Below are 110810 nucleotides of genomic sequence, written 5' to 3'. Positions count from 1 at the left end.
AAGCCGCAGCGCGCGGAGTAGATCACCGTCGAACGGGTCGGGTCCGAAGCTGTCGACATAGGCCAAGACCCACTGTCCCGGCTCGATTGGTACGAGTGCGGTCATACTGAAACTCCTGCCATCGCTTGATGTGCGCGCGTTACGATCACGGCGACGATGGTCGATGGCGAAAACCTCTCCGCTACCTGGATTGCCTCATCGAGTTCCATCAGCCGCCGGGAGAGGTCGCGTCTGTCGGATTCGGACCGTTGACCGCTTGCAACGATCACCTTGGCACGAAGCCAGCGGTCGAGAGCGGTTTCCAGTGCTGTGACAGCTTCGGGCTCGGTCATGCGATCCTCCTGATGTCATGGGTCGGCTGCGGATGAAGGACGACGAGGTCGCCTTCACGCGCGGCAGGGAGAAGCCCGCGCTCGTCCCACATGCGGCGCGCGATGCGCGGGATCGCGTCAAGGATTTTTGCCGTAGGCCGATTGTCGGCCCATTCGAGCAGATCGAGTTGGGTCATGATGCGAACCTCAACTGCTGTTCGACCATGGCCGGCGTCAGTGTCCCGGCAATGCGCTGCTCTCGAAAATATCCGATGACGGCTGGAGCTAGGCCAGCCGATCGAAACTCCGCGAGCATGAGTTCCAGCTCTTCCCTGCTTTCAGGCTTGGCGTATGGGAGATTTGGGTTATCACCAGAGACAGAGCCATACCCTGATAGGGTAGTGTTATCTTGAAAGAGTTCTTCCCCTTCAGTGCCAAGACTTGAGAGGTTTCCTCTAAGGTAGTTGGGGTCAATATCTGGTCCCACGTCCGGCCAATTATTGTCCCCACGCGATATTTCCGTGGGGTCAATATTTGGTCCCACGTCCGGCTTTGATGACGCTTGTTTCTTTCTCCTGTCCTCTTTCCGGCGAGCGGCCTCGATTTCCTTCCAGTAAGTCTCGGTTTCAGCGACATGCATCTTGATCGTGTCCGCATGCGGGTTTTCCACGCGAAACCAGACGCATCCATCCTTCGTGCTCGAACCTGTGGTAGCAAGATATCCGCGTGCCGCCAGCAGTGACCGCGCTAGCCGAGCCGTGGTCTTGGACTTCATCTTTCCTCGGGCCATAAGCTTGATCGTGGAGGCGTAAGCCGGGGTGGGCTTCAGGGTCCGCTTATCGATCGAGACAAATGACAAGTAGACGACGATCGCTTCGGTGCACGGTGCCTTTTTCAACCATGGATCGGCCGCTACCGTCTCGATGAGCTTGAACTTGAAAGCAGCCAGTTCGCTTCTGGCAATCTGGAGGGGCGAACGAGAATCAACGGGATCGTCGAACACTTCTCCAGTTTCAAAGTCGATGTTTTCGGGGCGGGCATTCATCGGCCTGCCCTCGCGCTGATCCATATCCACAAGGTGCAGATGCCAAGGCTGACGATAGAGCCGAGAAGCATGCGATCGACGGGACGCATTGACGGCCGATCGGCAAGATCAGGACCGGCGATGACGTGAGCGATGAAGCCGGCGCCAAGTAGGATCACGCAGGCGATTGCGAGACGGAGCGATCTCATGCCTGCGCCTCCATGATGGGCGTCAGGGCTTGGACGAGCTTGATTGGGTCAAAGTCATCCCATTCGAAGAAGGTCCGCGTCGTGGCCATGAAAACCGCCTTGGTGCCGACTTCCTCGATTGTGGCGGGGCGATGATTGAAGATCGCCTCGCGGGTCGTGCCGACGATCTTGTCGAGTTCCACGCCTCGCGCGTCCCACTCGGCATCGCCAAGGGCATCGTAGGCAGCGAGCGCGGCTGTATGCGCGGCCATGAGTTCGGAGAGGTCAGCCATTGCGCTGCCCTCCCGTCATGCGAGCGTGCCGGATATCCTCCGACGGGCCGAGCGACTTCGCCCTCCGGCGACGCGTGGTCGGATGCGCGTCAAGAAACGTTTCGTCGGCCGCGATAGCAGCCTTGAGTACAGATCGGTCACCGGGCAGATGCCGGTCTTTCAAAGCTCGTTTCTTCCACGCCACATCTGCACGTGTCGGTGCTGGGGTCAGGATTAAAGCTGCTACCGCCTCTCTTCTGGCGGGGGTGGCATATGCGCGGCGAAACGCGCCCGCATCACCCAAAACGTTTCTGCGATATCGTGCTTCGGCAAATAGCAATTCTTGTTTGGCCGCTTCCAAAAGCATGACGGAGCGCGCGGCCGTCCATGCTTCCAGTCGTGTCTGCCGCACTAGCGAATTGTGTGCAGTGTCGACAAGGACCGCATCGGGCAATGGATCGAGACACGCGTCGATAAAGGCGTCTAGCGACTTCCTGTTCGTCGAGGTGATCATTCTGCCCCCCCGTGCGCAAAGTCAGGTCCGGCCTCGATCGCCTGAACCGATTGCTCGCAAGTGTCACAGGCGATGCTGAGCAGGGACTGAACCCGGCTGATTTCAGCCCAAACGTCGGGCGTAACCTTGTCGCGGTCGATCTCGTGAAGGATATCGGACGTGGTGGAGATTAGGACGCCGACGTTGGAAAGGATCACCGGACCATCGTTAAGGGACATCGTCATCATGACGCACCCCCTTTTCCGATTTCCCGCTCCACAAGGAGAGCAACGTCCTCGGCGATCAGCGCCCCCATGTTGAGAACCTGCTCAATCTCCTTTGTTAGGCGGTCCCTGATGTCGGCGCGGAAACTTGAGGCTCCGTCGAGCGCCATGGCGCAGACAGTAAAAAGCGATGCGAGGTTCGACACGGCGTAGACAGGATCAACCCTGTGAGCGCCGCCGGGAAGGTTGCTGCCGGGTTCGATCATGACGCCGCTCCTTCCGACAAAAGGGACGCAACGAGGGCCTTCTGCTCCTCCTCGTCGAGTAAGGTGCCGTTCGTGTATTCCCGCAGGAACTGGGCCTTGCGGCGCTCATCGCCCTTGGTGAACGGGCGGTAGCTGATGATGGACAGGGCGGTGTCCTGCAACCGCGTGACATCATCCTCCGTCGCATCGCCATCCGTCCGGTTGATCTTGTCGACTACCGCTTGGTAGGCTTCGAGCATTTCCGACAGCACGTGCCCGATATTGGAAGCCGCTTCCATTTTGAACCCCATCGCGAGAGCGTGCACGCGGGGCTCAAGGTGTTCATTCACCTGCTTGAGAAGCTCCTGGACGCTAATGCACCCATAAGCGATGGCGTTTCCGGCCTCGCCGGTGACGGTGCAGGCTTCGGCCGCCATGTTGATCAACTCGACCTGGCTCCATGCCCGGTTCAGAATGTCTACCGCATCGCTGAGGTTGGGCAGGTCTGGATTTTCGGGGGCGGTGGTGGTATTCGTATCCATGTTCGGATTTCCTTTGCGGGATTGAGAACCACGGCTCGGAAGCGTTGGCGCGCTTGCCGGGCCATTTTCTTTCTGGGAGGTCGAAGGCATCAAGCCGCCCTCCGATCCGCGGTAGAGCGAACCGGCTTCCCGAGGCGCTCCAGCGCCCAAGCATCAAGATCATCGAGGTGATAGAGCGGGATACGCCCCGCGTAGGTCATCAGCGGCCCGCCGCCGATCGAGGCGAGCTTGTTGAGCGTGGCGACGGCAATCGGGATGCCGTACTTGTCTTTCATGTAGGCGGGCACCTCCTTACGGCGCAGGCGAGGACGATCAGTTTCAGTCATGATTAACCACCTTCATATTTGGTACTATCACTCATGCGAGTAGTGGCATATTGAGGACAGCGGTGGTTAAGTCAAGCGCTTTCTATCGCACGCATGATAGTATTGGGGATTGTCGCATGCTGGGAGGTTTATCGTGGCCAAGAAAACGCTCGTAAGTAAGCAGGATCAGTTTCTTGTGCGCCTGCCCGATGGCATGCGCGAGCGCATCAAGGCCAAGGCTGATCGTGCCGACATGTCCATGAACGAGGCGATTGTCTGGTGCTTGGAGCAGTTTTTTCCGGCACCGCAGACCTTCGATCAGAAAATCGATGAACTGGTCAAAAAGGTTGCACTGCTAAAGGGAGATGATTCGAGCGCAGCCATCGACGATCTGATCGGCGGAATCGACGCTACGTTGGACCAGCTATCCAAAAAGCAACTAGCCGCGCCATCAGGCTTCCGTGATGCGGTCAACGAACGCTATCAGCAGTTTCTCGATGACGAGATGGATGAGATGCGCGACCTTCACGAAAATCCCTTCGACGATAGTCTCTATGGGACACCTGGACCGCAAGGCCCGACTCATCCTGACGATCCATTCGGACCATATGATCGGACGCCGCCCGAGGATGATTAAGCCCTACGCGGCATCTCCAGAACGTCCGCTGTCCTGCCTGTCATCTGGCGGAAGGCTTCTCCGCATACCTTGTTCGCAGCAGCGACCAGCACGCTATCGAGCCGGTGGACATACTTGCTGGTGATCGTGCTGCCCTTGTGGCCTAGCATCGCGCCGATGGTGCTGTCCGAATAGTCGAGGTCGGCCGCCACCGATGCGAAGCTGTGGCGCAACGTGTGCGCTGTGACTCCATCCAGGCCTGCGCGCTTCATGATCCGCTCGATGCCCGCCTGTAGGGCTCCGAAAGGCCGCGCTGTATCCCTCGCGCCGGGCAGGACATATTCGACGCCCTTCTCCCTCGGCAGGCTATCCAACACGTCAATCGCTTCGCGGGTCAGCGGCCGGGTGGACGCACCGGTCTTGCTATCGCCGAGGCGAAGAGCGTTCCCTGCGATGTCCACTTCCGACCATTTCAGGGCGGCGATCTCTCCGCGCCGGCAGCCGGTATAGGCGAGGAGGCGGACCGCAGCCTTAACCTGCCACGGCTCCTCGTCGGCTTCGGCAAGGGCCTTTCCGAGCGATCTGTATTCGTCGGCCATCAGGCGCCTTTCTCGCATGCCGTCAGCGGGCCTAGGGACGCCGTGGACGGGGTTTGCAGAGATGATGCCTCAGACACCGCGAACGACAGAATACCGCCTAGGAGGCCTGCCGTGCGGGCTGCGGTGCCCGCTCCACCTGCCACCACGGACTTACCGCGTAGCCGTCCTGTCTTCTCCACTTTCGCAGTCCTGCCGGCTGTCACGTCGCGAATAAATTTCGTCACGTCTGATCGGGCTAGGTCGATCACTAGCTTATTGCCAAGCAACGGCTTCACATGCCGCTCGACGCGGCCGCGATCAATGTAGAGCGTGGTTGCCTTCTTCGGCTTCCGCCCCTTGCCCAGTACCAGCCCGGCTTCCGCAGCCTTGAAATAGTCATCGCAAAGGTCACTAACCGTCAGCGAGCTTCGGCGGGTTTTTCGTTCCAGAAGGGGGTCTTGCTTTTGCAGCACGACCGGCCCGAGCGTCTCGACGGCAAGCCTGCGGGCTTCTTCCGTCGTGATGTCGCCATGCCGGCCAATCGTCATGCGCCGTCGCGGGCCTTCGGCGGTGCGATAGTCAACGATGTAGGTTTTGGAACCGCCCGGATTGACGGAGACTCCGAAGCCTCTCTGCTCGGAACACCAGACAGTGTATTGCCGATCGCGCGGCTCGCTCCGGTCCACCAAGGTCTTCGTGAGCTTCGGCATTCCAAGTCTCCCTACTCACAACATACTCACCACGAAAGTGGAAACTTTGGAAGCCTCGCGAAAACTAAAGAATGGCCAAGGAAGGCGGAAAGCCTTGCAGCACAAAGTGTTGGATAGTGTGAGAAAAGAGTGGCCATCGTCAGAAAGCGCCGTCAACTGGCCCTCCGAAGGCAGAGGTCACAGGTTCGAATCCTGTCGGGTGCGCCACTTCAGTACAGAACTATGAACGCCGAATGCCGCCGATTTCCGCTGGAAGCGGCCACGAGCGTTCGCAGCAGTTCTGATTTCGATCCCATGATGCGAACCTCGCTATCCGCGACCTCGACGCGCTGCGCCAACGCGCGCAGGTGATCCCGCCGATAGCCGCCCTGGCGAAGGTGTCGATCATGTCCACTGTGATCGCCTGATTGCCGGCGCTGTCGAACGTAGCCTGGGTACGCTCGGCGTCGGCTTGGCCTGATCCCGAATCGCCTTGAGGCCGGCCATGCGCTCTTTCAGCACTGAATCGTTCAGATCGGCGAGACCGGCCTCGATCGCGTCGTAGAGCCGGTTGAGCCGCTGGTCGGTCTCGGTGACTCGCCTGTTGAGTTCGGCGAGATGCTCACGACGGCGCTCGGTGCGCTCCTCGCGACGGCCGAGCAGACTGATGAGAATGGTTTCCAGTCGCCTCGGTTGAAGCAGGCGTTCTCCCAGGTGGTCCGCGACCAGTTCGTCGAGCTTGTCCATCGGGATCGAGCGGCCCTCACAGCCGGTTCTGCCCTGCCGCGCCTTGGTCGAGCAGGTGTAATAGCAATATGTACCGCCCGCGCTGCCCCTGCCGGAGCGAAGCGTCATCGCCCCTCCGCACTTGGCTCAAAAGCAGAGGCCGGTCAGGAGCGTCGGCCCGCTGGTGATGCGGGCTGGCACCAGCATCGGGTTACGGGATTTCAGCTTCGCCTGGACCGTATCGAAGGTCTCACGGTCGATCAGGGGCGGAACGGCCATGACTGCGACCGCGCGCTCGGGCTTTTCTCGCGGTTCTTATGCCAGCGTGTGTTGAACCTGTGCTCGCCGATGTAGGTCTTGCGGGTCAGGATCGTGTGGATTTGCGCGAGCCACCCAGCGCCCCGCCGTCGCGGGTAAAGATGCGGCGTTCGTTGAGATGGCAGGTGATGGCCTTGACGTCCAACGGCCGGAGTTGCCGTCTCCTTCGAGGAACAGCCGATAGATCAGCCGCACGTGGCGGCGTGCAGTGGGCCGTTCTTCGCCAGCTTGCGGACGTAGAACTCCAGTTCGAAGTGATCGCGGAAGAAGCGCGAGAAGCTGTGAACCACCACGACATCGAACGGCGCAGGCTTGGTCGTGCCCGCTTCGATCATGCGCTGGAATTCGGGCCGGCGGTCATTCGTGGCAGAAGCGCCGGCTTCCACGAAGGTTTCGACAGCTGGTATCCCCGCGAGGCGCAATAGGTTTCGTCCACGACGGATATCCGTTTGGCATGGAGTCCCCCCCCCCCCCAGAGCCGGCGCATAGACGCAGGCGGCGCTCAGCCAAGCACCGCCGCGCCTCATGGCCTGTCATCCGGCCTGTTGGATCAGAGGGGTTGGGGATTTTGGTAGTATGTCTTTGCTACGACGCGGACCGAGCCGTCGACGAGCAGCAAGGAAAGGATGTCGGTGTAGTCGAAGGCGCCGAAGCGGGTCTTTACGACGACCGCGCCGGCGCTGCCGTGCAGGGTCATACCCTGGATTTCGAAGGCTTCGAGACCGGCGCCCTTGCGCTCGGGTGCGGTGACGAAGTCGATCCATCGGTCGCGCGGGACCGCGCTGTAGGTCGCCTCGTCCATCCCGACGATATGGGCTGTCGGCGCGAAGAGCTTCCTCAACGCTTCCGCGTCCTGCCGGGCAACCCCGACTATGTAGGCCTGGACCGCACCGATCGCCTGCTCGTGCTTCATTTGATGATACCTATCTTCTTGCGATCGATGGAAATGATGATCGCGACGACCAGAACGAGGCCCTTGATGATGAGCTGCGTGTAGGACGAGACACCGGCCAGGTTCAGGCCGTTGCTCAGGATGGCAATGATCAGCGCGCCGATGACCGTGCCGCCCGTCAGGGGGGTGCCGCCGATCACGACGGTTGCGATGACGTCGAGTTCGAGACCCGTTCCGGCCGTCGGGCTGCCCGCTCCCATGCGTGCGGCCAGGACGACGCCGGCGACGACGGCATAGATACCGGCGAGGATGAAGGCCAGGATCTTGACGCGGTCGACCCGTATGCCGGAGCGTAAAGCCACGGTCTCGCCGCCACCCACCGCCATGATGCCACGGCCCAGGCTGGTGTATTTCTGGATTATGTAAGCTATGGCGCACGCAATTGAGGCAATGAGAACGATGGTTGGAATACCGGCGACGCTACCGGATCCGATGGCCCTTAGGCCGGCATCCCGGATCATGATTGGCCGGCCTTCGATGATATGCAGCATCATGCCGTGTCCCGCCACGAGCAGGCCAAGCGTGACGATGAAGGAGGGTACCTTCAACTTGGTATAGACACGGATTGCTGGTCTTGCTGATGGCATTCCAGTCGATCAGGGACTTGCCGGCAGCCAGCGGCTCCACGATCTCGGAGCGATAATTGCCGATCTGGTCCTTGGTCGGGTAGTAGAGGCTCATCTCGTAGACCGGCTGGTCCGTCTTGTGGCCGTTGATATGGTCGTGAAGGATCGTGATGCCGTAGCCGCCCATGACCCAGTGGCCCCCTGCCAGCATGCTGAGCTTGTCCTCGGCAAGCATGTCGAGCGCGGCTACCGTGATGTCGATGCCCGCGAGCTTCATGCCGGAACGCCCCGCGTTCTCGATGGAAACGATGGCGCCCAGCAGCGGGTCGGAGCCGGCGCCCCACACGCCATCGATCTGCTCGAAGCGGGTCAGGAAGTCTTCCATGACAGTCTGGCCTTTCGCCAGGGTCCAGTCGGTATACTGGACGTCGAGCAGTTCCACGTCGGGATGCTCGGCAACCGCTTTCTTCAGGCCGTCATTGCGGGCTTCGGAGGTGGAGATGCCGGGGACACCGCCGATGCCGACGATCTTCTTGACGCCATCCTTCTCGATGAGGTGTTTGGCGACGTTGTAGCCCGCAGCCTCGTCGTCAAGCTTGATGAAGGCGAGGTAGTTCGGTGTCGAGCCGACTTCCACGCCCGGGAAAGTGTCGGTCACCACGACCGACACATTGGCCTTGTTCGTGAGTTCCAGGGCCTGCATGCCGAGCGACTCGCTGAGCGGCGTCAGGATGATACCCTTCACGCCGGCGTTGATCAGCGTCTCGATGTCGCCGAGTTGCTTGTCTTCGCGTTGCTGCGCATCGGTCACCACCAACTCGTACCCGTAAGCCTCGGCGGCGGTCTTGGCGAAGTTGACGTAATCAACCCAGAATGCGTCGTTGAGCGTCGGCATCGGCATTCCGAGCTTCGGCTTGTCCTGGGCTTGCGCCGTCAGGCTCAAGAGCACGCCGGCCGCGGCGAGCGAAAGGATTTTGAACAGTTTCATGATTTGCAGTCCCCCATTGTTTTGTGAACATTCCTGTCAGGCAAGAACGATCCGCTTTCCTTCGATCGCGGACCGGTAGGTTGCTTCGAGCAACGCGACCACGCGGCGCCCGTCTTCACCATCGACGCGCAGCGCCTCGTCGCCACGAATTGCGGCGACAAAGTTCTGTACGGAACGGCCAACAGTGGCCGACCAATCGATGCTCTCGACCTCCACGGCGCTCCACTTGCCGCCCTTCCAGACAAGAACGTCCGGCTCGGAAGTGAATTTCTCGAAATGCGCCTCGATGCCCGGGACCCGGATCATCGCGCTCGGACTCACGACTTCGATCTGATCGTCGAAGACGCCCTTGGGCGCATGATATCCGGCTTCGATGATAGCCTGGCCGCCATCGCGGAACGCCAGCGTCACGGCCGCCCTGTCCTCGCCGATACCGCGCGGGTCCGTGGTGTCGAGCGTAGCCGTTACCGACTCGACCTCGCCCATCAGCGAACGGGCGACATAGAAGCGGTGGAAACCCGCATCGAACAGGAGGCCGCCGCCGGTCAGGTCCGGATCGGCCCGCCATCCACCCAGCTTGCCGCCGATGGCGAGCCGCAGCCGCACCGAGCTGGGACGCTCGATGGCCTTGCTGGAAATCTGGGTCCGAAGCCATTCATGCGCCGGGTAGAACAACTGGTTGTGGCTCACGCCGAGCAGCTTGTCGGCGGTCTTCGCAGCGGCGATCATCGCGTCGCATTCGGCAACCGAAACAGCCATCGGTTTCTCGACCAGCACGTGCTTGCCCTTCGCCAGCGCGCGTATGGCGATGTCGGCATGGAACTTGTGCGGCACGCAGATCACGACGGCATCGATCGACGCATCTTCGAGCAGCTCGACATCGGATGCGTAGGCGCGTGCGCCCGTCGCCTCGGCCGTCTTGCCGCGAAGGGTTTCGCTGATGTCGGCAACCGCCGCGAGCACGGCGTTGGTCCCGTTGAGCAGCCCTTTGACATGATGCTGGCCGACTTCGCCGAGACCGATCACACCCACCCTGACCGGCGCGCTCATTGCGACAACTCCACGGGCATGAGATCATCCAGCGCGCGCAACTGGACCATCGAGACGGCCGACGCAGCAGCCGGGTCACCCTTGAGGATGGTCTTGTATTTATAGGATTCGAACTCGACCGACATGTAACCTCGATACTGAATGGCCGCCAAAGCGGCGAAGAACTCTGTCCAATCCACGCGACCCTCGCCGATCAGCGGGAACATGAACTGGTCGCCGTCATTGCCGGGGACCCCGATCACGTCCTTGATGTGGACGTGGCGGATCAAGGGTCCCCATTCGCGGATCAGCCAGCCGACATCGTTGCGATGCAGGACGAGATGACTGGGGTCCAGGTTGATGCCGAAAGCGGGATGGTTGCCGAACCGCTCGAGCAGCGGCAGCGTGACGCGACATCGCGGTCTGAACATCGTCGACGATCAGCGCAACACCGTGGCGCGTGCAGATCTCGCGCACCGCCTCGATGTAGCCGTCAGGCATCGGGATCATACCGCCATTCGACTGGAACAACTCGATGATGACGCCAGCGACCCTGGCGTCAGGCTGATGCGTGATCGCGAGATCCATCATCCTGGCGCAGGCCAGGTCGCAATTGTTCGGCGTCATCTGCAGCGGGCAGCGATAGCAATTGTAGTTCGGAACGCGGATCTGCCGCGTCATGTAGCGGTCGAGGCCTTCCTTCGCGCCTTCCAGCATGTGCGGATAGGTACGCCAGCGTGGCGAAGGTGGCGCCGTGGAAGGCGCTGTAGAGCGAAACGAATTCGCTGCCGCCATTGGCCCGCATGGCCAGGTGCATCGCGCCTTCGACGGCGTCCGCGCCACTGAGGGCGAACAGCACGCTGCGCATGCGGCGCTCAGAAGCGTCTGGGTATTCGCTAGAAAGCCGGTGCTATCAATCGTAGAGATGGAAAATACGTGCGGTAGCGACCAACATCCCGGGTCAACACAGGAAGTTGGCTGACCGCCGCATGGGCGCCAATGAAAAAGTCCGGTAACACGCTAGTACGCGATCCGCCGGCATGGCGATATTTTGTGAGCACCTTTCCGGCTAGAAACAGGACTGCCCGGGGCATCGGCACCATCTCCAACCCGGCCTCGTCGAGAAACCTGTCAAGATCTTCGACCCTGTCGTAGCGGACAGCGAGTTCTGCATAGACGACATCGTTGATAACCAGCGGCCCATCAAGGCTGGCCGCCTCAAGCTGCGCGATCGACCAATCCGCCCAACGTTGGTCAGGCAGAAGCAGCTTCGATCGCTGCCAGCGCGATACGCTCGTCATTATCTGAAGACTCGCCCGACACGCCGACAGCGCCGATGACAGCGCCAGACGCATCCCGCACGAACACACCTCCAGCCGTTGGAACCATTCCCCCGACTATATGCGCGATACCTGCGAGGAAGTGTGGCGGTTTTGCTGCCAGTTCCCGGGTGGTTTCTCCCATCGCAAGTGCGGCATTGGCCTTGGCGATGGCGATTTCGGCCCGCCGAATGCTGCAACCGTCATCGACCAGAACGGCACGAACCGAGCCTCTCGCATCGAGTACGGCCGCTGCAACCGGCTTGAACCCGCCGGACCGCGCCTGCTCGATCATGGTAGTACACAACGCTTGGGCATAGGCGAGCTTCATCGATTATCTCCTAGTGACGAATTAGTCTTCCTTGAAGACGATTTCGCGTTTCCGGGTAACGCTTGGCAGGGCAACGATCAGGATCAGGATTGCTGCAACAGCCAGCATGGCGGCACTGATCGGGCTGGTGACGAAAACGCTCAAGTCACCGCGTGATATGAGCAGCGCGCGCCGGAAATACTCTTCCAGCATCGGCCCAAGAATGAAGGCCAGCAGCAATGGTGCCGGTTCCGCGCCAAGACGCTTGAGCGCATAGCCAAAAAGACCAAAGCCAGCCATCAGGAAGATGCCGAAATTGTTGTTCTCCAGACTATAGACGCCAACGCAGCAGAACATCAGAATCGCCGGGAACAGAAAGTGATAGGGAATGCTGGCCAGCTTGGCCCACATGCCTACCAGCGGCAGGTTCAGGACCACCAGCATCAGGTTGCCGATCCACATCGAGACAATGAGCCCCCAGAACAAGGTCGGGTTCTCCGTGATCACGGACGGTCCGGGCTGTATGCCTTGCAGGATCAGCGCGCCAACCATCATCGCCATGACCGCATTGGAGGGAATGCCAAGCGTCAGCATGGGGATGAAGGATGTCTGCGCACCGGCATTGTTGGCGGATTCCGGCGCCGCGATCCCCTCGATGGCGCCATGGCCAAATTCCGCACTGTTGGGCGAGCATCTTTTCTCGATGGCGTAAGCGGCAAAGGCCGACATGAGCGCGCCCCCGCCGGGCAGCACGCCCAGCACCGAACCAATGGCGGTCCCGCGCAGAATCGGCTTCCACATCCGTGAATAATCAGCGCGTGTCGGCCAAAGGGACGTAACCTTTTGCGTGGTGATGCGCTTCGACTGCTCATGAATGTTGGCCATGATCTCGCCAAGCCCGAACACGCCCATCGCGATCACCACGAAGTCGATGCCATCGGACAACTGCATGCTGCCGAAACTGTAGCGCGCCAGCCCGGAATTCACGTCAATGCCGACAAAGCCCAGAAGAATGCCTATCAGGATCATCGCGAGTGCATGAAACAGCGAGCCGCTGGCCAGAACAACGGATGCAATCAGCCCCAACACCATGAGAGCGAAATACTCCGCCGCCCCGAACTGGATCGCGAGGCCGGCAAGGATTGGCGCGAAGACCACGATCACGCCCGTGGCAATTGTGCCTGCAACGAAGGACCCGATCGCAGCGGTGGCCAGCGCCACGCCGGCACGCCCATTGCGCGCCATCTGATGACCGTCGAGTGTCGCCACAACAGCCGAGGATTCACCGGGAAGATTGATCAGGATCGCGGTCGTCGAGCCGCCATACTGAGCACCGTAATAGATGCCGGCAAGCATGATGAGCGCGGTGGTGGGATCGAGACCGTAGGTAATCGGCAGCAGCATGGCGATGGTGGCGACCGGACCGAGGCCGGGCAGGACGCCGACAGCGGTTCCAAGGAAGACGCCAATAAAGCAATAGGTTACATTACCAAGGCTGAGCGCTGTCGAGAAGCCGAGGGAAAGATTATCAAGATAGGACATAATTAATTACCCAGGCAGATTTATATAAGGGATCGGCAACCCCAGAAATCTCACGAATATATAAGAAAATCCTCCCGTCAGGACGATGGCGCCGGCAATCGGAATTGGCTTCAACCTGAATTCGGGACTCGCGGTGGCAGCCATCAGAATGAGCAGCAGCGTCGATGGGAACAGGCCTATCCGATCGCAGACAATTGCAAATGTCACGACCGACACGACCACGATCATGATCGGCAGAGCACCCTTGGATATTAAACGAATGGAGGAAAATTTCGGCCGGCCGGCGGCAATGGCCCGACCAATACTGATGGCCGCAAAAACGAGCAGAAGAGAAGAGATCACGATCGGCAGGAATCCCGGCCCCATGCGCGAGATGCTGCCCAGCGGATAATTCAGGCCGATGAACAGACCCAACGCACCCAGCGTCAGATAGATCAGACCGAGACCAAGAGCACTTTGGTTCAAGACATCGCCCCCATATTTTCTTGAATGGAAAAGGCCGGATGAGATCGCTTGCCCCATCCGGCCCTGCTCTTGATCAGTTGACCGTGGCGCCCGAGATCTTGATGACCTCACCCCACTTTTCGAGATCGGCCTTGATCTTTGCGCGGAGCTCGTCACGGGTGGCGATCAGTGTGTCGCCTCCTTCGTTTTGGAGTTTTGCGCGGACTGCATCGTCCGTGATGGCCTTCTGAGCAGCCTCGAACAGCCTGTCGATGATTGCCGAGTCTGTTCCAGCTGGTGCGAACAATCCATACCAGGTTCCGGCATTGAAGCCCGGATAACCCTGCTCCGCGATTGTCGGAATATCAGGCAGCGTCGGGCTGCGCTTGTCTGCGGAAACCGCAATCGGCCGCAGTCCGCCCGCCCGGATCTGACCGAGTGCCGTCGGAATGGATGACAGCATGAAGTCGATGCGTCCGCCAACCACATCGACGATGGCGGGTGCCGCGCCCTTGTAGGGAATTTGATTGAACGTCACGCCAGCCGTCGTCTCAAGAAGTTCGCCCGTCAGATGAGAGACGGTTCCGTTGCTTGCCACGGCAAGGCTCAGGGCGCCGTCCGCATTGCGTGCGGCCTCGATCAGATCCGTCATATTCTTGAGCGGCGAATCTTTCGGCACCACCACGACATTGGGAGCGTCCGCAAGAAGAGAGATCGGAATGAAGCTCTCGATCGGATCATATGGCAGGGAAGAATACAGACCGGGATTGATCGCAAAATGCGACGTCTGCCCCATGAAGATCGTGTAGCCATCCGGTTGTGAATGGGCGACATATTCGGCCCCGATGCTTCCGGCAGCACCTGGCTTGTTCTCGACCACGATGGGCTGGCCAAGCTCTTTGCTCATGTACTCGGCGACGACGCGCGTGACGACGTCCATGCCGCCCCCGGGCGAACCTGGGACGATGAAGGTGATAGGCTTGGACGGATAAGTTTCCGCGTGAAGAGGTGCTCCCATCAGCATGGTGGCACCAACGGCACCGGCGATCATAAGTGACCGGCGAGACATTTTCGAAATATTCATATGCGTTCCTCCCTGTTGCTTTAGTTCACGTAGTATTCATCGGGCCGGTTTCTGTTCCGCTTTCTGGAACTGAACTTCCATAAAGCAGCCCCGCCTTGATTTTCGGAAAAGTCGTCGCCGGATCCGTGATCGGCAGCCCGTGCGCGGGCGCAATGAAGCGCGCGTCCAGCTTTCTCACAAGATATTCCAGGCGATTGGCGTAGTGGTTCATGTCGGTGAATTTCGTCCAGAACAAAGCCCGGTCGGCGAAAACGGCCGATACTTCCGGTATGTCCAGCGATATGGCCTCCTCCGCAAACAGCCCGCAATGTCCGTCTTCGTGGTAATGGCTGTAAGCAAAGCCATCTCCCGGAAACAGGACTTTTGCCTTGTCGTCAAAGCCCCACCAGGTCGTGCGCAGATCGCGGATCACCGGCTCGACCAGGTGAAAGTGGCGCCCGCCGAGATCGATGGTGTCACCAAGCCCCATGGATGTCATGCGGTGGGCGAATTGTGGGAAGGCCAGGTGGTAATCCGACATGTCGCCGCACAGCATCACATCGTCGTAATCCTCCAGGATGCGACCCAGCCCTCCCGAATGTGGCGTTTCCTGATGCGTCACGAACAGATAGCGCAGCGGCGGCTGCCCCTTGAGCAGGGTTTGAAGCTGCCCCGCCAGCAAAGGATAATCCTTGGGATGGCCGGTCTCGACGAGCAGGGATGCCTCCGTGCCGATCACCAGATAGGCGGCATTATAGGTATGGTAGATTTTGCCGTTGGCATGCTGCTCCAAACAATCGCCCAGCCAATGGACGCCGGGAGCAAGTTCACGGGGCGTGCCTTTGCCTTGCTGGGAAGCGGTCATCGGATGAGGTCCCTGTCGACATAGGCGCATGGGGTGACCGAGCGGTCCAGGCTGTGAAGTGCTTCGATAAGCCGGTCGAACTGGCGGTTCACGGCGTCGCGGCCTTCCGAAATCTTGCCGTAGCCCGGGGCGATGCGTTCAATGGAATATTGATGCCGGATGGCATCGATCTTGTCGCAAAGCTCCTGCGTCTTTCCACCCTCCAGCCACCAGTAGCGCGTGTTCAAAAGAAAACTGCGGATATGCTGTATGTCCGCAACATCATCGGCATTATCGATCAGCCATGGCCCTTCTTGTGCCTGGCTCCATTCGTGGGTGAAACTGTCGGAACTGAACAGCGTACCTGTGTTCGGATCCACGACCCAACGTGTTCCGATCAGCCGTATGGGAGCCTGGAACGCATGCAGTTTGCGATTGCCTGTCGAACCCAGATCAATGTCCTGCCGCCTGGCGACAAGGGTGGTCTTGAGGGAGTAGTCCGCAGGACGCTCCACGTACCGCGAGAACGCGACCCAGAGGGCGGCGGCCGGATTGCCGGAATAACACTGCTTGGCACGGAAGGTTTGTGCGATCACCTCGACATTGCAAACCGACATGTATTCATTCAGCCGCAGCGGGTAGATCGACAGTTCGTCGCCGTCCGCCAGAAGCTCGCGCAGCCTGGCGATGATCGCATCGCGATGCGCTGTATATCCGGTGTCCAGGAGCAGGGCATCCTTGCCTTCCTTCAGCAGGTAGCAATGCCCCTTGGTGTAGCCTGTCGCATTGGCCGGATAAGAACTTACACGGCCATCCAGCCGGATCGTGCTCGCGATAGAATAAAGCCTGTCCGGGACGAGTTCGATGACATCCGTGACCGCGCTGTCTTGAGAAGGGTTCAGCGGATCGCTCTTCGCGTTCAAAAACATATGTCCCATCATTTCTTCGCCGCTTGCTGTGCGAACGGGTCGGCACAGTAAGCCTGCGCCTGCGCGCGAAAATCCGGGCCGCCGCTCAGCCGATCGACCAGCGCGGAAAAATCCTCTGCCGGTCGCTGCGCCGCATTCATCGACAACTGATCCCAGGCGCCGCGATAGGCGGAAAGGCTGACTGAATGGCATGCCAAGGCTATGCGCACCCGCATCTCCCCAAGCCGCGCCTGGTCCTCCAGCTCTGGTGAGCGGGCGCCCAGCACGAGCGGCAAGGTGGTCGCCGCGACCACGGCCTCCAGCGTCCCCCAGTCCTTCACGCCGGAAACGAACAGTGCCGCCGCCCCCGTTTGCTCGAACGCGCGCAGCCGGTCGACCAGCGCGGATTTATCGGGACAGACCGCCGTACTGGTCCGGGCGATGACCCGAAGGCTGCTGCCGCTCGCCCCGTCCACCGCCGCACGGATCTTTGCGCAGGCTTCCTCTTGTGAGATGCCCGCTTCGGCCTGAGGCGACAGGCGACGCGGCAGATAGGTGTCCTCGATCGTGACCGCGGCGGCACCCGAAGCGGCCAGATCCTCGGCAAAGCGCCTGGCATTAATCGCATTGCCAAAACCATGATCCCCATCGACGATCAGCGGGATCGGCAATCCGCGCGCGATCCTGCGGCACAGATCGACCACCACATCCTGCGAGACAAGCGTGATATCGGGCAGGCCCAGATGATGCAGCGACACCGAAGACCCCGGCAAAACCGCGCAACGATAGCCCAGTTCGACAGCCATCCGTGCCGTCAACGGATCGAAGACCGATGCCGGCATCGTGCAGGTGCTTCCCGCCAGAATTCTGTCCAGGGCGGTTTCGTCGCGAGCCATGCCTTCCCCTACAATCGCATCGTCCTTGATGTTTGTTGACACCATGCCGCAGGGGGGTCAAAGGAGAAAAGCTAGGTTCACTTTAGAAAGACTAAACCCATGGCATTCGATCATATGCCACTAAACTGGATCCGGACTTTTGAGAGAACCGCACGGCTGCTCAGTTTCCAGGGTGCTGCAGCGGAATTGCATGTGACCCCTGGCGCGGTGAGCCAGCAAATTCGCAAGCTTGAACTTGAACTGGGTCAATCCCTGTTCCAGCGCTCACGATATCCCGTATCGCTGACCCCCGCGGGCGAGGCCCTCTTTGAGCGCGTGCAGAGCCCGCTGCACCAGATCGACCAGGCTCTCCTCGACAGCCGCAACCACAATCAAAGCCAGGGATCGCAGATTCATGTCTGGGGATCGCGGTTCTTCATGCGGCTTTGGCTTTTGCCACGTCTTCACCTTTTCAAGGAGAGGCATCCGAACTTGACGCTGGTTCTGACGACAGCCTCGCCGCTCGCCTCCGTGCCGCCGGATTGTGACGTGGCGATCCGGGTGGGGTTCGACATGAACCCGGATCTGCACCGCGAACCGCTGCTTCGCCGTGTCGCGGTTCCGGTGTCCAGCCCCGACTATCTCCGCCAGCATGGCCCAATCACCACGATCGCGGATTATTCAGGCCACCTCCTCCTCCGGGGCAGCATGCATGACGACGAGTGGAGACTGTGGCTCGCCGCGAACGGGTCCAGCCAGTTGCCCCTTCCAAACGTCACGACGCTGAGCAGTTCGGATCTGGTACACGCCGCAGCCATTGAAGGTGTCGGTATCGCGCTTGGCCGGCTGGGGTTCATCGACAAGGACATTGCCTCCGGCCGCCTGAAGCAGCTTTGCGGCGAACCTGCGGATGTGGGGGTTCCGTTCTGTCTTCACTACCGCAAGGACCGGGAGACCGATCCGAACATCGGTCGATTCACCACATGGCTCCGGGAAGACGTAACCCGCCGGTCGTCCGATTTCCCCCCGGCGCTTGTCGCTAAAATTGCCGATTGATCTCCGTCATGCCTACGCTGGTATCTACGGCAGCACGTGGATCGATGCGGGCGACGGCGTGAGGCCGACTGTCTCTCCGACCTCGAATAGGCCCACTTCGGCGGGATTGGGGCTGTCGACCAGCCATTCGCCAAGGCCTTCGACCTCGACAAGATACTCGGCAATGTTGCCGAGGAACATCATGCGCCGGACCGTGCCCTTGAAATCGCCCTCACCCTTTGAAAGGCGCACCGCCTCCGGCCGGACGACAAGCGTGACGTTCGTGCCGGCTGCAAGATCAGGCTTGTCTGCAATGCCTATTCGCTTTCCCGCGATCTCGACCTCGTTCGTGCCGACACTCCTTGCCTGCACGAAATTCGCCTTGCCGATGAAATTGGCGACAAAGCGGCTGACCGGCCGCGCGTAGATTGCGTGCGGCGTGCCAAGCTGTTCGACCACGCCGGCATTCATCACGACGATCTCGTCGGAAATGCTCATCGCCTCGACCTGGTCGTGCGTGACATAGATGCTGGTGATGCCGACCCGTTGCTGCAATTCGCGGATCTCCACGCGCATCTGCTCGCGCAGCTTGGCGTCGAGGTTGGAAAGCGGCTCGTCGAACAGTAGCACCCGCGGCTCCATGACGATGCAGCGGGCCAGCGCCACGCGCTGCTGCTGGCCGCCCGAAAGCTGGTTGGGGGAGCGCCGCGCATAGCCGGCAAGGCCGGTCTGGTCGAGCACGCGCGCGACCCGCTCCTCGATTTCGGCCTTCGGCAACTTGCGCAGCCTCAAGCCGAAAGCGACGTTCTCGAACACGTCGAGATGCGGGAAGATCGCATAGGACTGAAACACCATGGCGGTGTCGCGCTTGTTGGGCGGTTCCTCATTCATGCGCTTGTCGCCGAACAGGATGTCGCCCGAGGTCGGCTCCTCGAAGCCGGCGATCATGCGTAAAAGCGTGGTCTTGCCGCAACCGGAGGGCCCAAGCAGCGTGACGAGTTTTCCCGCACCGATTTCCAGGTTCACGTCCTTGACGGCGGCGACCGTGCCGCCGTCGGGGCTGGTGAAGACCTTGTTCAGGCCGACTATTCTGATCGAGTCCGTCATTGATATCTCACCATCGAGGTGTGCCGGCTCCAGCGGCTTATGGCCAGGCTGATGATGACGATGGCGATAAGCACGATGACGATCACCACCACGCTGAAGGCCGCCGCGACGCCGAGCCTGCCGGAGCCGACCTGATTGAGGATCTGGACCGTCATCAGGTTCCAGTTGGCCGAAACGAGGAAGATCGCCGCGCTGATCGCCGTCATGGCGCGCACGAAGGCATAGACGAGGCCGGAGAAGAACGCCGGCGCAATCAGTGGCAGCGTCACCTTGCGGAAGGTCGTGATCCCGTCCGCGCCGAGGTTCTGTGCCGCTTCCTCGATGGAAGGGTCGATCTGCCTGAGCACCGCGATGCCCGACTGGATGCCGACCGGCATGTAGCGGAACACGAAGCACAAAACGAGGATGGCGAGCGTGCCGGTCAGGATCAGCGGCGGCGCGTTGAAGGCTAGGATATAGCCGATGCCGACCACCGTGCCCGGCACGGCGAAAGACAGGATCGAGCCGAATTCCAGTGCCGTGCGGCCGGGAAAGCTACGGCGCACCACGAGGAAGGCGATCAGCATGCCCAAAAGCCCGCTCACCGGCGTCGAGACGATGGCAACGACCAGCGTGTCCTTGACCGAATCGAGACCGACATCGAACACATAGACGAAGTGGGCAATGGTCGGGGCATAGTTGAACCCCCAGACCTTGGTGAACGCGCCCAGCAGGATCACCGCATAAAAGGCCGCCACCATCAGCGAGAAAAACACCACCAACCCGTAGAGCAGCCATTTGACCGGTGGGCTGACGATCTTGGAGGTGGAGGCGGTCGGCTTGCCGGTGACGGTGATGTATTGCCGCTTGGCCAGATAATAGCGCTGGATGGCGAAGGCGGTGATCGAGGGGATAAGCAGGACGATGGCGAGTGTCGCCCCGCGCGACAGATTGAAGGAGCCGGTGATCTCCAGATAGGCCTGCGGCGCGAGCATCGGGAAGGAGGCGCCCGCCAGCACCAGCGGGTTGCCGAAATCGGCCATGGATTCGATGAACACGATCAGGAAGGCGCTGGCGATGCCCGGCAGCGACAGCGGAAAGCTCACCTTCCAGAAGGTCTGCCATTTCGTCGCGCCGATGTTCAGCGCCGCGTCCTCCAGCGTCGGACTGAGCGAGGCCAGCACGCCGCGCAAGGACAGATAGGCGATGGGCGCGAAGGTGAATACCTGCGACAAGACCACGCCGCGAAAACCGTAGATCGAGAAATCATCCAGCCCGAGCAACTGGCGGGTGATCAGCCCGTTGAAGCCGAACAGGAACAGGATCGACACCGCGCTGACGAAGGGCGGCGACACGATCGGCAGGATCGTCACATAGTGCAGCAGCGTCTTGCCGGGAACCGGCAGGCGGGTCAGCACGAAGGCGGCGAGATAGCCGATCGTCACGCTCAGCACGCCGACGAGCGCTGCGACGCTGAGGCTGTTGACGAGGGCATTGCGGTAGAGCCGGCGCTCGGCAAGCTCACGATAGCCGTCGAGCGTCCACACGCCGCCGGGCTGGAAGCTGGCGAGCAGCACCTTGACCAGCGGATAGACCACGAAGACGGCAATCGCCACGGCGATCACCGCCAACAGGACGAGCAGGACCGGATCGCGCGCGAACTGTCGAAGTTCGGACCGGGCGTTCCGGATCGATGCCATTCCTATCTGCCGGATGCTACTGGCCGAGCACGTCCTTGGTCCAGCGATCGACCAGTCGCTGCTTGTTCTCGGCGGCGAAGGCCGGATCGACGGCGACGAGCTTGATCTTGTCAAGCGCGGGAACGCCGGTGCCGCCGCTGACATCGGTGCGGATAGGCAGGAAATAGGTCTTGGTCGCGCTCAGCGCGCCCTGCCCGTCCTTGGACGTCATCCAGTCAACCAGCTTCTTGGCATCGTCCAAGTCCTTGGCCCCCTTGAGGATCGACATGGAGGCAACCTCATAGCCGACGCCCTCGCTCGGGAACACGACTTCCACCGGATAGCCCTCGTCGGCAAGCTTCAGGAAGCCCGGCGTGAACTGGATGGCAATCGGCGTCTCGCCGACACCCAGCGCGCCGCTCGGCGCCGTGCCGCTCTGCGTGTAGGTCTGGATGTTCGGATTGATCGTCTTGAGATATTCGAAGGCGCCATCCTCGCCGCGCTCCTGGATGAGCGTCAGGATGACCGAATAGGCGGTGCCGGAGGATTGCGGCGACGGCATCTGGATGAGGCCCTTATAGGCGGGGTTCTTCAGATCCTCCCACGAGGTCGGGACCGGCGCGTTGCGGCTCTTGAGGATATCGGTGCGCACGCCGATGGCCAGAGGATTGGTGTAGATTGCGTGCCAATAGCCCTCCTTGTCCTTGAACTGGTCGGAAAGAGCGTCCGCGTTTTTCGACACATAAGGCTCGGTCAGGCCGCGTTCCTTGGCCAGGATGTGGTTTTCGCTGGGCGCGCCAAACCAGACGTCCGCCTGTGGCCGGGCCTTTTCGGCCTCGATGCGCGACAGCGCCGGGCCGGAAGACAGGAACACCATCTGGACATTGACGCCGGTCGCCTTGGTGAAGGCATCGAGCAGCTTGTGGGCGTTCTCCTCGTCGACGCTGGAATAGACGGTCAGCGCATGTGCGCTGCTCATGGCGAGCATCGACGCCAGCGCGGCAGCCGCAAGAGTCCGTAGCGAAAAGGTCATCATCTGCCTCCCTTTGAATGATTTTGTGCGCGGTCGAAGCACTCAAGCGGCGGACGCTCGGATAATCCGGGTTGCCGCTCTGTCTTTTTTGTTTGAGCATCGGGTTTTCCGAAAGCCGGTAGCCACTTTTCGGTCCGATGCTCTAAGCTGGCAAACTATCGGCAGAAGCCGGCAAAGGTCAACGCTGCCAGACTGCAATCCTTATTGGGCCTCGCATCGCATACCGCAGCCGCTTCGGACGTCCCCCAACGGGTGTTCGGGCGGATATGGACCACTTGCCCGGTTGGTTCGTCGCGAAAAGCTTGAAAATGAACCGCATTTCCGTCGCTTTCGCTCCGCGCACCCGAACAGATGGCCTCAATCCATTTCCCTCAAATCGACAGGTCCTGACCTAGACGACGCGGACGTCGAGGTCGCCGATACCATCGATATGGCCCTGAAGGCGATCACCGCGCTTGACCGCGCCAACCCCGGAAGGCGTTCCAGACAGGATGATGTCGCCGGGCATCAGCGTGAACAGGCCCGACAGATAGGAAATCATTTCCGGTACTTTCCAGATCATCTGGTTGAGGTCACCGGTCTGCCTGCGCTCGCCATTGACATCGAGCCAGATGGCGCCCTGGGTCGGGTGACCGACGACGCTTGCGGGCGTGAGCGGCGTGCACGGCGCGGAAGCCTCGAACGCCTTGCCTACCTCCCACGGTCGGCCCATCTCCTTCGCCTTGGCCTGCAGGTCGCGCCGGGTCATGTCGAGGGCAACGCCATAGCCGTAGATGCAGTCGAGCGCCTTTTCGAGCGGGATATCCTTTCCGCCGTTTTTCAACGCCACAACCATCTCGATTTCGTGGTGAACATCATCGGATGCCGGCGGATAGGGGAAGTCTCCGCTGGTATCGAGATTGTCCGGGTTCTTCTGGAAGAAGAAAGGCGGATCCTTGTCCGGGTCGTGCCCCATCTCGACGGCATGCGCGGCATAGTTCCGGCCGACACAATAGACCCGGTGCACCGGGAAAACGTCACCCGTGCCGGCCACGGGAATAGCCGGAATGACGGTCGGCTCGATGACATAGTTTGCGGCTGCGCCGTGCATGTTCATTGTCTTGCTCCTGCATAAAATTCGACTTTGGCTTCAACCTTTTCGATCAGTTCGGCCACCACCAGGGCGAACGCGAAAAGGATGATGGTCAGGGCCCAGAATTCGGCCATGCGGAAATTCCGCGAGAAGGTTTCGAACAGCGCGCCATAGCCGACGATGGCAACGAGCAACTGGCCGATGACGACACCCTTGACGCCGCGGATGAGGCCGAGCCGGATCCCGGCGAGAATTTCGGGAAGGGCCGCCCAGAGAATGATCTTGCCATAGAGTGCGCTGCGCGAAGCACCGTAGGAACGCGCCATTTCGACCAGGGACGGCGAGATGTGGCGAACCCCGGCACGGGTATCGAGGACGATGATCCAGATAGCGAACAGGAACACCGCCGCCACGATCGTCTTTTCGCCGAAGCCGAACAGGATCATCAGCACCGGGACCAGCGCGGAAAGCGGCGCACTGGAGAAGATGTTGACCCACATGCCGAGCAGTTCGTCGGCGAGCTTGACCCGCCCCATGAGGATGCCGAGCGGAATGCCGACCACGATCGACAGCGCCATGCCTATGACGAAGGCGCGCAAAGTGGTTACGGTCGCGCTTTGCCAGGATTGCGTCTGGACGAGATCGACGGCGGCGGCAAGCACGTGGCTGAACGGCGGCAGCAGGAAAACCAGGTCGAGCCGGCCAACGATCTCCCACGCCACGCACCAGACGAGAAGCGAGGCCATCATGGGCACGCGGTGGCCGAACAGTTTCATACCCCGACCCCGCACTTCCAAGTGGGTGCGGGCAGGCTGGCCTTCGCGGCGGTCATCACGCGATCACTCCACATACTGCTTCAGCCCCTGCCAAATCTCTTCCACCGTGTCGAGATAATGGTCGTCCCGATGAATTCGCTCGGGATCGCCGGACCGATCGATCTGAGGCTCTATGATGCGGGAAACCCGGCCGGGTCTCGGCGACAACAACACGATGCGATCGGAGATATAAACGGCCTCCTCGATCGAATGGGTAACGAAGATGAAGGTCTTGTTTTCATTGTTGCGGAGCCGGACCAGATCTTCCTGAAACTTGCGCCGGTTCTGCTCATCGACGGCGGAGAATGGTTCGTCGAGCAAGAGGACATCGGCGTCGACCGCCAAAGCGCGCGCCAGCCCGACACGCTGGCGCATGCCGCCGGAAAGTTCGTGCGGATATTTGTTTTCGAAGCCCGAAAGGCCAACCTCGGCAATGTAGTGACGCGCCTTGTCTTCACGCTGCGCCTTCGAGACGCCGCGCAATTCAAGCCCGAAAGCCACGTTGCGCATCACGGTTGCCCACGGCATCAGCGCGAAATCCTGGAACACGAAGGCGCGTTCGGGTCCCGGTGCGCTGACAACCTTGCCATTGACATGGACGGTTCCGGCATCGGCTCCGACCAGGCCGGCGATAATCTTCAGAAGCGTGGTCTTGCCGCAGCCGCTCGGCCCAAGCAGGCTCGTCAGCTTGCCGCGTGGAAAGTCGAGATCGACGCTGCGCAACGCCTCGACGTCTCCATAGACCTTGGAGATACCCCGCACCTCCACGATCGAATCGCTCGGTCCAGACACGGGTATCGGTTCTTTTTGTAAAGCGACGGCGTTCATTCAGGCTCCCCTGTCTTCGGGCCTGAAAACGCTTGTTTCGATCCACTGCAGGAAAACCAGTGTCAGGGTCGAAAGGGCGATGATCGAGGCGATGGTTGCATACATCTCGGCATAATCGGCGCGCGAGCGGTGGAAAGTGATGAGATCGCCGATACCGGTCGGCGTAATCAGCAACTCGGCCAACACGACACCGACGAAGCCCGCAGCCACGCCGAGGCGAAGGCCCGCGAAAATCACCGGGCTGGCGTCCGGCAGGATGATCTTGGTCACCACCTGCCACCGTGTGCCGAGGAACGACCGGCCCATGACGACGAGCGATTCATTGGCGTTGCGCACGGCCTTGTAGGTGTTCAGCACGATGACCGGAAGCGCCAGGATCATCACGGCAAGCGTCTTGGCCGTCATGCCGATACCGTAGACAAAGGTGACCATGGGAATGAAGGCGGCGACAGGAGCGGCCTGGAATACGATGAAGATCGGGATCATCAACCATTCGCCGGTGCGCCACAGGCCGCATAGCGTACCAAGGCCCACGCCTAGAAAAGTCGACAACACCACCCCGAGCAGCAGCGGCTGAAGCGTGGAGGCATAGGCGGTAGGCATGCTGCCATCGGCCATCAGCCTGACGAACGCCACAAAAGTGTCGGAAAAGGCGGGGAACGCAAAGCTCACCGGAATGCGCCCGGCGATCTCCCATATGCAGGCGAAAAGAACCATCGAGACAAGCCGCAGCAGGATTGGCCGGTCGCGCCACCGGCGCCGGCCTTTCGCGCGGGCAACGGGAGCGAGGCCGACGGCCCCGCTCTCTGTCCTGAACCCAGTGACCATCAGGCCGGCCTATTTCTTGCCGAGCTTGGCAACAGCACGCTCGCTGGGAGCCATATCCCAGAAATCCGTGACCTTGAGGGTAGCCGGATCGCCTTCGATCTGGCCGGCGGCGCTAAAGAAGGCGAAATCGTCCTTGGCCGCGTCTTCGCCACCGCCATTCTGCGCCAGGCTGCCCGCTTCGGCGGTTTCCTTGTAGTAGGCGGAAATCTCTGCGTCGGCATCCGCGCCGAGATCCGGAAGGAGCTTGTACTTGTTGCGCATTTCGACCGCAGACTGCGGGTTCGCGACGATTTCGCGCGCCGTCTTCATCAGTTCTTCGACCAGAATATCGACATCGGCGGCATTTTTCTGGAGATAATCCTCGGTCGCGAACAGAGCCTCATCGGTGGCGCTGACATCTTCGACCGGCAGGACGGTAAATTTGCCAGGGGCTTCTTCCTCGAGCGCGCGCCGATTGGCGGCATCGACGATGGAGGCTTTCAGCGTGCCCTGCAGAAGTGCGTTCCGGCGAACTTCGGAGCCCGGCACATAGCTGATCTTGCCGAGTGTGATACCGTTTTTCTTGGCCATCAGCAGCATGACGGCCTCCGTACCGGAACCTCGCGCCTGAACGGCAACCTCCTGCCCATCAAGATCCTTCCAGTTTTTGTAAGCCTCGCTGTTGACTACGGGAAAGAAGCGCTGCGTCGAAATCTGGTCGAACAGGCGGATCGGTACGCCGACTTTCTGGATCAGCGTGTAGGGCGCGCCGATGCCGACATCAGCCTGGCCACCGACGATCGCCTGGGAAGCCAGATCTTCGTCATTGAGGATGATCAGATCGACATTGACGCCGCGTTCCTTGGTCCGCTCAATGGCGGCAAGTGTCTGGATGGACTCGATGCCCGGCAGGTCCCCGAAGGCGATCCGCATGTCGCCGGCATTGGCGGTAGCCATGGGCATCGCGCTGCCGAGCGCCATTGCAAAGGTGGTTACAAGAATAGTGCGTCTGGATAGGCCAGTCATTTATCTACTCCTCCCATTCATATTCTAACCAATATGCGAAATGGTTAGAGCACAGCAACGGATTGGTCAAGGCGAAATCACCCTTCCCCGAACCCGCCCAAAGGGTGCCCGCGATTGACTGGTCACGGTAATCAATTTAACACCTAGCCAATGAAGCAATGCTGGATTGGTTAAGCAATGGACAGACTGGGAGACGGTGGCCACGCCGCCTTGGTGCAACTCCAGGCTTTCCTCGCGCAGATGGATCAGTCCGGCGAAACCCGATTGCCGGCTGAGCGGGAGTTGTGTGAAAGCCTTGGCGTGTCGCGCGGCGATTTGCGCAAGGCACTGACGGTCCTTGAGAGGGACCGCCGCATCTGGCGCCATGTCGGCAAAGGCACCTTTGTCGGTAGCGGCCCGGTGGAAGAGACGATCGGTATTTCGGAAATCGCGGGCCGAACCAATCCGGCCGACGTGATGCGGGCGCGGCTGATCATCGAGCCCGAGATCGCGCGCGAAGCGGCGTTGCATGCGACGCTGGACGACATAGCCGCCATGCGCCGGTCCATCGTCCATACGCGGGATGCCACGACGTGGCGGCAGTATGAGAATGTCGACAACCTGCTTCACCGGCAGATCGCGCAGGCAAGCCGCAACAATGTTCTCCTGGGCCTGTTCGACGTGCTCAACGCCGTTCGCCGCACGGTCGTGTGGGGTCGCCTGCGCTCGGACGGCTCGCATCCGCCGGCCGATCATCACAGTTTCGCCGATCATGAACGCATCGTCGATGCGATTACCGACCGCGACATGAGTGGCGCGGCAACGGCCATGCGGCTGCATCTGCAGCAGGTGGAGCGGCGGCTTATACCGGCCCGCGAAGCCGCCGAGTAACCGGACCGCCCTTGCGGCCGGCTTCAGGCCTCGTTTTGCAGCATGGCCCGGCGTTCGTCGCCGGCCACATAACGCTGGGCGATAGCGGCACAGACAAACAACTGGAACTGATGATAGAGCATCAGGGGCAGGATGATGAGGCCGGTTGCATGGCCAACGAACAGGATGTTGGCAATCGGCACGCCACTGGCGAGGCTCTTTTGCGAGCCGCAAAATAGCAGGCTGACCTCGTCTTCACGCGAAAGGCCGACCAGCCGGCCAGTGCGCCTGAGGACAACCATCACCAGGAACAACAGGACCAGATCCAACGCGACCAGGAGCGACAGGGTCGTGCCGTCGAGCCGTCCCCAAATTCCGGCGACGACGCCGGCGCTGAACGCCGAATAGATGATCAGCAGGATCGAGCCCCGGTCGACAACCATCGTCAGGAGCTTGTTCTTTTCGATCCAGCCACCGATCAGGGGGCGCATGAGCTGGCCCGCCACGAATGGCAGAAGCAACTGCACGCAGATGCCGATCACGGAACTCGCATCCAGCTTTATGCCATTGGTCGAAAGCAGCAGCGCGGCAAAGGCAGGCGTCAACACCACCCCAAGCATATTGGACAAGGAAGCCGCGCAGATTGCTGCGGGGACGTTCCCCTTCGCCATCGCGGTCAGGGCGATCGACGACTGCACGGTGGACGGCAGGATACACAGGAAGAGGAAGCCGACGACAAGTTCCTCCGGTAGCCAGGGGCGGGCGAAAAACGCCAGGCCGAGGCCGAGTATCGGAAACAGGCCGAAGGTGGTGGCAACAACCAGCAACTGCAGCTTCCAGTTGGCTATACCGGCAACGATCGCCTGCGTCTTGAGCTTCGCTCCGTAGAGAAAAAACAACAGCGCGACTGCCGCGGAACTGAGCTGTGAAACGAACTTGGCGGCGGCACCGGATACCGGCAGCACGGTGGCGATTGCCACCGTCGCGATCAGCAACAGCATATAGGTGTCGATCGGCAGTTTCTTCAGGACGCCGCGCATGGTTCATCCGCTCCCGTATGTTGACCGCGCTTTTTCTAGATGGCATTGCCCTCATTTCATAGCGTGATAGGTTCGATATCAGTAATTACATTTGTGAATGACCATGATTCCGCACAGGCTGCTCGATCTGCATCCCTCCATTCTTCGCAGCTTCCTGGCCGTGGCCAACAGCCTGAGTTTCACGACGGCCGGAGCGCGGCTCGATTTGCGTCAATCGACCGTCAGCCAGCATGTGAAAAAGCTTGAGGATGCCGTCGGCCAACGCCTCTTGTTGCGCGATACGCATTGCGTCGCCTTGACCGAACAGGGCGACGCCATGGTCGAGATGGCCCGCAACATACTCGATGCGAACGACAGGCTGGCAAATTTCTTCATCGACAAGGGACAGCGGGAAAGACTGCGTCTTGGCATATCCGAGGACTTTGCGATGTCGCGCCTCGCGAATGTCCTGATCGCGTTCAAACGCCACGATCCGCATGTCGACATCGAACTCACGGTGGGCCTCAGCGGTTATCTTTACCAACGCTTCGATGCGGGCGAACTCGACGTGATCTTCGTCAAGCGCAAACCCGGCGACCGGCGCGGCAAAGTCGCCTGGCGCGAGCGCCTGTCGTGGATCGCACGGCCGGCCTTGCGGGTTTCCGCCAGCATGCCAGTACCCCTTGTGGCGTTTTCTCCACCGAGCATTACCCGGTCGCTGGCGACGGAAACGCTCCAGAAAGCCGGGCGATCCTGGCGCATCACCTGTAGCAGCGGCAGCATCAGCGGGTTGCGTGCGGCCCTACTTGCCGGGCTCGGCGTCGCGGCTCATTCGGGCCGCCTGATGCCTACGGGGCTTTCCCGGATACAAGCCGGTGCCGGCCTGCCGCAATTGCCCGAGATCGAATTCGTCGCCATCGGCCCAGGGCGGACGCAACCGCTGGCGATGCGCATGGTCGATACGCTGGTGGATATTTCGCAAGGCTCTCAGCAAGTCTGGGAATGATGCCGTTCGCACAATCGGCGCGCGTGAGATCGACCGGCATCCGATGCCCCTTCAACGAAAAAGCCCGGCGCGAAGGCCGGGCTTTGCTTCGTGAAACGGCTGCGCGGATCAGGCGACGGCGCCGTTGATCCAGTGCGAAAGCGCGGTCTTGGGCGCCGCGCCCACTTTCATGTCGGCGACTTCGCCGCCCTTGAACATGATCAGGGTCGGGATCGAGCGTACGCCGAACTGCGCGGCAAGCTCCGGGTTCTCGTCGATGTTCAGCTTGGCGATCTTGACCTTGCCGCCGAGTTCGGTGGCGATTTCTTCCAGCGATGGGCCGATCATCTTGCATGGGCCGCACCATTCCGCCCAGAAATCGACCACGACCGGCTCCTTCGCGTCGAGCACATGGGCCTGAAAATTGCTGTTATCGACCTTGACGGTGGCCATGCTTGGGTTCCTTTCGGTTCAATGTCGCACAATATGTGGTGGCGGACGCCGCCTGGTTCAAGCCAGTTTGTGTCACGCTGCCGTGAGTCGGGCAAGAGCATCCTCCATCGCCTGGACCGGCAATTCCAGCAGCAGCGGCGTTTCGGTAAACATCAGCGCGGCGGCGACCCGCCGACCCGGATAGAGCGGCGCAAGCAGCGCACGGTAGAGCGCAAGCTGAAGGATATAGGCGGCGGGAACCCCAGCGAGCGAGGCAGGGGCCGGCCGGTTGGTCTTGTAATCGACAATCAGCACCGCGTCGGGCGTGACGGCCAAGCGGTCGATTTTTCCCGAGACTGACCGCTTTTTGCCCCTAATCTCGAGGCTGCCCATGATCGACACTTCGGCCCGCGAATCCGGGCCGAAGATCGGCGCAAAATCCGGCGCATCGAGGATCGCATCGATGGATGCCAGCGCGCGGGTACGTTCGCTGGCGGGCCAGCCGGCACCGGCGCGCGCCAGATACCGCTCGGCAGCGCTTCGCCTTTCATGCCGAGCTACGCCGGGCAGCATCTGCAGCAGCTTGTGCAACGCCAGTCCGCGCAGCACGGCAAAGCCGGGCGCGACATCGGCATCCAGCACCGGCGAGCGCGCGTCGATGACAGGCTCCTTCGCCTCGTCGATCAGCGCCGACGCGCCGGAAGGCGACAGCGGCCGCGGCAGATCCTCATCCACGGGCAGGGCGTCGAACAGGTGCATCGGCAGCGGCGCGAAATCGTCCGGCGGGCGTTCGTCTTCAGCAATAGCGGCTGTGACGGGCGGCAGGTTCGTCACATGGAAGCGATGCACCGGCTCTGTCGTGACCGGGTGCGGCCGCTCCTCGCTTTCAGGTGCACCGATCAGCGCCCGGCTGACGATGGAATGCCATGTGCCGGCGTTCGGCGCGCGTTTGCCGTGATAGCCACAGATCACCAGCCGATCCTCGGCCCGCGTCATGCCGACATAGAGCAGCCGCCTGTATTCGTCGTCGGCCAATTCGCGGGCGCGCAAAGCTGCGCCTTGCGAAAAATTATTGGCAATTTCGCTGGCGGCGCGCCAGAGATAGCCCTTGCCCTGCCAATGTGCGCCCGAGGCCGGGAACGGCATCAGGCGGGGCAGATGCTGGTCGCTGAACGGGGCTGAGCCGCCATCGACCAGAAACACCACGGGCGCTTCCAGCCCCTTGGCGGCATGCACGGTCATAACCCGCACCTCGTCGCGGCCCTGGTCCATCTCGCGCTTGATTTCGGGGCCGGCGTTTTCCAGCGTCGCCAAAAAGGCTTCCAGCCCCGGCAGGCCGGTGCGTTCCTCGGCCAGGCAGAAATTCAGGAACTCGTCCAGAATATCGCCGGCTTCCTGCCCGAGCCGCTCGATCATCCTGTTGCGCAGGCCGTCGCGCCCGAGCAGGCCGGCGTAGAATTCGAAGACCGGCTTGAAAGCGGCCTCGCTCGCCCATCCGTCCAGCCGCTTCACCACGGCGGCCAGACTGGCATCCGTGCCGGCATGCGAGCGGAGCGAGGCAATCAGCGAGACGCCTTTTTCGCGCGCTCCCGCCAGCGCAAACAGCGCTTCCTCGGAAATGTCGAAGACTGGGCTGCGCAGCACGGCGGCCAGCGACAGGTCGTCCTGCGGCTGGATGAGGAAGCGCCCAAGCGCGATCAAATCCTTGATCGCGATATGGCCGGGCAGGCTCAGCCGGTCGGCACCCGCCATCGGGATGTGCCGGTTCTTCAGGCTGCGCGACAGCGCATGCACGAAGCGGTCGCGCTTGCGCACCAGCACCAGAATATCGCCGGCCCGGATCGGCCGGCCCTTGCCCTCGATGATATCGCCGGTAGCCAGCCAATTCTGGATCGTCTGCGCCACATGCTCTGCCACCAGCACGGCCGGCGCGCGCAGATGGTTGACCGGCAGCGTCCAGTCGTCGGGTTCGTCCACCGTATCGGCACCAATCGACGGCCACACCTCCACATAGCCCGGCGCATCGTCGCGGATCGCCTTGTGGTCGAGCGGATCGGTATCATGGCTGATGCCGCGCCGGACGTCCGGGTCGGCAAAAACGCGGTCCACCGCCGACAGGACGTCCTGCGTCGAGCGAAACGACCAGGTCAGCTTGAGGTCGGCGAAATCGGCCTCGGCATTTTTGACATGGCCGGAGAAGAACAGCCTGCTCTCGTCAAAGGATTCGGGCGCGGCCCCCTGAAAGGAATAGATCGACTGCTTTTCGTCGCCGACGGCGAACACCGTGCGCAAGGTGCCGTCGCGCGCGCCCTGCCCGGCAAAAAACTCATCGGCCAGCCGCGTCACCACTTCCCACTGGTCGGGGCTGGTGTCCTGCGCCTCGTCGAGCAGAATGTGGTCGATGCCCTGGTCGAGCTTGTACTGCACCCACGGCCCGGCATCGGTGCGCTTGAGCAGATTGACGGTGCGGGTAATCAGGTCGTTGAAGTCGAGAAAACCACGCCCGCGTTTCATCTGCTCATAGCGGCCGATTAGCCAGTCGGCGGCGGTGAGCGCGGCGCGGGTGCCTTCAAGCATGCGATAGAGCGCCAGCTTGTCGCTTATCTCGATGATCGCCCCGGCTGCCTCCAGATAGCGCTCCGTCAGGTCGGGCACCGCATCGAGCAGCGCCTTGCTGAACAACCATGACGGCTTGTAAGGTTCGCCCTTCCCACTCAGGAACGCCTCTTTCAGCTGAGCGAGCCGCCGCATCGGGTCGCTCTCGGCAAAGGCTCGCCCCGCATTCACGACCAGATAGTCGTTTGCGCGATTGGCGGCGTGCCGGCTGCACGCCTGCGCCAGCATTGAAAAATAGTCAGGCGCAAAACCAGGCAACGGCCAGGCCGCGAGAGAAATATCCTCGGCGGTTTGGCCAGCCGGAAAGCCGAACTCGTCGAACAGCGCCTGAAAGCCGGAGCCGTCGCCGCCGATCTGGCCGATGAAGGCGCGCAGGCCATCGCGCTTGCGCACGATTTCGCCCAGCAGCGCATCGAGGCCCGCCTCGCCGCCGCGCTCGAGGATGGTGGCGAAGGCTTCCGCCAGTTCGACATTGCCGCCGCTGGCCCCGGAAATCATGTCGCGCCGCGCGGTGGCGAAAAGGGCGGCCTCCATCTGCGGATCGAGCATCTCGAAATGGGCGGCGATATTGGCTTCCAGCGGAAACTGGTGCAGCACGGATTCGCAAAAGGCATGGATGGTCTGGATCTTGAGGCCGCCCGGCGTTTCCAGCGCCTCGGCAAACAGCCGCCGCGCCCGTCGCATCAGGGCCGCGCCGGGCATCTTGCCGTCCAGCACCTCTATTCTCGCGATCAGGTCGTCGTCGGGCAGTTCGGTCCATTCCGACAGGGTCGAAAAGACCCGGTTCGCCATGTTGGCGGCGGCGGCGCGCGTATAGGTCAGGCACAGGATTTTCGACGGGTCCGTGCCGCGCAGCAAAAGCCGGATGACACGCTGCGCCAGCACATGCGTCTTGCCGGACCCCGCATTGGCCGACACCCATGCCGAATTGCCGGGATCGGAAGCGCGCGCCTGGTTGGCCGCCGTCTCCGCAGGGATCGGATAGGTTCTTTTCATGCCTCGCCGCTCCCTTCGTCGGGGGCATCGCCGCCGGCCGACCATTCGAGCACGCGCGCCAGATGGTCGTAATTGCCGTCCGTCTCGCCTTCGCGAAACGGCAGCGCGCGCGACAAATAGCCGGCCGCCTGATCGTGGTAGTGGACCAGCAGCTTTTCGAGCCGCGCCCAGGCTTCTTCGGCAAGATCGGCGGCAGTGCGCGGCTGGCGGTTGTATTCAAGGATGGATTCTTCGAACACTTCGCCATTGGCTTTAAGCCGCACGAAGGCCAGTTGCGACGGTTCGCGCGCGCCAAGCTGTTGGAAAGCGCCGCGCCGAAGCAGCGCGCCTTCCAGCGCCAGTTGCGGCGCAAGCAGCGTATGCGCCTGCGCCTTGGAGGGAGAGGAACCGGTCTTGTAGTCCAGAATATCGGCCATGCCGCCGGCCAGCAGATCGACGCGGTCGGCATAGCCGGAAAGCGTCACGCCGGACTGGCCGACTTGCGTCTTGTCGGCGCGTTCTTCGGCGTGGCGATGCGCCACATTCGGAGCCCGTTCGCGCTCCCATCTTATGAAGTCAACGGCGAGCTTTTCGAAGCGCGGCCACCAGACAGCTTCGACATCGGCAGGCAAAGCCGCCTCGGCAAAGCAAGCGCGGCCCGCAGCGATCAGCGCCCCGAGGGCCGCCGGATCGCGGGGATCGGACACCGTGCGGGAAAACAGGTGCAGAATGGCATGGAACAGCGTGCCGCGCTCCGCAGCGCCCGGATCGCGGATTACCGGATCGAGCGGCATCAGGCCAAGGATGCGCCGGGCATAGACGGCATAGGGATCGCGGCGCAGCGTCTCGATCTCGGTGACGGAGAAATGCCGGGGCCGCACGTCAACCGGCGGCGTCGGCTGCGGGCGCGGCGCAAAATCGCGCTTCTCGCCGGCATCCAGCGCGCGCGCCCATGAAAGCAGTTCATTGCCGCGCCGGCGCATTTCGCCCGCATGCTCCTTGCCGACGAAGGTCAGAAGCCGTTGCAGCCAGCGCGACGGCACCGCCGGGGCATCGCCCGAGCGGGCGGCGCGTGCCAGCACCACTTTGGGCGCGCCCATCGCCATCTGGAAATCGTGCGCGGCAAGACCGATGCGGCGTTCCGGCGGCTCCAGATCGATCCCGGTTTTCATCAGCCGCGACATGAAGCGGTCGCTCTGTGCCTTGCGCGGCCATACGCCTTCGTTCAGCCCGCCGATCACCAGCGTATCGACACTTTGCAGCCGCGCCTCCAGCGCGCCCCATATGGCGATGGCCTTGTCGCTGCCGCGTGACGGCTTGACCGTTTCCGGCGCGATCAGCGCCTCCATCACATCCGGCCATTCCTCCGCCGCAAAGGAAAACGACGCGGTAGCCGCCACAAGCCCGCGCAAGAATTCGGCCAGCTTTTCGCCTGCATCATCCGCATAAAGAAGGCCGAGGCTGCCGTCGGCGGCTCGGCCGAGATTTTCCAGCGCAACAATGCTGGCCTGCACCAGAGCGGCAAGCTCGGTTTCGCCGGCGCCGCGCAAGGCGATCAACGACGACAAGGCGTCCGCAAGGCGCGCAAGCATGTTTTGCGCTTGTTCGAAATCCCCGGCAGACAGACGGGCGAGCCAGAAAGGTTCGCGGCTGGCGGAACTCACCGCAGTCAGCCGCACCTCGAACAGGTCGGGCAGCGTGGCGATGTCCGGCCGGCCGGTGCCGCCGCGCAAGGCAACCAGTTCGATCACTTCGCCCGCGCGGCGAACGACAGGACGAGAAAGGCCGAGCGCCAGCAGCGGGTGCTTGAGCAGGGCCAACAGGGCCGCCGGGTCACCGGGGTGGAAGGTAGCTTCGAGCGCCAGCCGCAGCAGGCTTGCCGGTGGCGTCTGGCTGAGCGGCGTCCCGCCGGAATCGTCGGCAATGACGCCGAAGCGCAGCAATTCGGCCGAGACGCGCCGCGCCAGCGCCCGGTCGCCCGTGACAAGGGCGGCGCGCTGGCCCTTTTGCTCGACCGCGCGCCGCAGCGCGATGGCGATGGCCGCCGCCTCGTCGCGCTCATTAGCGGCTTCCAGCAGCGTGACCTCGGCAAAGGCGGCGGTAATGTCGTCGGCAGCGAACCGGCCTCTCGTTTCCGCCCAGAATTCGGTGGTTTCCGCCGGCCGCAGCGCCTCGCCGATCAATGCCGTGCGCAGCGCGAGCGGGTTTTCGCCTATTTCCCCGACGTCGCGGCGCAAAACCCCGATCTTGCCGATGAGCTTGGCGAGGCCGTATTGCGGATGGCCAAGCAGGGCGGGCCTTGCATCGGCGGCGGAAATCGCCGCGAAGGACGCGTCGTCCAGCGTCTGGTCGAGGCCGGGCAGCACGACCGCGCCGAGCGGCAGGCCGGCGATCACCGACAGAAGCTCGGCGGTGGCGGGAATTGAGCCGGTGGAGCCGGCGGCAATGACCGGCCCGGCAGGCGGGTTGCGCTTCAGCCGGGCGGCCTCCAGCCGGATCAGCGCGCTGCGGTGCGCGGCAGGGTTGGAGCGGTCCAGTTCCTCCAGCAGCGCCGGCCAGTTCTCGGTGACGATCTTCAGGAAATCGAGCGTCACCTGCCACCAGCCGGCCAGGTTTCCCGTGACCAGATCGGCAAGCTTTGTCCAGTCGGAGCCTTCCGTCTCGATCTCATCCATCAGGTCGGCCAGGTCGCGCGCCAGCCAGATGGCGTCGGCGGCGGAGGCCGGCACCACCATCTCCTCCTCGAACAGGGCCGCGACATGAGCCGGCAGACGGCGTTTCCAGGCGCGCACCAGCGGGGCCAGCAGCAGCAGCCGTTCGATGCCCGCAATGGGCGGCGCGAGGTCGAGCGCGGCGGCACTTTCCGGCGCATCGCTCTCAAACAGCGCCTCATCCTCGTCGAATTCGCCGAGCGGGCGGATGACCGGCAAGATGGCCGAGCCGCCGTCCATCTTCTCGACAAGGACGCCGCGAAGCGCGCGCGCGGCGCGGCGTGTCGGCACGTAGATGGTCACGCTGGCCAGCGCCAACGGATCGCCATCGTGACGAAAGCCGGGAATGAGCGTGCCGGAAAGCAGCGCTTCCGCCAGGGTCGGCAGGAACGGCGCACCGGGTGGAATGGAAAGAACGCGCCGCGCGCCGTTCATGGCGTCCCGGCGAGTGCGGCGGCAACAGCTTCTTCGGCAAGCGGAATGGCGTCCGGCGTACCGACCGTGATCCAGCTGCCGTCAATGGCCATGCCGAACAGGCGGTTTTTGGCGATGGCCGCATCGAAATAGCTGTTGAGGGAATGCGGCCCCGCAGGCGCGCCGTCGAAAATGCGCGGATGGATGATCGCCGCGCCGGCATAGATCAAGCCGGCCGGGTCGCCCATCGAGCGGCGCAGCGCTCCGTTTGGCGCGGCCGAAAAATCCGTACCGCCGCTGTGGCCGGTGGCTGAGTCGATGTCTGCGAGCATCAGCAGAATATCCATGCTCGCGTCGTCCCATGCAAGGGCAAGGCGGGCGAGACTTGGCGCGCCGCGGTCGATCCAGAATGTATCGGCGTTGAGCACGAAGAAGGGGGCGTCGCCCAGTTCCGGCAGCGCCTTGACGATACCGCCGGCGGAATCGAGCAGGCCGTCGCTTTCATCGGAAATGACTATTTTCGGCGCGGTGCGGTGGGCCGTGTGAGCGGCAATCTGCTCAGGAAAATAATGGACATTGACGACTGCCTTGGCGACGCCGGCGTCGGCCAGGCTGTCCAGTCCCCAGTCGAGTAGGGTCTTGCCGGCAACCTTCACCAGTGGCTTGGGCATCGTCTCGGTGATCGGCCGCATGCGCTTGCCGAGGCCGGCGGCGAGCACCATGGCTGTTTTTGGGGCGGGCGCGATCAAAGCGTTCGCTCTTCGAGCAGGCCGTGTTCGGTGTAGAAATCGCGCAGGCCGGCCAGCGCCGGATGCGCCAGCGCCCGACGCAGATAATCGCGAATGCGCGGCAGGTGTTTCAGATAGGCCGGCTTGCCGTCGCGCCGGTCGAGGCGCACGAAAATGCCCAAAATCTTGGAATTGCGTTGCGCCGCCATGATTGCATAGGTTTCGATAAAGGCTTCCTCGTCAAATGCGCCGGCGGCGTGGCGCGCGGCGATATAGGCGTCGAGCGTCTGCTGCTCGATGTCCGAGGATACCGTAACCCGTGCATCCATGGCCAGCGACGCGACGTCATAGGCGCCCGGAGCGATCAGCGCGTCCTGGAAATCGATGATGCCTAGCCGGTCATGGCCGAGCCGTTCAGCGCGCCAGATGATGTTGGGCGAATGAAAATCGCGCAGCATCAGCGTGGTTTCCCGGCCGTCGAGGCGGTCGAAGAGAGCATCCCACTCGCGCTGGTAGCCCGCCCGAAGCTCTTCGCTCGCCGGTCTGCCAGACATCGCCGGCACATACCAGTCGACCAGAAGCTCCGCCTCGATCATCATGGCGTCGCGATCGAAGGGCGGCACGTCGTGAAAGATGCCGGGGGCTGCTTCCAGATGGTAGAACCATGGTTTGCCATGCATCATGGCGAGCAATTCGGCCGCCGTCGTATAGCGCTCCGCGACCGGCTGGCCGTCGGCGTCGAGGAAATTGCCGGAGCCGAGATGGCTGGTCAGCAGGAAGCCGCGTTCGAGGTCTTGCGCATGGATTTCCGGAACGCTGACGCCGCCCGCCGCCAGGGCGCGGTCGATGGCGACGAAAGCCGCGACCGTTCGCGAGGTGTGGGCGATCAGCGCATAGGGCTTGCCATCGCGCACCGGCGGCCCCAGCACCAGTTCCGGCGAATTCATCAGCACGCGCGGCGCAAACCCTTCCAGAGTCACGATCTCGTAGGCGCGGGCGGAAGCATCGCCGACGAAATGCCGGCGCTTGGTCTCGCCCCAGCCGGCGCGGTCGAGAAAATCGCGCATGAAAAGCGAACGGGCGATGCGCTCGAAGGTTTTTCCCTGTCCTGACAGGCGGGCGAGACGGCCTTCGTCGCGATGGTCGAGTTCGACCAGAATGGTTGCCGACGGCAGGCGGTTGCCGGCACGGTCCGGCCATTCGACCAGCGCAGCACCTGTGTTCAGCGCCTCGTCGAAACCGAGTTCATCGAGTTCATGGGCAGATGCCAGCCGGTACAGGTCGAAATGATGCACCGGAAAGCGCGCGTCATAGCTCTGGACAAGCGTGAAGGTCGGGCTTGGCACGTCGAGGTTTTCGTCATCGGCCAGCGCCCGGATTAGGGCGCGCGCCAGCGTCGACTTGCCGGCTCCGAGGTCACCGGAGAGCGCCAGCACGTCGCCGGGGCGCAGTGCCATGGCGAGGTCTTCGCCCAGCCGGGCCGTTGCCGCATCGTCGGCGAGAAAGCGCTCCAGCATCCGCCTGCGCCGCCCTATTCTGCGGCGGCACGAAGGCCGGCAGGAACGGTCGGGAACGTGCAGACAACGGTGGTGCCGAGGGCCTCGCCCGTCTCGATATGCACGCTGCCGCCATGCAGTTCGACGAAGCTTTTGACGATCGACAGGCCGAGCCCTGCACCCCGGCGGCGGCCGCCATTGGGGCGCGGCTCGAAGCGGCGAAACACCGAATCCAGCACGTCCTGCGACATGCCGGGCCCGTCGTCATGCACGGAAAATTCCACGCCATCCGCAGATTGACGGCAGGCAAGCCTGATCGTGCTTGCTTCCGGCGCGTAATTGGCAGCGTTGCTCAGCAGGTTGTAGAGTATCTGGCGGACGCGGATTTCGTCGCCATGGAAGCTCTTGGGCGCTTGCCCGGCGTCGATCTCCAGCTTGATCGCGTGCTCTTCCAGCCTGTCGGATACCAGTTCGGCAGCAGCCGCGATCGCGCCCTCCACCGGAACTTCGGAAATCTCGAGCTGCATGATGCCGGCATCGACCGTGGCGAGATCGAGAATATCGTTGACGATGGTAAGCAGCACCGCCGACGACGAGCCGACATGCTCGACATATTCGCTCTGCCGCTGCGTCAGCGGCCCGGTGGACGATAGTGACAAAAGCTCGGTGAAGCCGATGATATTGGTCAGCGGCGAGCGCAGCTCGTAGGAAACATGCTGGACGAAATCGTTCTTGAGCTGGTCCGACTTCAGCAGCGCCTCGTTCTTGTCCTTCAGCGCGCGCTCAACCTGGACGCTGTCGGTCACGTCGACGAAGGTCGTCATGACCTGGCCGTTGGGCAAATGGATGACGGCGAAGCTCAAAATCTTGCCGCTGGCCAGTTCGGTCTGGCCGTGGCGGTCGCGCCGTTCCTCGTCGAAGCCGGTGATCGTCGCCGCAAACCCGCCCCAGGGACTGTCGACCGCCTTGCGCGCGCACAGGTCGCGGATCGCGGAAACGTGGACACTGGGCGTGATGGCTTCATGATCCAGCCCCCACAGCGCGGCAAAAGCCGGATTGGAAAGGCGAAGCCTGCCGTCCGGGCCGAACACGGCGACGCCTTCGGCCAGATTGTCGAGCGTTTCGCCCTGCACGCGCACCGCCGTCTGGTAGCGGCTTTCCAGATCGATCTTCTCGGTCAGGTTCTCGAACACCCAGGTCACGCCGCCCTTGGGCTGCGGATTGGCCACGACGCGGATGGTCTTGCCGTCGGGCAGGTGCCACCAGTGCTCTTGCGGCTCCACGGAGCGGTAAGCGGAAAGAAGGGTTTCCTTCCAGCGCCGCCATTCCGGCTGCTCGGCGATCTTGCTTTCGCTGCGCAGCCGGTCGAGCAGCAGCGCATTGTCGGGCGCGCTGTGCAGGAAGCCGCTGTCCAGGCTCCAGAGTTTCTGGAACGCCTGGTTGAAGAAGCGCAGCTTTTCGTCGGTATCGAAGGTTGCAACAGCCGTGTTGAGCTGGTCGAGCGTATCGGCATGGCTTCTTACCGTCCGCTCATATTCGCGGTGGATCGCCTCGACGGCGCTGGTGTCGCTGGCAAGGCCGGCAGAGCCGTAGGGACCGTTGAAATCCGTGACCGCATAGATGCGCCGATCGCCTTCGATGACGGTCGAGAGCGCCTGCTCGAAGACAGGCCGCAGCTTTTGCTGCTCGGCAATCGCCTCACGTGCCTGGCCGCCCAGAAATTCCTTTTCTTCGCGGACCGCCGTTCCCGAATCCTCCGCCTCTACGGCCTGCGCATAGGCACGGTTGACCCATTTCAGGCGTCCAGCGGCGGTGCGCATCCACACCGGCATCTTGAGGGCCGAGAAAAGACCGAGCATGGTGTCGTTGTCTTCGGCAAGCTGCTGGTTTTCCAGTTTCAACCGGGCCTGGCTTCGCTGGGTCTGCGACAGCGACACGAAGCGGACCATGATTTGGGCCGCGCTCTTGCGGCCATGCACGTCCAGCGGCATCCCCGCCTGCGTTTCGGCGACAAAGTCGAACGTTGCTCCCTTTTCGCGCAGAGCCGCGATGGCGTGCTCGAGCGTGGCCGCCGAGCGCGGCGTCAACCATCGCCCGAAAGCAAGGAACGCTGCCCGCTCCTCGGGGGCACCGCTGTCGATGGGCAGCCCACCCACCAGTTCGGGCTTCCTGTTGTCCATTCCCCAGACGACGACGCGCTGGTCGCGCAGGTTGAGCATCGCCTCGTAACGCTGCAGGCTAGCGCCTGTGTCGGCCAGGCGGCTCTTGAGGGTTACGTTTTCCGCCGCAATACGGGCCCGCTCGCGAATGAGCACGATGGCCAGCAAAAGGGCCGCCCCCATGACGCCGGCGAAGACTGCCGCCTGCATGACGTCGACCGTGTTGAACGAAATCGGCGCACGGGCGCGGGCGCTCTGGGCATGGGCGGACAGGCTGGAAAGTGAGTGGGCGAGCGCCGAACCGGCGAGAAGCATGGCGACCCGGCACGGCCGGCGCCAATGGGCACTGTTGGCCACATGGCTCTCGATCACCGAATCCTCACGGCCGCCGGAAACGGCCTTTCCCGCGTAAAGCGGGGTTTTCCCCGGCATGTCCTGGTCCTCTCCGCCGCCTGAATGCAAGACCGCCCCGATCGCGCCCATGCCGACCCCGTCCGGCCAAAACGAAAGCGAATCACCCCACCATAAACGCTCGCCGAATCGACGTGAAGCCGGTTCCGGCGCAAAAATAAAAGCCGGGCGATTGTCAATCGCCCGGCTACAATATCTTGTGTAGGTTTACGCTATGGTTAATAGCGGTAGTGTTCCGCCTTGAACGGACCCTGCGGGGTCACGCCGATATAAGCGGCCTGCTCGCCGCTGAGCGTGGTGAGCTTGGCGCCGAGCTTGTCGAGGTGCAGGCGCGCCACCTTCTCGTCGAGATGCTTGGGCAGCACATAGACCTGGTTCTCGTATTGGTCCGGCTTGGTGAACAGTTCGATCTGGGCCAGCGTCTGGTTGGTGAAGGACGCCGACATGACGAAGCTTGGATGCCCCGTGGCGTTGCCCAGATTGAGCAAGCGGCCTTCCGACAGAAGGATCATGCGCTTGCCGTCCGGGAAGGTGATCATGTCGACCTGCGGCTTGACGTTGGTCCATTTCAGATTGCGCAGCGCAGCCACCTGAATCTCGTTGTCGAAGTGGCCGATATTGCCGACGATGACCATGTCCTTCATCACCCGCATATGGTCGAGGGTGATGACGTCCTTGTTGCCGGTGGTGGTGATGACGATGTCGGCGGTCGGGGCGGCATCTTCGAGCGTGACCACTTCAAAGCCGTCCATGGCAGCCTGCAGCGCGCAGATCGGATCGACCTCCGTGACCTTGACGCGGGCGCCCGCGCCGCTGAGCGAAGCCGACGAGCCCTTGCCGACGTCGCCATAGCCGCAAACGACGGCGACCTTGCCGGCCATCATCACGTCGGTGCCGCGACGGATGCCGTCGACCAGCGATTCCTTGCAGCCATATTTGTTGTCGAACTTCGACTTGGTGACCGAATCGTTGACGTTGATTGCCGGGAACGGCAGCAGGCCCTTCTTCTGCAACTGATAGAGCCGGTTGACGCCCGTGGTCGTTTCTTCGGTGACGCCCTTGATGGCATCGCGCTGCTTGGTGAAGAAGCCAGGCGAAGCCTTCATGCGCTTCTTGATCTGGGCGACGAAATATTCCTCTTCCTCGCTTTGCGGGTTGGACAGCACGTCCTCGCCTGCCTCGGCGCGTGCGCCGGTGAGGATATACATGGTGGCGTCGCCGCCATCGTCGAGGATCATGTTGGTGAGGCCACCATCGGTCCACTGGAAGATGCGGTCGGTGTAGGTCCAGTAATCCTCCAGCGTCTCGCCCTTGACGGCGAAGACCGGAACGCCGGCGTCTGCAATAGCAGCGGCGGCATGATCCTGCGTCGAAAAAATGTTGCAGGAAGCCCAGCGGATGTCGGCGCCGAGCTCCTTGAGCGTCTCGATCAGCACCGCCGTCTGGATGGTCATGTGCAGCGAACCGGTAATGCGCGCGCCTTTCAGCGGCTGCGCCTTGCCGAATTCCTCGCGGCAGGCCATCAAGCCCGGCATTTCGGTTTCGGCAATCTCGATTTCCTTGCGGCCCCAGCCGGCAAGGCCGATATCGGCAATCACATAATCCTTGCTACCCGTCATGGCAGTTCTCCACTGAGCGTTGCTTGCGAATGCGCGCGGCACGGACAGTACAGGCGCGAATTGGATGCGTGCCTAGCAGATCGGGCCCGAAACGACAATGGGATATAAGGAAATCTTTATCTGTGCATACCTTGCCATGACGGCAGGCGGTGCGTGGCGCCGGGATCAGACCTCTTCGCCGAAGCGGGCCGCGATCAGTTCGCCCAAGGCATCGATCGCCTCGGCGGCTTGCGGCCCGCTGGCGATGACGCGAATGGCGCATCCGGGGCTTGCCGCCAGCATCATCAGGCCCATGATCGAGGTGCCGCCGACCTTGACGCCATCCTTTTCCACATCGACCGTCGCCTGGTAGCTGCTCGCCACCTGGACGAACTTGGCCGAGGCACGCGCGTGCAGACCGCGCTGGTTGACGATCTGGAAATCACGGACGATCTGATCTGCTTGCGATCCAGCGCTCATTTGCCGACAAGCAACTGACTGGCAACGTTGATATATTTGCGCCCGGCCGCCTGCGCTTCCTCGAGCGAGGCCTGCATGTCGTCGCCCTTGCGAATGCTCGACAGCTTGATCAGCATCGGCAGGTTCATGCCGGCAATGATTTCGGTGCGGCCGGATTGCATGACCGAGATGGCGAGGTTCGACGGCGTGCCGCCGAACATATCGGTCAGCACGATGACGCCGGTGCCGGTATCGACCTTCGCCACCGCATCGACGATGTCGCGCCGGCGCTGCTCCATGTCGTCGTCGGCACCTATCGCCACGGTCTCGAAATTTTCCTGCGGCCCGACAACGTGCTCCACCGCATGGCGGAACTCGGTAGCCAACTGACCGTGCGTCACAAGCACGAGGCCGATCATTCTTTGGAGGCTCCCGTCATCAACCCTTCACCGACACGCTTTACACTCACCGGTCGATCCCGGCGGCGGGAGCGCTATCTTGTCGAGGCGAGGCGCGTTTACAAGCCCCAAATTGAGCTTAGGCCGGCCATTTTGACGCAAGGCGACGGCAATTCGGCCGGGATCAGGCCTGAAACGCCGTCAATCCGGTCGAAATGAAGCGTGTTCCAGGCGGGCCACAATCGCCGGCAAGGCGGCAGCGACGTTGCGTTGGGCAAGAGACAGCGCCGGCAGGCTGCATCCTTCGATCGCCAGGCTGGCTTCGTCCGGCATGCGCGGCATCTCGCCGGCGGGAACCAGGCGAATGACGAGATCGACGGCTGCGGCGGCCTCGTAAAGAACCGGCTTCGGACCAAGGCCCGGTACCTCGACAAGGCCGGCGATGGCGGGTGGCACCCGGCAGACCAGCCGCCCCGCGTGGCCGGCAACGAAAAGCTGGTCGTCGCCGACCAGGACGGCAAATTGGCCGCGAAGTGAGAAATGGTCGATCAGCGCCAGCGCCAATGACGATTTGCCGGAGCCGGACGGGCCTGTGATCAAAACACCCCGGTCGCCTATCAGGATGGCGGTGCCGTGGATGTTCATTGGAGCGCGAGGCTGTACGGGGCAATTTCGAGCGCAGGCATTAAAGTCGCACCCCTACCCCTCGGCCGGCAGGGCGACGACGAAGCGCGCGCCTCGGATATCGCCGGGCTTGGTGCCTGGGATGTTTTCGGCGGTCAGCGTGCCGCCATGCGCCTCGACAATCTGCCGGCTGATCGACAGACCGAGGCCTGAATTCTGGCCGAAGGCTTCGCTGGACGGGCGGTCGGTGTAGAACCGCTCGAAAATGCGGTCGATCGCGTCCGGCCTTATGCCGGGGCCGTTGTCGTCGATGGTGACGATGTTGAATTTGCCGGTCCGTGCAAGCGAGATGTCGATGCGGCCGTGCTCTTCCGGAACGAAGGAGCGCGCATTCTCGATCAGATTGGTAATGACCTGGCCGATGCGCAAATCGTGACCGGAGACCTCGTAGTTTTTCGCGCCTTGCGGCAGCTTGGCGGCGTGAAACTCGATCTCCACCACCTTCTTGTTGCGCGTCGCTTCGCGCGAAACCGCGACGAGTTCGGTGATGAATTTCTTCAGGTCGACCTTCCCGGCATCTTCGCGCGCCAGTTCGGCATCGAGCCGCGAGGCGTCCGATATGTCGGTGATGAGCCGGTCGAGCCGGCGCACGTCGTGCTGGATGACTTCCATCAGCCGGTCGCGGGAACTGTCGTTCCTGGCCAGCGGCAGGGTTTCGACCGCGCTGCGCAGCGAGGTCAGCGGGTTCTTCAGTTCATGCGAAACATCCGCGGCAAAGCTCTCGATGGCGTCGATGCGGGCATAAAGCGCATTGGTCATGTCGCGCACGGCCACCGACAGATTGCCGATCTCGTCCTGCCGGTCGGAGAAATCGGGGATTTCCTCGCGATTCTTGACGCCGCGCCGCACGCGAACGGCGGCAGCGGAAAGCCGGCGCAGCGGATTGGCGATGGTCGAGGCGAGCAGCAGCGACAGGATGGCGGTGACGAAAGCGGCGATGCCGAACACGCGCAGGATCGCCTTGCGCTCCGCCGTGACGATCTTGTCGATGTCGCCGCCTTCCGTCGACAGCATCAGGACGCCAAGCACCGCACGAAAGCGCTGGATCGGCACCGCGACGGAGACGATCTGCTCGCCCTGCTCGGAAATGCGCACGATGGTCGACGGGCTGCCGGTCAGCGCCCGCATGACTTCCGGGAAGGCCGCACCGTTGCCACCCGGCTGCTCATGGTAGATCGGCAGGTTGGCGTTGCGCAAAAAGCCGAAGATGAACCTCTCCACCCGTTCCAGCAGGCTGGGCTTTTCCTCGTCGACCGACGGCAGGTCGTAGCGCAGGATTTGCCCGCGCGAATAGAGATGGCGCGAGTCGAGCAGCAGATTGGCGTCGCGGTCGTAGATGCGGGCGCGGGTGCGGGTCGGCGAGATCAGCCTTCGCAACACCGGCGCCACGCGCTCCGGGTTGATGGGGAAATCGAGATTGTCCAGTTGGTCGGAACCGGGTCCGGCGCTTTCGCCGGCCTGCAGTTCCAGCAGTTTCTCCGGATCGATGCTGATCGAATCCGTCTCGACCGTGGCGGAAGCGGCGATGGCGCCGGCGATGATTTCACCCTGCGTCATCAGGCTTTCGACCCGCGCGTCGATCAGCCCGTCGCGGAACGTGTTGAGGTAGAGAATACCGGTGACGAGGACCGCCAGCCCGGCCAGGTTGAGGAACAGGATGCGGCGCGTCAGGCTGGAAAAGATGTGATGGCCAAGGAAGCGGCGGGCCGGCACCGTCAGCCGCGTCAGGAATTTAGGCAAGGGCCAACGCCTCCGCCTGACGGCGGCCCCCGACTGTCCTGTCTGTGGTTTCGACGCCATCCCGTCGCTATTCCCGGCGTAGTCAGGCTTCGCGGAACCGGTAGCCGACCCCGTAAAGCGTCTCGATCATTTCGAAGTCGTCGTCGACCTGCTTGAACTTCTTGCGAAGCCGCTTGATGTGGCTGTCGATGGTGCGGTCGTCGACATAGACCTGTTCGTCATAGGCCGAATCCATCAGCGCATCGCGGCTTTTCACCACGCCGGGCCGCTGCGCCAGCGAATGCAGGATCAGGAACTCGGTGACGGTAAGGATAACCGGTTCGCCCTTCCAGGTGCAGGTGTGGCGTTCCTGATCCATGACGAGCTGGCCGCGCTCCAGCGAGCGCGCCTGCTGGTTCGGGGTCTTGGTGGCGGCGTCGCGCGCGCTTGCCCGGCGCAGCACCGCCTTGACGCGCTCGACCAGGAGCCGCTGCGAGAACGGCTTGCGGATAAAATCGTCGGCGCCCATCTTCAGGCCGAACAATTCGTCGATCTCGTCGTCCTTCGAGGTCAGGAAGATGACCGGCAGATCGGTCTTCTGACGCAGGCGGCGAAGCAGTTCCATGCCGTCCATGCGCGGCATCTTGATGTCGAGTATGGCGAGATTCGGCGGGCGTGCCGCCAGCCCTTCCAGGGCCGAGGCGCCGTCCGTGTAGGTCTCGACACGGTATCCTTCCGATTCAAGCGCAATCGAAACCGAAGTCAGAATGTTGCGGTCATCGTCTACGAGCGCGATCGTGGCCATATCAAGAGGCTCCCTCATGAGCAGATCCCTTCCTTTAGCAGAAAGGGCTTGTGCAGGACAAACTTGGTACAAAATGTGGCACGCGGTCCATTCGCCGTCACGAAAGCCTGCCCGGAGCCCACAACCACGTTTTTTGACGATTGGCACATTTCTTGACGATTGGACGAAGCGCGCCCGCCAATCCTTTGGGACCCTCGGAACTTTTTTACACCTTTAAACGATTTAAACAACTTTCAAAATCTTTAAATCGATTAATGATTTGATATTGTTCGGCTTTTCTGTTTCTGACCACCCAGCCTTCCGAAAAATTTCTCCCGCGCAGGCGGGGTAAATGCGTATAATCGAACAAAGGGTACACCATGTCTGAACAGGGCACACGCAATCCCGCTTGCGGGATCGAGGCGATCGGTCTCACCACGACGGGCACGGTCCGCTATAATTTTGGCGCCGCCGCCCTTTGCGAAGATGCGATCCGGCGTGGCGAAGCACAGCTTACCGCCCATGGCGCGCTGGTCGCCCTGACCGGGCAGCACACCGGCCGTTCGGCCAAGGACAAGTTTGTCGTTCGCGACGCCGCCACCGAAAACCATGTCTGGTGGGACAACAACAAGGCGATCTCGCCTGCCCAGTTCGAGACGCTGCTTGCAGACTTTCTGGCCCATGCGGCCGACAAGGACCTTTATGTGCAGGACCTGGTCGGCGGCGCGGATGCCGACCTCAAGCTGCCGGCACGCGTCGTCACCGAACTGGCCTGGCATTCCCTGTTCATCCGCAATCTGCTGATCCGGCCGGAAGTGGCCGAGCTTGCCAGCTTCGTGCCGCAGATGACGATCATCGACCTGCCGTCGTTCCGCGCCGATGCCGCCCGTCACGGCGCGCGTACCGAAACCATCATCGCCGTCGACCTGACGCGCATGATCGTGCTGATCGGTGGCACTTCCTATGCCGGCGAAATGAAGAAGTCGGTATTTACCGCACTCAATTATCTGTTGCCCGCAAAGGGCGTGATGGCCATGCACTGCTCGGCCAATGAAGGGTCGGGCGGCGACGCCGCAGTGTTCTTCGGCCTGTCCGGCACCGGCAAGACGACGCTGTCGGCCGATCCGTCGCGCACGCTGATCGGCGACGACGAGCATGGCTGGGGCCCGCATGGCATCTTCAACTTCGAAGGCGGCTGCTACGCCAAGACGATCCGGCTTTCGGCGGAAGCCGAGCCGGAAATCTTTGCCACGACGCAGCGCTTCGGCACTGTGCTGGAAAACGTCATTCTCGACGAAAACCGCGTGCCGGACTTCAACGACGGCTCGCTGACGGAAAACACGCGCTGCGCCTATCCGCTGGATTTCATCCCCAACGCCAGCGTCACCGGCCGCGCCGGGCACCCGAAAACCATCATCCTTTTGACCGCCGATGCCTTCGGCGTGATGCCGCCGGTGGCGAAACTGACCCCGGCGCAGGCGATGTATCACTTCCTTTCCGGCTACACCGCGAAAGTCGCCGGCACCGAAAAAGGCGTGACCGAGCCGGAAGCGACGTTCTCGACCTGCTTCGGTGCACCGTTCATGCCGCGCCATCCGTCCGAATACGGCAATCTGCTGCGCGACCTCATCGCGGAGCACAAGGTCGATTGCTGGCTGGTCAATACCGGCTGGACCGGCGGCGCTTACGGCACCGGCAAGCGCATGCCGATCAAGGCGACGCGCGCGCTGCTGGCCGCAGCGCTGGACGGTTCGTTGAACGAGGTGGAATTCCGCACCGACGCCAATTTCGGCTTCGAGGTGCCGGTGGCGGTCGAAGGCGTCGACGGCGCGATCCTCGATCCGCGTTCCACATGGACCGACAAGGCCGCCTATGACCGGCAGGCCGGCAAACTGGTCGGCATGTTCATCGCCAATTTCGAGAAGTTCGAGAGCCACGTCGATGCCACGGTTCGCGCCGCCGCACCGGCCATGCAGCAGGCTGCGGAATAGGCTCACGCCCCTGATCCGGTGACGGCGAACCGCCGCGACCGGGTCGCCCGATACCGGCCTTTTTCGCTTGCCGCGCGAGCGTGCAACCTTGCACCCGACACGCCCAGAGGCTAGGTCGGGGACAACGAGCACGCGTTCAATACGACGCGATGCGCTTGAGCACCTTCCCCATCAAAGACTGGATATCGACATGAGCGAATTGCACCGGAACCTGATCGACGGCGAATGGGTCGGCGGCGAGGCCATCGCCAACATCAATCCTTCCGACACCAACGATACGGTCGGTGAATACGCTCGGGCGAGCACGGCGGATGCGCAGGCCGCGATCGCAGCCGCCAAGGCGGCATTCCCGAAATGGTCGCGATCGGGCCTGCTGGAACGCCAGGCCATCCTGCGCAAGACGGCCGACGAGATTTTGGCACGCAAGGACGAACTGGGACGGCTGCTTGCGCGCGAAGAGGGCAAGACGCTTGCCGAGGGCATCGGCGAGACCGTGCGCGCCGCGCAGGTTTTCGACTTTTTCGCAGGCGAAGCGTTGCGGCTGGTCGGTGAAACAGTGCCCAGCGTCCGCCCCGGCGTCGGCGTCGAGATCACCCGCGACCCGGTCGGCGTCGTCGGCATCATCACGCCGTGGAATTTCCCCATCGCCATCCCGGCCTGGAAGATCGCGCCGGCGCTCTGCTACGGCAATACGGTGGTGTTCAAGCCGGCCGAACTGGTGCCCGGCTGCGCCTGGGCGATTGTCGACATATTGCATCGCGCCGGGCTGCCGAAAGGCGTCCTGAACCTCGTCATGGGCAAGGGATCGGTGGTCGGGCAAGTCATGCTGGACAGCCCGGACATCGCCGCTATTACCTTCACCGGCTCGACCGCGACCGGCAAGCGCGTCGCGCTGGCGTCCGTCGAGCACAACCGGAAATTCCAGCTCGAAATGGGCGGCAAGAACCCGCTTGTCGTGCTGGACGATGCCGATCTCGGCAGGGCGGTCGAATGCGCCGTCAATGGAGCCTTTTTCTCGACTGGCCAGCGCTGCACCGCCTCTTCGCGGCTGATCGTCACCGAGGGCATCCATGACAAATTCGTCTCCGCCGTCACCGAAAGGCTGAAGAGCCTGGTGATCGACAACGCGCTGAAAGCCGGCACGCAGATCGGCCCCGTGGTCGACCAGAGCCAGTTCGACCAGGACGAAAAATACATCGCCATAGGCCGCGATGAAGGCGCGAAACTTGCCTTCGGCGGCGAAAGGCTGAACCGCGAAACGCCGGGCTTTTATCTGCAGCCGGCGCTGTTCACCGAGGCGACCAACCAGATGCGCATCGGCCGCGAGGAAATCTTTGGGCCGGTGGCCTCGGTCATCCGCGCTCGCGACTATGACGACGCACTCGCGCTCGCCAACGACACGCCGTTCGGTCTTTCGTCCGGCATCTGCACCACCAGCTTGAAATACGCCACCCATTTCAAGCGCAATTCGGAGGCCGGCATGGTGATGGTCAACGTGCCGACCGCCGGCGTCGATTTCCACGTTCCGTTCGGCGGCCGCAAGGGTTCCAGCCACGGTTCGCGCGAACAGGGGCGCTACGCGGCCGAGTTCTACACCACGGTCAAGACCGCCTACACGCTGGCGTAATCCAGCCTTTCCGGAAGCCTGTCAGGCGCGCTTGGCGCGCCTGACACTGCGGCCAGCGGCCGGCGCAGCAGTTCGGCTGTCGGCCTGTTCCTTTTCCGAATACAGCCAGTCGATGAAGACCTGCACGATGGGAGCCGCCTTCATCTCGTTGCGGCAGACGACGTAGAAGTCATCGGTCGCCGGCACCGACAGGCCGAAGGGCGCAACGAGTTGCCCCTTGGCCAGCAATTCGCTGGCGGTGACGGTGTCGCCCAGCGCCACGCCATGGCCGTGGGTCGCGGCTTCGATCGACAGGCGCGCATCGACCATATAGTGGCGCCTGCCCCGCTCCAGATCGACCGCATCGGCGGCCACCAGCCAGGTGCGCCATTCACGCCCGTCGTCGCCATGCAGCAGCGTGTGGTCGGCAAGGTCGCGCACGCTGCGGATTGGCCGGTTGTTGATCAGGGTCGGGCTGACCACGGGAAACAGTTCGAGGCTCGACCATTTGCGCACGAAGCAGTCGGCCCAATTGCCGTCGCCATAATGTAGGCACAGGTCAATATCCGGCGAGCGGATGTCCTGTGCATCGTTGGAGCCGATCAGCGTCAGGCGGATGTCGGGATATTGCGCGGTAAAACTGCCGAGCCTCGGGATCATCCATAGCGACAGCAGCGCCGGCACGCAGGACACCGAAAGCGCGCCGGTGCTGGCGGGGCGCGTCAGGCGCTGGGTGGCGGCGGCGATACCGTCGAAGGCGTCCGATACCGCCGGCAGCAATTCGGCCCCGTGCGGCGTGAGCTTCAGCCGCTGGCCCGCGCGCTCGAACAGTTTTATGCCAAGCGCACCCTCCAGCGCCTTGACCTGATGGCTGATCGCGCCATGGGTGACGTTCAGTTCGGCTGCCGCCTTGGTCAGCGAGGCATGGCGCGCCGTCGCCTCGAAGGCGCGCAGCGGATTCAACGGCGGCAATCGCTTGGACATGGCTTCGGCCAATTGTGAGTTTTTCTCACACAATCGCCTATAACAATATCAATTGATTTTCTACTCCGCGTCTCCGACAATCCGTCGAGGCATTCACGACAGGACAGGTATTGAGGCGGGAGGAGCCTTTTGCGCACCGGCATTCCGGCGACGCAGGGTGCCCGCAAAGTGGAGGAATAAATGAGTTTCGATCGCAACCGACTCGACGCCTTGCGCAGCAAATATGGCGAGAGCCATGGCGGCGAAATGTTCGACCCGAAATTCGCGCGCGTCGCCGACAAGATTTTCTCCAAGAGCGGCACGCGGGTCGCGCCCTATGCCGGCATGCCGACCCTGCTCGACGCTCCGCACCGGGAAATCTCGGTAGAAAACCCGGATTTCGGTGACCTGCAAGTGGCGCTGATCGGCATCCCGATGGATCTCGGCGTCACCAACCGCAACGGCTCGCGCTTCGGCCCGAGGGCCCTGCGCACCATCGAGCGCATCGGCCCGTATAACCATGTGCTCGATTGCGCGCCAACGCATGAACTTCGCGTGGCCGACATCGGCGACGTTCCGTTCCAGAGCCGTTACCGGCTCGAACTCTGCCATGACGACATCGAAAAGCGCATCAACCAGATCGTCGACGCCGGCGTCATTCCGCTGTCGGTCGGCGGCGATCACTCGATCACCCACCCGATCATGAAGGCGGTCGGCAAGAAACAACCGGTCGGCATGATCCATATCGACGCCCATTGCGACACCGGCGGCGCTTACGACCTGACCAAGTTCCACCATGGCGGCCCGTTCCGCAACGCGGTGCTGGACGGCGTGCTCGACCCGACCCGTACCATCCAGATCGGCATTCGCGGCTCGTCGGAATATCTGTGGGAGTTCAGCTTCGAATCCGGCATGACCGTCATCCATGCCGAGGAAGTCACCGGGCTTGGCATTCCGGCCATCATTGAGCGGGCGAGGAAGATCGTCGGCGACGGCCCGACCTATGTGTCCTTCGACGTGGACAGCCTCGATCCGTCCTTCGCGCCCGGCACCGGCACGCCTGAAATCGGCGGCCTGACGACGCGCGAAGTGCTGGACCTGCTGCGCGGGCTGAAAGGCCTCAACATCGTCGGCGGCGACGTGGTCGAAGTCGCGCCGCAATATGACAGCACAACCAATACCGCGCATGCCGCCGCGCAGATGCTGTTCGAAATCCTCAGCCTGATGGTGTTCAGCCCGGCGCTGGCCAAGAAGTGAGAAGAAGGCAGGCGATGGGCATCCATTGATGCCCGCCATTGATGCCCGGATGTCTCGGTGCTCTAATGAACAGGAACGTGGCGCATTGCCGCAAAATTGGGAGGAACAGGTCATGAAACGCATTTTGGATTCAACCATCAGCCGGCGCGGCGTGCTCGGCGCCGGCATCGCGGCCGCGGGCGTGCTCGCCATGCCATCGATCCTGCGCGCGCAAGACAAGTCGCTGAAAGTCGGCGTCTATGGCGGCTACTTCAAGAAATCCTTCGACGAGCATATTTTCCCGGCCTTCACCAAGGAGACCGGCATCGCGGTGGAATCGGTCGCGGAACCGACAGGCGAAGCCTGGCTGGTGCAGCTTGAGCAGGCCGCCAAGGCCAAACAGGCCCCGGCCGACATCTCGATGATGTCGCAGGTGGCGACGCTGAAGGGCCAGTCGACCGAACTGTGGCAGCCGATCGACATGACAAAGATCAAGCATGGCGGCGACATTCTCGAGCGCTTCGTCAACAAATATCCGGACGGGCGCGTCTGCGGCGTCGGCGCGGTGGCGTGGTACATTACGCTGGTCACCAACACCGACGTCTACAAGGAAGCGCCGGACTCCTGGGCGGCGTTCTGGGACAAGGCCAATGCCGACAAGCTCGGCCTTTTGGCGTTGGTTTCCAACTCGTTCCTGCTCGAAGTCACGGCCAAGACTTTTATGGGCGGTACCAACGCGCTCGACACGGAAGAAGGCCTGAACAAGGCGTTCGAAAAGCTCGCCGAAGTGAAGCCGAACGTGCGCCTGTGGTATCGCGACGAGGCGCAGTTCGAACAGGCGCTGAAGTCGGGCGAAATCCCGATGGGCCAGTATTACCATGACGTCACCGGCCTTGCGGCGGCCGACGGCAACCCGGTCCGCTCGACCTTCCCGAAGGAAGGCGGCATTCAGGATTCGGGCAGTTGGGTCATTTCGCGCGCCTCGACCAAGGGCGAAGAAGCGCATGTCTTCATCGACTATATGAGCCAGCCTGCCCAGCAGGGGCTGATGTCGCGCAAGGTCGGCACCGCGCCTACCCTGAAAAAGGAAGTGCTCGACCTGACGCCGGAGGAATTCGCGGCGGTGTCGTCGGAGATCGAGCCGATCATCCCGCGCTACGACCTCTATACGTCGAAGTCCGACTGGCTGAACCAGAAATGGACGGAGCTGATCGTCGGCTGAAGGTGCATTTACCCTCCCCCTCGCGGGGAGGGTGCCCATGACGGCAAGCCGTCTTGCAGGAGAACCCATGTCCGGCCTGGCCCTCAATGCGATCACCAAGACCTTCGGCAATTTCACCGCCGTCGACAATGTCGCGCTGAACGTGCCGAACGGCAGCTTCGTGTGCCTGCTCGGGCCATCCGGTTGCGGCAAGACCACTTTGTTGCGGATGATCGCCGGGCTGGAGGAGCCGACCAGCGGCGCCATCGTTCTGGACGGCGACGACATCACGCAGGTGCCGACGCACAAGCGCAATCTCGGCATGGTGTTCCAGTCGCTGGCGCTGTTTCCGCATCTGTCGGTGGGCGACAACATCGCCTATGCGCTGCGCATCCGCGGCGCGACCAAGGAGGCGCAGAAAAAGCGCGTCGAGGAACTCCTCACATTGATCGCCCTGCCCGGCTTCGCAGACCGGCCGGTGGCAAAACTTTCCGGCGGCCAGCGCCAGCGCGTGGCCATTGCCCGAGCGCTCGCGCTGTCGCCGAAGCTGTTCCTGCTGGACGAACCGCTGTCGGCGCTGGACGCCAAGCTGCGCGAGGCGATGCAGGTCGAACTGCGGCAGTTGCAGCAGCGTCTCGGCATCACCACCATCGTCGTCACCCATGATCAGCGCGAGGCCATGACCATGGCCGATCTTGTCGTGGTCATGGGCAAGGGCAGGATCCTGCAGGTTGCGCCGCCCGTCGAAATCTACCGCAAGCCGGCGGACGCCTTCGTCGCCGACTTCATCGGCAGTACCAATCTTTTGCCGACGGAGACGGACAGCGCTGGCCGGATAACGGTGCTCGGCACCGCCATTGAGGGGCTCGCCATGCCGGTTGGCCAGTCGAAGGCCTCGCTTTCGGTGCGGCCGGAAGACGTCCACTTGACTGTGCCGGGCGCCGGCGCGATCTCCGGCACGGTGACCTTCGTACGCGATCTCGGCGGCACCATCGAAACCTTCGTCGAAACCGGCGGGATGACCCTTGTCGCCGTCGCCACGCCGCGCGAACGGCCGGACGTCTCGGTCGGGCAGAGCGTCGGCATCGTCCTGCCGCCGGAACGCTGCGTGATGTTGAAGCAATGAGACGCGAGCCGCCCAAAACGCTGGCCGACTACACGCCCCTGGTGTTTCCGGGGCTGATGCTGGTGGTGTTCTTCGTCGTGCCGTTCTCGACGATGATCGCGGTGAGCTTCTTCAAGCGCAATCCGGCCGGCTTCTACACGCCCGATTTCGTCTTCGACAATTACGCGCGCTTCCTGTCGGTGTTCTTCGGCGGCGTGCTTGGCTTCTCGCTGGTGCTGGCAATCCTGGTTGCGCTGTGCTGCGTCGCCATCGCGTTTCCGTTCACCTATCTGCTTACCCAGCGCTCGCGAAAGGTACAGACGCTGTGGCTGGTCGGGCTGCTTTCGGTGTTGTCGCTGTCGGAAGTCATCATCGGCTTTGCCTGGTCGACGCTGTTTTCGCGCACCGCCGGCATCACCAATTTGTTCGTCGCCATCGGGTTGATGGATCAGCCCGTCGCGCTGCTGCCAAGCTTTGGGGCTGTGCTGACCGGCATGGTCTATCAGGCCCTGCCCTATGCCGTGCTCGTACTCTATCCAGCACTGGTGCGGCTCGATCCGACGCTGCTGGAGGCGGCGCGAACCCTGGGCGCTTCTCCCGTCAGGGCGTTCTTCAACGTCGTTGCGCCGGCGCTACGCAACACCATCGTGGCGACGCTCATCATGGTGTTCGTGTTCGCGCTCGGCTCCTACCTTCTGCCGCAAATCCTCGGCCGACCGCGGCACTGGACGCTGTCGGTGCTGATTACCGATCAGGCGATCTACCAGTCCAACATGCCGTTCGCGGCGGCGATGGCGGTGTTCCTGGTGCTGATCTCGCTGGCGCTGGTCGGCATGACGCTGCTCATCGGACGGCGGGAGAACGCGCTATGATCGCAACCTTGCTTCGCCGCGTCTACTTCACCGCCGTTGCCCTTTTCCTGGCCGCACCGCTTGTCGTCGTCGCCGGCGTCTCGTTCAACGAGAAGCAGACGCTAGCCTTCCCGCCAGTCGGCTTTTCACTGGCGTGGTACGGCCAGATTTTTGCCGATCCGGAATGGCGGCTGGCGCTGATCCATTCGGTCACGCTGGCGCTGTGTTCGGCGGCGATCGCGGTGACGATTGCGCTGCCGCTCGCCTGGTTCCTGTGGCGGCGCATCGCGCCCTGGGCGAACATCTTTCAGGTGCTGGGGCTCGCGCCCTTCATCTTGCCGCCGGTGATCACCGCGCTCGGTTTCCTCACCTTCTGGGCGACGGTCGGGCTGTTCGGCCAGTTCTTCACCGCCATCATCAGCCATGCCATCTTCTTCGTGACGCTGCCGCTGGTGACGCTGTCGCTCGGCTTCGCCTCAATCGACCGCGCGCTGGTCGAGGCGGCTGCGACCATGGGGGCGGACGACCGCACCGTCATGAAGACCGTGGTGCTGCCGCTGATCCTGCCCTATCTGGTGTCCGGCTACGCCTTTGCCTTCGTGCTGTCGCTCAACGAATATATCGTCGCCTACATGACCATCGGCTTTACCACCGAGACGCTGCCGATAAAAATCTTCAACGCGCTGCGTTACGGCTACACGCCGACCATGGCCTCCGTGTCGGTATTCTTCGTCGTGATCGCGGCGCTGGTGTTCGGCTCGATTGCCCGCTTCGGCGACATCCGCAAGCTGCTCGGCGCGATGGGTTCGGGAGACAAATGATGCGGATCGCGGCACTTCAAATGCAGGCCGTGGCCGGCGATGTCGAAGCCAACGTCGCCCGCATCGAGGCCGCCATACACGATGCCGCCCGGCAGGGAGCGACGCTGCTGGTCACGCCCGAACTCGCTATCCAGGGCTATGGCGCGGGCACTGCCATGACCGCACTGGCCGAGGAACCGGAAGGTGCAAGCTGGCGGCGGCTTGCTGCCGTGTCGCAGGAAACGAAAGTGGCGGTGATCGCCGGCTTTGCCGAACGCGACAGTGAGGCCGTCTACAACAGCGCCTTGTTCGTCGACGGCAACAAGCCGCCAAAGGTCTATCGCAAGTCGCATCTCTACGGGCCTTACGAACGCAGCCTGTTCAAGGCCGAAACGCCGACGTCCTGCCTCATTGACCATGGCGGCCTGAAGTTCGGCCTACTGATCTGCTACGATGTGGAATTCCCGGAAAACGTTCGGCGTCTGGCACTGGCCGGCGCGCAGGCTATCCTGGTGCCCACCGCGTTACCCGCCAGCGATCATGACGCGTTCATCGCGAAAAAGATGATCCCGGTGCGGGCGTTCGAGAACCAGGTTTTTGTCGCATACGTCAACCATTGCGGCGCGGATGCACTGGGTTCCTATGCCGGGCTTTCCGGCATCGCGGCACCGGACGGCACGCTGCTGGCGGCGGCCGATGCCACCGGCGAAGCCTTGCTGATCGCCGATCTCGATGTGGAAGCCTTCCGGAATTCCGCCGAGCAGAACCCCTATATTGCCGACCTCAAGGCGAGCCGCGCCTGAGAAATTTCACGACGCGCATCAAGCCTTTGTTGTGCTACCGCCCTGTAATGTTAAGAAATCTGGTGTGCTTCTTCAGCGTTCTCAGCGTCAGGTAAATCGCCGCGCCGGCGATGAAGAACAACAGCCACGCCGTGTCCAGTCGCGTGTTGTCCTCGAGGTAATCGCGCCCCTGGTCCATCACGAAAAATGTCACGACAATGGCAAACAGGCCCGAATATTCGCGCTTGAGTACATTGCGGAGCGAGAATGGCAAAGCGGGTTTCTGCCAGCCATGCAGGCGCGGAAAGAAGGCCGGCACGGCATTGGCCCATTGCAGGTAGGCAGCCCCGAATTTCTGCCCCAGGAACCGCTCTTCGGCGGCGATGATGCGTTCCATGTAAATGATAAGGAACAGGGCCATGGTCAGCGCGACATAGATGTCCTGGGTAAACAGCGCGACAGCGACATAGATGATCGAATTGCCGAAGTAGAGCGGATTGCGCGTCAGCGAATAGATGCCCGTGGTATTCAGCGTGTCCGCGACCTGTCCGCGCGTATTGCGGCCCGAGGTGCCGGCCGGCACGAAACCGACGGTGAGAGCGCGGACGCCAAGGCCGATGAAGGCCAGGACGAGACACGACGTCTCGTAGGCGCTGCCCCAGAAGGTGCCGAAATGCGCCTCGATGGGTTCCGGTCGCATCATCGCGAAGAGGAAGAGCGGTGCGAAGCCGAGCAGAATGTAGCTACGCCAGCGGAACAGCCAGTTTCCCTGGCGCGTCATCAAGTCGTTGATCATCAAGACCACCATGGTTTTCCGGCACTACGGATGAAAGACAATTCAGGTGGAATTGCGACATCGAATGTGCAAGCGGCAGAGTCTCGATGGCTGGCTGCACTGTCCGTTGATTTCGACCCGAGCCCGAAATCAGCCGCCCAGAAGATTGCGGGCCGTGCGCATGAATATCTTCGACCCGATCGGGATCAGATCGTCCGGAAAGTCATAATCTGGATTGTGCAAGGCGGGGTATCGCTCGCCGGCGCCGAGGAAGAACATGGCCGATGCCGCGTTGTGGCCGAATATGCCGAAATCTTCCGATGCGCGCATCGGCAGGCTTTCTTCTCCGTGGCCGACGCCCTCTTCATCCAGCGCGCGCCGCAACTGCTCGACCGCGTCGTCCGCGTTGACGCTGGCAACGAAGACTTCATGATAGTCAAAGCTGGCCGACAGGCGATGCTCTGCCGCGATCCGCGCAACCAGCGCTTCGGCTGAAGCGCACAGATCGCCCATGCGTTCGTCGCGCCGCGTACGCAGCGTCGCCCAGACCTCCGCATGACCGGGCGCGATGCCGAACACGGCTTCACCCATCGTCACATGGGTAACGGTGACCATGCCGAAATCGTCGTCGGCAAAGGTTCCTCGGCCAAGCCCGGTCAGTGCCGGCATCAACTGGCTCACCGCCAGCATTGGCGAATCGCCGGTTTCGGGCATGGACGAGTGCGCGGTCTTCCCCTCCAGCACGATGCGCATGCCGCGTGAAGCGCAGTTCACCACGCCGGGTTTGAGCCGCACTTCGCCGAACGGCACGCCCGGAAGATTATGCAGCGAGAAAGCGAAATCCGGAGCGATCTCGCTGAAGCGCGGATCGGCCACGACGCCGGCCGCACCATTGCCGGTTTCCTCAGCCGGCTGGAACATCAGGACGACGCGGCCCCGGGCTGGCCGCTGCCGGCCGAACTGGCGGCCAAGCGCGGCAAGGATGGCCGTATGTCCGTCATGGCCGCACATATGCGATTTGCCGGGTACGAGCGATGAATGGGGGACGCCCGAAAGTTCGTGGATCGGCAGCGCATCGAGTTCCGAGCGGAACAGAAGCGTCGGTCCCGGCTCAAAGCTGTCATAGACCGCTGCCACGCCGTGCCCGCCCAGTCCGGTCAGAACCTTGTCCGGCCCTGTATCGGCGAGAAAGTCCACGACCTGCCGCGCCGTCCTCTCCTCTTCGTTCGAAATTTCCGGGTGCTGGTGCAGTTTGCGCCGCCACGCCGTAAGCTCGACAAGGTCCCGATTGGTCAGTGTCACGTTTTCACCTCCGCTGGCGCACCGGACCGAAAATTGGAACCGGCTTTCGGGTTACTCCGATGCTCGATCCATACCATGCGGCGTCCTCCTGGCCATCCGGTCTGGTTGAAAAGGGCGACTAAACCGCTGGGCCAGCAGGTGAACGGGTTCTGGCAAACAAGGCTGTGTATCGACGCAGGCCACCAAGGCAGGTCAATGTGGAACGAGGATTTCCCCCTTGCCGAAGACCGCATTGTCGCCGCCATATTTGCGCGGCGTCTTGCCCAGCAGCGGTTTTCTGAAAATACCTTCGGCAATCAGGTGCCGGTCGGCGACGGCGGCGAAAACGCTGTCGGGCGCGCCGCATTCGATGAAGGTCGGCGATAGCGCGGTCGGCGCGCGATCGAGCAGGATCGAGCCGCGCCGCATCAAATAGCCCGGCATTGCGCCGGTGCCGCCGGCAATCACCAGCGTGCCGGCGATCATGCGGCTGCCGGCATGGTCGCCGGTGCCTTTGAGCACCGCGATCAGGCCGCGCCGCATGCGGTCGGCGGCATAGGCGCCCGCCTTGCCGCGCACGATCAACATACCGCCATTCATGCCCGCCAGTTCGCCGGCAAGCGGCCCACCGAGATTGTCGCCGGCATTGCCTTTGATTTCCAGCCTTCCGCCCCGCATGCCGGAGCCGGCGTGCGGGCCGGCATTGCCCTCGATGACGAGACTGCCGCCCTGCATGGCGCGTCCGGCCTGCGCGCCGGCATCTCCGACAACGCGAATTTTTCCTTCCTGCATGCCCTGGGCGATCAGGTCGAACCGGTTGCTGCCGCCTTCGAAAACGATATGCGACGCGTCACTGCCGGATACGCGAAAGATATCCCCGACCGTGGAAGCGCGGCGCGACAGACCGAGACGCAGCGCCTCGATTTCGCGCGCGCTCTTGCCGGCCAGGTTCTGCGGCGTCAGTGTCGAGAGGTCGAGGCGTTCGGACGGTTCGGCCTTGAGCGTGAAGGTGAGCGCTTTCACGGCAGCAAATCCTTCAGATGATAGTGGAATTTTCCCAGCTTGCCGCCATAATTGCCGGCGCTGATGCGCGATGCGCCCTTGTCCGGCCCGAGTTCCGTCACGGCCTTGATGCCAGCCTTCATGGCGGCAGCGACCGCGTCGCTGGTTTCGCCGTCGATGACGATTTCCAGCACGGCGTTGTGGTCGGGGCCGAGTTCGCTGTTCACCACGCCGCGCAGGGTCGGCGCAAAGGCATCGTTGGTCGAAGCCATCATGCCCTTGTACTTGCCGCCGACCTTGGAGCCGGAACGGACGATACCACCTGGAAACGGCATGATCGCGCCCGGCACTTTTTCGATTGCCGTGACCGCCGCTTCGGCTGCGGCCAGCGCCTTGGGATTGCTCTGCGCCAGCAGCAAGAGATTGCCGCCGCCGACGGCTTCCTTGGTCATGCCGGTCGTCGCCTCGCAGAAGAATTCGCCGTCCATGACCGGCACACGCCAGAAATGCCGACCGCCCAGCTTCTTGGAAATCTGCCAGCCATCGCCGAAATAGCGTAGCGCCGACCCCAGATTGAGCTGGTTCGGCCCCTCAAGCCCAGCGAAGCAGGCGCTGCCGGGGCAGGTCAGCACGCATTGGCCAAGACGGTTCTGCAACTGTTTTTGCAATTCGTCGGTGCTGACCGCAAACAGCATGACGCGGCAGCCGGACCGGCCGTCCGGCGTGGCCGAGGGCGGCAATTCGACGTCGATGGAGGCCTCGCAGCCGCAGCCGATGACCGAGGTGGCGAAGCCGGTCATGGTGATGGCCGCCTGCCGCGCCCATTTTCGGTTCGGCCCGGTGATGATGATCGCGGTGGCGCGCATGCCGAAGGCTTCGGCAAAAGTGTCGTCGATCAGGACGCCGTTGACCTCTAGCTTCGGCATGACACCTCGCCGAACGGATTTTCGCGCGCAATGGCGGAATCGGGGAAGTCGAACCAGTCCAGCGACAGGCCGTAGCGGCTTTGATGATAGGCATCGAGCCGCCGCACCATCGCCTTGTCCGGCGGCGGATTGAGCCGGAGCGCCTTGCCCCAGCGGTAATGCGTGACCTCGCCGTCCTTCACGACCAGATCGCCGTTCTTGAACACGAAAGCCGCAGCCCCCATCATTTTCGCGATGTTTTCGTCGCGGCGGTAGATGGCGACGTCGGCGATAGCGCCGGCGCCGAGATGGCCGCGATCCTTCAGCCCCAGAAGCTTGGCGGGGGCGGCGCGGGTCATGATGGCGATCTCCTCGAAGGTGTATTCGCGCTCGATGGATGCCAGCGTCGACAGTTCCATCGCGGCTGCCGGCAGGCCGGCCATCGCCTCGTTGCGGGCGTCGCGGCTCATCAGCAGTTCGAACAGCCACGGATAGGTGGTGAAGGGCGCGCCGTTGGGGTGATCGGTGGTGAAGAACACCCGCCACGGATCGTTGATCAGCAGGAACAGTTCAAGGCCGATGGCCCATTGCATCGAGCCGTAAAAGTCCTTGGCGTACCGATAGGGCACCACGCCGCCGCCATTGCCGTCGCTTTCGTGGATGACGCTTTTCCGCGGATGGGCGCTGCCGCGCGCCGAAAACTGCCGCAACACATCCGCCGAGACGGTTACCGTCTGGCCGAACATGACCTGGCCGACATCGATGGTGATTTCCGGTGTGGTGTTGACCCGTTCCGCAAGCCGTGCGGCGGCGGACGAGAATTTGCGCTTGCCCTCGGTGTCGTAGGCATAGAACTGGAGATGGGCGAGATGCAGCGGCAGGCCTTCCGCCGCCGTAATCGTCTCGGCAGCGGTATCGGCAGCCCCCGGCGAGCCGAGATTGTTGCAGTGGATATGCAGCGGATGCGGCACGCCGAGCCGATCAACCACCGCCTGCAATGTCTTGACGATTTTTCGCGAACTGACGCCGTAGGAAGGCACCACATCGTCAAAGGAAAAAGTGCGAACGTCCTCGCGAAACGCGGCGGAAGCACCGGCATTGATGACCTTGACGCCCAGCGCGCGCGTCGAGCCGACCGTCCAGGCGACGTAATCCTCGATCATCTGCGGCGAGGCGTCGTCGCGGATCATCGACAGCAAAAAGTCGTCATTGCCGAGGATGGCAAGCGTCGCCTTGTCGATGATCGGAATGTCGGCGAGTTCGAGATGCGTGTGGAGGGCGGCCCCCGGCGCCATGGCCGGCTCGACCACGGTGGTGAAGCCCATTTTGGCGTAACGGACCCCCGTCTCGAAGGTCGACCAGCCGGCGGTGGAAAGCGGCGTTGCCGCCGGGCGCGGCCGGTGCGCCGCATGCTGTTCGGGCAGCAGCAGCCGCGCCGTATTCACGTTGCCGCCGCCGATATGGGAATGGATGTCGATCGCGCCGGCCATGACCACGCAGCCGGAAGCGTCAATGGCGCGGTCGGCGACGCCACCGGCAGGCTCTGCTACGATCTCCTCGTCGCGGATCCACAGATCGCCCTTGCCGAGACGGCCATTGACGGGATCGACGATGTCGCCACCAGAAATCTTGGTCAGCATGGCAGCGCCGCCTCCGCGTCAAAATGGCCTGCGATGGTACGCAGTACGGCAGCAGTGGAGGGCAGTTGCGAGACAGCACCTGCCGAAACGGCCCTCAACGTGCCGGCGCGGGCCGAATAAACCACGCCGTCATGGTCGATGCCCGCTTCGCCGATGGCGATTGTGACGGCCGCGCTCGTCACCGGCTGCACGGTTTTCGTCAAGGCGATCAGCGAAACGCTTTTTGGGGTCTTGGGTTTCTGGCTGGCATCGGGCGCGATCCACAGATGCAGGTCGGCCTCGCCAGCCGCGATCATCCGCGCAACGTCGTAGCGCCACGGGTCGTATTCAGGAAAGCCGCGTGAAAAACCGGTGCGCGGCGCAAAGCCGGTCATCCAGGTGGAAGCCAGAATGCTGCCCCAGCCGCTTTCACTTGCCGGCAGATGCAGACCGGAGGCGCGCGATTTTTGATTCAGGTCGTCGAGCAGACCTTGCAGCATTTCCAGCCCGAGGCGGTCGACGCCATGGCCGGAGAAAACGAAGACCGGATAGCGGGCAGACTTGAGTGCGCCGGCGAAGGCGTCGAAATTCGAGACCGGCGTCGACACTTGCCGCCCGCCAAGGCTGGCGCGGATCGCAGCGAGCGTCGCATTCAAGCCGGCCTTGCCGCAGGCGAGTGGCGCGCTGTCCGCACCCAGAACCATGCCGCCGTCATTGCCGATAAAAAAAAATGAACGCGCATTGGCGGCCGACAGATCGGGCGTGGTGCCGGAAAGTTCGACCAGCAGCGGGCGATAGGTCTCGGGAATTTCGCCGACGATCACCACGACATCAGCCCGCCGGCGAACCTCGCCGAGCGCAACGGTCATCGCTCCCCTGTCGGTAAAAAGCGCCGTTTCGCGGGCAAGCGCCGCGCCGCTCACATGGTCGTAAGCCGCACCCGTACGCTCCGCCAGCGCGATGGCCGCGCGCGTTCCATGCACATCCGTGTCGAGACTGAAAACCGGGCACCGGCTCGCCTGCAAGAGGGAAGCGGCATGTTCGGCCGCGCGCTCGACAGACGTCTCCCGGCTGCCGATCCATGCAACCGCCATTCGTAACGCTACTTTCTGGTGCCGATCCGACACTAGACCAAACCGGATCGACCGTGAACCCCACAATTATCGCGGCACCGCCAAAGCGCCGAGACCACCCGACACCCAGATGTCAGTTTTCAATCATATTTGACATAGGCAAAGCGCTGGTCGGTCGCCGGCGTTCCCTCCAGGGAGCCGCCTTCCTTCGCCGGCTGCCACTGGACGACATCCTCGATCTTTTTCGCCAGTTCGAAATCCTTGTCGGTGACGCCCTTGGCCGCGTGATTCGTCAGGCGCACCTCGACCCAGGCATAGGATGCGCTGATGTCGGGATGGTGCCAGGCGGCCTCGGCGAGATGGCCGACCGTGTTGATGACCATCAACGTCCCCTTCCAGCTATGGGTTTTGTATTTTCGCCTGATCCAGCCGTTTTCGTAGCGCCATTTGGGCAGCTCCTTCTCCAGCCGAGCGACGATTTCGGCCTCAGAGTAGGTTTTTTCCTTGATCTTATCGCTCATTCCCGATCTCCACGGTTTGTCCAACTTGCCTCACCGGGGAAAATCCCTATCATGGCGGTGGGCACCTAAACTTCATGATGCGTGTATGATGCACCCGTCGGGGGGTAGATGTCGAATTCTGTCACAATCCATGTGCCTGCGCGGCTGCATCTCGGCTTTCTAGACCTGAACGGGAATGCCGGTCGTCGATTCGGCAGCGTCGGGCTTCCGCTGAGCGAACCCGAGACCGTCGTGACGCTGACCCGCGCCGGAGAGACGCTGGTCGAAGGCCGCGAAAGCACGCGCGCAAGCGAGCATCTGCTGGCGCTTTGTGCCCATCTCGGCATTCGCGGCCATCATCATCTGGCGATCGAACGCTCCATCCCGCGCCATGCCGGCCTCGGTTCCGGTACGCAGATCGCGCTTGCCGTCGCTGCCGCCCTGCGGACGCTGCACCGCCTGCCGCTCGACACCGGCGGCGATGCCACGCTGCTCGAACGCGGCGGCCGCTCCGGTATCGGGATTGCGAGTTTCGAAAGCGGCGGCGTCATCGTCGATGCAGGCAAGGGCGATGGCCCCCACCCGCCGCCGGTCGTGGCGCGGCTGCCGTTCCCGGAAGAATGGCGGGTGCTGCTGATTTTCGACCGGGCCGAACATGGCCTGCACGGCGAAGACGAGATCGCGGCGTTCCGCTCGCTGCCGCCTTTCCCCGCCACTTCTGCCGGCGAAATCTGCCGGCAGGTGCTGATGGGGGTGATGCCGGGGCTGGTGGAACGCGATTTGCCGGCGTTCGGGGCGGCCATAACCGCCATACAGACGCTTGTGGGCACTCATTTCGCACCGGCGCAAGGCGGGATATTTACCTCGAAGCGCGTGGCCGCACTGGCAAACAGCCTGACCGAAGCGGGCGCGGTCGGCATCGGCCAAAGTTCCTGGGGGCCAACGGGCTTTGCCTTCGCGCCGTCGCTGGCCAGGGCTGAAGGGATGGTCGATGCGGTCCGCCACAGGGTGCCTGACGGCATGGAGATCACAATCGTGCAAGGCAGGAACGCGGGGGCAAGAATAGTCCCGGTGGAACTGAACCTCGTCGGTAGCTGAACATCGGCGTCAAAAACGCCCAAAAAGGTTGAGAACAAAATGGCCTCCAAGAACATTCTGCACATGCTGACCCCGCTGAAGCACATGAGCCCGTTCGACGTGAACATGGCGCTTGATGCCGGCTTCGACGCGGTCGTTCCCTATGTCGACGTCAGCCTTGCCGAGGTGACCGGGCTGGTCCAGGACGCGATTTTCTCCCGCCCGCCGGATTTTGGCGTCCACACCGGCATCTTCATTGCGGGCAAGGATGCATCGCTGGCGCTCGACATGCTCGATGCCGCCAGAAAGGCGATGGTGCCTCCCTTCTCCATATCGGTATTTGCTGATCCTGCCGGATCGTTCACGACGGCCGCCGCCATGGTCGCCAAGGTCGAGAAGGCGCTGAAGAAGTCCTTCGATCGCGGCCTCGCCGGTGCGAAAATCGCCGTCTTCGGCGGCACCGGCGTCGTCGGCTTCTGCACGGCGGTGATTGCCGCCCGGGAGGGCGCGAAGGTCACCATCATCGGCCATGACGGCGTCGAGCGGGTGAAGGCAATCGCGGCCGAAATCAAAACCCGGTTCAAGGTCGAGGTGAACGCCGCCGACGGCTCGACCGAGGCCAAGAAACAAGCCGCCGTCGAAACCGGCGAAGTGATCCTGGCTTGCGCCAAGGCCGGCGTGCAGGTGATTTCCAGGGCACAGATGAAAGGCGAAAACCTGCTGATCGCCGCCGACGTCAACGCGGTTCCGCCCGCCGGCATCGAGGGACTGACCGTTCACGCCAATGGCGATCCGATCGAAGCGACAAAGATTGTCGGCATCGGCCCACTTGCTATCGGCAACGTCAAATATAAGGTCGAGTCCGGCCTCTTCAAAAAGATGATCGAGGCCGACAAGCCCGTCACCTTCGATTTCCAGGATGCATTTTCCCTTGCACGCGAGTTCGCAAAATAGCGGCCGATCCCTGCTGATCGCCGCGATCTCCGGCCGGGCGCTGGCAGCAGCGGCACGTCGCGCCGGCTATCGCCCATTGGTCGCCGATTTTTTCTGCGACGGCGATACAATGGCACTGGCCGAACGCACGATGCGGCTGCCGGGCGACCTGCACAGCGGCATCGATGGCGACCGCCTGCTCGATGCGCTGCGGGCGCTGGCCGGCGACGACCAACCGGTCGCCCTTGTGCTGGGCTCGGGTTTTGAACGCAAGGCGCAGACCGTCGACGCCATCGCGGAACAATTTCCGCTCGCGGGCAATCGCGGCGCGGCGATCCGCCGGATCAAGGACCCGTATCTGCTGGCCACCGATTGCGCGGAACTGGGCATCCCCCATCCGGCCCTTCGACGGGATACGCCGCCCGACCCGGAGAACTGGGTCGTCAAGACCGCTGGCGGCGCCGGCGGCATGCATATCGAACGCGCCAATGCGGCGGCGCCGTCAACGGACCGCTATTTCCAGCGTTTTGTTCCGGGCCGCAGCGTGTCCGCTCAGTTCGTCGGTGACGGCCGCAAGGCGCAGATCGTCGGCTTCAGCCGGCAATGGACTTCGCCGGCACCGGATGCTCCTTACCGCTATGGCGGCGCGGTGCGGCTGAAGCGCTTCGAACGCAGCCAGGCGGAAACGATCGGCGGCTGGCTATCCGGCCTCACGCAGCGCGCCGGCCTTGTCGGGTTGTGCAGCGCCGATTTCATCCGTGGCGCGGATGGCTATGTGCTGCTTGAGATCAATCCTCGACCCGGTGCTACGCTCGACATTTTCGACTGCGCCGACGCGCCGCTGATACAGGCGCATCTCGATGCGGCGGCGGGCAAGCCCTGTCGCCTGCCGCGCTATGCCGACTGCATGGCCTCGATGATAACCTACACGGAAACCCCAGTAGCCCGCTTTCCCGACATCGCCTGGCCGGACGGAACCGCCGACCATCAGCCGCCCGGAACGGAACTGGTCGCCGGCGATCCGGTCTGCACGGTCTTCGCACGCGGCCCAAACGCCGAAGCGACGCGACGGATGGTCAGGGCACAGGCCCGGCAATTGCAACATTTTTGGGAAGGAGCCCGAACATGAAAAACGGCTCGGCATTCCTCAACGATAACGCCCAGCGTGTCGCCGAGGGCATGATCCACGATGCGGAGCGCTTGCGCATCGCTGTCGCCAGAGGCCCGTCGGGCGAGTGCCTCATCGATACCGGTGCAAAGACGACCGGCAGCATCGAGGCAGGATTGCGCATGGCCGAAGCCGCCATGGGCGGGCTCGGCTCGATCACCACGAGCATGGACCCAGCGTCGAAATGGCCGCTCACGATACAGGTCCGATCCTCGCAGCCGGTGCTTGCCTGCCTCGGCAGCCAGTATGCAGGATGGAACCTTTCCGGCGACGGCTACTTCGCCATGGGGTCGGGGCCGGCACGCGCGCTTGCCCGCGTGGAGCCGCTGTTTTCAACGCTTTCCTATCGCGACAGCGCATCGAACGCGGTGCTGCTTCTGGAAACCGGGAAGCCACCGCCGCCGGCCGTCGTGGAGAAGGTCGCCAAAGCGACCGGCCTGGCACCCGAAAAGCTGACCTTCCTCTATGCGCCGACGCAAAGCCTGGCCGGGGCCGTGCAGATCGCCGCGCGCGTGCTGGAGGTTGCCCTGCACAAGGCCAACGACCTGAAGTTTCCGCTGGAAAACATCGTCGATGGCATGGGCTCCGCTCCCATTCCCGCACCCCACCCGGATTTCCTGACCGCCATGGGCCGGACCAACGACGCCATCCTCTATGGTGGTATCGTGCAGTTGTTCGTCAAAGGCACAGCCGCCGATGCAAGCGACCTGGCGCAGAAATTGCCAAGCCGCGCCTCACGCGACCATGGCCATCCTTTCGCCGAGATATTCAAGAAATTCAAAGGCGATTTTTACGCCATCGATCCGCTGCTGTTCAGTCCGGCGCAGATCATTGTCACGGCAATCGAGACCGGCGATACGTTTCGCGCGGGCGAGCCCGACCTGGCAATGCTCGAACGAAGCCTCGGCTGACAGGGATGCACAGACCATCATGAGCGCCAGACCTTGATCCCGCGCATCCTCATCGTCAGCGACGGTTCGGACAAGCGGACGAAGGGCCTTGCGGCCCGTTTGCGCCAAGGCGGCGCTGTTGTTGCGACCGCGCCGCTCGCGGCAATCGCCTTCGACACCAGCAGCCCCGGCGGGCTTTCCATCCCCGGCCTCGAGGCCGGCAACGGCTTGCCGGATGCGGTTCTGGTCCGTTCGATCTCCGCAGGCTCGTTCGAGGCCGTCACGCGCCGCCTCGGTGTCTTGCACGCGCTTGGCCGGCTCGGCGTCACCGTTTGGAATTCCGCGCAATCGATCGAGGGCTGCGTCGACAAGTCGATGACGACTTTCCTGCTGCAGAATGCCGGCCTGCCCACACCGCCGACCTTTGCCGTCGAAGGATTTGCGATGGCACAGGAGATCGTCCGCCGGGAATTAGCGAACGCCCCGCTGGTGCTGAAGCCGCTGTTCGGTGCGCAGGGACGAGGGATCAGGCTGATCCGCTCGCTCGCCGATCTGCCGCCCCCGGACGAAGTAGGCGACGTCTATTACCTCCAGCATTATGTGCCGCGTCCCGGCCCGCCCTATCGGGACTTTCGCGTCTTCGTCTGTGCCGGGCAGGTCGTTGCCATGATGAGCCGAAACAGCGGCGACTGGATAACCAACGTCAACCGAGGCGGCTTGCCGGCGGTGGTCGAGAAGACCCGAGAGAACGACCTGGCAAGGCTGGCGATCGCCGCCTCCGCCGCGGTCGGCACGGACTTTTCCGGGGTCGACATCGTCCAGTCCGATAACGGCCGCCTGTTTGTGCTCGAGGTCAACAGCATGCCGGCATGGACCGGGCTGCAGTCGGTCTCAGCGGTAAACGTGGCCGATGCGATTGCGGACGCGCTCCTGGCATTCGTGACCGGATGCGCCGAGGCACCATCGCTCCGCCCGCGCCGCGTCGAACCCGCAAGGCCATGACATGACGCTGTCGCGGGAACATATTCGGATAACCTATGAAGACGCGTGCCGGCGCGAGATCGAGGCGCTGAAGCCGGGCAACGTGCATGTCTTTTCGGATGGGCACGGCATGACCAGCGACCAGTTCCTGACCAGCGCGCGCGTCTCGTCGGGACCGCTGACCGATCCTGGCCTGGGCCTGGGCGCGCGCATCCGGGAAGCGGTGCACGCCACGCGAAAGGCAGTCGCCACCAACACCAATCTCGGCATTCTTCTTCTGGCAGGGCCGCTCGCCCGCGCTGCCGAAATGCCGGGCGACAGCCTGCGCGGCAATGTCGACGCGGTCTTGCAAACTGTCGGACCGGAGGATACGAGACTGGTTTTCGAAGCAATCACGCTGGCCGCGCCGGGTGGCCTCGGATCGGCCGAAAACGATGTGCGGGAAGCCCCGAAAGTAACGCTGCTTCAGGCCATGCGGGAAGCATCCGACCGGGACATGGTCGCACGCCAATACACCAACGCTTTCGACGATGTTTTCACTGTCGGCGTGCGGACGCTCGAACTGGCCTTATCTCGCGGCGAAGCCGGCATGTGGCCGGTCATATTCGCCTACATGGCGTTTTTTGCCGAATTTCCCGACAGCCATGTGGCCCGCAGGCATGGCGATCGGATTGCCTTGCAGTTGCGCGACGAAGCGGCTGAGGTCAATTCGACGCTTCACGCCACGACCGACGAGGCGTCGCGCCTGCGCCTGCTCACCACGTTCGACCGACAGTTGAAAGCGCGGAAGATCAACCCGGGAACGTCAGCCGACCTGACCGTCGCCAGTGTTTTCGCGCACAGTCTCGCGACCATCTTGCATTAAGGGACCGATGGTGCTTGACTTGTGCGAAGCAGGAAACTTTTCCCGCTGCTATCTAGCCAACCGGTCCGGACATTCCGGGCGCTGCCAACAAGGATAGCTGTTCATCGGGCACACGCTCGGTTGCGGCTCTTTGAACACAACAATGGTGGTTTTGGAGGAAATTGGTATGGCAAAGATAACCAAAGTAATGGTCGGCGAATCCTTGGTCGGAGACGGCAACGAGGTGGCGCATGTCGACCTGCTCATCGGCCCAAGGGGAAGTGCAGTCGAGGCGGCCTTCTGCAACGCGCTCACCAACAACAAGGATGGCTTCACCTCGCTTCTGGCGGTGATCGCGCCCAATCTTCAGTGCAAACCCAATACGGTGATGTTCAACAAGGTCACCATCAAGGGCGCAAAGCAGGCGGTCCAGATGTTCGGCCCGGCCCAGCACGGGGTCGCAAAAGCCGTGCAGGATTGCGTTGCCGAAGGCATCATCCCGGCGGCCGAGGCGGATGACATCTTCATCTGCGTCGGCGTGTTCATCCATTGGGACGCGGACGACGACGCGAAGATCCAGAAATACAATTACGAGGCGACCAAGGAAGCCATCCAGCGCGCAATCTCTGGTACGCCGACAGCCGCCGAAGCCACAGCGCAGCGGGACAAGGTCAAGCACCCCTACGCGGCTTAGACAAGAGACAACCCCGCACAGGCAAAGCCGTTGGCGGAGCCTGACGGCCTGATGCGCCGGTTGAAAAAATTGCTGGGATTCTGATACCCAAGCTTCGCCCGAAAAGTATTTTGCTTTTCGGGCGAAGCGGTTTTGGGACGGGAATGCCCGCTCCCCTGTTTCGGAGCGCGCACCACATCTCGGTCACTCTACGCGCTAAGCGACGCGAGTTGCGCGGACGTCAACGTGCCGTCGTGAAGCGAGGTGGCGACCAGCGCACCCTCCATGCCAAGCGAAGACAGGCTGCGAATGTCGCTTTCGTTACGCACCCCTCCGGCAGCGATCACGGCTCGATTTCCGGCCTTCGCCTTGATCTCGGTCAGGCGCGCGAAATCGGGGCCGGCGGCGGAACCGACCTTGGCCAGCGTCATGACGATGACCGTTTGCGGCCAGATCTCCGGCTGTTCCAGCAGGGACTGCGGCCCGCGAAATCCGTCAGCAAAGAAATCGAGCGACAGGATCAAATGGGGATTTTCGCGGAAACGGCGCAGCAGCGTATCGTCGGCCTGCGATTCCGATCCAAGAATGGGAAACAGGAAAGGTTCGGCAAGCGCTTTTGCAAGGGCGTTGCTATCGGCGATGCCCGCGTCGATCCATAATTCAGGGGCCTTTTCTATGGCACGCAACCGGGCCGCCGCACCGACGTCGGGCGCTCCTCCGGCGATGGCGTCCAGGTCGGCGATATAGAAAGTGGAAAACGGATGAAGGTTGCGCAGGCCCTCGGCTACCGCGACGATGTCGGAACCGGTGCTCAGCGGGGTTATGATCGGCTTGTAACGGTCGCGCCTGCCCTGTACGGCACGAACAACCTCGCCGCCTTTCAAGTCCAGGACTGGAATGATCCGCAATTTTTTCTCCCTATACCCAAGCCTGCCTATAAGACTGCCAGCCCTTTGTCATGAAAGTTCGAAGTTTGGAAAAGAAGACGAAAATCATTGCCGGGTTCGATGTCGGCGGTGCCCATCTGAAGGTGACGCGCGCGGTCGATGGCCGCATCGTCGCAGCGAACACCTTCCTCATGCCGCTTTGGCTGGGGCTCGACCGCCTGAAGGCGGCGCTTGACGAAGCCGCACCGCTTTATGCGGGAACCGATCTCAACGCTTTCACCATGACCGGCGAGTTGTCGGATATTTTCCCATCCCGCGATGCCGGCGTCGCAGCCCTCTCCGACGAGATTTCGCGGCATTTCCCGACAGGTGAAAAGCTGATCTATGCCGGGCGCTCTGGCTTTATCGGAGTCGAGAAGGCCGGGCAGAACGCGCTCGACGTGGCGTCGGCAAACTGGCATGCGACGGCTTCGCTGGTTGCCAGACTGGCGGGCGACGCGCTGTTCCTCGACATGGGCTCGACCACCACGGACATCATCGCCACCAAGGCCGGGATCGCCACCAAGGCCGGGATCGCCACCAAGGCCGGGATCGCCACCAAGGCCGGGATCGCCACCAAGGCCGGGACCGTCATCAATCATGGCTATACCGACGCCGAGCGGATGCTGAGCGGCGAACTGGTCTATACCGGCTTCACCCGCACATTCCTGTTCGGCATTGCTGACTCGGCCCCTGTTCGAGGCCGAGCGACACCGCTGATGAACGAGTATTTCGCCTCGATTGCCGACGTTCACCGCATTCTGGGCGTGCTCGATGAAAACGACGACAAGCACTCCACCGCCGACGGCAAGGAAAAGACGGTCAATGGCTCGGTCTCGCGGCTGGCGCGGATGATCGGACACGACGCCGCCGACCTGAACGCGACCGAGTGGCGCGATATCGCTGGCTGGTTCAGCGAACAGCAGTTGCGGAAGATTCACGACGCGACATTCCTCGTTGCCGGCAATGCCGCAGCGGACGCACCGATTGTCGGCGCTGGCACGGGCCGCTGGCAGATCAGGCGGCTGGCCGAGCGCATGTGCCGCCGCTTCATTGATTTTTCCGACCTGATCCCCGCCGACGAAGCAGTCAAGAGCGAAGCAAGCAGTGCAGCACCCGCTTCTGCCGTGGCGCTGTTGGCCGGCTATCTACCGTAAGCTGCTGCTAACGGTTTGCGTCCGGTTCACCGCTCTTTTCGGTGTCCAGATGGTCGCTGACGCGCTGCATCAGCCAGCCCCAGGCCTCGGCCTCTTCGGGGCCGGCAGTCTTGTCGATGGCGATGGTCAGATAGGCGATCTCCGCCTCGATCTTTTCGCGCGGCAGCATGCCGAGCCGGCTGACCAGGATGGCCAGTTCCAGCACCGCCGCCTTGGCGCGGTTCATGCCTGTAAAAGGCGCGTGCATTTCCTCCTGCACCACACGGCAGAAATGGCGCGGACGCACGCCGTCATCGCTTACGGACACGACTTCCAGAACCGAATGGGCAAGCGCTGCCTCCAGGCGCGGCACCGGGTAGCCCGCGACGGGCACGGTCGGCCAGTTTTTTCGCCCGGTCAGGCAACCGGCAAAGATGCGCACATCGTCGGTGTAGCTGGCGACGGCAAACGGCACCTCGCCTAGATTGTCGAGGGTGGTCGACGGACGGAACGGCGCGACCACCCAGCTGTCCTTCTCGGCGATGATGCCGAGCGGCGCGATATGGACCTTGCCGGCCTTGTCCACCGTAGTGACGATGCACTCGCGAATGTAAGGCACCTACCCCTCCTTTTTCGCGCGCAGCGTATGGCCGGCTTCGGCAAGGCGGGTGCGGTCGGCCTCCGGCGCGGGTGCCGCCACGCCCCAGGCGAGCGGTTCGTCCTGCGCGTAGCGTTTGCCCAATCGCCAGGCGATCTCGGCCTTCATCAGTTCCACCCCTAGATAGAAAGCGTGTGCGCCGTCCGCTTCGACCCCAAGTCCGGGAAACAACTCGAACGCGTCCTTTGCGACCGCGTGGCCCTTGTTGTTGAAGATGTGGATGCCGTCTTCACTCGTTGCGATGCGGAAATTGCCGTCGCGCACGCTGGCCGCCAGCGCCTCGATGTCCTCGGTCGTCGCCGTGAACGGTCTTCTGTCGTGAATTTGCAGCAGGCCGGCATGATAGCCGCGCGGCAGCGCGCCGTCATTGTGGGCAGCAAACATCATGCGGCGCGCGATGTCGTGTTCCTCGACGGTGCGCACCGTGTGCGGGCTGACATGGACGGTCAGCACGTTGCCGATCCGCAGTTCCGAGCAGAGCCCGGCCAGCATGGCGGTCATGCCGGAACTGTCGGCGTCGGTCAGTTCCGTGAGGTTGCCGGTGCCCATCAACAGCTCAATGTCCGGCCAGCGGCGGCGCGCTTCGATGAAGCGGCCGAGCGAGGCGGCAAAGCCGAAATGGATCGGATCGAGCACCGGATCGGCGATGAAGGCAATGCCGGCCGTTTGCGCGATGGCAATGGCGCGGCCGAGCGAATCCAGATCGCCGGGCACCGCCGGGATCAGCACCGGCATCGCGCCATGGCCCAGCACCAGCGGCAGCGTGGTTTCGTTGAGGCTGAGCAGGTAGTCGGCACCGGCCTGCGCGCCGATCAGCAATTCGTCGGTGCTGGCGGAATCGACGCTGACGCAAAAACCCTGGCGCTTCAATTCGCGTACCGCCTCGCCAAGCAGCGGAAACGGCGTTTCCGGCAGGCAACCGAGGTCGATCACATCGGCACCCGCCGCCGCCAATTTTCGCGCTCGCGCCAGCAGGCCCTCGATGGACAGCATCGGCGCATCGACGATTTCGGCGAAAATGCGCATGTCGTGGCGTGACAGGTCGGGCGCTTGCCCCGCCCGCCCCAGAAAGACCGGCAGGTCGACGATCTCGTCGGGCCCGCGCACGAAAGGCACGCCGAAATGCGCGGACAGATTTTCGACATCGCCCCGGTAGCGGCCGGGCAGGATGACGCGGTCGGTGCCTTCCGGCAGGACCAAGCGCCGCTTGATGATGTCCTCGCTCATCAGGGCGGCGACCTTGACGCCGATGTCGATGATCTCCCAGGAAAAATCCGTCTCGCCAAGGCCGGTCAGCAGCTTTTCCAGCCGGGCTTTGGCCAGATGGCCGGTGACGAAAACAAGACGTTCAGACATCGCCAGCCAATTCCGCCTGACGCTCGCGGATCGCCTGCTTCAGGCCGGCCAGCGATTCCACCACGCGGGTTCGCTCGAAGGTTTTCAAGCGCTCGGTGTGCTCCAGATCGATCTTGCGCGGATAGACCTTGACCATGCCGTGCGGCGCCATGGTTTCGAGTTCGGGAGCGGTGTCGCAGGCAAAGACGATGGACGGAATGCGGCATTTACCGGCCTGAGCGAAGACATTGGTGGCCAGCGTATCGGAAATGCCGAGCACGCATTTGGCGACGGTGTTGGAACTGGCCGGTGCGATCACCACCGAATGATAGACGCCATGATAGAACTCGCCGACCGGCACGGCGCTGGCGGTCTTGTCGTGCAGCACGCGCGCGCCTTCGGGGAAATCGAGCTTGAGCTTGTACATGCGCAGCACTTCATTGGCCGCCTTCGAAACAAAAACATCGCAATGTTCAAGCTCGTGGATGAGCGCAAAACTTTCGGTGAAAAAATGGCCGGACCCGGTCAGAACCCATGCCCAGCGTGGCGTGTGCAGCTTGGCCATGTCCTATCCCGTTTTTTTCATGGCGCGCACCGCCATTTTCTGACCCGGCAACCTGCCTGCCCCCAGCCTCGTAGAAGCCGTCGCTGCGTCGCGTGGGCCGGCCAGATAAAAATCAACGCCGGCAGGCAGCATGGCGGCGAAGCAGGCGTCGACGATGCCGTTGGCCGCAAGCCGGTCGATGGTATCGTGTTCGGTGAATGCATTGCTTTGCTTGACCAGCAGCAGCGTTTCCGCGCCGATTTTTCCGGCAAGCCAGGCGGCCAGAGAGTCCGAGGTGATGTCCCATGAGGCAGGAATATCGGCCGCGCTCAGTGCCATCGATGATGGCAGCCACACCGGGATTGTTTTGCGCTCAAGCGCCTGTTCGATCTCCGCCATCGACTGCGCGGGGACCAGCCTTTCATGCCGGTCGAGGAGGACATGGCCGAGCTGCTCCATGGCGAGGATCGCCATGGCGTGCGCGGCCTTATCGGAAAAACCCATACGCTTTTGCGCGTCGCGGACCTGATCGGCGAAAGGCCCGCCGCCGGGCACGATGACGAGCGGCAGGCTGGAACCCGCCAGTGCCGCTATCCATAGGCCGAGTTCCGGCGCGCCCGCCGTGCTGCCGCCCAGCTTGACGACGACAGGCCTCACGAGTTGAGGCCCTTCTTGGAAAACGCCGCACCGCCCTCCTGAACTGGGCGACGTTGCGCCTTTGCCTGCTGGCGTTTGCGTTCGATCTCGACGCCGACGCCGCCAGCACCCAGTTCGAGTTTCTCCACCCTGACCGTGACGCGCGCGACACGCGGATGCTCCAGCACAAGCGCCGCCACCTGTTCGGCCAACGCCTCGCTGAGTTGAACGTGGCCGCGCGCAACGATGGTGCGGATGCCGTCCATGATGATGTCGTAGGAGAACACATGGCGCATGTCCTGCGGATCGTCGGTCACCCGCAATACATCGGCAGTGACGTCGAAACGGACTTTTTGGGTGTGGCCGTGCTCGAAACTGTAAGCGCCGATATTCACCGGCAACACAAAGTCGCGCACGAAAATCCTGTCCGTCCCCAGTGTCGGGTCGACGCCCGGCGAATAGCCTCGCGCTGCCAGCAGGCGGTAATCGACGCTTGACGGCGTACCTGCCCGAGGCTCCTGCGGGATCAGTTCGCGGATCTCCGCAACGGCGTCCGGACTGATCGCGCCGGCACGTCCGGCATCACCGCACAACGCACCGCGAAAGCCGAGAAAATCGGGCGCAAAGGCCAGCAGGCGGGGAACGTCCGGCGCCTCCAGCGATCCGCTGAGGCCAACCAGCAGACCGAGTTCCCTGGCCCGGTCGACAAATTCCGGGATGCGCTGGGGCGGCAGATGGTCGAGCAGCCGGCCATTCGACTTTTGCGCCGTGTCGACCATCGCGCCGTGAAAGCGATGTTTCCTGAATACCGGCAAAAGCTCGAAATCGGGTGCCAAATCGGCGAAAAGTACGGCGATCAGCTTCGTTTTCGCGGCAAGCGGTTCGAGCGCTTTCGCGCAGGCGGCGGCATTTTCCGAGGGGAAAAACCCGATCTTGACATAGTCGACGCCGGTCGCGGCGATCTCTTCGGCCTTGGCGCGGATTGTGTCGGGTTGCATCGGCAAGTCGCCGCAGACCGCGCTGACCGGCGCGCGGCCGGCGATGGACGCTACGGCTTGGCGGATGGTTTGCGTTGAGGCAGCACCGAGCGCCCCGACTGCCGGGTCCTTCAGATCGACAATGTCGGCGCCGCCCGCAAGCACGATTTCCGCCTCTTCGGTGCCGGTGACGCTGGCCAGCATTCTCGTCATTTGAACAGGTTCTCCAGCTTGGAAGACGCAACCCTACCCATAAGCCAAATATCCTTGCTGCGCCCCGTGAAAAAACACGAGGCTAAAGCGGACCGGAAAAGTCCACTTCCAGGGTTTGATAAAAATCTCTGGTCGGGTAAGGTCATGGTGGGCACCTTGACTTCGCGCCGGTCCGATCACAATCGGACTTTAGCGCAGGAAGGGTAATTTATCGATGACGAGCGCGGTGCCAGGCACTCTGGTGGCCTTATTGTGCTTTTTTTCCCTGACCGTCAACGCACCCGGCGCGTTTGCACAGGAAGCGACGGTCAAGCCCGAAAAACAGATCACCGAAGTCAGGATCGGCTATCTGCGGGCCTATACGCCGGAATTGACGCTTTCGCTGCTCGACCTGCCGCCGCGCGATGAAGGTATCGCGGGTGCGAATGTGGCGATCGGCGACAACAACACTACGGGCAAGTTCCTCGGCCAGAAATTCGCCCTCGACATCGCCGAGATAAAACCGGACGCGGACGTTGTTCAACCGTTCAACGACCTCATCGCCAAGGGCGACCGCTATGTGGTGGCGGACCTCTCGGCCAAGCAACTGCTGTCCATCGCCGATATCGCCCGCGACAAGGGCGTGCTGATCTTCAATATCGGCGCGACCGACGACGATCTGCGCGAGGAGAATTGCCGCATCAACGTCTTTCACATCGTGCCGACGCGCAGCATGCTGGCCGACGCGCTTGCCCAGTATCTGATCGTGAAGAAATGGCCGAAATGGGTGCTGCTCTACGGCTCGCACGAGAAGGATCACCTCTATGCCGACGCCTTGCGCCGCGCGGCAACCCGTTTCGGCGGCGAGATCGTCGCGGAAAAGGAATTCAGGGACACCGGGACGGCGCGCCGCACGGATACCGGCGCAACCCAGATCCAGCAGCAGATTTCGGTGTTCACGCAAGACCTGCCCGAGCATGACGTGGTGCTGGTCGCCGACGAAAGCGAGGTGTTTGGAACCTATGTTCCCTACCGCACCTGGATGCCGCGGCTGGTGGCCGGCACGGCCGGCCTCGTCCCGTCGTCCTGGCATCCGGCCAGCGAACAATGGGGCGGCATCCAGATGCAGAGCCGCTTCCTGAAAACGACGGGCAGGCGGATGCTTTCCAAAGACATGTCCGCCTGGACGGCGGTGCGGGCGGTTGGCGAGGCGACGACGCGCACCAATGGCAACGATCCGAAGAAGATCGACGCCTATATCCGCTCGGACGATTTTTCGGTCGCCGCCTTCAAGGGGCAGAAGCTGACCTTCCGCAAATGGAACCTGCAGCTTCGCCAGCCGATCCTGCTCGGCGACGCCAAGTCCGTCGTTTCAACGTCGCCGCAGGAAGGTTTCCTCCACCAGGTTTCCACACTGGATACGCTCGGCATCGACCAGCCGGAAACCAAATGCGTTCTCAAATAAAATAGAGCGTCCTTAACTAAAGCAAACCGGGAGGAATTTTGGTGCATAGACGAACTTACGCATTCGCCATTCTGGCAAGCGGCCTGATGGCCAGTCCGGCGGCGGCCTATACGGCCTATGTCTCCAACGAGAAGGACAATACGATAACCGTCGTCGATACGGCGACGATGAAGGTGGTGAAGACCATCGAGGTCGGCCAGCGCCCGCGCGGCATCACCATCTCGCATGACGGCAAGTTCGTCTATCTGTGCGCCAGCGACGACGACACGATCGAGGTCATCGACACGGCGACGCTGGAGATCGTCGACACGCTGCCGTCCGGACCCGACCCCGAACTCTTCGTGCTGTCGCCCGATGGCAAGACGCTCTACGTCGCCAATGAGGACGACAATCTCGTCACCGTCATCGATATCGCCAGCAAGCAGGTGCTTTCGGAAATCCCCGTCGGCGTCGAGCCGGAAGGCATGGGCATCAGCCCCGACGGCAAGACCATGGTCAACACCTCCGAAACCACCAGCATGGCGCATTTCATCGATACCGCCACGCATGAGGTGACCGACAATGTGCTGGTCGACACGCGGCCGCGCTACGCCGAATTCACGCCGGACGGCAAGCAGGTCTGGGTCAGCGCCGAAGTCGGCGGCACCGTCAGCGTCATCGACAATGCCAAGCGCGAGGTGGTGAAGAAGATCGAGTTCGCGATTTCGGGCTTGCGCGCCGAAAGCATCCAGCCGGTCGGCGTCGCCATCAGCGACGACGGCAAGAAGGCCTATGTCGCGCTGGGGCCGGCAAACCATGTCGCGGTCGTCAACACCGCAACCTATGAGGTGGAGAAGTACATTCTGGTCGGCCAGCGCGTCTGGCACCTGGCCTTCACGCCCGACCAGAAGACGCTGATCACCACCAACGGCAATTCCAACGACCTCACCTTCATCGACACCGCGACCGACGAGCCTGTCGAATCGCTGACTGTCGGCCAGCAGCCCTGGGGCGTGGTTGTTTCGCCGAACTAAGAAGCAGGCAACCCAGGCAACAACGGAGTTATGCCATGAATATCTGCCGCACCATCGCCTATGCCGCGCTTGCCGGGATGCTGCTCGCCCCGATAGCTGCGCACGCCGACGACGATGACGATGCGCTGAAGGTGACGCGCTCCAGCAAGAACCTGCCGGAATTGATCCTCGGTTCCCCTGATTCCAGCTACGACGTCAACCAGAAGGATTTCGAGCTGATTGCCGGCCAGGGCTATCGCTGGAAGATCACGTCGAAGGGCGGCTTCGAATACAAGTTCGTCACCGATCTGTTCCGCAATGTGTGGATGGACCAGATCGTCATCGACGATCTGGAAGTGCATATGGCGGGCGCGCCGGCCTGGCTGGAATTCGACGATACCGGCACGATCCTGGTGCAGTTCCACACGGTGCGTCCCGGCGAATATACCTGGTCGATCCCCGATCTCGCCGACAAGGGCATGTCGGGAAAGATCACGATCAAGTGACGCTGGCCGGAGACGGTCAGGCTATGACGGTTTCATCGGAAGGCGTCATAGTGCGCATCGCGCCATAAGGAACAACCGCGTGCAGCATGTGAGGACACAAGGAGAAGGCGTGGCGGCAGCACTCGAGGTTGCCGCCGTCAGCCATTTTTATGGCCAGAAGCAAGCGCTCGACGCCGTCTCTTTCTCGATCGCCCCGGCGACTTTTACCGTCCTTCTGGGCCTCAACGGGGCCGGCAAGACCACGCTGTTCTCGCTGATCAGCCACCTTTACGATACCCGCCAAGGCTCGATCCGTATCTTCGGCCACGACATCAGCCGCACTTCCGGCGAAGCATTGCGGCGTGTCGGCATCGTCTTCCAGGCGCGCACGCTCGATCTCGATCTCACCGTCCACCAGAACCTCGCCTACCACGCCGCGCTGCATGGCATCGGCAGCCGCGAAGCCAGGCAGCGCATCGGGGCGCTGCTGGAAACGGTCGATATGCAAAGCCGTCAGCACGACAAGGCGCGCAGTCTTTCGGGCGGCCAGATGCGCCGCATCGAGATCGCCAGAGCCCTGCTGCACCGCCCGTCGCTGCTTCTGCTCGACGAGGCGACGGTCGGGCTCGACATTCAATCCCGCGCCGGCATTCTCGCCACCATCCGCAAGCTTGTCGAAACCGAGGGGATCGGCGTTTTGTGGGCCACGCATCTGATCGACGAGGTCGAGACCGGCGACGACGGCGTGGTGTTGCGGCAAGGCAGGCTGGTAGCCAAGGGCAAGATGTCCGATGTCGTCGCCGCCACCGGCGCCGGGTCGATCCGCGCGGCCTTTTCAAAGCTCAGCGGGATCGAACCAGCGGAACTGATGCCATGAGCAACCCAGGAACAAGCAAGCCGGGAATGCCCGAACAGGCAATCGACGTCGTCGCGGTGCGGTCCGAACCGTTCGGCCTGCAACACTATCTCATTTGCCTCAAGGGCATCGTGCTGCGTGAGTTGCTGCGCTTCCTGCATCAACGCGAGCGCTTCATCTCCTCGCTGGTGCGGCCGCTGATCTGGCTGTTCATTTTCGCCGCCGGATTCCGCCAGGTGCTCGGCGTGTCGATCATCCCGCCCTACAAGACATATGTTCTCTACGAGGTCTACATCACGCCAGGCCTTTGCGGCATGATCCTGTTGTTTGCCGGCATGCAGTCGTCGCTGTCGATGGTCTACGACCGCGAAATGGGCAATATGCGCACGCTGCTGGTCAGCCCGTTTCCGCGCTGGTTCCTGCTGGTGTCGAAGATGCTCGCAGGCGTGTCCGTATCCATCGCGCAGGTCTACGCGTTTCTGCTGGTCGCCTGGTTCTGGGGGGTCAAGGGGCCGCCGCTCGGCTATCTGTTCATCCTGCCGGCGCTGTTCCTGTCCGGCACGATGCTGTGCGCGCTCGGGCTGCTTTTGTCTTCGATGATAAAACAACTCGAGAATTTCGCCGGCATCATGAATTTCGTGATCTTTCCGGCCTATTTCGCCTCTCCGGCACTTTATCCCTTGTGGCGAATTCAGGAGGCGAGCCCCCTGCTCTACAAGATTTGCCTGGCCAATCCGTTTACCTATGCGGTCGAACTGATCCGGTTTGCGTTCTACGGTCAGCTTGACCTGGTATCGCTGGGCGTGGTTACCGGCTGCATGCTGCTGTTTCTTGGCGGCGCCATTGTCGCCTACGACCCTTCACGCGGCTTGATGAGCCGCAAACACGACACGGGAGGAAATGCCTGATGGCACGGATCGTTCATGTCGGCGGCCTGATTGCGGTTGCCCTGTTCCTGACGACGGCAAACGCCGGCGCGGCCAATGCCGACCCCGACTGGCCCTGCATCCAGCGCAAGGTGCCGCAACTTTCTCCCGGCCAGTTCTGGAACGGGCCGGAACTGCCTGAGACGGCGAAGGACTGGGCGAAGGATGCCGGCGTTTCAGCCTTGGTGGAGGAGGTGGCGGCGCGGCGCGTGCCGCTTGAAGAAGCCGAGAAGAAAATCGGCGACTTCGCAAGCGCCTTGCCGGCGGATCAGCGTGAGCCGCGCCTGACGATGCTCGTGCAGGGTCTGTTCGACCATATGAGCGCCGAGCGCTCTCACGTCATGACCGGGATAAGCCGTTATGCCCACAAGCAGATCGAAATGGCGGCACAGTTGCGCAAGACTTCGTCAGCGGTCGATGCGCTGCGTGAAAAGCCCGATGCAAATCCCGACGCCGTCGAGCGGCAAACCGATCAACTGACCTTTGCCACCCGGATCTACCAGGAGCGCGTGCAATCGCTGACCTATGTCTGCGATGTGCCGACGATCATCGAGCAACGGCTTTACCAACTGGACAAGACGATCGCGCAGATACTGGCGAAGAAGTAGCCTTCTCCGGGAGGCTATCGGCCATGCGTCCGCCGAGACGCACGGCCGATTGTCATTCTGTGCCGGCTATTTTTGGGCCGGCTACTTCGAAAACTGTTTCAGGTAGGCGATGACGTTGGCTACGTCCTCGTCCTTCTTGAGGCCAGCGAAAGCCATCTTGTTGCCCTTGATCGCCGCCTTGGGGTCGTGAAGATAGGTCGCCAGCGTTGCGTCATCCCATTTGGTCCCGGATTTTCCAGCCTCGATCATGGCCGGGGAATATTTGAACCCTTCATGGGTGCCGGCCACCCGCCCAATCACGTGGTTCAGGGACGGCCCGACCTTGTTCTTGTCCGTATCGGCGACATGGCAAGCCTTGCACTTGGCAAAGACCTTCTCACCCGCCGCGGCATCCTGGGCCTGGGCTTGCCCGGCAATTCCGACCGCTGCGGACAAGGCAGCAAAAAACACTAACGCGCGCATGGTATCTCCTCACTGATCGTCATGGTGCCCTAGACGATTGAACACGCCGATGCCTCGATACGACCGGGCGACGGCACCTTCAAGCCAAAAGGCTAACCCCCGGGCCGGGTAAGTCAACAGGATATGAATTTTGCACCTGCAACGAGCCGCCCCCCGGCCTTTCGTCCTGTTGACGCTTTTTGGACGAGCGCGTAGCCTCAAGCGGTTCCATTTCCCGTCGGGCACCTCGGGAACTGACAGTCGGCGAAATTGCCGAAGCGAAATTGCCGAAACAAGCGCCCTCGAACGCGTGGCAGGTGCTGCAATGAACATGATCGACCTGATCCTGACGGTTTGCCTGAGCACGAACCCAAGCAACTGCCGGGAGGAGCACCTGTATTTCGAGAGCCGGGGCTCGCTGCTGCAATGCATGTTCCTGGCTCCGAGCGAAATCGCGAAATGGTCAGAGCAGCACCCGACCAGGAAGGTCATGCGCTGGCGTTGCGCCTTCCCCAGCAAGGAGCGGTCGATCTGATCATCGGCGGACCGGAAGAAACGGGGCGGACCGGAAGGAAAGGCATGAATATTTCCCGACGCGCGGTACTTGGCATTGCCGCCTTAACGACGGCCACGGCCCTGGTCGCCAGGCCCGCCGCGTCTATCGCGGCGCCGCCGATACGGATCGGCGTGCTGAAATTCGGAACCGTGAGTTGGGAACTCGACACGCTGAAACAGCACGTCTTCGATACCGCCAACGGTATCGACCTCGAGATCACCTATTTCGCCGGAGAAGACGCAACCAATGTCGCCCTGCTGGCGGGCGCCACCGACATCATCGTCTCCGACTGGCTATGGGTGTCGCGGCTGCGATCGGAAGGAGAAGACCTGACGCTCGCCCCTTACTCGACGGCTGTCGGCGCCATCATGGTCCAGGACGCGTCGCCGATCCGCGCCATTCCCGACCTTGCGGGGAAAAAGATCGGCGTCGCCGGCGGTCCGCTCGACAAGAGCTGGCTCCTGATCCAGGCGCTGGCCCGGCGCGATCATGGCATGGACCTGACCAGCGCCTGTGAAGTCGTCTTCGGCGCACCGCCTTTGATTTCGGAAAAGGCGATGCAGGGCGAACTCGATGCGGTGCTGAATTTCTGGCATTTCTGCGCCCGGCTCGAAGCCAACGGCTTTCGCCGCCTGGTCGGGGCCGACGATGCTGCTGGCGCGCTCGGCGCTTCAGGCCCGGTATCGGCGCTGGGCTATGTTTTCCACGACAAATGGGCGAGCGCCAATGTCGCCGCCGTCAAGAGCTTCCTCAAGGCGTCCGCGCAGGCGAAGGACCTGTTGGCTAAATCCGATGCGGAATGGCTGCGTCTGGCCCCGATGGTGCGTGCACAGGGCAAGGTACTGGAAACGCTGCGCGACCGCTATCGCCAGGGCATTCCCAGACGGCCGGTGGCAAAAGAGGCCGCCGATGCCGCCACACTCTATCGCGTCCTGGCCAAGATCGGCGGCGAAAAACTGGTAGGGCCGTCGCCCGAAATGATGCCGGGCACTTTCTGGCCGGAACTCGACGGATGAAGCTGCCCGAAACGGATCATGGCGGAGGCGGTTCGCCAATTGCCCATGCGAAGCGGCATCCGGCGGCGGCCCTGATGCCCGCGTTGACGGTGGCGGTTTCGCTGCTTGGCCTCGGCCTGCTGTGGAGCGTCATGGCCGGTCTATGGCCAAGCCGGGCGTTCCCATCGCCGGGGCAGGTATGGCAGGTGTTGCTGCGCGAGGCCGCAAGCGGCGATCTCGCCTTTCATCTCAGCGTGACCTTGGCACGGGTTGCCGCCGCTTACGTCGTCGCCATGGTCATTGGCTCGGTGATCGGCGTTTTTCTTGGCATGCATCGGGGCGCGGATCGCTTTTTCAATCCCTGGGTCATCCTGTTTCTCAACATTCCCGCTCTTGTAGTCATTGTGCTCGCCTATATCTGGTTCGGCCTCAACGAGGTTGCGGCGATCGGCGCAGTCGCGGTCAACAAGATCCCGACGGTCGTTGTGACCATGCGCGAAGGAGCCCGGGCGCTGGAGCGCAGCTATGCCGAAATGGCCACCGTCTATCGTTTCAGCCGCATCGACCGCATCCGCCATATCCTGTTGCCGCAACTTCAGCCCTATCTTGCGGCGGCCTCGCGATCCGGCATCGCGCTGATCTGGAAGATCGTGCTCGTGGTCGAACTGCTTGGCCGCTCCAACGGCGTCGGCTTCCAGATATACCTCTATTTCCAGCTCTTCGACGTCGCCGCCATCCTGGCCTATGCGCTGGCCTTCGTGGCAATCATGCTCGTTATCGAACTTCTCGTGGTGCAGCCCATTGAACGACATGCAACCCATTGGCGGCGCCGTCCCGCTTAGGGTCGAGATTGCCGAAAAGACCTTCCGGTCCGCGCACGGCGTCAGCGTCGCTGCGTTGAAAGACCTTTCCTTCGAGGTGAGGCAAGGCGAATTCGCCTGCCTGCTCGGCCCGTCCGGCTGCGGCAAGACCACGACGCTGCGTATCCTGCTTGGGCTCGACAAGGAATTCTCCGGAACCATCCAGTTGCCGCAGGGCGGCACCAACCGTATCGCGGCGGTATTCCAGGAGCCGACCCTGTTGCCGTGGCGCTCGGTCGAGCAGAATGTCAGGCTGGCGCTGCCCAAGAGCCTGAGGGACAAGAACCTCGACGGGCTGTTCAAGAGCCTGGGCCTCGCCGGCATGCAATCGCTGTATCCATCCGAGCTGTCGCTCGGCATGGCGCGACGGGTGGCGCTCGCCCGCGCCTTCGCCACCGAACCGGCCATCCTTTTCCTGGACGAGCCTTTCGTCTCGCTCGACGAACACACGGCGCAACGGCTGCGTCATCTGCTGATGACCGTCTGGTCGGCGCGGCCGACAACCGCCCTGATGGTGACGCATAATCTGCGCGAGGCGCTGATGCTGTCGGATCGCATCATCGTTCTGTCGGCGCGGCCGGCGCATGTGTTGGGCGTGTTCGATGTGCGCTTGCCGCGTGAAAATCGCAATCCGCAGGTGATGAGCGACCTGTCACGGTCGTTTCATGCGAAATTCCCGGATGGGCAATGATGGCGCGCCGACAAAAGAACGACTTTGAGAGGTCGGTCGACCCGATGCGCCGCCGATTGATGCACGGCTTCGCCTGCGTCTCGGCAAGTGCTGCGCTGCTGCCATGCTGCCTTGGGCGAATGGCCATGGCGACTGGCACCGCCGAATTCTCGGCGAAAAAAATAGCCGAGGGCGTTTTCGTCCTGCAGGGTGTCGATGAACTGATGGCCGCTGAAAACGCTGGCGCGATTGCCAATCTGGGCTTCATCGTCGGCGCGGACGCGATAGCCGTGATCGATAGCGGCGGCAGCCTAGTCGAAGCCGAAGCCCTTCTCGCGGCAATCGCTAAAATAACCGACAAGCCGATCCGCTACCTGATCAACACCCATATGCACCCGGACCATATTTTCGGTAACGCCGCATTCAAGGCGATCGGTGCGACGATCGTCGGCCATCACAATCTGCCGCGCGCGCTTGACGCCCGAGGCGCATTCTATCTGCAAAGTTTTCGCGAACAGGTCGGCGACGCCCTGATGCAAGGCGTCGAGATCGTGCCGCCGACGTTGCTTGTCGAAGATCGGCTGCAGCTCGATCTTGGCGGGCGCATGCTGGAATTGCGGGCCTGGCAGGCGGCGCATACCGACAACGACCTGACCGTCCTCGACACCGCGAGCAGTACGCTGTTTTCCGGCGACCTCGTCTTCGTGGGTTCGCTGCCGACGCTGGATGGATCACTGCTTGGCTGGCTTGGCCAGATGGACGCACTGGCCGCGATCAAGGCGGCGCGCGTGGTGCCGGGTCATGGGCCGGCGCCTTCGGCGTGGCCGCAGGCGCTTGCCGCCGAGCGACGCTATTTCGAGACCCTGGCCCGCGACATCCGCAAGGCGATCGCCGACGGAACACCGCTTGCCGAGGCGGTCAAGACGGCCGGAGGCAGCGAACGAAGCCACTGGGCGCTGTTCGACGATTACAACGAGCGCAACGCAACGGCGGCCTATGCCGAACTAGAGTGGGAATGATCCGCGCGTCCAGCTTCACCGTTTGCCAACGGCCCGGCGAGCGCCTATCATAAGCGCTTGCCTGGGCACCACCTCGACAACATCGGTGGAGGCTACCGAAATGGAAAAACGTGCTTCTCGAAGCCGCCGGCCCGCGTTGCCGCTGGCTATTCTGGCCGCCGCTGGCATTGCAATGGCTAGCCTTGTGGGGTTCAGCGGACCGGCCACCGCGCAGCAGACAACCGTCTCCTCCGAAAAGCTCTGGAACGGGATGAAAGGCGACGTCTTCGGCGACCGGCCGATTCTGATGGATACCGGCCTGGTCAAGATCGAGGCGCCCAAACGCGCGCAGGATGCCGCGATCGTGCCGGTCGACATCACCATCGATCCGACCAAGGCGCCCGAGGGCATCAAGTCCCTGACCCTGATCATCGACGCGAACCCGTCGCCAGTGGCCGCGACGTTCGAGATCGGCAAGGGTGCCGGCGTGACGCATATTTCGACGCGCGTGCGCGTCAACGATTATTCCTATCTGCGCGCCATTGCGGAAATGCCGAGCGGCGAACTGCACATGGCGCAAACCTTCGTCAAGGCATCGGGCGGATGCTCCGCGCCGGCGGTGAAGAACATGGACAAGGCCCTCGCCACGATGGGCAAGATGAAGCTGCGCCAGTTTCCGCCTCAGGACACGATGTCGAAAAGCGAGGATATTCAGTTGATGATTCGGCACCCGAATAATTCCGGGCTGCAGCGCGATCCGATCACGCAATACTTCATCCCCGCCCATTTCATCCAGAAGCTGGCGATTTCGCAGGGCGACCGACCCATCCTGTCGATGGAGGGCGGGATTTCGATCTCCGAGGACCCCAATTTCCGCTTCGACTTTTCGGCGCAAGGCACGGATAAACTCAATGTCGAGGCGGTGGATACGGACGGCAAGGTATTTCACGACCAATGGCCGCTGGAAGCGGCAGGACTCTGATCTGACGGTCCGCCATTCGCGTAGCAGCCAACGGACCAGCCCGGCATTGCGCTAAAAGCAGCGGACGTCGGCCTCTGCCTGCGCGCGCTTCAGTTCCGTTCGCGCCGCCTTGGCCGGTGCGCTTTCGCGAAACAGGCCCGCATTCTCGCCCGTGGTCAGGGACATGCTTTTGAAGGTTTCGGCCCTCTCGTAGCGTGGGTAAGGAAGAACCGAAGCAATCACATCGATTGAGCACGAGCAGCTTTCAAGCGCCTTGCGCGTCTGGCCGTTCACTTGCATGCAGCCAAGCACGTAGTCGGCCACTGTCGCCGTTGGATAGTCGCCCGCCGCGCTGGCGGGACCGGTGGCTGTCAACGTCGCGGCAAGAAGCGATGCGGCTGAAAATGCGAGTAACCGGATCATTTTGGAATCCTCCGATTGAGCGAGCGCTGGGTGCGGGCGGACCATCCAGGCAATTTGGCAACGCGCATTGAAATCAGTCAAGCGCCAATGAGCAACATATAACATCAGGCGGCGTGGACGGTCAGGATTTGCGGCGTGGCCCAAGACTGTCTCCCGCAACAGCACCCGGAACGTTCATCCCCAGACTGCAATGTTGCCTTGTGCGGCTTGCCTGCCGACGGCAGCCAAGCATGGCGTTGCATAAGCGCTATTTTCCGCCCTGCTAGTTCATCCAAAGCAACTCCGGTCGTTCTATCGCACTTTCACGACAGGATTCCCGAAATGATATCCATAGCGTTGATGAAATCGACCATCCGATATTGTGAAATGGGTTTCCTTTGATATTTAAGTCTTTATATTGCACCGCATCATTTAATATATTGCAGCGCACCTAACGGCGTCGATTTGTGCTTGCTTATCATTTCTATCTGGCATAGCCTTTCCCTGTTTCCGGCTTCAAGGGCCTCACCGTCATTAGGGAGCGGTGAATGTCTTTCGTAGGCCAAGCGAGGTGGGTAGTAACGGTGCCCTCTGCTCGTCTGGCTTGGATCGTGACACGCTGCCGGAAATACTTCCCCCACATGAATCGCTTGGGCAAGCCCTCGTGGGCACAACGGTCGATTCATCATTGTGAACCCAGGGAGGATTTCGATGCGTGTACTCAAGAAAGCTACCTACCTACTAGCCGCTAGTGCGTTTTTATCGTGCGGTGTCTCCTTTAGTGCCTCCGCCAACGATGAGTTGGCAAAAATGGCGGCGAACCCGAATGATTGGGTGATGCAGACGGGCGATTACGCCAATACCCGTTATTCGCCACTCGATCAGATTACCAAGGACAATGTGAAGGACCTCCAGGTCAAATGGAGCTTCTCGACCGGCGTGTTGCGCGGCCATGAAGGCGGGCCGTTGATCATTGGCGATGTGATGTATGTTCACACGCCTTTCCCTAACATCGTCTATGCCCTGGATCTGAACAATGACGGCAAGATCCTGTGGAAGTACGAGCCCAAGCAGGATCCGAATGTCATTCCGATCATGTGCTGCGACACCGTCAACCGTGGCGTGGCTTATGCGCCCGCCGCAGACGACCATGCAGCATTGATCCTGCTCAACCAGGCGGACACCACTGTCGTGGCGATCGACGCCAAGACCGGCAAGCAAGTCTGGTCGGTCAAGAATGGAGATCAGACCGATGGCGGCAAGGGCGAATCCGGTACGGCCGCACCTGTGGTGGTCAAGGACAAGGTCCTTATCGGCATATCGGGCGCTGAATTCGGCGTTCGCGGCTCGCTGGCCGCCTACAATCTGAAGGACGGATCGCTGGCCTGGAGAGCCTATTCCACCGGTCCTGACTCCGAAACGCTGATCGATCCGGAAAAGACGACTGAGCTCGGCAAGCCCGTTGGTGCGGAATCCAGCACCAAGACCTGGGAAGGCGAGCAGTGGAAGACCGGCGGCGGCACGACCTGGGGCTGGTTCTCCTACGACCCCAAGCTGAACCTGGTCTATTACGGTACCGGCAACCCGTCGACCTGGAACCCGGTGCAGCGCCCCGGCGACAACAAATGGTCGATGACCATCATGGCCCGCGATGCGGATACCGGTGAAGCCAAGTGGCTCTACCAGATGACCCCGCATGACGAATGGGATTATGACGGCGTCAACGAGATGATCCTCGTCGACGGCATGGAGGTGAACGGCGCCAAGCATGACGTTCTGGTCCACTTCGACCGTAACGGCTTCGCCTACACCATGGACCGCGCCAGCGGCGATCTGCTCGTCGCCGAGAAATACGATCCGACGGTGAACTGGGCGACCAAAGTCGACATGGATCCCAAGAGCGAGACCTATGGCCGACCGCTCGTCGATCCGAAATACTCGACCCAGCAGAACGGTGAAGACACCAACTCGGCGGGCATCTGCCCGGCCGCTCTTGGTACGAAGGACCAGCAGCCTGCAGCCTATTCGCCGAAGTCCGGGCTGTTCTACGTGCCGACCAACCATGTCTGCATGGACTATGAGCCGTACAAGGTAAGCTACACCGCCGGTCAGCCTTATGTGGGCGCCACCGTGTCGATGTATCCTGCCCCCGGCGGCGACGGCAACATGGGCAACTTCATTGCCTGGGATGCCGCCAAGGGTAAGATCGTCTGGTCCAAGCCCGAGCAGTTCTCGGTCTGGTCGGGCGCGCTGGCAACGGCTGGCGACGTGGTCTTCTACGGTACGCTCGAAGGCTACATCAAGGCGGTCGATCTCGATGGCAAGGAACTCTACAAGTTCAAGACGCCATCGGGCATCATCGGCAACGTCACGCCTTACGTTCATGACGGCAAGCAGTACATCGCGGTATTGTCAGGCGTCGGCGGCTGGGCCGGTATCGGTCTGGCGGGCGGCTTGCTCTCCCCCGACAACGCTGCTGCTTGGCACGGCGCGGTCGATCAGGGCCGGGCACAAGGCGATGAAAGTGCCGTTGTCGGAACGGCAGGCCTTGGCGCGGTTGGCGGTTATGCGGCTCTTGCCGACTATACCGCTCTCGGTGGCCAGATCACCATCTTCGGTCTTCCGGACTGATTGACGGAACCATCGCCAGGGCTCCCACCTTGTATGAGTTGGGGGCCCTGCATGGAAACGGGAGTCCGGATCGACACGTGATTCCGGGCTCTCTGTCCACCGCATAAACTGTAAAACCTTTCAACGTCGCTGCCTGTTGGCGCGCTGTATCGCTGCGAGATGAAGGAATATCGAACAATGAAGGTTCGCATTGCACTGTCGACCCTGGCCCTGACCCTTCTGCCCCTGATCTATTCATCAGGTGTCGTGCAGGCCGAAGATACGGCTGAAAAGGCTAAGGCCGTCAAAGAGGAAGGCGGCAAGTATTTCGATGCGGACGGGAACCCGACCTACAAGATAGAAGACGGCAAGGTCGACTGGTACACATTCAGCGGCTACCGTCGCTACCACTCCGACTGCCATGTCTGCCATGGACAGGACGGCATGGGGTCAAGCTACGCGCCGGCCCTCGCCACCTCCCTCAAGACCATCGACTACGCGAACTTCCTGGCCATCGTGGCCGCAGGACGCACCGACGTCGGCGGCGGCAAGGAAAGCGTCATGCCGGCCTTTGGCGACAACAAGAACGTCTATTGCTACATGGACGACATCTACGTCTATCTGCGCGCCCGCGCCGACGGTTCTGCGCCGCGCGGCAGGCCGCCCCAGCATGAGGACAAGTCGCAGGCAGCCAAGGATGCCGAAGCGGCGTGCATGGCCAATTGAGATGACCGCAGCCCGCAAGACCATGGCCGGTTTCGATACGTGGAAGATGTGGCGTATCGTGCTGCCCTTTGCCGGAGCGCTTGCGCTGCTGCCCTCGGGCGCGCAGGCGCAGAGCGCGGGACTTGGGGCAGCCGGCGAACTGGTCGACACGGACATTCTGCGCGTCTGCGCCGATCCGTCCAACATGCCTTTCACGGATAAAAGCGGCGAGGGTTTCGAAAACAAGCTCGCCGAACTGGTCGCGGCCAAGACCGGCCGCAAGTCGGTCGCCTATACGTGGTTTCCGACGATCATGGGCTTTGTTCGAAACACGCTCGGTGCCCATCGATGCGACATCATCATGGGTTACGCGCAAGGCGACGAGTTGGTGCAGAACACCAACGCCTATTATCGCTCCGCCTATGTGCTGGTCTATCCGAAGGGCGGCGATCTGGAAGGGGTGGAAACCCTTGAAGACCAGAAGCTCATGGGCAAGACGGTGGGCGTTGTCGAACGGACGCCGCCGACCGCCAACATGGCCATCAACAAGACGCTGCGGACCGCCAAGATCTATCCGCTGGCGGTCGATACCCGCAGCACCGAATCCATGGCCGAGCGCATGTACAAGGACATGGCGGCAAAAAAGATCGCCGCCGCCGTCCTGTGGGGGCCAATGGCCGGCTACTACGCCAAGGCAATGGGCGAGGACGTGACGATCGTGCCGCTGCTGAAGGAAAAGGGCGCCAACCGGATGGCCTACCGCATCACCATGGGCGTGCGCCCCTCCGACCAGGAATGGAAGCGGACGCTCAACAAGGTGATCCGGGAGAACCAGCAGGAGATCAACAAGATCCTGCTCGACTACAACGTTCCGCTGATCGACGAACAAGACAAACCGATCACCCAATAGACGGGGCCGGACAAGATGAGGCCGGAATGCAACGGACAGGAACAGGAAAGGAAGCGATTTTGCTGCTTGCGGCGGGTTTTCTGGGCTTGAGCGGACCGGTATGGGCCGGCGGTGTCGATGAGCCCGCCGACTACCGGATGGACGAATACCGGGCGCCGGTACCGGATACGCTGCGCGGTGCGACAGTCGTTACCACCCAACAGGCGCAAGCGTTGTGGCAAGGGAAGAAAGCGGTGTTCGTCGATGTCATGCCCCATGCGCCCAAGCCAGCCAATTTGCCGGCCGGCACGATCTGGCGCGACAAGGTCAGGGACGATATTCCGGGCAGCATCTGGCTGGTCAATGTCGGCTATGGCGCGCTCTCGCAGGAAGCGAGCAGCTATTTCCAGCAAGGCCTGGAAGCCACTACCGGCGCGGACAAGAGCAGGCCGATCGTCTTCTACTGCATGACCGATTGCTGGATGTCGTGGAACGCGGCCAGGCGCGCCGTCGCGTTGGGGTATCGCTCGGTACACTGGTACCCAGTCGGCGCGGATGGATGGGCAAGTTCGGGCCTGCCGCTGGCGGAGAACACGCCCTATGTGCAACGAAACTAAAATGCGGACGAAAGTGCTTTCCAAATGACGTTTTCGAATTTCAAGGACCTGCCAATTCATTTGTCCATTTTCAGTTTTTGATGGACCGTCCGTTGCCTGTCAGTGCCCGGCAATGGACGCGTAACAGAAATCGGCCTTGAGGCTGGTAGAAGGAGAAAGACCATGAAGAAGAACTGGACGAAACCGACCATGTGCCAGGTTGCCGCTGGCTTTGAAATTTCGCGGTATATGCCGGCTGAAATCACTCCCAAGAAGTAGGCCGCGCAGGTGCGTGCCTCTGGCGACAGGGGCACGCACTACCTTGCGGGCGAATTTGTGAGCGGGCTTTTGACGTGCATCGCACGGGAGTTGTCTTGTTGCGCCTGCAACCTGTCCCGGCATTCAGTGGTTTTTCTGGCAGGGATTTTTCTGGCAGGGATGTTTCGGTCGGGGACTTTTCGGCCGGGGTTTTTGCGGGCCGGGCATTGTCATGCGCTTTAAGATTATTGGATCCGCCGCAGGTGGCGGTTTTCCGCAATGGAATTGCAATTACCGACTGAGCAAGGGCGCACGGGCGGAGCAGACCGGCATGCAACGGCGTACGCAATCGAGCCTCGCTGCGTCGAGCGACGGTCTTGGCTGGGTGCTGTTCAACGCCTCCCCTGACATCAATCAGCAGATCGCGCAGACGCCCGAACTGCAACCGGCCGCCAATGCGCCGCTGCGCTCGACGCCGATCCGCGCCGTGGTGCTGACCAATGCCGATGTCGATCACATCGCCGGCCTGCTCAGCCTGCGTGAGCGCCAGCCTTTCGCTGTCTATGCGACGAGGCAAGTTCTCGCGACCTTGCGCGACAACAGCATCTTCAACGTGCTCGACCCTTCAGTCGTACCCCGGCGCCTGCTTCCGCAGGCCGGCGAACTGGCGATCTGTGACGCGAAGGGCGCGCCAACCGGCGTGACCATCGAAAGCTTTTCTGTGAGCGGGAAAGTCGCGCTCTTCCTGGAAGACACCAGCCATCCGGAGGCCGATTTCAGCTCCGACGCCGGCGATACGATCGGGGTGCGCATCCGCCCCGATTACGGCAAAGCAGCACTGTTCTACATTCCCGCCTGCGCCCGCATCGACGCCGCGTTGCGGGACCGCCTCACCGACGCCGCCTGTGTCCTGTTCGACGGCACCGTCTTCACCGATGACGAGATGATTACCGCCGGCGTCGGCCACAAGACCGGCGCGCGCATGGGGCATATCGCCATGACGGGCGACACCGGCTCGCTTGCCGGGCTGTCCGGCGTCGAAATCGGCCGGCGCATCTTCGTCCACATCAACAACACCAATCCGGTGCTCGACGCGAATTCAGCCGAACACGCCATCGTCAAGGCGGCGGGGTGGGAAGTCGGCCATGACGGCATGGAGATAGAACTGTGACTGATTTCCATGATGCGGCCAAAGGCGGCCTGTCGCGCGCCGAATTGCAGGACGTTCTGCATCAGGTGGGCACGGAGCGCTATCACAACCGCCACCCCTACCATCACCGCATGACCAGCGGCGACCTGTCGAAGACCGAGCTTCAGGCATGGGCGCTCAACCGCTACTGTTACCAGGCTGTCATCCCGCGCAAGGATGCGATGATCCTCGCCCGCGCCGAGGACCCGGCCTTTCGCGCTGCCTGGCGCAAGCGGATCGAGGACCATGACGGCGAGGACGGCTGGAGCGGCGGCATCGCACGCTGGTTGCATCTGGCGACCTCGCTCGGCCTCGACGCCGAGGACGTGAAAAGCGAGCGGCTGGCCTTGCCGGCCACGCGCTTCGCCGTCGGCGCCTATCTGTCGTTTTGCACCAACCGCACGCTGTTCGAGGCGGTCGCCTCGTCGCTGACCGAGTTGTTCTCGCCGGTCATCATCAACGAGCGCGTTCCGGCGATGCTCAAAAAATACGACTATGTGACCGAGGACACGCTTTCCTATTTCACGCGGCGGCCCGAACAGGCGGCGCGCGATTCCGAATTCGCGCTGGCCTATGTGCTCGAGCATGCCGACACGCCGCAGCGCCAGCAGCAGGCAATCGACGCGCTGGACTTCAAATGCTCGCTCCTGTGGGCGATGCTCGACGCGCTCCAGCATGCCTATGGCGAGGGCGGGAACATCCCGCCCGGTGCTTTTCGGCCGGGAGACGTACGGTGACCGCGCTGCGGGAACGGGCGCTGATTTCGCTGGCGTCCGTGCCGGCGCTGCCAAAACATGTGCGCATCCAGTACGATCCGGTGCGGCAGGCTTTTGCGGTGCTGTCGCCGGAAAAGGTGTTCTGGCCGAACGATATCAGCCTCGATATTTTGCGCCACTGCGACGGGCACGCGACTGTCGAAAAAATTATCGCCGCGCTCGCGACGGAGTACAATGCCGACGCCTCTGACGTATCGGACGACGTCACCGCCTTCCTGCAGGAATGGTCCGACAAGCTTCTGGTGACACTATGAACGCTCCCCTTCTCCCGCCGATCGGCATGCTGGCCGAACTGACCCATCGTTGTCCCCTGCAATGTCCCTATTGCTCCAACCCGGTCGAGCTTTTGAAAGCCAACCGCGAGATGGACACGCAAGGCTGGCTCGACCTGTTCGGGCAGGCGGCGGACCTTGGCGTGCTGCAAGTGCATCTGTCGGGCGGCGAGCCGACCTTGCGCCGCGATCTCGAACAGATGATCGCAACGCTTTCGGCACGCGGCGTCTACACCAATCTCATCACCGCCGGCGTCGGTATCGCCGCTGGCCGCATCGAAGCCTTTGCGGATGCGGGGCTCGATCATCTGCAACTGAGCTTTCAGGGCGCGCGGCCGGAAACCACCGCGCTCATCAGCCACCAGCGCGGCAGCCATGAGAAAAAGCTGGAGACGGCACGGCGCGCCCGCGCCGCCGGCCTGCCGCTCACCATCAATGCGCCGATCCACCGTCACAATATCGAGGAAGTGCCGGAGTTTATCGAGCTTGCCCTGTCGCTGGACGCGGAGCGGATCGAAATCGCCAATGTGCAATATGCCGGCTGGGCGCTGACGAACCGCGACGCGTTGATGCCAGACCGCGACGCGGTCTATCGGCAGGCCGATTTCGTCGAGGCAGCGCGTGAAAAATATGCCGGCATCATGACCATCGATTTCGTCACGCCGGACTATTTCGCCATGTACCCGAAGCCGTGCATGGGCGGCTGGGCGCGCGACGCCTTCATGGTCGCGCCGAACGGCACCGTGCTGCCCTGCCACGCCGCGCATACGATTCCCTCGCTGCATTTCGAGCGCTTCGGCGACCGCCCGCTGGCGCAGATATGGACGGACTCGCCGGCGTTCAACGCCTTTCGCGGCACCGACTGGATGCAGGAACCGTGCCGGACATGCGAGCGGCGCGACATCGATTTCGGCGGCTGCCGATGCCAGGCGATGGCGATTGCCGGCGATGCCGCCGCGACCGACCCGGCCTGCATCAAATCGCCGATCCATGCCCGCATGGCGGCCCTTGTCGATGAGGCGCAACGCAACGCCCAGGCGGCGGCGGCCAACGAACCCTTCGTCTATCGGCGCATAACCGCCGCGACGGAGCCCGTCTGAATCCGGATAGAAATGCGTAGCCGGTAGCCGGGTGTCACCCAGCTACAGGGTGGACGGTCGACGGGAAAATCAGAACCGCCGAGGCCAAATTCCCCGGCGGTTCTGATCCGGCTTCCGAAACCGCACGGCGGTTCCGGAAGTATGCATCGTTCGGCGGCGCGGCTACTTCGCGGCGGCCTTGGCGGCGTCGATCCAGCCGTCGAACTTTTCCTGATGTGCCTTGATCCATTCGTCGGCCTGGCGATCGAGGTCGGCGGGCTTGCTCTCGCCCTTATACATCTGCGCATTCTGGGCGAAGATGTCCTCCAGCGGGATGCTCATTTCCTCGAACAGCTTCTTGGCCGCCGGGTTCTCCTCAAGGAACTTGTCGTTGGCCACGACCTGGATGTCATTGGCCGGCCAGCCCATTTCACAAGGATCGTCGGCGCAGCCCGTCACGCCCGGGATCGAGGTGTGCGCTTCCATGTCCTTCTGGTCGGCGGGCAGGTCCGGCTTCTTGACCTGGAGCCACACCACGTCCTGGCCGGGCTTCAGCAGGCCGACGGTCCAGTTCGGCGTCCAGGTGTAGAAGAAGATCGGCTTGCCCTCCTCATAGCGGCTGATCGCATCGGCCATCGAGGCCGAATAAGCCGCCTGGATCGGCTGGACGGTGTCGCCCAGCCCGTACGCCTTCATCTGGTAAGTGATCGTCAGTTCGCAGCCCCAGCCGGGCGGGCACGCGACCAGATCCGCCTTGCCGTCGCCATTGTCGTCGAACAACTTGGCAATCTCGGGCTTCTTGAAGTCCTCCAGATACTTGATGTTGTGGGCGTCGGCGGTTTTCTTGTCGATCAAATAGCCCTGCAACGCGCCGCCCTTGGCGACGTAACCCACCGTGCTGGCCTTGCCCTTGAGGTCCTCGAGATAGGTGTTGTGCAGCGGAAACCAGCCGCTGGCCCAGAAGTCCATGTCGCCCTGTGCGACCGCTTGGTAGAAGGGCGGATTATCAAGTGCTGTCGGTCCTTCGACTTTGTAGCCCAGCGCCTCTACCGCCTTCTTGTAGATTTGCGCCTGGAACCATTCGGTATCCCAGGTCGGCTGGCCCATTTTCACGGTCTTTCCCTCTCCGGGCAGAGACTGCGCCTGGATGGGGGCCGCGCCCAGCACAAGCGATGCCAGTACGAAACCAGCGCCTGTCAGAAATCTTCCCATAGTCATTTTCAGGTTCTCCTCCTTCTTGCTGCGCCGCGCGCAGCCTTTGCCGAACTCATGCCCCTGAGAGGCTCCCTGCCGCCGCGCCGCGCTTGCGCCGAGCGGGCTTTCGCCGTTTTGCCGCAGCATCGGCATCGCCCAGCGCCTGCGTCACCCGGTCGAGGATGATCGCCATCAAGACGATGCCGAGGCCGCCGATGCTTGCATAGCCGACGTCGAGCCGGCCGAGGCCGGTATAGACGGTGAGGCCAAGACCGCCGGCGCCGATCAATGCGCCGATCACCGACATGGACAGCGCCAGCATCAGCGTCTGGTTGACACCCGTCATGATGGTGCGCATCGCTAGTGGAAACTGGATTTCCCACAGGATCTGGCGCGGGGTGGAACCGAAGGCGCGGCCGGCTTCGACGAGTTCTTCCTGCACCTGGCGGATGCCGAGATTGGTCAGGCGCACCAGCGGCGGCAGCGCAAAGATGATGGTGGCGATCACCGCCGGCACCATGCCGATGCCGAACAGCATGACGATCGGCACCAGATAGACGAACGATGGGATCGTCTGCATCACATCGAGCACAGGACGGATCACCGCCGCCGTACGGTCGCTGCGGGCGGCGGCAATACCGAGAGGGATGCCGATGATAACGCAGAAGACGACTGCCGTGACGACCATGGCAAATGTAATCATCGTTTCCTGCCAGAGGCCGATCCAGTCGAGCAGCACCAGCGAAACCAGCGTAAAGATAGCCACGCCGCGGCCTGCCCATCGCCACGCGGCGAACACGGCCAGCACCACGAGAACAATGAACGGCACGGCCAGAAGCAGCGCCTGCAACCCGTCCAGTATCTGCGAGATCGGCCATTGCATGGCCCGAAACATCGGCCTGAACGTCGGCACCAGCCAACCGCGAACCAGCGTCTGAATCCAGGTGTCGAGCGGCAGGTTCCCGTAATGCGAAGGCTGGGCAAGGTCTGCAACCGCCTGCAGGCGGGCCACTACATCCGACGCCATCTTCATCTGCTCCCTTGCTCGGCTGGCGTGCCGGCCAGCGCGGCGGCCACGTCCGCAGCCGACACCACGCCTTCCGGCTTGCCTTCCCCACCCATCACGACGATCGGCCCGGAAGCGCCGACGAGCGCGAACACTTCGTGCAGCCGCCGGCTGCCGTCGAATTTTGCGGCCCCGTTGGCGAGCATGGCGTCGAGCGCGCCTGCCTCGGTCTGCTGCCGGATCGCCGAGCGCACCGGAAGCACGCGGCCACGGTCTATGTCGCGCGTGAAGGCGGCTACATAATCGTCGGCGGGATTCAGCACGATGTCGGCCGGCCGGCCGACCTGCGCGAAACGGCCGTCTTTCATCACCGCCACATGATGGCCAAGCGTCAGCGCCTCGTTCAGATCGTGGGTGATGAAGATGATGGTGGTGCGATAGCGGCGCTGAAGTTCGATCAATTCACCCTGCATGTCGCGGCGGATCAGCGGATCGAGCGCGCTGAAGGGCTCGTCCATGAGAAGGATCTCGGGATCGAGCGCCAAGGCGCGGGCAAGGCCGACACGCTGCTGCATTCCGCCGGAAAGATCGGCGGGGTAGCGGTCGGCCCAATTGCCGAGGCCGACGCTGTCCAGTGTCTTCACTGCCTTGGCGCGGCGCTCGGGCTTGGCCATGCCGCGCATCTTGAGGCCGTATTCGACGTTTTCGGCCACCGTTCGGTGCGGCAACAGCGCAAAATGCTGGAAGACCATGGTGATCTTTTCCAGCCGTATCGCGCGCAGCCGTTCCTCCGAGACGGAAAGGATGTCCTCGCCATTGATCGCGATCTCACCCGAGGTCGGCTGCTGCAAGCGGTTCAGGCAGCGCACCAGTGTGGACTTGCCCGAGCCGGAAAGCCCCATCACCACGAAGATCTCGCCAGCATCGACCGAGAAGGAGACGTCGTTGATGGCAAGCACCGCACCGGTCTGCTCCAATATCTGGGCTTTCGAGGCGCCGTCACGCGCCAGCCTCAGCGCCTCGGCGGGGTTCGCGCCGAACGCCTTGCTGAGACCACGCACCTCGATTCGGCGGGGCTGGACGGCAGTTGCCGCGATGCTATTTTCGGACGCATCATTCATCAGAAAAAGGCCACGAAAAGCGCGCGGGCCAAGCCGGCGGGCAAGGGCCGAATATTCCGAATGTGCCTGTCATGGCAACTCCTCCCCGCGCGACGGTGCCCCTCCACAGGCATGACCGCCGTCGCATGGCATGATTTCAAGCTTGAAGCCTGTTTGTAAAGTGCACGGTCGCGAATGTGACCCATGATCTACGGTAATGCAAACGGACCGGATTCTAGCCCACACCAACCGGCGTCGGCTCTACGGTTTCGGACCGGATCCAGCGCAGAAAGGCCTCGACCGGGGGTTTCGCCGCATGATCCTGCTTCAGCACGACGAAATAAGCCTCGCGCGTGCGCAGCGATTCAGCCGATACGCGCACGAGCTGGTTGCGGTCGATGAGGTCGTGCACCAGCCGGTTCCAGCCGAGCGCGATACCCTCGCCCCGCATGGCTGCATGAATGGCGTCCGTATAGAAATTGCAGCTCAGGGTGACGTTGCGCGCTTCGCCATCATAGCCGAAAGCGCGCAGCCATTGCTCCCAGCCGGTCCAGGTCGCATCCTGCGAGTCGCTGACGATAAGACTATGGCTGGCGAGGTCGGCCACGCAGTCCGGCGAGCCGTGCTTTGCCAGGTATTCCGGGCTGCATACGGAAAAGACATCGTCATTGAACAGCGCGATCACCTTGCCGTCCTGCCATTTGCCGTCGCCATAGCGGATGGCCACGTCGATGTCTTCCCGCAGCAGGTTGAAGTTGCCGTCCTGCGTCACGATCCTGAGCTTGACGTCGGGATTGGTGCGGCGGAAGTCAGAAATCTTCGGCAGCAGCCAGAAATGGGTGAAGGCGACGGAGGCGGCGATAATCAGCTCGGCTGGCTTCTTGTCGCTGGCGATGGTCTGCACCGTCCGCGCGATGATGCCCAAAGCTTCGGACATCGATTTCGACAAGGCGCGGCCGCGCTCGGTCAGTTCGATCGAGCGGTGCAGGCGGCGAAACAACGGAAAGCCCAGGTCCTCTTCCAGCGCCTGCACCTGGCGGCTGACGGCGGCTTGCGTGATGCCAAGCTCGACCGCGCCCTTGGTGAAGCTTGCATGCCGCGCGGCGGCCTCGAAGACCACCAGCGAAGTCATGGACGGGAGCCGGCGGCGGAATCCAGACATGAGCCTGCCTTATGCGTAACATGCGAAAAAGTGACCTTGACTCGGTTATCGCATAACGGATGCTGATGCACAGTGGCTTTTTGCGGCGCGGCTGTGCCAAAGCACGACTGCACATGCGTACTGAAGCCCCGTCGAGGAAAGGTTTTGCCATGACTGTAGCTGCCGAGATGGAAAGCCCGCGCGAGCGCCGCCGCGAGCGCGGGGGACGCAGCGCCCGGCGCGAGCAGCGCTCGCATCCGACGGCAGGGCTGCACCGGCCCTACATCGTGCGCGGCATTCCGACCTACGACATCATGTCGGAGGAGAACCTTGTCCGCATCGAAGATACGGCCGACCGCATCCTGGCCGAGATCGGCATCGAGTTCCGCGACGATCCCGTTGCGCTAAACCACTGGAAGCGCGCCGGCGCCAAGATTGACGGCGTCCTGGTAAAGTTCGAGCCCGGCATGCTGCGTGATATACTCAAGACCGCCCCGGCCCAATTCACCCAGCACGCCCGCAACCCGTCCAGTTCCGTCGAGATCGGCGGCAAGAGCGTTGTCTTCTCGCCGGCCTATGGTTCGCCCTTCGTCATGGATATCGACAAGGGCCGCCGTTACGGCACCATCGAGGATTTCCGAAACTTCGTGAAGCTGGCGCAGTCATCGCCCTGGCTGCACCATTCCGGCGGCACCATCTGCGAGCCGGTGGACGTGCCGGTCAACAAGCGCCATCTCGACATGGTCTACAGCCACATCAAATATTCCGATCGCGGTTTCATGGGCTCGGTCACTTCCGAGCAGCGCGCGGAGGATTCCATCGATATGGCGCGCCTCGTCTTCGGCGAGAAATTCACGGACGAGAACTGCGTCATCCTCGGCAATGTCAACGTCAACTCGCCGCTGGTCTGGGACGCCACCATGACCACGGCGTTGCGCGCTTATGCCCGCTCCAACCAGGCGGCGGTGATCGTTCCCTTCATTCTGGGCGGTGCCATGGGACCGGTGACGAATGCGGGCGCCATCGCGCAGTCGCTGGCCGAAACCATGGCCGGCTGCGCGCTGACGCAGCTCGAGCGGCCGGGCGCGCCGGTGATCTTCGGCAACTTTCTATCCTCGATGTCGCTGCGCTCCGGTTCGCCGACCTTCGGCACGCCGGAACCGGCCATCGGCTCGATGGTGATCGGGCAGTTGGCGCGCCGGCTGAACCTGCCGCTGCGCTGCTCGGGCAATTTCACCACCTCCAAGCTGCCGGACGCGCATGCGATGAACGAAGGCACCATGTCGATGCTGGCGGCCGTGCATTGCGGAGCGAATTTCATCCTGCATTCGGCCGGCTTCCTCGACGGGCTTTTGTCGATGTCTTACGAGAAGTTCGTCATGGACGCCGATTTCTGCGGCGCGCTGCACACCTATCTCGACGGCGTCAAGGTGGACGACAACCAGCTTGCGCTGGATGCCTTCCGCGAGGTCGGACCGGGCAGCCACTTCTTCGGTTCGCAGCACACGCTGGCGAATTACGAGACGGCCTTCTGGGATTCGGAAATCGCCGACAACGAGAATTACGAGAAGTGGGAGGCAAACGGCTCGCAAGATGCCGCCATTCGCGCCAACAAGCGCTGGAAGGCGACCCTGGCGGACTATGAAGCGCCGCCGCTCGACGAAGGCATCGACGAAGCGCTTCAGGATTTCATGGCACGCCGCAAGGCGGCCGCTGCGGACGCCTGGTATTGAGACCTTGCCGTTCCGCCACATCTAACGGCATGCCTGCGCCCGCCTAGCGAGCGTAGGCTATTCAGCGGCCAAAGCTGGCCCGTCATCGATGGTGTTGACGGGGCTTTGCATATTCTGGTTGGACGCAGCGGCGATCTTGTTCTTCGGCTCCCGGCCGAAGAAGAGCGCGTATCCGGCGGGCAGGACCAGAATGGTCAGGACCGTGGCCACCAGAATGCCGCCCATCATGGCGTAGGCAAGCGGCCCCCAGAACACGCCGCGCGAGATCGGGATCAGCGCCAGAACGGCCGTCAGCGCCGTCAGAGTGATCGGCCGGAAGCGGCTGACGGCGGCCCCGATGATCGCCTCGGTCCGCACCATGCCGGCCGCGATGTTCTGGTCGATCTGGTCGACGAGAATGATCGAATTGCGCATGATGATGCCGAGCAGCGCGATGACGCCGAGGATGGCGACGAAGCCGAATGGCGCGCCGCTGATGAGCAGCGCGGCGGCAGCGCCGATGATGCCCAGCGGCCCGGTCGCCAGCACCAGCATCGCCTTGCCGAAATGCTGAAGCTGCACCATCAGAAGCAGGACGATGACGACCAGCATGATCGGCGCCTTGGCGGCGATGGAAGCCTGGCTTTCGGCTGAATCCTCGGCGCCGCCCTGAACCTCGACCTTATAGCCGGCCGGCAGGCTCGCGCGCAGATCCTTCATGCCGTCGAAAAGCTTGGTAACGACGTCGTTGGCCTGCACCCCGTCCGGCAGCGTCGCGCGCACGGAGATGGTAGGCAGCCGGTCGCGCCGCCATTCGATACTTTGCTGCATGACGGGCACGACCTTGGCGATCTGCGAGACCGGCACGAAGCCGCCGAAATCCGTGGGCACATAGACCGATGCGACGGCCGATAGCAGCGAACGGCTCGCGGCCGGCTCACGGGCAACGATCGAAACGGTTTCCTCGCCGTCGCGGAACGTGCCGAGCGGGGCGCCGGACATGGCGGTCTGCAGCATCTGGCGCACGCGCTGCGAGGTGACGCCGAGCGCGCGGGCGCGATCCTGGTCGATCACCAGTTTCATGGCCGGCACCGGCTCCAGCCAGTCGTCATGCACCGCATCAAGCAGCGGCTCGGCCGAAAACCGCGCCTTTACCTGATCGGCAATGCGGCGCACCTCCTGCCGGTCCGGTCCAATGACCCGCATCTGCACCGGCCAACCGGTCGGCGGGCCGAGGAACAGGCGGTCGACCTTGGCGCGGATGGACGGGAAGTCCTGTGCGAGCACCGACCGCAGCTTGACGATCAGGCGTTCGCGCGCCGGCTCGTCATTGGCCATCACCAGAAGCTGGGCGAAATTCGGATTGGCGAGCTGCTGGTCGAGCGGCAGGAAGAAACGCGGCGCGCCCTCGCCGATATAGGTGGCGATGAACTTCTTGTCGGGGTCGTCCATCATCTTGACTTCGAGCGCCTTGGCCTGCACCTCGACCTCCTTGATCGAGGTGCCTTCCGGCAACCACAGATCGACGAGGATCTCGGGACGCTCGGACTGCGGGAAGAAATTCTGCGGGATGAACTGGAACGACCACAGGCTGGTGGCGAAGGTCGCCACTGTCAGTGTGAGCACGATCAGCCGGTGGCGCACAGCCCAGCCGATGCTTGCCCTGAGGCGGCGATAGAAGCGCGTGTCGAACACATCGTGATGCTGCCCCGCATGCCGGCGCTGCTTCAGGATCATATAGCCGAACCACGGTGTGAAATAGACCGCCACGAACCAGGAGACGATCAGAGCAATACCCACGACGTAGAACAGCGAGCGGACATATTCGCCGGCGGCGGAGGCGGCGAAGCCGACCGGGATGAAGCCGGCGACGGTGATCAGCGTGCCGGTCAGCATCGGGAAGGCGGTGGAACTATAGGCAAAGCCCGCCGCATCGAGCTTTTCCAGCCCTTCCTCCAGCTTGCGCTCCATCAGTTCCACGACGATCATCGCGTCGTCGACCAGCAGGCCGAGCGCGATGATGAGGGCGCCCAGCGAAATGCGCTGCAGGTCGATGCCAAGCTCGTACATGATGGCGAAAGTGGCGGAGAGCACCAGCGGTATGGCGATGGCGATGACCAGCCCCGACCGCCAGCCGATCGACAGGAACGACACCATCAGCACGATGACCAGCGCCTCGCCGAGCGCCCGCATGAACTCGCCGATGGCGTCCGCCACCACATGCGGCTGGTTGGCGATCTGGTCGACCGAGACGCCATAGGGCAGCGAAGCCTCGAAACGCTTGTAGGTATCCTCGATGGCGGCACCCACGTCGGTGACTTTGAAGCCGTCCGCCATCACTACGCCGATCTGCACGCTGTCACGGCCGTCGAAGCGGTATTTGCGCTGGGCCGGGTCCTGGAGACCCGAGGTCACCGTGGCGATGTCGCCTAACCGGGTGACCTGGTTGCCGGTGCGCAGGCGCAATTCCCTGATGTCTTCCGCCCGCTTCACGTCGCCCTCGACGGAAATGCGCACCGAGCGCGTGCCAGTATCGACCACGCCCGCCGGATCGACGGTATTCTGGCCGTTGATGGCGTTTTGCAGGTCGGGAAGCGTCAACCCACGTTCGGCGAGCGCCTTGGAGGAGACGTCGATGTAGATGACTTGCGGCTGATCGCCGATGATGACGGCCTTTTCGACGCCCGGCGTCGTCAAAAGCATGTCGCGCGCCTGGATGGCGAACGCCTTGAGTTCCGGATAGGTGAAACCGTCGCCGCTGATCGAATGCAGCGTGACGAAGGTATCGCCGAACTCGTCGTTGAAAAAGGGGCCGAGCAGGCCCTGTGGCAGGTCGCCTTCGATGTCGCCGACCTTTTTGCGCACCTGGTAGAAGGCATCCGCCACCTCCGCCGCGTCGGTGTCGCCCTTGATCTGCACCATGATGGTGGCGCTGCCGGGCCGCGAATACGACTTCACGAAATCGAGGTGCGGCGTTTCCTGAAGCTTGCGCTCGATCTTGTTGACGACCTGGTCTTCCATGTCCTGCAAGGATGCGCCGGGCCAGACAGCCTGCACGACCATGACGCGGAAGGTGAATTCGGGATCCTCGCGCTGCCCCATGCGCATCAGGCCGAGCACGCCGGCAACGATGATCAGCCCGACCAGGAAGCGGGCAATACTGGGATGACCGATCGCCCAGCGCGAAAGGTTGAACGATTTCTTGTCAGCGGAGGTCGTCATGGCCGCCTCTTCTTCTTGGTTGGCCGCAGGATAGGTTCAGCGAATGGCGCCGGTAATCGCAACGGAAGCATCGCGCCCGTCTTCGGCCGGCTCCTGCCTGTCGCCCGACATTTTTACCTTCAGATCTTCCGTCATGAACTGCGTGCCGGCGGCGACCACGAGATCGCCCGGTTGCAGGCCTTGCGTGACCCGCACGCCGTCCGGCGCGAAATCGGCGACCGCGACGGAACGGGCATGAACGGTCGAGGTGTCCTGATTCACCACCCAGACGATCGGCTTGCCATTCTTCTGAGCCAACGCTTCCAGCGGGACCGCCGCCTGGCGATGCACGGTCGCGACCGTGGCTTCGACCGTCGCGGTCATGCCGAGAAGAACGCGCGGGTCGTCGGGCAGGCTGATGCGGACAGAGAACGTGCGCGATTGCGGGTCGGCGCTACCAGCGACTTCGCGCACCTTGCCGACTAGCCGCAGCTTGTCGTCTGTCCAGAAGCCGACCCTGACGGCCTGGCCCGGCCTGAAATGCGAAATGTCGGTTTCCGGGACAGCGATCTGGATTTCCTTCTCGCCGTCGACGGCAACGGCAACGACCGGTGCGCCGATGCCGACGACCTGGCCGCTGTCGGCGCTCAGCCCCGTCACGATCCCGCTCCGGTCGGTCTTCAGTTCGGTATAGCCGACCTGGTTCCGGGCCTGCTGAAGCGCGGAAGCCGCCGCATCCCGTGTCGCAACAGCCTGCCGGTAGCCGAGCGTCGCCTGGTCAAGCTCGGCCTGCGAGGAAATTTTCTTGTCAAAAAGCTGTTGCGCGCGCTTCTGGACAAGGCCGCTGGTTTCGACCTGCTTGTCGGCGGCCGCGAGATTGGCCTCGGCGGTCTGGACCGCCAGCGCGTAGTCGGTGGGATCGATGCGGGCGAGAACATCGCCGGGGTTCACCCTGTCGCCGATATCGACACGACGCTCGACGATCTTGCCGGCAACGCGGAAGCCGAGGTTCATCTCGGTGCGGGCCTTTACCGCGCCGGAATAGTCAAGTTCCCTGGTGCCGTCCGTCCTGGCGATCTCCACGACCTTGACCGGCCGGACGATGGCTGCGGGTTCGGTCTTGGCCTCGGTGCAGGCCGAAACGGACACAGCCACGATGCCAAGCATTCCCAGACTGGCAAAAAGGCGTGCAAAGCCATCGAAGGTCTTGAACGAATGCATCGTTCGCGCTCCTGAAATGTTTCTGATCGGATGACGGGCCTAAGCCGCGCCTACTTCAATGCCCTGATCGCGAAATCGACCAGTTCTTCCGGCGCCGCGCGATTTTCCTTCGCAAGGCATTGCGCCACCATCTGCGGGTGGCAAAGTGTAACCGTCGAGGCGCCGAAGCATCGGGCGGCGCTTTCGGGGTCCTGCTGGCGAAACTCTCCGGTCTCGATCCCTTCGCGGATAAGGCCGGCATAGATCTGGTGCAGGCGGTCGACATGTTTCTCGATCACATGCCAGTCGCGCTCGATGGCCACGATGACCATTTCATGGACTTTCTGCTCGTCGAGCATCGTTTCCATCGTTAGGCGGTGATGATCGAGGATGCAGCGGCGCAGGCGTTCGGAAGCGGGGAGCGGCAGTTTTGAAATGCCGATGGCCATATGCAGGCTTGCCGCGAGCATGCGCCCGCAGATGGCCTGGTGGATCTGTTCCTTCGAGGCGAAGAAACGATAGACGTTGGCCGGCGACATGCCGAGGTCGCGGGCAATGTCGGAAACGGTGGTCTTGCCGTAGCCGTAGTGCCTAAACAGCCGCTCGGCGCATTCCAGAATGCGCTCGACATTGTCCTGCCGCGAGGAGTCCAGTTCTTCGGTCGTCTCGTTCATGGCCATTCTATTACGTGTGACGAATTTCAACTTTCGTCACACGTAATTCGTACAGAGCCATTCGTCAAGGGCAGGACGGAACGTAAAATCCGTTTACGCCACCTCTCCTGACAATTATGGCCGGCAGGGCACGCCCTTCGATGAAGTTCGCCAAGCGGCCGGCAGGTGCAATATTACCGCACCGCGACCCACCGGCTTTCCTCGAACGAGCGCGCCATGGCGTGCACGGTGCGCTCGATCTCCAGCCCCTCGTCGAAGCCGATGACGCGCGCCGGTTTGCCGGCCAGCCTGTTGAGCACTTCCTGACATTCGATGATTTTCAGGTCGTTGAACCCCAGGCCGTGGCCCGGTGCTGGAACGAATGCGCCATAAGGCTCATGCTGGGGACCGGCCAGGATGGTCCGGTAGCCCTGTTCGGTCGCCCGGTCGGAGGTGACATAGAGCTGGAGTTCGTTGACGCGCTCCTGGTCGAACAGGATCGAGCCCTTCGAGCCAAAGATCTGGATGGCGATGCGGCCCTTGCGGCCCCAGGCCGAACGGTTGACCTGAAGCGTGCCGGAAACGCCGTTCTCCAGATGCATCAGGATGGTGGCGATGTCCCATGTCTCCACCGCACGCTGCTCGCCTTCAGGCGTTTTGCGGGTGGCATAGGGTTTCGCCATGTCGCACATCACGCGGGCTACGCGCCCGAAAAGAACCTGGATGAGGGACAGCGGGTGGACCGCGAAATCGTCGAGCGCGCCATAGCCGGACGTCTTTTCATGCTTCCAGAAAAACAGGGCCTCCGGATCGGCCATGAAATCCTCGTCCATCTCGACGCGCAGATGATTGACGTCGCCGATCGCCTGCTCGTCGAGCAGCCGGCCGATATGGCGGATCATGGGGCCTTGAATGTAATTATAGCCGAGCATGGCGGCCTTGCCTGATTTTTGCGCCGCAAGCGCCATCATCTGCGCCTCGGCGAAGCTCGGCGCCATCGGCTTCTCGCACCACAGATGCTTGCCGGCTTGAAGGACCGCGATGGCCATCTCGGGATGAAACTGGTTCGGCGTCGTCAACGAAACGACATCGACATCGGGGTCGTTGACGACGGCGCGCCAATCGCCGGAGCCCTTGGCGAAGCCGAATTCGGTTGCCCGGCGCCTGGCGAGATCCTCACTGACTTCGCCAAGGTGAACGAGCCTGGGCCTGGACGTTTCTGGAAAGACGGTGCTGACGGCATTCCACGCCAGTGCATGGCATTTGCCCATGAACCCGGTGCCGATCAACCCAACGCCAACGCCATTGCCACTCATTGTTCATTCCTTCGCTTCGAGCTGGCCGGCCGGCTTGCGACTCCCGTTATCGCAGTAGGAGCGCGGAGAATATCCATACCATTTATTCCGTGCTAGAGCTTGCTGGAATAATGGTGCCGCAATAAGGAAAGCCCGTTGAAAGCGACCGCCCGGCCCCCGCAACAACCAGCCCCAACGGATTTCGCCACATTGAGACAGGTCATGCTCGATGGTCGAAAGTCCCTCCCGAAGAGAATAGCGCAGATCGCCGCCTATTCCCTCGACAACCCCGACGAGATCGCTTTTGGAACCGCGGCAAGCATCGCCACGGCGGCTGGCGTCCAGCCTTCAACCCTCATCCGGTTCGCCCAGCACTTCGGCTATGACGGCTTTACCAGCATGCAGGTCGTCTTTCGCGGGCGGCTTCTGGATCGGAATGCATCCTACGAGGACCGCCTGCAATCGCTACGGGTCGAGGGGGTCGATACAGAAAGCACCAACGTGCTGGAAGGCTTCATGGCGGCCTCGGTGCGATCCGTGAACAGCCTGGCCGACTCGTTCGATCGCCCGGAGTTTGAAGCAGCGGTCGCCACTCTTCAGGCGGCGGACACGATCTACATCGTGGCCAAGCGGCGCTCTTTCCCCATCGCCAGTTATCTCGCGTATATTTTCGGCAAGCTGAAGGTCAAGAATTGCCTCATCGACTCGTCCTCCGGACTGGACGTCGAAACCGTTTCCTTCGCTTCGCCAAGGGATGCCGCCATAGCGATAAGCTTTTCACCCTATGCCTCGGAGACGATCAGCCATGCGCGCGGACTCTCCCAGCGATCGGTCCCGGTCATCAGCATAACCGATAGCGCCTTTTCTCCG

Annotated in this window: 117 protein-coding genes, 1 tRNA gene and 1 pseudogene (2 of these 119 running past the window's edge); 43 read left to right on the top strand and 76 right to left on the bottom strand. The window is 62.4% G+C overall.

The annotated features are described in order from the left end of the window. The 11 genes from ACX3P1_RS01435 to ACX3P1_RS01385 form a co-directional block, all read right to left on the bottom strand. A protein-coding gene (locus tag ACX3P1_RS01435; protein ID WP_459077736.1) for a hypothetical protein crosses the window boundary here: on the bottom strand, positions 1-105 show its beginning. It extends 330 nt beyond the left edge of the window; 105 of the gene's 435 nt are visible here — the first part of the coding sequence; the start codon lies at positions 103-105; its stop codon lies off the left edge, out of view. After that, positions 102-332, bottom strand: coding sequence for a hypothetical protein (locus tag ACX3P1_RS01430; protein ID WP_459077735.1), 231 nt, complete (start codon positions 330-332; stop codon positions 102-104). The genes ACX3P1_RS01435 and ACX3P1_RS01430 overlap by 4 nt, the downstream gene beginning before the upstream one ends. After that, on the bottom strand, positions 329-508 hold the full coding sequence (locus tag ACX3P1_RS01425; protein WP_459077734.1) for a hypothetical protein: 180 nt from the start codon (positions 506-508) through the stop codon (positions 329-331). Before ACX3P1_RS01425 ends, ACX3P1_RS01430 begins: the two co-directional genes overlap by 4 nt. Next, the gene (locus ACX3P1_RS01420; protein ID WP_459077733.1) at positions 505-1356 is read right to left on the bottom strand and encodes a hypothetical protein; all 852 of its coding nucleotides are present in this window, start codon (positions 1354-1356) and stop codon (positions 505-507) included. The genes ACX3P1_RS01425 and ACX3P1_RS01420 overlap by 4 nt, the downstream gene beginning before the upstream one ends. Beyond that, on the bottom strand, positions 1353-1544 hold the full coding sequence (locus ACX3P1_RS01415; RefSeq protein WP_459077732.1) for a hypothetical protein: 192 nt from the start codon (positions 1542-1544) through the stop codon (positions 1353-1355). The genes ACX3P1_RS01420 and ACX3P1_RS01415 overlap by 4 nt, the downstream gene beginning before the upstream one ends. Beyond that, a complete protein-coding gene (locus tag ACX3P1_RS01410) occupies positions 1541-1816 on the bottom strand; it encodes a hypothetical protein (RefSeq protein WP_459077731.1) in 276 nt (91 codons plus the stop codon). Before ACX3P1_RS01410 ends, ACX3P1_RS01415 begins: the two co-directional genes overlap by 4 nt. Continuing rightward, the gene (locus tag ACX3P1_RS01405; RefSeq protein ID WP_459077730.1) at positions 1809-2309 is read right to left on the bottom strand and encodes a hypothetical protein; all 501 of its coding nucleotides are present in this window, start codon (positions 2307-2309) and stop codon (positions 1809-1811) included. Before ACX3P1_RS01405 ends, ACX3P1_RS01410 begins: the two co-directional genes overlap by 8 nt. Continuing rightward, complete coding sequence (locus ACX3P1_RS01400) at positions 2306-2536, bottom strand: hypothetical protein (protein WP_459077729.1); 231 nt, start codon at positions 2534-2536, stop codon at positions 2306-2308. The genes ACX3P1_RS01405 and ACX3P1_RS01400 overlap by 4 nt, the downstream gene beginning before the upstream one ends. Further along, a complete protein-coding gene (locus ACX3P1_RS01395; protein WP_459077728.1) occupies positions 2533-2778 on the bottom strand; it encodes a hypothetical protein in 246 nt (81 codons plus the stop codon). Before ACX3P1_RS01395 ends, ACX3P1_RS01400 begins: the two co-directional genes overlap by 4 nt. Next, positions 2775-3299: a hypothetical protein gene (locus tag ACX3P1_RS01390; RefSeq protein WP_459077727.1), complete on the bottom strand. Its 525-nt coding sequence runs from the start codon at positions 3297-3299 to the stop codon at positions 2775-2777. Before ACX3P1_RS01390 ends, ACX3P1_RS01395 begins: the two co-directional genes overlap by 4 nt. Positions 3300-3388: 89 nt before the next feature. Next, positions 3389-3625, bottom strand: coding sequence for a hypothetical protein (locus ACX3P1_RS01385; protein WP_459077726.1), 237 nt, complete (start codon positions 3623-3625; stop codon positions 3389-3391). A 133-nt stretch (positions 3626-3758) separates the two neighbouring features. Between ACX3P1_RS01385 and ACX3P1_RS01380 the strand changes: the two genes are divergently transcribed. Then, a complete protein-coding gene (locus tag ACX3P1_RS01380) occupies positions 3759-4241 on the top strand; it encodes an Arc family DNA-binding protein (RefSeq protein WP_459077725.1) in 483 nt (160 codons plus the stop codon). Here the strand turns inward: ACX3P1_RS01380 and ACX3P1_RS01375 are convergent. Both ACX3P1_RS01375 and ACX3P1_RS01370 read right to left on the bottom strand, forming a co-directional pair. After that, a complete protein-coding gene (locus ACX3P1_RS01375) occupies positions 4238-4819 on the bottom strand; it encodes a site-specific integrase (protein WP_459077724.1) in 582 nt (193 codons plus the stop codon). The two genes, ACX3P1_RS01380 and ACX3P1_RS01375, sit on opposite strands and share 4 nt — an antisense overlap. After that, positions 4819-5508, bottom strand: a complete 690-nt coding sequence (locus ACX3P1_RS01370; protein WP_459077723.1) for an integrase arm-type DNA-binding domain-containing protein — start codon at positions 5506-5508, stop codon at positions 4819-4821. The genes ACX3P1_RS01375 and ACX3P1_RS01370 overlap by 1 nt, the downstream gene beginning before the upstream one ends. 106 nt (positions 5509-5614) lie before the next feature. Here ACX3P1_RS01370 and ACX3P1_RS01365 point away from each other — a divergent pair. Beyond that, a tRNA-OTHER gene (locus ACX3P1_RS01365) sits at positions 5615-5715 on the top strand. A gap of 177 nt (positions 5716-5892) precedes the next feature. Here the strand turns inward: ACX3P1_RS01365 and ACX3P1_RS01360 are convergent. From ACX3P1_RS01360 to ACX3P1_RS01275, 18 genes and pseudogenes are all read right to left on the bottom strand, one after another. Next, positions 5893-6342, bottom strand: a complete 450-nt coding sequence (locus ACX3P1_RS01360; RefSeq protein ID WP_459077722.1) for a recombinase zinc ribbon domain-containing protein — start codon at positions 6340-6342, stop codon at positions 5893-5895. Positions 6343-6360: 18 nt separating this feature from the next. Continuing rightward, entirely contained in the window at positions 6361-6492 is a 132-nt protein-coding gene (locus ACX3P1_RS01355) for a hypothetical protein (RefSeq protein WP_459077721.1), read from the bottom strand. A gap of 224 nt (positions 6493-6716) precedes the next feature. Continuing rightward, a complete protein-coding gene (locus tag ACX3P1_RS01350; RefSeq protein ID WP_459077720.1) occupies positions 6717-6917 on the bottom strand; it encodes a recombinase family protein in 201 nt (66 codons plus the stop codon). 164 nt (positions 6918-7081) lie between these two features. After that, positions 7082-7444, bottom strand: a complete 363-nt coding sequence (locus ACX3P1_RS01345) for a nuclear transport factor 2 family protein (RefSeq protein ID WP_459077719.1) — start codon at positions 7442-7444, stop codon at positions 7082-7084. Then, a complete protein-coding gene (locus ACX3P1_RS01340) occupies positions 7441-7992 on the bottom strand; it encodes an ABC transporter permease (protein WP_459077718.1) in 552 nt (183 codons plus the stop codon). The genes ACX3P1_RS01345 and ACX3P1_RS01340 overlap by 4 nt, the downstream gene beginning before the upstream one ends. After that, on the bottom strand, positions 7904-9037 hold the full coding sequence (locus ACX3P1_RS01335; protein ID WP_459077717.1) for a sugar ABC transporter substrate-binding protein: 1134 nt from the start codon (positions 9035-9037) through the stop codon (positions 7904-7906). Before ACX3P1_RS01335 ends, ACX3P1_RS01340 begins: the two co-directional genes overlap by 89 nt. A gap of 36 nt (positions 9038-9073) precedes the next feature. After that, positions 9074-10087, bottom strand: a complete 1014-nt coding sequence (locus ACX3P1_RS01330; protein WP_459077716.1) for a Gfo/Idh/MocA family protein — start codon at positions 10085-10087, stop codon at positions 9074-9076. Then, a complete protein-coding gene (locus ACX3P1_RS01325; RefSeq protein ID WP_459077715.1) occupies positions 10084-10497 on the bottom strand; it encodes a sugar phosphate isomerase/epimerase family protein in 414 nt (137 codons plus the stop codon). Before ACX3P1_RS01325 ends, ACX3P1_RS01330 begins: the two co-directional genes overlap by 4 nt. A 37-nt stretch (positions 10498-10534) precedes the next feature. After that, positions 10535-10654, bottom strand: a pseudogene (locus ACX3P1_RS01320) (hypothetical protein); the annotation flags it as partial. After that, on the bottom strand, positions 10626-10934 hold the full coding sequence (locus tag ACX3P1_RS01315; RefSeq protein WP_459077924.1) for a hypothetical protein: 309 nt from the start codon (positions 10932-10934) through the stop codon (positions 10626-10628). The gene ACX3P1_RS01315 and the pseudogene ACX3P1_RS01320, both read right to left, overlap by 29 nt. A 28-nt stretch (positions 10935-10962) precedes the next feature. Then, entirely contained in the window at positions 10963-11367 is a 405-nt protein-coding gene (locus ACX3P1_RS01310; RefSeq protein ID WP_459077714.1) for a type II toxin-antitoxin system VapC family toxin, read from the bottom strand. Beyond that, positions 11321-11716 (bottom strand): GlcG/HbpS family heme-binding protein, encoded by a 396-nt coding sequence (locus tag ACX3P1_RS01305; RefSeq protein ID WP_459077713.1) that lies wholly within the window; start codon positions 11714-11716, stop codon positions 11321-11323. Before ACX3P1_RS01305 ends, ACX3P1_RS01310 begins: the two co-directional genes overlap by 47 nt. A 21-nt stretch (positions 11717-11737) precedes the next feature. After that, positions 11738-13237 (bottom strand): tripartite tricarboxylate transporter permease, encoded by a 1500-nt coding sequence (locus ACX3P1_RS01300; protein ID WP_459077712.1) that lies wholly within the window; start codon positions 13235-13237, stop codon positions 11738-11740. A gap of 6 nt (positions 13238-13243) precedes the next feature. Then, positions 13244-13759 carry a tripartite tricarboxylate transporter TctB family protein gene (locus ACX3P1_RS01295; RefSeq protein ID WP_459077711.1) on the bottom strand — a complete coding sequence of 172 codons (516 nt, stop codon included), beginning with the start codon at positions 13757-13759 and terminating at the stop codon, positions 13244-13246. Between the two features lie 16 nt (positions 13760-13775). Next, the gene (locus ACX3P1_RS01290; RefSeq protein WP_459077710.1) at positions 13776-14765 is read right to left on the bottom strand and encodes a Bug family tripartite tricarboxylate transporter substrate binding protein; all 990 of its coding nucleotides are present in this window, start codon (positions 14763-14765) and stop codon (positions 13776-13778) included. A 25-nt stretch (positions 14766-14790) separates the two neighbouring features. After that, positions 14791-15609 carry an MBL fold metallo-hydrolase gene (locus ACX3P1_RS01285; RefSeq protein WP_459077709.1) on the bottom strand — a complete coding sequence of 273 codons (819 nt, stop codon included), beginning with the start codon at positions 15607-15609 and terminating at the stop codon, positions 14791-14793. Further along, positions 15606-16517, bottom strand: a complete 912-nt coding sequence (locus ACX3P1_RS01280) for a hypothetical protein (protein WP_459077708.1) — start codon at positions 16515-16517, stop codon at positions 15606-15608. Before ACX3P1_RS01280 ends, ACX3P1_RS01285 begins: the two co-directional genes overlap by 4 nt. A gap of 8 nt (positions 16518-16525) precedes the next feature. Beyond that, positions 16526-17392 carry an isocitrate lyase/PEP mutase family protein gene (locus tag ACX3P1_RS01275; RefSeq protein ID WP_459077707.1) on the bottom strand — a complete coding sequence of 289 codons (867 nt, stop codon included), beginning with the start codon at positions 17390-17392 and terminating at the stop codon, positions 16526-16528. Positions 17393-17491: 99 nt separating this feature from the next. On the opposite strand from ACX3P1_RS01275, the gene ACX3P1_RS01270 reads away from it, so the two are divergent. Beyond that, positions 17492-18427: a LysR substrate-binding domain-containing protein gene (locus ACX3P1_RS01270; RefSeq protein WP_459077706.1), complete on the top strand. Its 936-nt coding sequence runs from the start codon at positions 17492-17494 to the stop codon at positions 18425-18427. 24 nt (positions 18428-18451) lie between these two features. On the opposite strand, the gene ACX3P1_RS01265 is transcribed toward ACX3P1_RS01270, so the two are convergent. The 8 genes from ACX3P1_RS01265 to ACX3P1_RS01230 all read right to left on the bottom strand — a co-directional run bounded on the left by ACX3P1_RS01265 (position 18452) and on the right by ACX3P1_RS01230 (position 26752). After that, complete coding sequence (locus ACX3P1_RS01265; RefSeq protein ID WP_459077705.1) at positions 18452-19513, bottom strand: ABC transporter ATP-binding protein; 1062 nt, start codon at positions 19511-19513, stop codon at positions 18452-18454. After that, the gene (locus ACX3P1_RS01260) at positions 19510-21192 is read right to left on the bottom strand and encodes an ABC transporter permease (protein ID WP_459077704.1); all 1683 of its coding nucleotides are present in this window, start codon (positions 21190-21192) and stop codon (positions 19510-19512) included. The genes ACX3P1_RS01265 and ACX3P1_RS01260 overlap by 4 nt, the downstream gene beginning before the upstream one ends. Before the next feature lie 16 nt (positions 21193-21208). Beyond that, positions 21209-22207, bottom strand: coding sequence for an ABC transporter substrate-binding protein (locus ACX3P1_RS01255; RefSeq protein ID WP_459077703.1), 999 nt, complete (start codon positions 22205-22207; stop codon positions 21209-21211). A gap of 388 nt (positions 22208-22595) precedes the next feature. Further along, on the bottom strand, positions 22596-23294 hold the full coding sequence (locus ACX3P1_RS01250; RefSeq protein ID WP_459077917.1) for a fumarylacetoacetate hydrolase family protein: 699 nt from the start codon (positions 23292-23294) through the stop codon (positions 22596-22598). A gap of 2 nt (positions 23295-23296) precedes the next feature. Continuing rightward, positions 23297-24052, bottom strand: a complete 756-nt coding sequence (locus ACX3P1_RS01245) for an ABC transporter permease (RefSeq protein ID WP_459077702.1) — start codon at positions 24050-24052, stop codon at positions 23297-23299. 63 nt (positions 24053-24115) lie between these two features. After that, positions 24116-24919, bottom strand: coding sequence for an ABC transporter ATP-binding protein (locus tag ACX3P1_RS01240; RefSeq protein WP_459077701.1), 804 nt, complete (start codon positions 24917-24919; stop codon positions 24116-24118). Next, on the bottom strand, positions 24920-25747 hold the full coding sequence (locus tag ACX3P1_RS01235; RefSeq protein ID WP_459077700.1) for an ABC transporter permease: 828 nt from the start codon (positions 25745-25747) through the stop codon (positions 24920-24922). It lies immediately after the preceding gene. Positions 25748-25756: 9 nt separating this feature from the next. Then, positions 25757-26752: an ABC transporter substrate-binding protein gene (locus ACX3P1_RS01230; protein WP_459077699.1), complete on the bottom strand. Its 996-nt coding sequence runs from the start codon at positions 26750-26752 to the stop codon at positions 25757-25759. A gap of 177 nt (positions 26753-26929) precedes the next feature. Between ACX3P1_RS01230 and ACX3P1_RS01225 the strand changes: the two genes are divergently transcribed. Further along, positions 26930-27622, top strand: coding sequence for a FadR/GntR family transcriptional regulator (locus ACX3P1_RS01225; protein ID WP_459077698.1), 693 nt, complete (start codon positions 26930-26932; stop codon positions 27620-27622). 23 nt (positions 27623-27645) lie between these two features. On the opposite strand, the gene ACX3P1_RS01220 is transcribed toward ACX3P1_RS01225, so the two are convergent. Beyond that, a complete protein-coding gene (locus ACX3P1_RS01220) occupies positions 27646-28641 on the bottom strand; it encodes a bile acid:sodium symporter family protein (protein ID WP_459077697.1) in 996 nt (331 codons plus the stop codon). A gap of 97 nt (positions 28642-28738) precedes the next feature. On the opposite strand from ACX3P1_RS01220, the gene ACX3P1_RS01215 reads away from it, so the two are divergent. Then, a complete protein-coding gene (locus ACX3P1_RS01215; RefSeq protein WP_459077696.1) occupies positions 28739-29626 on the top strand; it encodes a LysR substrate-binding domain-containing protein in 888 nt (295 codons plus the stop codon). 108 nt (positions 29627-29734) lie between these two features. Here ACX3P1_RS01215 and trxA read toward each other — a convergent pair whose 3' ends face one another. The 12 genes from trxA to ACX3P1_RS01155 form a co-directional block, all read right to left on the bottom strand. After that, entirely contained in the window at positions 29735-30058 is a 324-nt protein-coding gene (trxA, locus tag ACX3P1_RS01210; RefSeq protein WP_459077695.1) for a thioredoxin, read from the bottom strand. 72 nt (positions 30059-30130) lie between these two features. After that, entirely contained in the window at positions 30131-33649 is a 3519-nt protein-coding gene (gene addA / locus ACX3P1_RS01205; RefSeq protein ID WP_459077694.1) for a double-strand break repair helicase AddA, read from the bottom strand. Further along, positions 33646-36774 (bottom strand): double-strand break repair protein AddB, encoded by a 3129-nt coding sequence (gene addB / locus ACX3P1_RS01200; protein WP_459077693.1) that lies wholly within the window; start codon positions 36772-36774, stop codon positions 33646-33648. The genes addA and addB overlap by 4 nt, the downstream gene beginning before the upstream one ends. Then, positions 36771-37475, bottom strand: a complete 705-nt coding sequence (locus tag ACX3P1_RS01195) for a nucleotidyltransferase family protein (protein ID WP_459077916.1) — start codon at positions 37473-37475, stop codon at positions 36771-36773. The genes addB and ACX3P1_RS01195 overlap by 4 nt, the downstream gene beginning before the upstream one ends. A 23-nt stretch (positions 37476-37498) precedes the next feature. Beyond that, complete coding sequence (gene tsaE / locus ACX3P1_RS01190) at positions 37499-38998, bottom strand: tRNA (adenosine(37)-N6)-threonylcarbamoyltransferase complex ATPase subunit type 1 TsaE (protein WP_459077692.1); 1500 nt, start codon at positions 38996-38998, stop codon at positions 37499-37501. A gap of 14 nt (positions 38999-39012) precedes the next feature. Then, complete coding sequence (locus ACX3P1_RS01185) at positions 39013-41568, bottom strand: sensor histidine kinase (RefSeq protein WP_459077691.1); 2556 nt, start codon at positions 41566-41568, stop codon at positions 39013-39015. A gap of 197 nt (positions 41569-41765) precedes the next feature. Next, positions 41766-43166, bottom strand: coding sequence for an adenosylhomocysteinase (ahcY, locus tag ACX3P1_RS01180; protein ID WP_459077690.1), 1401 nt, complete (start codon positions 43164-43166; stop codon positions 41766-41768). Positions 43167-43331: 165 nt separating this feature from the next. Next, a complete protein-coding gene (locus ACX3P1_RS01175; protein WP_459077689.1) occupies positions 43332-43625 on the bottom strand; it encodes an HPr family phosphocarrier protein in 294 nt (97 codons plus the stop codon). Then, entirely contained in the window at positions 43622-44023 is a 402-nt protein-coding gene (locus tag ACX3P1_RS01170) for a PTS sugar transporter subunit IIA (RefSeq protein WP_459077688.1), read from the bottom strand. Before ACX3P1_RS01170 ends, ACX3P1_RS01175 begins: the two co-directional genes overlap by 4 nt. 180 nt (positions 44024-44203) lie before the next feature. Further along, entirely contained in the window at positions 44204-44647 is a 444-nt protein-coding gene (locus tag ACX3P1_RS01165; protein WP_459077687.1) for an HPr kinase/phosphorylase, read from the bottom strand. 54 nt (positions 44648-44701) lie between these two features. Then, complete coding sequence (locus tag ACX3P1_RS01160) at positions 44702-46486, bottom strand: stimulus-sensing domain-containing protein (RefSeq protein WP_459077686.1); 1785 nt, start codon at positions 46484-46486, stop codon at positions 44702-44704. 22 nt (positions 46487-46508) lie between these two features. Then, the gene (locus tag ACX3P1_RS01155; RefSeq protein WP_459077915.1) at positions 46509-47210 is read right to left on the bottom strand and encodes a response regulator transcription factor; all 702 of its coding nucleotides are present in this window, start codon (positions 47208-47210) and stop codon (positions 46509-46511) included. Positions 47211-47569: 359 nt separating this feature from the next. On the opposite strand from ACX3P1_RS01155, the gene ACX3P1_RS01150 reads away from it, so the two are divergent. Continuing rightward, positions 47570-49180 carry a phosphoenolpyruvate carboxykinase gene (locus tag ACX3P1_RS01150; protein ID WP_459077685.1) on the top strand — a complete coding sequence of 537 codons (1611 nt, stop codon included), beginning with the start codon at positions 47570-47572 and terminating at the stop codon, positions 49178-49180. A gap of 190 nt (positions 49181-49370) precedes the next feature. Beyond that, a complete protein-coding gene (locus ACX3P1_RS01145; RefSeq protein WP_459077684.1) occupies positions 49371-50807 on the top strand; it encodes an aldehyde dehydrogenase family protein in 1437 nt (478 codons plus the stop codon). Between the two features lie 21 nt (positions 50808-50828). Here ACX3P1_RS01145 and gcvA read toward each other — a convergent pair whose 3' ends face one another. Then, entirely contained in the window at positions 50829-51770 is a 942-nt protein-coding gene (gene gcvA / locus ACX3P1_RS01140; protein WP_459077683.1) for a transcriptional regulator GcvA, read from the bottom strand. Positions 51771-51950: 180 nt separating this feature from the next. Between gcvA and speB the strand changes: the two genes are divergently transcribed. From speB to ACX3P1_RS01110, 6 genes are all read left to right on the top strand, one after another. Beyond that, complete coding sequence (speB, locus tag ACX3P1_RS01135; protein WP_459077682.1) at positions 51951-53006, top strand: agmatinase; 1056 nt, start codon at positions 51951-51953, stop codon at positions 53004-53006. Between the two features lie 112 nt (positions 53007-53118). After that, positions 53119-54207: an ABC transporter substrate-binding protein gene (locus ACX3P1_RS01130; RefSeq protein ID WP_459077681.1), complete on the top strand. Its 1089-nt coding sequence runs from the start codon at positions 53119-53121 to the stop codon at positions 54205-54207. A 67-nt stretch (positions 54208-54274) separates the two neighbouring features. Then, positions 54275-55312 carry an ABC transporter ATP-binding protein gene (locus ACX3P1_RS01125; RefSeq protein WP_459077680.1) on the top strand — a complete coding sequence of 346 codons (1038 nt, stop codon included), beginning with the start codon at positions 54275-54277 and terminating at the stop codon, positions 55310-55312. Then, complete coding sequence (locus ACX3P1_RS01120) at positions 55309-56163, top strand: ABC transporter permease (RefSeq protein WP_459077679.1); 855 nt, start codon at positions 55309-55311, stop codon at positions 56161-56163. The genes ACX3P1_RS01125 and ACX3P1_RS01120 overlap by 4 nt, the downstream gene beginning before the upstream one ends. Then, positions 56160-56963 (top strand): ABC transporter permease, encoded by an 804-nt coding sequence (locus ACX3P1_RS01115; RefSeq protein WP_459077678.1) that lies wholly within the window; start codon positions 56160-56162, stop codon positions 56961-56963. The genes ACX3P1_RS01120 and ACX3P1_RS01115 overlap by 4 nt, the downstream gene beginning before the upstream one ends. Continuing rightward, positions 56960-57745: a carbon-nitrogen hydrolase family protein gene (locus ACX3P1_RS01110; RefSeq protein WP_459077677.1), complete on the top strand. Its 786-nt coding sequence runs from the start codon at positions 56960-56962 to the stop codon at positions 57743-57745. The genes ACX3P1_RS01115 and ACX3P1_RS01110 overlap by 4 nt, the downstream gene beginning before the upstream one ends. Positions 57746-57779: 34 nt before the next feature. On the opposite strand, the gene ACX3P1_RS01105 is transcribed toward ACX3P1_RS01110, so the two are convergent. From ACX3P1_RS01105 to ACX3P1_RS01075, 7 genes are all read right to left on the bottom strand, one after another. After that, a complete protein-coding gene (locus tag ACX3P1_RS01105) occupies positions 57780-58532 on the bottom strand; it encodes a methyltransferase family protein (RefSeq protein ID WP_459077676.1) in 753 nt (250 codons plus the stop codon). Between the two features lie 117 nt (positions 58533-58649). Further along, positions 58650-59801, bottom strand: coding sequence for an amidohydrolase (locus tag ACX3P1_RS01100; RefSeq protein ID WP_459077675.1), 1152 nt, complete (start codon positions 59799-59801; stop codon positions 58650-58652). A gap of 192 nt (positions 59802-59993) precedes the next feature. Further along, positions 59994-60803 (bottom strand): formylmethanofuran dehydrogenase subunit C, encoded by an 810-nt coding sequence (locus ACX3P1_RS01095; protein ID WP_459077674.1) that lies wholly within the window; start codon positions 60801-60803, stop codon positions 59994-59996. Further along, positions 60800-61708, bottom strand: coding sequence for a formylmethanofuran--tetrahydromethanopterin N-formyltransferase (fhcD, locus tag ACX3P1_RS01090; RefSeq protein ID WP_459077673.1), 909 nt, complete (start codon positions 61706-61708; stop codon positions 60800-60802). Before fhcD ends, ACX3P1_RS01095 begins: the two co-directional genes overlap by 4 nt. Further along, complete coding sequence (locus ACX3P1_RS01085) at positions 61696-63327, bottom strand: formylmethanofuran dehydrogenase subunit A (protein WP_459077672.1); 1632 nt, start codon at positions 63325-63327, stop codon at positions 61696-61698. Before ACX3P1_RS01085 ends, fhcD begins: the two co-directional genes overlap by 13 nt. Continuing rightward, positions 63321-64400 (bottom strand): tungsten formylmethanofuran dehydrogenase, encoded by a 1080-nt coding sequence (locus ACX3P1_RS01080; RefSeq protein ID WP_459077671.1) that lies wholly within the window; start codon positions 64398-64400, stop codon positions 63321-63323. The genes ACX3P1_RS01085 and ACX3P1_RS01080 overlap by 7 nt, the downstream gene beginning before the upstream one ends. A gap of 119 nt (positions 64401-64519) precedes the next feature. Beyond that, positions 64520-64900 (bottom strand): 4a-hydroxytetrahydrobiopterin dehydratase, encoded by a 381-nt coding sequence (locus tag ACX3P1_RS01075; protein WP_459077670.1) that lies wholly within the window; start codon positions 64898-64900, stop codon positions 64520-64522. A 108-nt stretch (positions 64901-65008) separates the two neighbouring features. On the opposite strand from ACX3P1_RS01075, the gene ACX3P1_RS01070 reads away from it, so the two are divergent. The 7 genes from ACX3P1_RS01070 (at position 65009) to fae (ending at position 71466) form a co-directional block, all read left to right on the top strand. Further along, positions 65009-65977 carry a beta-ribofuranosylaminobenzene 5'-phosphate synthase family protein gene (locus ACX3P1_RS01070; protein ID WP_459077669.1) on the top strand — a complete coding sequence of 323 codons (969 nt, stop codon included), beginning with the start codon at positions 65009-65011 and terminating at the stop codon, positions 65975-65977. Positions 65978-66016: 39 nt separating this feature from the next. Then, positions 66017-66910: an NAD(P)-dependent methylenetetrahydromethanopterin dehydrogenase gene (locus tag ACX3P1_RS01065; RefSeq protein WP_459077668.1), complete on the top strand. Its 894-nt coding sequence runs from the start codon at positions 66017-66019 to the stop codon at positions 66908-66910. After that, complete coding sequence (locus ACX3P1_RS01060) at positions 66888-68018, top strand: ATP-grasp domain-containing protein (protein ID WP_459077667.1); 1131 nt, start codon at positions 66888-66890, stop codon at positions 68016-68018. The genes ACX3P1_RS01065 and ACX3P1_RS01060 overlap by 23 nt, the downstream gene beginning before the upstream one ends. Next, positions 68015-68968: a methenyltetrahydromethanopterin cyclohydrolase gene (gene mch / locus ACX3P1_RS01055; RefSeq protein WP_459077666.1), complete on the top strand. Its 954-nt coding sequence runs from the start codon at positions 68015-68017 to the stop codon at positions 68966-68968. The genes ACX3P1_RS01060 and mch overlap by 4 nt, the downstream gene beginning before the upstream one ends. A gap of 33 nt (positions 68969-69001) precedes the next feature. Next, positions 69002-69949 (top strand): ATP-grasp domain-containing protein, encoded by a 948-nt coding sequence (locus ACX3P1_RS01050; RefSeq protein WP_459077665.1) that lies wholly within the window; start codon positions 69002-69004, stop codon positions 69947-69949. Position 69950: 1 nt separating this feature from the next. Then, positions 69951-70793, top strand: a complete 843-nt coding sequence (locus tag ACX3P1_RS01045; protein ID WP_459077664.1) for a triphosphoribosyl-dephospho-CoA synthase — start codon at positions 69951-69953, stop codon at positions 70791-70793. Positions 70794-70959: 166 nt separating this feature from the next. Further along, positions 70960-71466 carry a formaldehyde-activating enzyme gene (fae, locus tag ACX3P1_RS01040; RefSeq protein ID WP_459077663.1) on the top strand — a complete coding sequence of 169 codons (507 nt, stop codon included), beginning with the start codon at positions 70960-70962 and terminating at the stop codon, positions 71464-71466. Between the two features lie 188 nt (positions 71467-71654). Here fae and ACX3P1_RS01035 read toward each other — a convergent pair whose 3' ends face one another. Next, positions 71655-72353, bottom strand: a complete 699-nt coding sequence (locus ACX3P1_RS01035; RefSeq protein ID WP_459077662.1) for a HisA/HisF-related TIM barrel protein — start codon at positions 72351-72353, stop codon at positions 71655-71657. A 65-nt stretch (positions 72354-72418) separates the two neighbouring features. Between ACX3P1_RS01035 and ACX3P1_RS01030 the strand changes: the two genes are divergently transcribed. After that, positions 72419-73528 carry a hydantoinase/oxoprolinase family protein gene (locus tag ACX3P1_RS01030; RefSeq protein WP_459077661.1) on the top strand — a complete coding sequence of 370 codons (1110 nt, stop codon included), beginning with the start codon at positions 72419-72421 and terminating at the stop codon, positions 73526-73528. A 7-nt stretch (positions 73529-73535) separates the two neighbouring features. Here the strand turns inward: ACX3P1_RS01030 and ACX3P1_RS01025 are convergent, their stop codons facing one another. Genes ACX3P1_RS01025 through ACX3P1_RS01005 form a run of 5 tightly spaced genes read right to left on the bottom strand, consistent with a single transcriptional unit; the run spans position 73536 to position 77870 of the window. After that, entirely contained in the window at positions 73536-74126 is a 591-nt protein-coding gene (locus ACX3P1_RS01025; RefSeq protein WP_459077660.1) for a DUF447 domain-containing protein, read from the bottom strand. Continuing rightward, positions 74127-75521 (bottom strand): DUF6513 domain-containing protein, encoded by a 1395-nt coding sequence (locus tag ACX3P1_RS01020; RefSeq protein ID WP_459077659.1) that lies wholly within the window; start codon positions 75519-75521, stop codon positions 74127-74129. After that, the gene (locus ACX3P1_RS01015; protein WP_459077658.1) at positions 75514-76065 is read right to left on the bottom strand and encodes a flavoprotein; all 552 of its coding nucleotides are present in this window, start codon (positions 76063-76065) and stop codon (positions 75514-75516) included. Before ACX3P1_RS01015 ends, ACX3P1_RS01020 begins: the two co-directional genes overlap by 8 nt. Before the next feature lie 3 nt (positions 76066-76068). Next, positions 76069-76701, bottom strand: a complete 633-nt coding sequence (locus tag ACX3P1_RS01010; protein WP_459077657.1) for an amino acid kinase family protein — start codon at positions 76699-76701, stop codon at positions 76069-76071. Beyond that, positions 76698-77870 (bottom strand): (5-formylfuran-3-yl)methyl phosphate synthase, encoded by a 1173-nt coding sequence (locus ACX3P1_RS01005; RefSeq protein ID WP_459077656.1) that lies wholly within the window; start codon positions 77868-77870, stop codon positions 76698-76700. Before ACX3P1_RS01005 ends, ACX3P1_RS01010 begins: the two co-directional genes overlap by 4 nt. 214 nt (positions 77871-78084) lie before the next feature. On the opposite strand from ACX3P1_RS01005, the gene ACX3P1_RS01000 reads away from it, so the two are divergent. The 6 genes from ACX3P1_RS01000 to ACX3P1_RS00975 all read left to right on the top strand — a co-directional run bounded on the left by ACX3P1_RS01000 (position 78085) and on the right by ACX3P1_RS00975 (position 83181). Beyond that, positions 78085-79314, top strand: a complete 1230-nt coding sequence (locus tag ACX3P1_RS01000) for an ABC transporter substrate-binding protein (protein ID WP_459077655.1) — start codon at positions 78085-78087, stop codon at positions 79312-79314. A gap of 86 nt (positions 79315-79400) precedes the next feature. Beyond that, positions 79401-80327: a YVTN family beta-propeller repeat protein gene (locus ACX3P1_RS00995; protein ID WP_459077914.1), complete on the top strand. Its 927-nt coding sequence runs from the start codon at positions 79401-79403 to the stop codon at positions 80325-80327. A gap of 35 nt (positions 80328-80362) precedes the next feature. Continuing rightward, positions 80363-80812, top strand: a complete 450-nt coding sequence (locus ACX3P1_RS00990) for a cupredoxin domain-containing protein (RefSeq protein WP_459077654.1) — start codon at positions 80363-80365, stop codon at positions 80810-80812. Between the two features lie 79 nt (positions 80813-80891). Then, positions 80892-81668 (top strand): ATP-binding cassette domain-containing protein, encoded by a 777-nt coding sequence (locus ACX3P1_RS00985; RefSeq protein ID WP_459077653.1) that lies wholly within the window; start codon positions 80892-80894, stop codon positions 81666-81668. A gap of 26 nt (positions 81669-81694) precedes the next feature. Further along, on the top strand, positions 81695-82555 hold the full coding sequence (locus ACX3P1_RS00980; RefSeq protein WP_459077913.1) for an ABC transporter permease: 861 nt from the start codon (positions 81695-81697) through the stop codon (positions 82553-82555). Beyond that, positions 82555-83181 (top strand): hypothetical protein, encoded by a 627-nt coding sequence (locus ACX3P1_RS00975; RefSeq protein ID WP_459077652.1) that lies wholly within the window; start codon positions 82555-82557, stop codon positions 83179-83181. Before ACX3P1_RS00980 ends, ACX3P1_RS00975 begins: the two co-directional genes overlap by 1 nt. Positions 83182-83262: 81 nt before the next feature. On the opposite strand, the gene ACX3P1_RS00970 is transcribed toward ACX3P1_RS00975, so the two are convergent. After that, positions 83263-83643: a c-type cytochrome gene (locus ACX3P1_RS00970; protein WP_459077651.1), complete on the bottom strand. Its 381-nt coding sequence runs from the start codon at positions 83641-83643 to the stop codon at positions 83263-83265. A gap of 304 nt (positions 83644-83947) precedes the next feature. On the opposite strand from ACX3P1_RS00970, the gene ACX3P1_RS00965 reads away from it, so the two are divergent. The 6 genes from ACX3P1_RS00965 to ACX3P1_RS00940 all read left to right on the top strand — a co-directional run bounded on the left by ACX3P1_RS00965 (position 83948) and on the right by ACX3P1_RS00940 (position 88683). After that, positions 83948-84157 (top strand): hypothetical protein, encoded by a 210-nt coding sequence (locus ACX3P1_RS00965; RefSeq protein WP_459077650.1) that lies wholly within the window; start codon positions 83948-83950, stop codon positions 84155-84157. Between the two features lie 44 nt (positions 84158-84201). Then, complete coding sequence (locus ACX3P1_RS00960) at positions 84202-85194, top strand: ABC transporter substrate-binding protein (protein WP_459077649.1); 993 nt, start codon at positions 84202-84204, stop codon at positions 85192-85194. Next, positions 85191-86015 (top strand): ABC transporter permease, encoded by an 825-nt coding sequence (locus ACX3P1_RS00955; protein ID WP_459077648.1) that lies wholly within the window; start codon positions 85191-85193, stop codon positions 86013-86015. The genes ACX3P1_RS00960 and ACX3P1_RS00955 overlap by 4 nt, the downstream gene beginning before the upstream one ends. Continuing rightward, the gene (locus ACX3P1_RS00950) at positions 85984-86724 is read left to right on the top strand and encodes an ABC transporter ATP-binding protein (RefSeq protein ID WP_459077912.1); all 741 of its coding nucleotides are present in this window, start codon (positions 85984-85986) and stop codon (positions 86722-86724) included. The genes ACX3P1_RS00955 and ACX3P1_RS00950 overlap by 32 nt, the downstream gene beginning before the upstream one ends. Positions 86725-86783: 59 nt before the next feature. Continuing rightward, the gene (locus ACX3P1_RS00945; RefSeq protein WP_459077911.1) at positions 86784-87722 is read left to right on the top strand and encodes a quinoprotein relay system zinc metallohydrolase 2; all 939 of its coding nucleotides are present in this window, start codon (positions 86784-86786) and stop codon (positions 87720-87722) included. A 100-nt stretch (positions 87723-87822) separates the two neighbouring features. Continuing rightward, positions 87823-88683 (top strand): quinoprotein dehydrogenase-associated SoxYZ-like carrier, encoded by an 861-nt coding sequence (locus tag ACX3P1_RS00940; RefSeq protein ID WP_459077647.1) that lies wholly within the window; start codon positions 87823-87825, stop codon positions 88681-88683. 51 nt (positions 88684-88734) lie between these two features. Here ACX3P1_RS00940 and ACX3P1_RS00935 read toward each other — a convergent pair whose 3' ends face one another. Continuing rightward, a complete protein-coding gene (locus ACX3P1_RS00935; RefSeq protein WP_459077910.1) occupies positions 88735-89085 on the bottom strand; it encodes a hypothetical protein in 351 nt (116 codons plus the stop codon). 690 nt (positions 89086-89775) lie between these two features. Here ACX3P1_RS00935 and ACX3P1_RS00930 point away from each other — a divergent pair. From ACX3P1_RS00930 to pqqE, 8 genes are all read left to right on the top strand, one after another. After that, positions 89776-91695: a methanol/ethanol family PQQ-dependent dehydrogenase gene (locus ACX3P1_RS00930; RefSeq protein WP_459077646.1), complete on the top strand. Its 1920-nt coding sequence runs from the start codon at positions 89776-89778 to the stop codon at positions 91693-91695. Between the two features lie 177 nt (positions 91696-91872). Next, positions 91873-92400: a c-type cytochrome, methanol metabolism-related gene (locus ACX3P1_RS00925; protein WP_459077645.1), complete on the top strand. Its 528-nt coding sequence runs from the start codon at positions 91873-91875 to the stop codon at positions 92398-92400. Position 92401: 1 nt separating this feature from the next. Then, positions 92402-93289, top strand: coding sequence for a quinoprotein dehydrogenase-associated putative ABC transporter substrate-binding protein (locus ACX3P1_RS00920; RefSeq protein WP_459077644.1), 888 nt, complete (start codon positions 92402-92404; stop codon positions 93287-93289). Positions 93290-93315: 26 nt separating this feature from the next. After that, the gene (locus tag ACX3P1_RS00915; RefSeq protein WP_459077643.1) at positions 93316-93885 is read left to right on the top strand and encodes a PQQ-dependent catabolism-associated CXXCW motif protein; all 570 of its coding nucleotides are present in this window, start codon (positions 93316-93318) and stop codon (positions 93883-93885) included. A 469-nt stretch (positions 93886-94354) separates the two neighbouring features. Then, complete coding sequence (pqqB, locus tag ACX3P1_RS00910) at positions 94355-95293, top strand: pyrroloquinoline quinone biosynthesis protein PqqB (RefSeq protein ID WP_459077642.1); 939 nt, start codon at positions 94355-94357, stop codon at positions 95291-95293. After that, the gene (pqqC, locus tag ACX3P1_RS00905; protein ID WP_459077641.1) at positions 95290-96048 is read left to right on the top strand and encodes a pyrroloquinoline-quinone synthase PqqC; all 759 of its coding nucleotides are present in this window, start codon (positions 95290-95292) and stop codon (positions 96046-96048) included. Before pqqB ends, pqqC begins: the two co-directional genes overlap by 4 nt. Beyond that, positions 96045-96341: a pyrroloquinoline quinone biosynthesis peptide chaperone PqqD gene (pqqD, locus tag ACX3P1_RS00900; protein ID WP_459077640.1), complete on the top strand. Its 297-nt coding sequence runs from the start codon at positions 96045-96047 to the stop codon at positions 96339-96341. The genes pqqC and pqqD overlap by 4 nt, the downstream gene beginning before the upstream one ends. After that, positions 96338-97459 (top strand): pyrroloquinoline quinone biosynthesis protein PqqE, encoded by a 1122-nt coding sequence (gene pqqE, locus ACX3P1_RS00895; protein WP_459077639.1) that lies wholly within the window; start codon positions 96338-96340, stop codon positions 97457-97459. Before pqqD ends, pqqE begins: the two co-directional genes overlap by 4 nt. 162 nt (positions 97460-97621) lie before the next feature. Here pqqE and proX read toward each other — a convergent pair whose 3' ends face one another. From proX to ACX3P1_RS00875, 4 genes are all read right to left on the bottom strand, one after another. Next, on the bottom strand, positions 97622-98779 hold the full coding sequence (gene proX, locus ACX3P1_RS00890; protein WP_459077638.1) for a glycine betaine/L-proline ABC transporter substrate-binding protein ProX: 1158 nt from the start codon (positions 98777-98779) through the stop codon (positions 97622-97624). Further along, on the bottom strand, positions 98706-99659 hold the full coding sequence (locus tag ACX3P1_RS00885) for an ABC transporter permease (RefSeq protein WP_459077637.1): 954 nt from the start codon (positions 99657-99659) through the stop codon (positions 98706-98708). The genes proX and ACX3P1_RS00885 overlap by 74 nt, the downstream gene beginning before the upstream one ends. Positions 99660-99661: 2 nt before the next feature. Continuing rightward, a complete protein-coding gene (locus ACX3P1_RS00880; protein ID WP_459077636.1) occupies positions 99662-100759 on the bottom strand; it encodes a quaternary amine ABC transporter ATP-binding protein in 1098 nt (365 codons plus the stop codon). Positions 100760-100973: 214 nt separating this feature from the next. Continuing rightward, complete coding sequence (locus tag ACX3P1_RS00875) at positions 100974-101870, bottom strand: LysR substrate-binding domain-containing protein (RefSeq protein ID WP_459077635.1); 897 nt, start codon at positions 101868-101870, stop codon at positions 100974-100976. A 179-nt stretch (positions 101871-102049) separates the two neighbouring features. On the opposite strand from ACX3P1_RS00875, the gene ACX3P1_RS00870 reads away from it, so the two are divergent. After that, entirely contained in the window at positions 102050-103612 is a 1563-nt protein-coding gene (locus tag ACX3P1_RS00870; protein WP_459077634.1) for a trimethylamine methyltransferase family protein, read from the top strand. A 57-nt stretch (positions 103613-103669) separates the two neighbouring features. Here the strand turns inward: ACX3P1_RS00870 and ACX3P1_RS00865 are convergent, their stop codons facing one another. From ACX3P1_RS00865 to ACX3P1_RS00850, 4 genes are all read right to left on the bottom strand, one after another. After that, the gene (locus ACX3P1_RS00865) at positions 103670-106813 is read right to left on the bottom strand and encodes an efflux RND transporter permease subunit (RefSeq protein ID WP_459077633.1); all 3144 of its coding nucleotides are present in this window, start codon (positions 106811-106813) and stop codon (positions 103670-103672) included. A 36-nt stretch (positions 106814-106849) separates the two neighbouring features. Then, positions 106850-108013 (bottom strand): efflux RND transporter periplasmic adaptor subunit, encoded by a 1164-nt coding sequence (locus ACX3P1_RS00860; RefSeq protein ID WP_459077632.1) that lies wholly within the window; start codon positions 108011-108013, stop codon positions 106850-106852. Positions 108014-108063: 50 nt separating this feature from the next. Next, positions 108064-108666: a TetR family transcriptional regulator gene (locus ACX3P1_RS00855; RefSeq protein WP_459077631.1), complete on the bottom strand. Its 603-nt coding sequence runs from the start codon at positions 108664-108666 to the stop codon at positions 108064-108066. Positions 108667-108839: 173 nt separating this feature from the next. Next, the gene (locus ACX3P1_RS00850) at positions 108840-109961 is read right to left on the bottom strand and encodes a Gfo/Idh/MocA family protein (RefSeq protein WP_459077630.1); all 1122 of its coding nucleotides are present in this window, start codon (positions 109959-109961) and stop codon (positions 108840-108842) included. Between the two features lie 201 nt (positions 109962-110162). Here ACX3P1_RS00850 and ACX3P1_RS00845 point away from each other — a divergent pair, with 201 nt between their 5' ends. Then, positions 110163-110810: the 5' portion of a MurR/RpiR family transcriptional regulator gene (locus ACX3P1_RS00845; protein WP_459077629.1), read on the top strand. The gene runs 147 nt beyond the window's last position; only the first 648 of its 795 coding nucleotides appear in the window; the start codon lies at positions 110163-110165; its stop codon lies beyond the right edge, outside the window.

Source organism: Mesorhizobium sp. A623 (assembly GCF_054489405.1).
This window is presented reverse-complemented; position numbering and strand designations above follow the sequence as displayed.

Bases quoted from the DNA above. Each gene is read 5' to 3' on its own strand.
- ACX3P1_RS01430 (WP_459077735.1), bottom strand. From the start codon at position 332: ATGACCGAGCCCGAAGCTGTCACAGCACTGGAAACCGCTCTCGACCGC.
- ACX3P1_RS01425 (WP_459077734.1), bottom strand. From the start codon at position 508: ATGACCCAACTCGATCTGCTCGAATGGGCCGACAATCGGCCTACGGCA.
- ACX3P1_RS01420 (WP_459077733.1), bottom strand. From the start codon at position 1,356: ATGAATGCCCGCCCCGAAAACATCGACTTTGAAACTGGAGAAGTGTTC.
- ACX3P1_RS01415 (WP_459077732.1), bottom strand. From the start codon at position 1,544: ATGAGATCGCTCCGTCTCGCAATCGCCTGCGTGATCCTACTTGGCGCC.
- ACX3P1_RS01410 (WP_459077731.1), bottom strand. From the start codon at position 1,816: ATGGCTGACCTCTCCGAACTCATGGCCGCGCATACAGCCGCGCTCGCT.
- ACX3P1_RS01405 (WP_459077730.1), bottom strand. From the start codon at position 2,309: ATGATCACCTCGACGAACAGGAAGTCGCTAGACGCCTTTATCGACGCG.
- ACX3P1_RS01400 (WP_459077729.1), bottom strand. From the start codon at position 2,536: ATGATGACGATGTCCCTTAACGATGGTCCGGTGATCCTTTCCAACGTC.
- ACX3P1_RS01395 (WP_459077728.1), bottom strand. From the start codon at position 2,778: ATGATCGAACCCGGCAGCAACCTTCCCGGCGGCGCTCACAGGGTTGAT.
- ACX3P1_RS01390 (WP_459077727.1), bottom strand. From the start codon at position 3,299: ATGGATACGAATACCACCACCGCCCCCGAAAATCCAGACCTGCCCAAC.
- ACX3P1_RS01385 (WP_459077726.1), bottom strand. From the start codon at position 3,625: ATGACTGAAACTGATCGTCCTCGCCTGCGCCGTAAGGAGGTGCCCGCC.
- ACX3P1_RS01375 (WP_459077724.1), bottom strand. From the start codon at position 4,819: ATGGCCGACGAATACAGATCGCTCGGAAAGGCCCTTGCCGAAGCCGAC.
- ACX3P1_RS01370 (WP_459077723.1), bottom strand. From the start codon at position 5,508: ATGCCGAAGCTCACGAAGACCTTGGTGGACCGGAGCGAGCCGCGCGAT.
- ACX3P1_RS01360 (WP_459077722.1), bottom strand. From the start codon at position 6,342: ATGACGCTTCGCTCCGGCAGGGGCAGCGCGGGCGGTACATATTGCTAT.
- ACX3P1_RS01355 (WP_459077721.1), bottom strand. From the start codon at position 6,492: ATGGCCGTTCCGCCCCTGATCGACCGTGAGACCTTCGATACGGTCCAG.
- ACX3P1_RS01345 (WP_459077719.1), bottom strand. From the start codon at position 7,444: ATGAAGCACGAGCAGGCGATCGGTGCGGTCCAGGCCTACATAGTCGGG.
- ACX3P1_RS01335 (WP_459077717.1), bottom strand. From the start codon at position 9,037: ATGAAACTGTTCAAAATCCTTTCGCTCGCCGCGGCCGGCGTGCTCTTG.
- ACX3P1_RS01330 (WP_459077716.1), bottom strand. From the start codon at position 10,087: ATGAGCGCGCCGGTCAGGGTGGGTGTGATCGGTCTCGGCGAAGTCGGC.
- ACX3P1_RS01325 (WP_459077715.1), bottom strand. From the start codon at position 10,497: ATGTTCAGACCGCGATGTCGCGTCACGCTGCCGCTGCTCGAGCGGTTC.
- ACX3P1_RS01315 (WP_459077924.1), bottom strand. From the start codon at position 10,934: ATGCGCAGCGTGCTGTTCGCCCTCAGTGGCGCGGACGCCGTCGAAGGC.
- ACX3P1_RS01310 (WP_459077714.1), bottom strand. From the start codon at position 11,367: ATGACGAGCGTATCGCGCTGGCAGCGATCGAAGCTGCTTCTGCCTGAC.
- ACX3P1_RS01305 (WP_459077713.1), bottom strand. From the start codon at position 11,716: ATGAAGCTCGCCTATGCCCAAGCGTTGTGTACTACCATGATCGAGCAG.
- ACX3P1_RS01300 (WP_459077712.1), bottom strand. From the start codon at position 13,237: ATGTCCTATCTTGATAATCTTTCCCTCGGCTTCTCGACAGCGCTCAGC.
- ACX3P1_RS01295 (WP_459077711.1), bottom strand. From the start codon at position 13,759: ATGGGGCAAGCGATCTCATCCGGCCTTTTCCATTCAAGAAAATATGGG.
- ACX3P1_RS01290 (WP_459077710.1), bottom strand. From the start codon at position 14,765: ATGAATATTTCGAAAATGTCTCGCCGGTCACTTATGATCGCCGGTGCC.
- ACX3P1_RS01285 (WP_459077709.1), bottom strand. From the start codon at position 15,609: ATGACCGCTTCCCAGCAAGGCAAAGGCACGCCCCGTGAACTTGCTCCC.
- ACX3P1_RS01280 (WP_459077708.1), bottom strand. From the start codon at position 16,517: ATGTTTTTGAACGCGAAGAGCGATCCGCTGAACCCTTCTCAAGACAGC.
- ACX3P1_RS01275 (WP_459077707.1), bottom strand. From the start codon at position 17,392: ATGGCTCGCGACGAAACCGCCCTGGACAGAATTCTGGCGGGAAGCACC.
- ACX3P1_RS01270 (WP_459077706.1), top strand. From the start codon at position 17,492: ATGGCATTCGATCATATGCCACTAAACTGGATCCGGACTTTTGAGAGA.
- ACX3P1_RS01265 (WP_459077705.1), bottom strand. From the start codon at position 19,513: ATGACGGACTCGATCAGAATAGTCGGCCTGAACAAGGTCTTCACCAGC.
- ACX3P1_RS01260 (WP_459077704.1), bottom strand. From the start codon at position 21,192: ATGGCATCGATCCGGAACGCCCGGTCCGAACTTCGACAGTTCGCGCGC.
- ACX3P1_RS01255 (WP_459077703.1), bottom strand. From the start codon at position 22,207: ATGATGACCTTTTCGCTACGGACTCTTGCGGCTGCCGCGCTGGCGTCG.
- ACX3P1_RS01250 (WP_459077917.1), bottom strand. From the start codon at position 23,294: ATGCACGGCGCAGCCGCAAACTATGTCATCGAGCCGACCGTCATTCCG.
- ACX3P1_RS01245 (WP_459077702.1), bottom strand. From the start codon at position 24,052: ATGAAACTGTTCGGCCACCGCGTGCCCATGATGGCCTCGCTTCTCGTC.
- ACX3P1_RS01240 (WP_459077701.1), bottom strand. From the start codon at position 24,919: ATGAACGCCGTCGCTTTACAAAAAGAACCGATACCCGTGTCTGGACCG.
- ACX3P1_RS01235 (WP_459077700.1), bottom strand. From the start codon at position 25,747: ATGGTCACTGGGTTCAGGACAGAGAGCGGGGCCGTCGGCCTCGCTCCC.
- ACX3P1_RS01230 (WP_459077699.1), bottom strand. From the start codon at position 26,752: ATGACTGGCCTATCCAGACGCACTATTCTTGTAACCACCTTTGCAATG.
- ACX3P1_RS01225 (WP_459077698.1), top strand. From the start codon at position 26,930: ATGGACAGACTGGGAGACGGTGGCCACGCCGCCTTGGTGCAACTCCAG.
- ACX3P1_RS01220 (WP_459077697.1), bottom strand. From the start codon at position 28,641: ATGCGCGGCGTCCTGAAGAAACTGCCGATCGACACCTATATGCTGTTG.
- ACX3P1_RS01215 (WP_459077696.1), top strand. From the start codon at position 28,739: ATGACCATGATTCCGCACAGGCTGCTCGATCTGCATCCCTCCATTCTT.
- trxA (WP_459077695.1), bottom strand. From the start codon at position 30,058: ATGGCCACCGTCAAGGTCGATAACAGCAATTTTCAGGCCCATGTGCTC.
- addA (WP_459077694.1), bottom strand. From the start codon at position 33,649: ATGAAAAGAACCTATCCGATCCCTGCGGAGACGGCGGCCAACCAGGCG.
- addB (WP_459077693.1), bottom strand. From the start codon at position 36,774: ATGAACGGCGCGCGGCGCGTTCTTTCCATTCCACCCGGTGCGCCGTTC.
- ACX3P1_RS01195 (WP_459077916.1), bottom strand. From the start codon at position 37,475: ATGGTGCTCGCCGCCGGCCTCGGCAAGCGCATGCGGCCGATCACCGAG.
- tsaE (WP_459077692.1), bottom strand. From the start codon at position 38,998: ATGCTGGAGCGCTTTCTCGCCGACGATGCGGCAACGGCCCGGCTGGGC.
- ACX3P1_RS01185 (WP_459077691.1), bottom strand. From the start codon at position 41,568: ATGCCGGGGAAAACCCCGCTTTACGCGGGAAAGGCCGTTTCCGGCGGC.
- ahcY (WP_459077690.1), bottom strand. From the start codon at position 43,166: ATGACGGGTAGCAAGGATTATGTGATTGCCGATATCGGCCTTGCCGGC.
- ACX3P1_RS01175 (WP_459077689.1), bottom strand. From the start codon at position 43,625: ATGAGCGCTGGATCGCAAGCAGATCAGATCGTCCGTGATTTCCAGATC.
- ACX3P1_RS01170 (WP_459077688.1), bottom strand. From the start codon at position 44,023: ATGATCGGCCTCGTGCTTGTGACGCACGGTCAGTTGGCTACCGAGTTC.
- ACX3P1_RS01165 (WP_459077687.1), bottom strand. From the start codon at position 44,647: ATGAACATCCACGGCACCGCCATCCTGATAGGCGACCGGGGTGTTTTG.
- ACX3P1_RS01160 (WP_459077686.1), bottom strand. From the start codon at position 46,486: ATGGCGTCGAAACCACAGACAGGACAGTCGGGGGCCGCCGTCAGGCGG.
- ACX3P1_RS01155 (WP_459077915.1), bottom strand. From the start codon at position 47,210: ATGGCCACGATCGCGCTCGTAGACGATGACCGCAACATTCTGACTTCG.
- ACX3P1_RS01150 (WP_459077685.1), top strand. From the start codon at position 47,570: ATGTCTGAACAGGGCACACGCAATCCCGCTTGCGGGATCGAGGCGATC.
- ACX3P1_RS01145 (WP_459077684.1), top strand. From the start codon at position 49,371: ATGAGCGAATTGCACCGGAACCTGATCGACGGCGAATGGGTCGGCGGC.
- gcvA (WP_459077683.1), bottom strand. From the start codon at position 51,770: ATGTCCAAGCGATTGCCGCCGTTGAATCCGCTGCGCGCCTTCGAGGCG.
- speB (WP_459077682.1), top strand. From the start codon at position 51,951: ATGAGTTTCGATCGCAACCGACTCGACGCCTTGCGCAGCAAATATGGC.
- ACX3P1_RS01130 (WP_459077681.1), top strand. From the start codon at position 53,119: ATGAAACGCATTTTGGATTCAACCATCAGCCGGCGCGGCGTGCTCGGC.
- ACX3P1_RS01125 (WP_459077680.1), top strand. From the start codon at position 54,275: ATGTCCGGCCTGGCCCTCAATGCGATCACCAAGACCTTCGGCAATTTC.
- ACX3P1_RS01120 (WP_459077679.1), top strand. From the start codon at position 55,309: ATGAGACGCGAGCCGCCCAAAACGCTGGCCGACTACACGCCCCTGGTG.
- ACX3P1_RS01115 (WP_459077678.1), top strand. From the start codon at position 56,160: ATGATCGCAACCTTGCTTCGCCGCGTCTACTTCACCGCCGTTGCCCTT.
- ACX3P1_RS01110 (WP_459077677.1), top strand. From the start codon at position 56,960: ATGATGCGGATCGCGGCACTTCAAATGCAGGCCGTGGCCGGCGATGTC.
- ACX3P1_RS01105 (WP_459077676.1), bottom strand. From the start codon at position 58,532: ATGGTGGTCTTGATGATCAACGACTTGATGACGCGCCAGGGAAACTGG.
- fhcD (WP_459077673.1), bottom strand. From the start codon at position 61,708: ATGCCGAAGCTAGAGGTCAACGGCGTCCTGATCGACGACACTTTTGCC.
- ACX3P1_RS01085 (WP_459077672.1), bottom strand. From the start codon at position 63,327: ATGCTGACCAAGATTTCTGGTGGCGACATCGTCGATCCCGTCAATGGC.
- ACX3P1_RS01080 (WP_459077671.1), bottom strand. From the start codon at position 64,400: ATGGCGGTTGCATGGATCGGCAGCCGGGAGACGTCTGTCGAGCGCGCG.
- ACX3P1_RS01075 (WP_459077670.1), bottom strand. From the start codon at position 64,900: ATGAGCGATAAGATCAAGGAAAAAACCTACTCTGAGGCCGAAATCGTC.
- ACX3P1_RS01070 (WP_459077669.1), top strand. From the start codon at position 65,009: ATGTCGAATTCTGTCACAATCCATGTGCCTGCGCGGCTGCATCTCGGC.
- ACX3P1_RS01065 (WP_459077668.1), top strand. From the start codon at position 66,017: ATGGCCTCCAAGAACATTCTGCACATGCTGACCCCGCTGAAGCACATG.
- mch (WP_459077666.1), top strand. From the start codon at position 68,015: ATGAAAAACGGCTCGGCATTCCTCAACGATAACGCCCAGCGTGTCGCC.
- ACX3P1_RS01045 (WP_459077664.1), top strand. From the start codon at position 69,951: ATGACGCTGTCGCGGGAACATATTCGGATAACCTATGAAGACGCGTGC.
- fae (WP_459077663.1), top strand. From the start codon at position 70,960: ATGGCAAAGATAACCAAAGTAATGGTCGGCGAATCCTTGGTCGGAGAC.
- ACX3P1_RS01020 (WP_459077659.1), bottom strand. From the start codon at position 75,521: ATGTCTGAACGTCTTGTTTTCGTCACCGGCCATCTGGCCAAAGCCCGG.
- ACX3P1_RS01015 (WP_459077658.1), bottom strand. From the start codon at position 76,065: ATGGCCAAGCTGCACACGCCACGCTGGGCATGGGTTCTGACCGGGTCC.
- ACX3P1_RS01005 (WP_459077656.1), bottom strand. From the start codon at position 77,870: ATGACGAGAATGCTGGCCAGCGTCACCGGCACCGAAGAGGCGGAAATC.
- ACX3P1_RS01000 (WP_459077655.1), top strand. From the start codon at position 78,085: ATGACGAGCGCGGTGCCAGGCACTCTGGTGGCCTTATTGTGCTTTTTT.
- ACX3P1_RS00995 (WP_459077914.1), top strand. From the start codon at position 79,401: ATGGCCAGTCCGGCGGCGGCCTATACGGCCTATGTCTCCAACGAGAAG.
- ACX3P1_RS00990 (WP_459077654.1), top strand. From the start codon at position 80,363: ATGAATATCTGCCGCACCATCGCCTATGCCGCGCTTGCCGGGATGCTG.
- ACX3P1_RS00980 (WP_459077913.1), top strand. From the start codon at position 81,695: ATGCCCGAACAGGCAATCGACGTCGTCGCGGTGCGGTCCGAACCGTTC.
- ACX3P1_RS00975 (WP_459077652.1), top strand. From the start codon at position 82,555: ATGGCACGGATCGTTCATGTCGGCGGCCTGATTGCGGTTGCCCTGTTC.
- ACX3P1_RS00970 (WP_459077651.1), bottom strand. From the start codon at position 83,643: ATGCGCGCGTTAGTGTTTTTTGCTGCCTTGTCCGCAGCGGTCGGAATT.
- ACX3P1_RS00965 (WP_459077650.1), top strand. From the start codon at position 83,948: ATGAACATGATCGACCTGATCCTGACGGTTTGCCTGAGCACGAACCCA.
- ACX3P1_RS00960 (WP_459077649.1), top strand. From the start codon at position 84,202: ATGAATATTTCCCGACGCGCGGTACTTGGCATTGCCGCCTTAACGACG.
- ACX3P1_RS00955 (WP_459077648.1), top strand. From the start codon at position 85,191: ATGAAGCTGCCCGAAACGGATCATGGCGGAGGCGGTTCGCCAATTGCC.
- ACX3P1_RS00950 (WP_459077912.1), top strand. From the start codon at position 85,984: ATGCAACCCATTGGCGGCGCCGTCCCGCTTAGGGTCGAGATTGCCGAA.
- ACX3P1_RS00945 (WP_459077911.1), top strand. From the start codon at position 86,784: ATGCACGGCTTCGCCTGCGTCTCGGCAAGTGCTGCGCTGCTGCCATGC.
- ACX3P1_RS00940 (WP_459077647.1), top strand. From the start codon at position 87,823: ATGGAAAAACGTGCTTCTCGAAGCCGCCGGCCCGCGTTGCCGCTGGCT.
- ACX3P1_RS00935 (WP_459077910.1), bottom strand. From the start codon at position 89,085: ATGATCCGGTTACTCGCATTTTCAGCCGCATCGCTTCTTGCCGCGACG.
- ACX3P1_RS00930 (WP_459077646.1), top strand. From the start codon at position 89,776: ATGCGTGTACTCAAGAAAGCTACCTACCTACTAGCCGCTAGTGCGTTT.
- ACX3P1_RS00925 (WP_459077645.1), top strand. From the start codon at position 91,873: ATGAAGGTTCGCATTGCACTGTCGACCCTGGCCCTGACCCTTCTGCCC.
- ACX3P1_RS00920 (WP_459077644.1), top strand. From the start codon at position 92,402: ATGACCGCAGCCCGCAAGACCATGGCCGGTTTCGATACGTGGAAGATG.
- ACX3P1_RS00915 (WP_459077643.1), top strand. From the start codon at position 93,316: ATGCAACGGACAGGAACAGGAAAGGAAGCGATTTTGCTGCTTGCGGCG.
- pqqB (WP_459077642.1), top strand. From the start codon at position 94,355: ATGCGCTTTAAGATTATTGGATCCGCCGCAGGTGGCGGTTTTCCGCAA.
- pqqE (WP_459077639.1), top strand. From the start codon at position 96,338: ATGAACGCTCCCCTTCTCCCGCCGATCGGCATGCTGGCCGAACTGACC.
- proX (WP_459077638.1), bottom strand. From the start codon at position 98,779: ATGCTGCGGCAAAACGGCGAAAGCCCGCTCGGCGCAAGCGCGGCGCGG.
- ACX3P1_RS00885 (WP_459077637.1), bottom strand. From the start codon at position 99,659: ATGGCGTCGGATGTAGTGGCCCGCCTGCAGGCGGTTGCAGACCTTGCC.
- ACX3P1_RS00880 (WP_459077636.1), bottom strand. From the start codon at position 100,759: ATGAATGATGCGTCCGAAAATAGCATCGCGGCAACTGCCGTCCAGCCC.
- ACX3P1_RS00875 (WP_459077635.1), bottom strand. From the start codon at position 101,870: ATGACTTCGCTGGTGGTCTTCGAGGCCGCCGCGCGGCATGCAAGCTTC.
- ACX3P1_RS00870 (WP_459077634.1), top strand. From the start codon at position 102,050: ATGACTGTAGCTGCCGAGATGGAAAGCCCGCGCGAGCGCCGCCGCGAG.
- ACX3P1_RS00865 (WP_459077633.1), bottom strand. From the start codon at position 106,813: ATGACGACCTCCGCTGACAAGAAATCGTTCAACCTTTCGCGCTGGGCG.
- ACX3P1_RS00860 (WP_459077632.1), bottom strand. From the start codon at position 108,013: ATGCATTCGTTCAAGACCTTCGATGGCTTTGCACGCCTTTTTGCCAGT.
- ACX3P1_RS00855 (WP_459077631.1), bottom strand. From the start codon at position 108,666: ATGAACGAGACGACCGAAGAACTGGACTCCTCGCGGCAGGACAATGTC.
- ACX3P1_RS00850 (WP_459077630.1), bottom strand. From the start codon at position 109,961: ATGAGTGGCAATGGCGTTGGCGTTGGGTTGATCGGCACCGGGTTCATG.